Genomic DNA, 107,740 nt, shown 5'->3' on the forward strand with positions numbered 1-107,740 from the left:
TTTATCGCCTGCGTTACAAGGCTTACCGCTTCAATGACATGGTTCCTGATGCTGATACGCATATCATCAGTGACGCGCTGGATGAGACGCCCAATGTCTACAGATTTGGTGTCTATGTAGATCAAAACCTGATCTCCACCATGCGCATCCATCACGTGACGCTGGAAACCCCGTTCTCGCCTTCTGTGCAGGCATTTGGCGATATTGTGATGCCGATGCTGGAGGCGGGTGACACGTTCGTGTGCATGAGCCGACTGGCTTCAGACCCGGAATGGACGCGCATTTACCCGCAACTGGTTTATGTGACGCTGCGGCTGGCGGGCATGGCTTGCGAGTATTTCAATGCCCCTTATGGCCTGTCGACCGTGCGTGAAGACCATGCCGGTTTTTACAAGCGTGTCTATTATTCACAGCAGATCAGCGAAGCGCGCGCCTATCCGGGCGTGTTCAACAAGGTCATGCTGTTTCGCACCAACGCCCTTGCCAATCGCGACCGCTTCTATACGCGCTTTCCTTTCTTCCGCTCCACCCAGTGGGAGCGGCGGCTGCTTTTTGCGCCGATGGCAGAGGGGGAATTGCAGCCTTTGACCATTCTGCCCAGCGCCCGTTATCTGGGCGATGCGAGTTGAGATTTTAACCGCATTTGTGCGACGTCAGATGGTGCCATCTGTACTTACAAAATGCTTTAACGCAGCAGGCGTGAGACGATCTGCGCCGTATAATCGACCATGGGAACGATACGGGCATAGTTGAGCCGCGTCGGGCCAATGACGCCAAGTGCGCCGACAATGCGGGCTTGCGCATCCCGGTAAGGGGCAACGACCACCGAGGAGCCGGACAGCGAAAACAGCTTGTTTTCCGAGCCGATGAAAATACGCACCCCCGGTCCTTCCTCGGCAAGGTCGAGCAGTTGTAAAAGCCCATCCTGTGTTTCCAGATCGTCAAACAGGTTCTTGAGCAGTTCCATATCGGCTTGCGCGGTGATGTTTTCCAGCAGATTTGCCCGTCCCCGCACAATCAGCCGCGAAGGCAGATCGCTTTCGGTACCCGCCCACACCGCCAGTCCTTTTTCTACCAGATCCTGCGATAAAGTATCGAGGGCAGCGCGTGTTTCTTCCTTGATGCGGGCAATTTCTGTCTTGGCTTCAGCCAGAGTGCGACCGCGTATATGGGCATTAAGGAAATTGGACGCCTCATGCAGTTGTGAGGCGGTCACTCCCTCCGGCAGGTCGATGATGCGGTTTTCAACATCGCCATTGCGCGACACCAGCACGGTCAGCGCCTTGTCGGGGTCAAGCTGGATGAATTCGATATGTTTGAGGGCTGCCTCGCTCTTGGCGGTCAGCACCAGCCCGGCCCCACGCGAGACACCAGACAGCAACTGGCTGGCTTCGGTCAAAATATGTTCAAGTGAATTGTCCTGGCCCGAGGCCTTGATCTGGGTTTCGATGCTGCGGCGTTCCTCATCGCCCAGATCGCCGATTTCCATGAAGGCATCGACAAAGAAGCGCAAACCCGCTTGTGTGGGCAGCCGTCCGGCCGAAACATGGGGCGCATAGATCAGGCCCAGATGCTCCAGGTCGCTCATCACATTGCGGATCGTGGCAGGTGAAAGCGAGGCTGGCAGAATGCGCGACAGGCTGCGCGACCCCACCGGATCGCCATCATGCAGGTAAGAATCGACAATGCGCCGGAAAATATCACGTGAGCGTGCATCCAGCGATTGCCATTGCGACATGGCCTGCGGTGATGTTGGCGACGAACTGTGTTTTGTCATCTGAAAAAACCTCTGTGACAAGGATATAGATGGGTTCACCACCAGTGCAAGCTGCCCTTTTCCTTTGCGCATCGGGGCTGCGGAGGCTACAAGCCGCTTCAAAACCTGCACACTTTTTTAGAAAGACCAATATGCGCCCTTCCAAACGCCAGCCCGATGAAATGCGCTCCATCTCTTTTGAGCGTGGCTTTTCCAGACATGCCGAAGGCTCCTGTCTCGTCAAATTTGGTGACACGCATGTGTTGTGCACGGCAAGCCTTGAGGAAAAAGTGCCGGGCTGGATGCGCAATTCCGGCAAGGGCTGGGTGACGGCTGAATATGGAATGTTGCCGCGCTCGACGGGTGAGCGGATGCGCCGTGAAGCAGCGGCAGGCAAGCAGGGTGGCCGCACACAGGAAATCCAGCGTCTGATTGGCCGTTCCTTGCGCGCTGTCGTTGATATGCAGGCGCTGGGTGAGCGGCAGATCACCATTGACTGCGATGTGTTGCAGGCTGATGGGGGCACACGCACGGCGGCCATTACCGGCGCCTGGATTGCGCTGCATGATTGCCTGAGCTGGATGGAGGCGCGCCAGATGGTGAGTGTGCAGCGCGTTTTGAAAGATCATGTCGCAGCTATTTCCTGTGGCCTCTATAATGGTGCGCCGGTGATCGACCTGGATTATCTGGAAGATTCTGCTGCCGGAACCGATGCCAATTTTGTCATGACCGGCAAGGGCGGCATTGTTGAAATTCAGGGTACGGCCGAAGGCGAGCCTTTTTCTGAAGCTGATTTTGCAGAATTGTTGGGCCTTGCCCGCAGCGGTATTTCCCGGCTGGTGGAATTGCAGAGGCTGGCGGTTGCTTGAGAGCATGATCCTAGAAAAGTTGCAGACTTTTCAGACAAGATCATGCGTATAAACAAAGATTTGAAGCATGATGGTTCAAGAAAATCATCATGTTCCAAGACTTTTGGGTTCGATGCTTTTAAAGGCCCTGCCATGCAACCTTTGGACAAGAAGATTATTGTCGCCAGCCATAATGAGGGCAAGCTGCGCGAATTTGCCGACCTGATGGCCCCGTTTGGCTTTGAGGCAAGATCTGCGCGTGAATTTGGTCTGCCTGAGCCGGAGGAAACCGGCACGACTTTTGAAGAAAATGCCTATATCAAGGCGTTTGCGGCGGCAAAGGCGACGGGCCTGCCTGCACTTTCTGACGATTCAGGCCTGTGCATTGACGCGCTGAATGGCGATCCGGGTGTTTATACCGCGAATTGGGCTGAGATTGAGGGCGGCAAACGCGATTTTGTCATGGCCATGGAAAAGGCGGAAGCGGCCTTGCAAGAGGCAGGCGCGATTGAGCCACAACAGCGCAGCGGGCGTTTTGTTGCGGTGATCTGCCTTGCCTTTGCCAATGGTGAGGCGGAATATTATCGCGGTGAAGTCGAGGGCCGGATGGTGTGGCCGCCGCGTGGTGAGCTTGGCTTTGGCTATGATCCGGCCTTTTTGCCCGATGGCCATGCACTAACCTTTGGTGAAATGACGGCGCAGCAAAAACATGGCTGGAAGCCGGGGGATGCTGAAGCCTTGTCACACCGCGCCCGTGCGTTCCAGAAATTTGCCCGTGCAAGATTGGGAGTGGCGTGAGGCTCGATCGTTCACCCGGTTTTGGGATCTATCTGCACTGGCCGTTTTGCGCGGCCAAATGCCCTTATTGTGACTTCAACAGCCATGTGCGGCACCAGAAGATAGATCAGCAGCGCTATGTGCGCGCCTTCGCCGCTGAAATGGCGTGGATGCGGGCGCGCACCGGAGCACGCGAAGTTACCTCCATCTTCATTGGCGGCGGCACACCCTCGCTGATGGAGCCTGCCACCGTTGATGCCATATTGAATGAGGTGGCGCGCAACTGGTCGGTGCTGCCCGATATTGAAATAACGATGGAGGCCAATCCGTCTTCGGTTGAGGCGGAGCGTTTTCGCGGCTATCGGGCGGCGGGCGTCAATCGTGTGTCGCTGGGCGTGCAGGCGCTCAACGATGCTGATTTGCGCTTTTTAGGGCGCCTGCATGATGTGTCGGAGGCCCTTCATGCTATCAAGCTGGCGCGTGAAATTTTTCCGCGTCTGTCTTTTGACCTGATCTATGCACGTCCCGGCCAGACGCTGGAAGCATGGGAAAAAGAGCTTGATGAGGCCATCGGCCATGCCGCCGATCATTTGTCGCTCTACCAACTGACCATTGAGGAAGGCACGGCTTTTCACAGGCTGCACAGTGCCGGAAAATTTATAATGCCGGAGGCAGATTTATCGGCTGATCTTTATCAGTTGACGCAAGGCGTGACGTCCGCACGGGGCCTGCCTGCCTATGAAGTGTCAAACCATGCCCGCCCCGGTGCGGAAAGCCGCCATAATCTGGTCTATTGGCGCTATGGTGAATATGTCGGAATTGGTCCCGGCGCTCATGGCCGCTTTGTCGAAGAGGGCACACGGGTGGTGACGATGACAGAGCGCCATCCGGAGACATGGGCCGGGCTGGTTGAAAGCCGGGGGCATGGCGTTGTCGATGGTGAGCGCCTGGCCCGTGAAGAAGAGGCCGACGAGTTTTTAATGATGGGGCTGCGGCTGGTTGAGGGCATTGATATTGCCCGGTTTGAGGCGCTGTCGGAGCGCATATTGCCAGCACGCCAGCTTGCCATTTTGCAAGAAGAGGGGCTTGTTGAGCCGGTTGGCAATTCACGCCTGCGCGCCACACCTGCCGGGATGATCGTGCTCAATTCTCTGGTGGCCGCACTGGCGTCCTGAGCCAGTTTTGCCCTGATTTTGCAATAGCGGCTGATCCATGCCACAGGACTGTGATGGAAAAACACGTAACCCAGCAGCACAAACGCTCCTTCCTGATCGGGCAGGCTGAATTTCCGGTGCAGGTGCTGGAACCGGCACTTTATCTGGTAGCGACACCGATCGGTAACTTGCGTGACATCACCATTCGCGCGCTGGAAACGCTGGCGGCAGCCGATGTGCTGGTCTGCGAAGATACACGTGTGTCGCGCATCTTGCTGGAGCGTTATGGCATTCGCCGCCGCACCACCGCCTATCATGAGCATAATGCAGCAGAGGCCGGTCCAAAACTGATCGAGGCGCTGGAGGCGGGCAAAAGCGTGGCGCTGATTTCAGATGCCGGAACGCCATTGGTTTCCGATCCCGGCTACCGGCTGGCGGGTGAAGCGCTGGAGCGCGGTTTACGAGTTGTGCCGGTGCCGGGGCCATCTGCCGCCCTTGCTGCGCTGACCATTTCGGGCCTGCCTTCGGATGCGTTTTTATTTGCAGGCTTTTTGCCGGTCAAAGCCGGTCAGCGGCAAAGCCGGCTGGAGCAATGGCGCGGGGTTGCGGCAACGCTGATCTTTTTTGAATCGCCGCGCCGGGTGGCGCAAACTCTTGCCAGCATGGTTGAGGTGTTGGGGGCAGCGCGCAAGGCTGCTGTGTGCCGGGAATTGACCAAGGCTTTTGAAGAAGCCCGTCATGGCTCCTTGCAGGAACTGGCAACCCATTATGCACAGGCTGATGCGCCCAAGGGCGAGGTGGTGATCTGTGTGGGGCCGCCAATAGAAGAAGAGGCGGTGCCTGCTGATATTGATGCGCTTTTAATGGCTCTTTCTGTTGAAATGCCCGCTTCCAAGGCAGCAGCAGAGGCCGCGCGGATGACCGGTCAACCCAAGCCTGACCTTTACCGGCGTTTGCTTGGCCTGAAGGAAAGCGGCGGTGGCTGACAGCATATCGCGCCGCCGCAAGGCCCACCGCCACGGTCAGCGTAGTGAATGGCTGGCGGGACTGGCCTTGATGGCAAAGGGGTTTCGCATTCTGGAGCGTCGCTATCGCACAAAATCAGGTGAGATCGACCTGATTGCCCGGCGTGGCGATCTGGTGCTGATTGTCGAGGTCAAGGCGCGGCGCTCGCTGCTTGCGGCAATGGAGGCGATTTCGTACCAGTCGCAGCGCCGCATTGAAGCAACAGCCGATATCTGGCTGTCGCGCCAGCCAGATCATGCCCGGCTTTCCGTGCGATTTGACATGGTGGCTGTGTTGCCCTGGCGCTGGCCGGTACATGTAAAAAATATATTTTACGGGCGGTGATTTTTGCGGTTTTGAGCGCCATTGTCCATGAAAAGTGAACGCACTGTCACCAATTGAAGCTGAGCCCATGAGAAATCTTCTCTTGTCCGGCGAGTGCTGAAATCCCATTTCTTGAAGATCGTTTTCATGATCGCATAACAGGAATTTTTGACAGTGACATATAAGCTTAACATCATCATCGGCAGCACACGACCGGGTCGGGTAGGGCCGATCTTTGCAAAATGGTTTGCTGACTTTACCCGCGAGCATGGCAAGTTTGAGCCGGTTCTGGTCGATCTGGCCGAGCTTGATCTGCCGCTGTTTGACGAGCCGAAACATCCGCGCCTTGGCCAGTATGAGAATGCCCATACCAGGCAGTGGGCGCAACTGACTGCTGCGGGTGATGCGTTTGTTTTCGTGACGCCGGAATATAATTATTTTATTCCCGCACCGCTGGTAAATGCCATCACCTATCTGTCGAATGAGTGGAATTACAAGCCAGCCGGTTTCCTGTCTTATGGTGGGGTTTCAGGTGGCTTGCGCGCTGTGGAATCAGCCAAGACGCTGCTCAATACGGTCAAGGTGGTGCCGATCCCCGAAGGTGTGCCGGTTCCGGGCTTTCCACAATTCCTTGTCGATGACGCATTCCAGCCCAATGAACTGATCACCAATGGTGCAACCACCATGCTGGATGAATTGCACCGCTGGACTGGCGCGCTCAAGGCGCTTCGCCCTGAGGCAATTGCTGCCGCCGCCTGAAGCCTGACTGGCTAGAGCATCGGACCGAAAAGTGGAATCGGTTTTCGGATTATTCCGATGCTCATTCAAAGTGTTAGAGCGTCCTTTGTGCGTCCGATTGGACGCACGGCGCTCTAGCAGAGCATTTGCAGCCGGATAAAATCGTCTGGCTGCAAAATGCTTTAAAGCCTGTCTCTCGAACTGGAAACCAGTTTCGAGATAAAGACATGCGTAAAAACAAAAACTTAAAGCGGGTTACGTGAATCTGAAAGATTGCGACACGCTTTAGGTACAAAGCCCTTGGAAAACTTGGAAAAACCCTCTGGAACGCCTATATTGGGAGGATCAGCGGGCGCTCGATTCGATACGATCTTGCACGCCTGCAACCGCGACAGAGAAACGAAAGTATTTCATGAGCGAAACGACCGACAATCAGGCCGCCGCACCGATCGAATATGGTGCCGATTCCATCAAGGTTTTGAAGGGTCTGGATGCCGTTCGCAAACGGCCGGGCATGTATATCGGCGATACCGACGATGGTTCAGGCCTGCATCACATGGTCTATGAGACGGTGGATAATGCCATTGATGAGGCGCTGGCCGGTCATGCCGATCTGGTATCGGTAACGCTCAATGCCGATGGGTCCTGCTCTGTTTCCGATAATGGCCGCGGCATTCCCACCGATCTGCACCCCAGTGAAGGGGTTTCGGCAGCCGAAGTGATCATGACCCAGCTTCATGCGGGCGGAAAATTCGACCAGAATTCCTACAAGGTCTCCGGCGGTCTGCACGGGGTTGGCGTTTCCGTGGTCAATGCCTTGTCTGTCTGGCTGAAACTCAATATTCGCCGCAATGGCAAGATACATGAGTTGAAATTTTCGCATGGCACGGCCGATGCGCCGCTTGCCGTGATCGGTGAGTATGAAACGACAAATGCGCCGGGCGTTTATGAAGGCCGCAGCGGCACGACAGTCAGTTTCCTGCCGTCGCCCGACACTTTCAAGGGCGTGATCGATTTCGATTATGCAACGCTTGAGCATCGCTTGCGCGAGCTTGCCTTCTTGAATTCGGGCGTGCGCATTGTTCTTACCGATAACCGTCATGCGGATGTGAAACAGCAGGAGCTGCATTATGATGGCGGGCTGGAAGAATTCGTCAAATTTCTCGACCGGGCCAAGAAGCCGCTGATCGAAAAGCCGATTGCCATCCGCTCCGAGCGCGACGGTATTACCGTTGAAGTGGCGATGTGGTGGAATGAAAGCTATCACGAAAATGTGCTGTGCTTTACCAACAATATCGGCCAGCGCGATGGCGGCACCCATCTGGCCGGTTTTCGTGGCGCGCTGACGCGCCAGATCACCGGCTATGCGGACAAGAGCGGCATTTCAAAAAAGGAAAAGGTCTCACTGACTGGCGATGATTGCCGTGAGGGCCTGACGGCTGTGCTTTCCGTAAAAGTGCCGGACCCGAAATTTTCTTCACAGACCAAGGACAAGCTGGTGTCTTCGGAAGTGCGTCCGGTGGTTGAGGGGCTGGTCAATGAGGCGCTGGGCGCCTGGCTGGAAGAACACCCGGCTGAGGCCAAAATTCTTGTTGGCAAAGTGGTTGAGGCCGCCGCCGCGCGTGAGGCTGCGCGTCGGGCGCGTGAATTGACACGGCGCAAGGGCGTGCTTGACATCACCTCCTTGCCCGGCAAGCTGGCGGACTGTCAGGAACGCGATCCGGCCAAGTCTGAACTGTTCATCGTCGAGGGTGATTCTGCCGGTGGCTCGGCCAAGGGCGGGCGCGACCGCAAGAATCAGGCCATTTTGCCGCTGCGTGGTAAAATCCTGAATGTGGAACGCGCACGCTTTGACCGCATGCTGTCATCCGACATGATCGGCACGCTGATCACGGCGCTTGGCACGTCGATCGGCAAGGATGAGTTCAACCCGGACAAGCTGCGCTATCATAAAATCATCATCATGACCGATGCTGACGTTGACGGCGCGCATATCCGCACCTTGCTGTTGACCTTCTTCTTCCGGCAGATGCCGGAATTGATCGAGCGCGGCCATCTCTATATCGCCCAGCCGCCGCTCTATAAGGTGACACGTGGTAAAAGCTCGCAATATCTGAAGGATGAGGCAGCCTTTGAGGATTATCTCATCACCACCGGACTTGATGATGCTTCACTAACGCTTGGCTCGGGTGAAGTGCGCTCCGGCCCTGATCTGCGCGCTGTTTTGGAAGAAGCGCTGGCGGTGCGCCAATTGCTGAACGGTCTGCACACGCGCTACAGCCATGAAGTGGTGGAGCAGGCAGCCATTGCCGGTGGCCTTAACCCGGAGATTCTGGCAGATCCTGGCCAGGCAAACGCCATGGCCGAGCGTATTGCTGAACGTCTCGACATGATTGCCGAAGATACCGAGCGTGGCTGGACAGGTTCTGTCTCGCGCTCCAATGAGGGACAGGGCGGCTATTCGTTTGAGCGTACAGTGCGCGGTGTGCGTGAAGTGGTGCATCTGGATGCAGCGCTGATCAATTCGGCTGATGCGCTCCAGCTTGACCGGTTGAGCACACGCCTTGCCGAAGTCTATGCCCAGCCGCCGGTGCTGCGCCGCCGGGAAGGCAGCCAGACGCTTTCCAGCCCGCTGGCGCTGCTTGAGGCGGTGTTTGCCATTGGCCGCCGGGGGCTGACCATGCAGCGCTACAAGGGGCTTGGTGAAATGAATGCCGAGCAGCTTTGGGAAACCACGCTGGACCCGAATGTGCGTTCGCTGTTGCAGGTCAAGGTCAATGACGCTTCCGGCGCCGATGAGCTGTTTGCACGGCTGATGGGCGACGAGGTGGAGCCGCGCCGCGAATTCATTCAGGACAATGCGCTCAGTGTCGCCAATCTCGACATTTGATGCCGTTTTTTCGGGCGGTGATTACGGCCTGAGATTTAACGTCTTGAAATAGGTGCGTTCGATTTTATCGAAGGTGCCGTCATTGACAATCTCATCGATGGCGTCGTTGATTGCCTGGCCAAGCGCTTCATTGTCTTGAGCAACAGCAATGCCCATTTCGGTGCCAAGTGCCGGATCGGTAATATCTGGCCCGATCTGGGCAAAGGCTTTTTGGCCGCCATTTTGCTCCATCCAGGGAAACAGCGCCACCGATTCAGCAAAGATCGCATCCAGCCTGCCATTGCTGAAATCGAGAAACATCTCATCACTGGATGGGTAGGCGTGGATATCCACTTCCGGGCCAAAACGCTCATGCAGCCAATGTTCATGCGTTGTGGAGGCCTGCACCCCGATAGCACGGTTTCCAAGGCTTTGCGGCGTAAAATGCAGATCGCTGCCTTTGGGTGCAATCATCAGCCCATAGGAAAAATAATAGGGTTTGGAAAAACGGACCTGCGTGCGCCGTTCCGGTGTGATGGTCATCGACGACATCACAATATCGACCTTGCCCGATTGAAGGGCCGGGATCAGCCCGTCCCATTGCACGACGCTCCATTGGCAGTCGCGATGCAGGCGTTTGCACAGTTCTTCGCCAAAATCGATGTCGAAGCCGTGCAGCCTGCCGTCGGGCCCGAGCGCATTGAAAGGAGCGTAAGCGCCTTCCACAGCCATGCGTAATGCCGGTTTTTGCAAGTGTTGCTGGCCGCTGGCTGTCCCTCCTGCAAGCAGGAGGGCAAGGGCAATGGCGGCAGCTTTCATGAGGCTCATGAAGAAGCGGTCAGTCTTTTGCACGTTCCACGTAAGAGCCGTCTGCGGTGTGCACCACAATGCGGGTGCCGACCGTGATATGGGGCGGAACGCCGGTCTTGACGCCATTGGACAGGATGGCGGGCTTATAAGAGGATGAGGCAGTCTGGCCCTTGGTGACAGGCTCGGTCTCAACCACCTCATAGATGGCGCGCTGCGGCAGTTCGAGCGCAATGCCAACGCCATCATGGACTGACAATGTGACCGACATGCCTTCCTGGAGATAAGGGGCGCTGTCACCGATGACATCTTCCGACACGGCAAGCTGATCATAGCTTTCCGGGTTCATGAAATGAAAACCTTCGCCATCGGCATAGAGGAAGGTGTGCTCGCGGTCCTCGACATGGGCGCGCTCAACCTGCTCGGTGGTGCGATAGCGTTCGGAGATTTTGACACCATCTGAAATGCGGCGCATGTCGAGCTGGGTGACAGGGGTGCCCTTGCCCGGATGAATGTTCTCGGCGGATAAGATCACGTAAAGCTTGCCGTCCTTTTCGACGACATTGCCTTTACGCAGGGAACTGGCGATTACTTTCACAAGTCTGCTTTCTAAAATCGTGTTGCGGCCAAACATCTATGGCGGCCATAAGGGCGCTTTACCCTATAAGAGCATAAATCGCCAGTGACTTGAAGAATCTGGGGTCGTGTCTTTTAAAAAATGCTGCCGGTTTCAAGGAAAAAACATGTCCGGAAATAAGAAAACTGCAAGGCTTGAAGCCTCGCCATGGTGGACGTCGCATGTTCATGCCGACCGCCGTCCGCGCCTTTTGCTGCGCAATCGTATCGCAGCAGCAATACGCGTATTCTTTGGTGAGCAGGATTTTATCGAGGTGGAAGCTGCTGCCTTGCAAATCTCACCGGGCAATGAAACGCATCTGGCGGCTTTTGCAACTGAGGAAATCAAGCCGGATGGTTCCAGACAGCCATTCTATCTGCACACATCGCCGGAATTTGCCTGCAAGAAGCTGCTGGCGGCGGGTGAAGAACGTATTTTTTCACTTGGCAGCGTCTATCGCAACCGGGAACGCTCTGCGCTGCACCATCCTGAATTCACCATGCTTGAATGGTATCGGGCGGGAGAACCCTATGAGGTTTTAATGGAAGATTGCACATATCTTCTGGCGCTGGCGGCCCAACAGGCTGGCGTTGATAAATTTACCTTTCGCAATCGCGAAGCCGATCCTTATGCCGTGCCGGAGCGTATCACCGTAGCGCAGGCTTTTGAGCAGTATGCCGGCATTGATCTGCTGGCGAGTGTGGCTCAAGATGGCAGCACCGACCGTGACGCGCTGCATGAGGCGCTGGTGGGGGCGGGGTTGCGCACGGCGCCAGACGATACATGGTCTGATCTTTACAGCCGGGTCATGGTGGAATGTGTCGAGCCGCAACTGGGGCAGGGACGAGCGACTTTCCTGTGTGAGTATCCGATTGTCGAAGCAGCCCTGGCCCGGCCTGCCGCCCATGATGCGCGCGTGGCTGAGCGGTTTGAGCTTTATTGCTGCGGGGTGGAGCTTGCCAATGGTTTTGGCGAATTGACAGACCCGGTTGAGCAGCGACAGCGCTTTGAGGCGGATATGGATGAGAAAGAGCGCATCTATGGCGAGCGCTATCCGATCGATGAGGAGTTTTTGTCGGCGCTCGCCATCATGCTCGACGCCAGCGGCATTGCGCTGGGTTTTGACCGTCTGGTGATGCTGGCGGCGGGCGCAAACCGTATCGAGGATGTGATCTGGACACCGGTGGCCGGGCGCTGGGGATAAAGCCTGTCTCTCGAAACCGGTTCCCGGTTCGGGAGACAGGCTCTAAAACAGAGTCAGCGTAGAAGATAGGCGCTGCCGATAAAGGCAAGAACGGCAACAATAAAGCCGGAAACCGTGCCGCCGACAAAAAAACCAAAGGCCATGCCGATCAGGATCGCGATGCAGATCAGCGTGGAATATTTTGTCAGCTTGGTGAACAGGTTGTAGGTTTTCTCGTGCTCAGCATAGTCCATCTGGGCGCCAAGTTCCACCGGACCTGTGGGCGGATGATCAGCCATGGGAAGTCCCCTCCGAATTTGTCTTACCGGCACATATCGAAAATAGGCATCAAGGGCAATGGTGCTGTTGCCGCACGGATACTGCCATCCCTGTCAATATTGCTGTCAAGAATGAGGCTTGCATTTTCTCCGTTGGAAATAATTTTCTCTCTTATAGAGATGTCGTAAAAATATTTCTTTAACGTGGATGGATTTGGATAAAAAAATTGCTCGGATATTGGGGGAGTACACCCTATCTGTGCAGAAGGATATATGGGCACCATAGCCCGGAACCATAAACCCGGTGAAAGCGAGTTCCATGACCAAGGCAGAAATTTCCCCCAAAAATCCCGGCCGTGGCCGTATCTATGATTCCATTACCCAAACCATCGGCAATACGCCGCTGGTGCGCCTTGATCGTTTTGCAGCGGAAAAAAACATTGGCGCCAAACTCGTTGCCAAGCTGGAATTTTTCAATCCGCTGGCCTCGGTCAAGGATCGGATCGGCGTGGCCATGATCGAGGCGCTGGAAGCGCAGGGCAAGATCACGCCCGGCAAATCCACACTGATTGAGCCGACATCGGGCAATACCGGTATTGCGCTGGCCTTTGTGGCTGCCGCCAAGGGCTATCGGCTGATCCTGACCATGCCTGAAACCATGTCGGCGGAGCGGCGCAAGATGTTGAGCCTGCTGGGTGCCGAACTGGTGCTGACGGAAGGTGCAAAAGGCATGAAGGGCGCCATTGCCAAGGCTGATGAACTGGCTGCTTCCATTCCTGATGCTGTCATTCCCCAGCAGTTTGAGAATTTTGCCAATCCTGAAATTCATCGCAGCACGACCGCTGAAGAAGTCTGGAATGATACTGATGGTGATGTGGATATTTTTATTTCCGGCATCGGTACGGGGGGCACCATCACCGGTGTCGGGCAGGTTTTGAAGAGCCGAAAAGCATCCGTGCAGGTGGTGGCGGTGGAGCCGGATACTTCGCCGGTGCTTTCAGGTGGTGCGCCCGGCCCGCACAAGATTCAAGGTATTGGCGCCGGTTTTGCACCCAAAGTGCTCGATACTGACGTCTATGACGAGGTGGTGACAGTTTCCAATGAGGACGCCATTGCCAATGCCCGTCTGGTGGCGCGGCTGGAAGGTGTGCCGGTGGGTATTTCTGCGGGCGCTGCCTTGCAGGCGGCTGTGGTGGTTGGCTCACGTCCTGAAAATGCCGGCAAGACGCTGGTTGTCGTCATTCCTTCCTTTGCCGAGCGCTATTTGTCGACAGTGTTGTTTGAAGGGCTGGGCGTTTAGAGCATCGGACCGAAAAGTGGAATCGATTTTCGGATTATTCCGATGCTCATTCAAAGTGTTAGAGCGTCCTTTGTGCGTCCAATTGGACGCACGGCGCTCTAAGTAAAATTCTTGAAAGATCGGCAGCGGGTTCAGGCGTTGCCGATCAGCACCCCTGCGGCAAAGACAAGCGCTCCTCCCAGCACCACCTGAAAAGCAGCGCGCAGGAAGGGCGTGTCCATATAGCGGTTTTGAATATAGGCGATGGCCCATAATTCAAAAAACACGATGATGATAGCCACCGTTGTCGCCGTCCAAAAATCTGTAATCAGATAGGGCAGGGCATGCCCAAGACCGCCGAGCGTCGTCATGATGCCGGAGGCAAAGCCGCGCTTGATCGGCGAGCCGCGCCCTGAAAGCCTGCCATCGTCGGAGGCAGCCTCGGTAAAGCCCATGGAAATACCAGCGCCAAGCGAGGCGGCAAGACCGACAAGAAAGGTCTGCCATGTGTCATGCGTGGCGAAGGCTGCGGCAAAGATCGGCGCAAGTGTCGAGACAGAGCCATCCATCAGCCCGGCCAGACCAGGCTGCACATAGGTGAGGATGAATTGCCGCCGCTCAATTTCGGCCTCTTCATCGCGGGCCTCGCCCGAAACATGCTGGCGTTCCAGATTGTGCGCCAGTTTTTCATGGCTTTGTTCGATTGCAGCAAGATCGCCCAGCAGCTTGCGGGTTGAGGCGTCCGTGGTGCGCTTGGCTGCCTCGCTATAAAAGGCATAGGCCTGACGCTCCATCAGGGCTGCTTGCGCACGTACTTTTTCCAGACCGAGCGGGCGCACCAGCCAGTCGGGCTTGCGCTCATAGTAGCCGGAAACATGCTCGCGCCGGATCAACGGAATATATTCGCCAAAACGCTGGCGGTGTTTTTCGATCAAGGCTGCGCGGTGGCCGTCTTCTTCGGCTGCCATTTCTTCAAACAGTTTTGCTGAATGGGGAAAGTCGGCAGCCAGCCCTTCTGCATAGGCACGATAGATGCGCGCATCGTCTTCTTCTGAAGAAATGGCAAGTGCGAGGATTTCCTGTTCGGAAAGTGAGGAGAAGGGGCGGCGGCCAAAGCCAAAAACGCGCGACAGCATGAAAACTTCCTACATTAGAATAATTCTAATGTATGTTTTGGGAGAAAAACTGTCAATGATTTTGCAAAAAGACGATCCGGGATTTCACAAAAAGGATGATCTGGCTCTAAGCCTTTTCACTGTGCTGCTTGCTGCTCCTGTTGTCGCGATTGTGCCCGGGCATGGGTTTTTGCAGAGGCAACTGTGGCGCGGTAATGTGCCAGCGGCGGCTTGACGCCGTGGGTGGTCAGCAGTTTGCGCATTTTGGGCGAGGCTCCGGCAATATAGAACAACACACCTTGTCTCGCTGCCTTATGGGCAACGCTTTCCAGCACATTGGCGGCGGTCGAATCCATCAGCGGTATGGCTGAACAATCCAGAATGAAGATTTTGGGCGTCTCGGCAATGCGATCCAGCACCGACCCGACTGTCGCCGCAGCACCAAAGAAAAAAGCGCCTGAAATGCGATAGACAACAATATCGGGATCGGTGGCAGTCTCTACGTCATAGGCGGTGCGCCCGCCATTGCTGTCGTCGGCCACATCATCGGCCACTAACGGGGCCTCGGCATTGATCTCGATGGCTTTGGCCATCCGCCCGATAAACAGCAGCGACCCAAGCGCAAAGCCGACGACAATGCCGGTGGTCAGGTCGCGGAAAACGACCAGCGCAAAGGTGATGAGCAAAACAGCCGCATCGCCGCGCGAGGAAAGGATCAGCGCCTTGAAGGCCGGGCGCTCGATCATGTTCCATGCCACGACAGCCAGCACACCGGCCAGGGCGGCCAGCGGAATATAGCTGGCAAGAGGAGCGGCCAGCAGCATGAAGGCAAGCAGGAATAAGGCGTGCAACATGCCTGCTACTGGCCCATGCGCACCAGCGCGAACATTGGTGGCGGTACGCGCAATGGTGCCGGTCACGCAAATGCCGCCAAACAGGGCCGAACCGATATTGGCCGCACCTTGCGCCACCAATTCGCAATTGGAGCGATGGCGCCGGCCGGTCATGCCATCGGCCACCACGGCTGAAAGCAGGGATTCGATCGCGCCAAGCAGGGTAAAGGCGACAGCGTCAGGCAAGACGGCCCAGACTTTTGCCATACTCATAGCGGGTAGCGCCGGGGCAGGCAGCATGGAGGGAATGCCGCCAAAACGGGTGCCGATGGTTTCAACGGAAAATCCGCCTGCCATGATCGAGGCCAGTGTCACTGCAATCAGCATGCCCGGCCATGAGGGCCGCCAGCGTTTCAGCCCGACAATTATGCCGATGGTCAAGACGGCGATCATGACCGCAGCAGGATTGACGGTGGGGGCCACAGACAACAGCATCTTAAGCTTGGGGATCAGATCGCCCGGCTCTTGCTGGGAAAGCGTCAGCCCGAAAAGATCGGTGAGCTGACTGGCGAAAATGATGATGGCAATACCGGCGGTAAAGCCGACCGTGACGGGATAGGGAATGAATTTGATGTAGGTGCCAAGCCGCAGCCAGCCTGCAACAGCCAGCATCACACCTGATAAAAGCGTTGCCAGAATAAGGCCATCAACACCTTGCCTGCTGACCGTTGCTGCCACCAAAATGATGAAAGCACCTGCCGGGCCACCGATCTGGAAGCGGCTGCCACCCAGCAGCGAGATGAGGAAGCCGCCGATAATGGCGGTAAACAGGCCCTTTTCCGGCCCGACACCGGAGGCAATGGCAATGGCCATCGACAGGGGCAGCGCCACAATGGCGACAGTCAGGCCTGCAATGGCGTCGGCCTTGAAACGCGACAGATCATAGCCTTCGCGCAAAACGGTGATCAGCTTGGGGGTAAAAAGCTCACGAAAGGTCGGCTCTGCTGAAGCTGAGTCTGGTCTTGCTCTGCTGTTTTCTGTCATGGGGTGGGCCTTATAAATTGCCTTTGTTACCTCTGCTGGCGGGGCAGGCTGTGTTTATGGCTTGAGGCGCACGCCCCTGCCGCCATGCCTGCTTGGCTGGTTGTCGTCGATCAGTTCCACCCCGGCCTCCTCAAGTGCCTGAATGACTTTCATCAATGTGTCGACCACACCGCGAACCACGCCGTCACTGGCTTCCATGCGCTGGATGGTGGGCAGCGATACGCCTGCGCGCTCGGCAAGCATTTTCTGGTCAAGACCTGCCAGTGCGCGGGCGGCGCGCATCTGTGCTGCTGTCATCATGATTGCAGTCTCTCTGTGGGGGCTGTCAATTTGATATAATATGCCTTTATAATGATGTTTCAAGCATCAGCATGAATGTTTCAAACCTTATATGAGCCGTATAGGCCATCCATTTGCCCGCCTGGAAACAGATGGCTGTCATCTGCCCCTGCTTGCCGAGTTGCGGTGCGCCTGATAAAGCCCGCTTTTATGAGCACACCTCTCGATCACATTCGTAATTTTTCCATCGTCGCCCATATCGACCATGGCAAATCCACACTGGCCGACCGTCTGATCCAGATGACAGGCGGCATGGATGCGCGCGAAATGGCCGGCAAGGAGCAGGTTCTCGATAATATGGATATCGAGAAAGAGCGCGGCATCACCATCAAGGCGCAGACTGTGCGCCTGCAATACAAGGCCAAAAACGGCGAGACTTATATTCTCAACCTTATCGACACGCCCGGCCATGTCGACTTCGCCTATGAGGTTTCGCGCAGTCTTTCGGCCTGCGAAGGCTCGCTTCTGGTTGTCGATGCCTCGCAAGGCGTTGAGGCGCAGACGCTGGCCAATGTCTATCAGGCTATCGACAACAACCATGAAATCGTCGTGGTTCTCAACAAGATCGACCTGCCGGCCGCTGACCCTGACCGCGTCAAGGAACAGGTCGAGGATGTGATTGGCCTTGATGCTTCCGATGCGGTGATGATTTCGGCCAAGACCGGCATCGGCATTGAAGATGTGCTGGAGGCGATTGTCGAGCGCCTGCCGCCACCGCGTGAGGGCGACCGCACTAAACCCTTGAAGGCCATGCTGGTCGATAGCTGGTATGACACCTATCTGGGGGTCATCGTTCTGGTGCGCGTCATTGATGGCGTGCTGAAAAAAGGCCAGAGCATCCGCATGATGGGCACGGGCGCGCGCTATCCGGTGGAGCGCACCGGCATTTTTACGCCGCGCATGGAAAATGTTGATGAAATCGGCCCCGGTGAATTCGGCTTCATCACGGCCTCGATCAAGGAAGTAGCCGATACCCGTGTGGGCGACACCATCACCGAAGAACGACGCCCGACGGAAACTCCGCTGCCGGGCTTCAAACCGGCGCAACCCGTGGTGTTTTGCGGCCTTTTTCCCGTTGATGCCGCCGATTTTGAGGATCTGCGCGCCGCCGTTGGCAGGCTGCGCCTCAATGATGCGTCGTTTTCTTATGAAATGGAAACGTCTGCCGCCCTCGGCTTTGGCTTCCGCTGCGGTTTTCTGGGTCTTTTGCATCTGGAAATCATTCAGGAGCGGCTGGAGCGCGAGTTCAATCTCGATCTGATTGCCACGGCCCCCAGCGTTGTTTATCGCATGGTGATGAACAATGATGAGGTCAAGGAGCTTCACAACCCGGCTGATATGCCCGATGTAGTCAAGATCGCTCATATTGAAGAGCCCTGGATCAGGGCAACGATCCTGACGCCGGATGATTATCTGGGGGCTATTCTAAAACTGTGTCAGGACAGGCGCGGCATCCAGGCTGATCTTTCCTATGTCGGCAAGCGTGCCATGCTGGTTTATGATCTGCCGCTCAATGAGGTGGTGTTCGATTTTTACGACCGGCTGAAGTCGATCTCCAAGGGCTATGCCTCTTTCGACTATCACATCACCGATTACCGCGAGGGCGATCTGGTCAAGATGTCAATCCTCGTCAATGACGAGCCGGTTGATGCGCTGTCGATGCTGGTTCACCGCAGTGCGGCTGAAAAGCGCGGTCGTGTCATGTGTGAAAAGCTAAAGGATCTGATCCCGCAGCATATGTTCAAGATTCCGATCCAGGCGGCCATTGGCGGGCGGATCGTGGCGCGTGAAACGATCTCGGCCCTGCGCAAGGACGTGACCGCCAAATGTTATGGGGGTGACGCCACCCGCAAGCGCAAACTTCTGGAAAAGCAGAAGGAAGGCAAGAAGCGGATGCGCCAGTTCGGCAAGGTCGATATTCCGCAGGAAGCCTTCATTCAGGCGCTCAAGATGGGGGACTAAAAAAGACTTATGCGTGCACTTGTTCAGCGTGTTACTGAAGCGCGCGTCACCGTTGATGGCAAGGTGACGGGCGAGATTGGCTCCGGGCTTCTGGTGCTGGTTTGCGCCATGCAGGGCGATGGGGAAGCGCAATCGCAATGGCTGGCGCGCAAGCTGGTCAATTTGCGTATCTTTCGCGATGAACAGGACCGCATGAACCGCTCGCTGCTGGATATTGGCGGCAATGCGCTGGTGGTCAGCCAGTTCACGCTTGCAGCCGAAACTAAGGGCAATCGACCGGGCTTTTCAACAGCGGCAGCCCCTGATGAGGGCAAGCGGCTTTACGAGCATTTTTCGGCGGAAGTGGCCTCACATGGCGTGACGGTTGCCAATGGCGTTTTCGGGGCCGACATGAAAGTGTCGCTGGTCAATGATGGACCGGTGACAATCTGGCTCGACAGCGAGCGCTGAAATGGTTTGCGGCTGGATGGAGCTATCTGGCCGCAATATCTCTGAGTGGAGGTTTATCAGAAATGACGGATCGCATTGAAGTTTCCGGGTTGCATGTCGCAAAGGTGCTGTATGACTTTGTGAACAATGAAGCGCTGGCTGGTAGCGGCATCGATGCGGGAGTATTCTGGGCGGGCCTGTCAGAGATTGCCCATGATCTGACGCCGAAGAACAGGGCGCTTTTGGAAAAGCGTGCGTCCCTTCAGGAAAAAATTAATCAGTGGCACCGCGATCATGGCGCACCTGATGATCTGGAAGCCTACACGAAATTTCTGCGCGACATTGGCTATCTGGTCGCGGAAGGTCCCGATTTTCAGGTGACCACAACAGATGTTGACCCTGAAATAGCTCAAGTGGCTGGCCCGCAGCTTGTCGTTCCGGTGATGAATGCGCGCTATGCGCTCAATGCCGCCAATGCGCGCTGGGGTTCGCTCTATGATGCGCTTTATGGCACCGACGCCATTTCCGAGGCTGACGGGGCCGAAAAAAGCAAAGACTATAATCCGGTGCGTGGTGCAAAGGTGATTGCCTGGGGGCGCAATTTTCTTGATGAAAGCGCGCCCTTGCAGGAAGGTTCCTGGGTTGATGCAGGCGTGCTTGCTGTCAAGGATGGCAAGCTTTTTATTGGCGCAACCAGTCTTGCTGATCCGGCGCAATTTGCAGGCTATCGCGGTGAGGCGTCAGCCCCTTCTGCTGTTCTCTTGAAGAAAAATGGCCTGCATGTCGAGATTGTCATCAATCGCGACAACGCCATCGGCAAGGATGACAAGGCAGGCATTGCCGATCTGGTGCTTGAAGCCGCCCTTACCACCATTCAGGATTGCGAAGATTCCATTGCTGCGGTCGATGCCGAAGACAAGGTTGTCGTCTATCGCAACTGGCTCGGCCTGATGAAGGGGGATCTGAGCGAAGACATCACCAGAAATGGCAAGACCTTTACCCGTCGCCTCAACCCGGACCGCAGCTATACCGCGCCTGATGGTGGCCAACTGGTGTTGCCGGGCCGCTCGGTAATGCTGGTGCGCAATGTCGGCCATCTGATGACCAATCCGGCAATCCTGCTCAAGGATGGTTCGGAAATTCCTGAAGGCATCATGGATGCGGCATTGACCGTGCTGATCGCGCTCAATGATGTGGGTGAAAAGGGGCGTCGCGCCAATAGCCGCACCGGCTCCATCTATGTGGTCAAGCCCAAGATGCATGGCCCCGAAGAAGTGGCTTTTGCCGTCGAGATTTTTGATCGGGTGGAAGATCTGCTCGGCATGAAGCGCAATACGGTCAAGATGGGCATCATGGATGAGGAGCGGCGAACCACCGTCAACCTCAAGGAGTGCATCCGTGCCGGCTCGCAGCGTGTCGCCTTCATCAATACCGGCTTTCTTGATCGCACGGGCGATGAAATCCACACTGCCATGGAAGCTGGTCCGATGATCCGCAAGGGCGATATGAAGCAGGCTGCATGGATCGGGGCCTATGAAAACTGGAATGTCGATACCGGCCTTGCCTGCGGTCTTTCCGGCCATGCGCAGATCGGCAAGGGCATGTGGGCCATGCCTGATCTGATGGAAGCCATGCTGGAGCAGAAGATTGCGCATCCGAAGGCCGGGGCCAATACGGCATGGGTGCCTTCGCCCACGGCCGCCACGCTGCATGCCACCCATTATCATCAGGTTGATGTTCAAGCCGTGCAGGCCAGGCTTCGCAGCCGTGCCAAGGCAAGGCTGGAGGATTTGTTGACCGTTCCGGTTGCGGTGCGGCCAAACTGGACGCCAGAAGATATTCAGCACGAACTGGATAATAATGCGCAAGGCATCCTTGGCTATGTGGTGCGCTGGATCGATCAGGGTGTCGGCTGCTCCAAAGTGCCCGACATCAATGATGTCGGGTTGATGGAAGACCGCGCCACGCTGCGCATTTCTTCACAGCATATGGCAAACTGGCTGCGTCATGGCGTGTGCAGCAAAGAACAGGTGATGGAAACCATGAAGCGCATGGCGGCCGTGGTTGATGCGCAAAACAAGGGTGATGCGCTCTATCGGCCCATGGCACCTGATTTTGAGGCTTCAATTGCGTTTCAGGCTGCATGCGATCTGGTGTTTGAGGGGGCAAAACAGCCAAGCGGCTATACCGAGCCGCTGCTGCACAAGCGCCGCCTTGAACTCAAGGCAAGGCTTGGCCGATAAGATGGGCTGGCTGCGCTGGTCAACAGCCAGCGCGGCCATTGCATAATGTTTTTGGGAGAAGACTTTAAGTGACAAAACTAACTCTTGCTGCTGCCAACACACTGATTGAAGCTGCGTTTAAAAAGGCGGCAGAGGCAGGCATGAAGCCTTTGACGGTCGTGGTGCTCGATGCGGGCGGCCATCCAAAAGCATTTCAGAAGCAGGATGGCTCTTCCATGCTGCGTTATGAAATTGCAGCAGGCAAAGCCTATGGGGCGCTGGCCATTGGCATGGATTCGCGCGCGCTTGAGCCGATGGCAAAGGATCGCCCGCACTTTATCGAAGGGCTGAATGCCGTTTCGGGTGGTCGCATCGTTCCGGTTCCCGGCGGTGTCCTGATCAAGGACAGTGCAGGTGAAATCCTGGGCGCGGTCGGTATTACCGGCGACACATCTGACAATGATGAATTATGCGCCTTTGCAGGAATTGAAGCGGCAGGATTTATGCAAAAATAAGGCTCAATCCACCTCTTGCGAGCACGCATCATATGATCATTCTTGCCATTGATTGTTCAGCCAGCCTGTGCGCGGCCTGCGTTTATCATGCTCATCAGGATCGGGAAGCGGGCATTGAAATGGGCCGTGAGGTGCGTGATCTGGGCAAGGGCCACGCCGAACATTTGATGGCGGTCATTGATGCAGCGCTTGAAAAGGCAGGCAAAGATTTTGCTGATCTTAATAGAATCGCTGTTTCGGTCGGCCCCGGCTCATTTACCGGTGTGCGCGTGGGAGTATCGACAGCGCGTGGATTGGCGCTGGCGCTGAACATTCCCGCCTTTGGCGTCAATACGCTGGAAGCCCTGGCGGCAGAAGCGGCAAAAGACTTTCCTGAAAAAGAAATTTTTGCCCTTCTTGATGGAGGGCGTGGCGAAATCCATACTGCCCTTTTTGATGCAAGACACAATTTACTGTTTGGTCCGGCTGCAATCTCACCTGAAGAGGCCGTGCGGCTTGCCGTGGAAAATAATGCGGTTCTCGCCGGAGCTGCTGCACAAAACATAGCTGATACGGCAGCGGCGGGCCTGGATGTGGTTCTGCCGAAGGCAACGGCAGATATTGCCACCTATGCGCGTCTGGCCACATTAAAAGATGCTGGTGAAAAACCCCGGCCGCTTTATCTGCGGGAAGCCGATGCAAAACCACAGGCAGGCTTTGTCTTGCCGCGCACCGGTTCATGAGGGCAGGCAGGAGGGCTACTCCAGATGCGCATACCATTCCTTTCAGCCTTGCGGCGGGACTATGCGCTGCAACCCCTGCTGGCCGATGATGGCGCGCTGGCTGCCAATCTTCATGCGGAAGGTTTCAGTCGGCCATGGACGGATGAGGAATTTACCGCCCTGCTGCGGCAAGAGACTGTCTTTGGCTTTGCCGCACGCCAAGTGGGAAAGGGTGCGCAGGCGCCCGTTGGGCTGGTGCTGGCACGGCTGGCGGCAGGTGAGGCTGAAATCCTGACCATTGTGGTGGCGCGCGCTCACCGTGGTTTCGGGCTGGGCTGGCAATTGATGGATGCGGTGTTGCGTGAGCTTCATACACGCCGCGCCGATGCGCTGTTTCTTGAGGTAGATGAAACCAACCCGCCGGCTCTGGCGCTTTATCGGCGGCTTGGTTTTCTGGAAGTGGGCAAGCGCCCCAATTATTATCAGTCGACTGAAAAAGGCCCGACCGGGGCGCTGGTCATGCGCCGCGACCTGCGCTGAGGGTGTTGAAAACAGATGGCGGCCCGCTTCAGGATTGTTCTGGCATCAAGCTACGCGCTGGCTGCGACGCTGCTGCTGGTGCCGCTGCAGGTCATTTCCATGAAAACCGGGCTGTGGCGTGAGACTTTTATCCTCAAAATCTGGCATCGCGCTATTTTGCGGGCGCTTGGCATTCGGGTGCGAGTGACAGGCGCGCCTGTGCAAAACCGGCCCTTGCTGATTGCTGCCAATCATATTTCATGGACCGATATTCCGGCTTTAGGCGCCATTGCCGATGTCTGCTTCATCGCCAAGGCCGATATGCAGGGCTGGCCGCTGGTGGGGTTTTTATCCAGCCTGCAGCGCACGGTCTATGTCGAGCGCGAGCAGCGCCGCAAATCCGGTGATCAGGCAGGCGAGATCGCAAAACGGCTGGTCAAGGGACAGGCCATGGTTTTGTTTGCCGAAGGCACGACCGGCGATGGCAATCTGCTGCTGCCGTTCAAGAGCACGCTGTTTGGCGCCGCCACCATGGCGGTTGCAGAAGGGGTTGTGGACGAGGTTGCCATCCAGCCGGTGGCCATTGCCTATACGCGCTTGCATGGAATGCCGCTTGGCCGTCGCTTTCGCCCGCTGGTGAGTTGGATCGGCGATCAGGATCTTGGCCCCCACGCAAGGTTGCTGCTGGAAACGGGAGCACTGGATGTGGAAATCTCGTTTGGCGAGCCGGTCATGTTCAGGGCCGGTGACAATCGCAAACAGATTGCCAGGCAGGTGGAGGAGCGGGTGGAGGCACTGTTTTTTGCCAGTCTGCATCTGCCCTTGAGTAAAGCCATGGATTAAGCCTCATTTTGCTGGTAGAAGCCCGGAAATGGAACATATAGCGACCGCAACCACCGAAAAAGACATGCCGAAGAAAGTTTTTGTAAAAACCTATGGCTGTCAGATGAATGTCTATGATTCACAGCGCATGACCGATGCGCTGGTTGCCGATGGCTATGTGGCGACTGAAACCATTGAAGACGCTGATCTGGTGCTGCTCAATACCTGCCATATTCGCGAAAAAGCTGCTGAAAAAGTCTATTCTGAACTTGGCCGTATTCGCGACATGAAGCTTGAGCGCCAAAGTGCTGGTGGCGAACTGGTCATTGGTGTCACCGGCTGTGTTGCGCAGGCGGAAGGCAATGAAATTCTGCGCCGCGCCCCGGCCGTTGATCTGGTTGTTGGTCCGCAGACCTATCACCGTTTGCCCGATGTCTTGAAGAAAGTGCGCACGGGTAAAAAGGTCGTTGAGACGGAATATGCCATTGAAGATAAATTCGAGCGCCTGCCGCGCTTGCGGCGCACGGATGTGGCAAAGCGTGGTGTGACAGCTTTTCTGACCGTTCAGGAAGGCTGCGACAAATTCTGTACCTTTTGCGTGGTGCCCTATACGCGCGGTTCGGAAGTCTCGCGATCGGTTGCCCAGATCGTGGCCGAGGCTGAACGGCTGGCCGATGCGGGGGTGCGTGAGGTCACGTTGTTGGGTCAGAACGTTAATGCCTGGCATGGTGAAGGCCCGGACGGTTCCGAATGGGGGCTTGGGCAATTGCTGTTTCGGCTGGCGGAAATTCCGGGCCTTGCCCGTTTGCGCTACACCACCAGCCATCCGCGCGATATGGATGATGCCCTCATTGCCGCCCATCGCGATCTGGACGCCTTGATGCCTTATCTGCATCTGCCGGTGCAGTCGGGTTCCGACCGCATTTTGAAGGCGATGAACCGGCGTCACACGGCTGCCGATTATCTGCGCCTGATCGAGAAAATCCGCCATGCCCGCGAAGATATTGCCCTGTCGGGCGATTTTATTGTCGGCTTCCCCGGTGAGACAAAGGCCGATTTTGAAGCGACAATGCAGATTGTGCGTGATGTTTCTTACGCATCGGCCTTCTCGTTCAAATATTCGCCACGCCCCGGCACTCCCGGCGCGACCATGGATGGCCATGTCGATGAGCAGGTCAAGAATGAGAGATTGCAACAGGTTCAGGCGCTTTTGAACGAACAGCAGCAGGCCTTCACCACCTCCATGATCGGGCGTACCCTATCGACACTGATTGAAAAGCCTGGCCGCCAGCCGGGGCAGAAGGTTGGGCGCTCACCCTGGTTGCAGCCGGTGATTGTTGATGAAAAAGTCACTGAAATCGGTGACATTATTGACGTGCGAATCACGAAAACTGGTTTCAACAGCCTGTTTGCCGAACCGGTCTGATGGCCAAAGACCCTCTTGACCCGGCACGGGCAGATCTGGAGAGACGGTTGAGCACAACCGAGATAGTGAATTCAGACCCTGAGGGGACGCTCTCTGACGGTCCATCCCGCGACGACCCAGTGGGGGCGTCAGACATGGCGCATATCGTTTTGACATTCGATAATAACCAGCTTGCGCGAGCGCTTTACGGCCAGTTCGATGAGAATCTGGCGCGTCTGGAGCAGAAGCTGGGTGTCGATATACGCTCACGCAGCAATCAGGTCACCATTCGTGGTCCGGCACTGGCGACCGAGCAGGCGCGCCGGGCGCTGGACAGCCTCTATGAGATTCTTCAAAAAGGCGCCGAGATCAACCAGTCGGATGTTGACGGGGCGGTGCGCATGGTCATGGTGGCCGATGATCAGCTTGTCTTGCCCACACTGGAGCGCAAAGGCGAGCGCAAAGGCAAGGTTTCTGCTGCACAGATTGCCACGCGCAAGAAGACGATTTACGCCCGTTCGCTCAATCAGGACGCCTATATGCGGGCGCTGGAGCGCTCTGAACTGGTGTTTGGCGTGGGGCCGGCAGGCACCGGCAAGACCTATCTGGCTGTGGCCTATGCCGCCATGCTGCTGGAGCGCGGCATGGTCGAGCGCATCATCCTGTCGCGTCCGGCGGTGGAGGCAGGCGAGCGGCTGGGCTTCTTGCCGGGCGATATGAAGGAAAAGGTCGATCCTTACCTGCGTCCGCTTTATGACGCGCTTTACGACATGATGCCCGGCGACAAGGTTGAGCGGGCCATTACCGCTGGTGTGATCGAGATTGCGCCGCTGGCCTTCATGCGCGGGCGCACACTTGCCCATTCTGCGGTTATTCTTGATGAGGCGCAAAACACCACTTCCATGCAGATGAAGATGTTTTTGACCCGTCTTGGTGAAAATTCGCGCATGATCGTGACCGGCGATCCAAGCCAGATCGACCTGCCGCCCAATACGAAATCCGGGCTTGTGGAGGCGCTGCGGGTTTTGGATGGAGTTTCTGGGGTGGTGACGGTGCGCTTTAACGATGCCGATGTCGTGCGCCATCCGCTGGTGGCCGAAATCGTCAGGGCCTATGATCGCGACGGCATGGTCGCGCGCGGGCTGGAGGGCTGACGGCCCGCCATGTTTGAAGATCGGGCCATGTCTGAAAATAATTGTGAGGCGCTGCCTGTTGAAATCGATCTGCTGGTCGAAGCTGGTGACTGGCCGCCTGAAGAAAAACTGCTGCTGCTGGTGAAACAGGCTGTGGGAGCGGTGCTGGCTCAGTTGCAGCCGGGCTGGCGCGGGCGCAGCGAATTGAGCGTGGTGTTTTGTGATGATACCCACATTCGTGAATTGAATGCCGGTTGGCGCGGCAAGGACAAGCCCACCAATGTTTTGTCTTTTCCAGCTTTTGAAGGGCAGGCTGGTGTTCAGCCCCCGATGCTGGGCGACATTGTTTTGGCTTTTGAGACGATTGCTTGCGAGGCAGAGCAGGAAAACAAACCGTTTCAAAATCATCTGAGCCATCTTCTGGTTCATGGTTTTCTGCATCTTCTTGGCTATGACCATGAGACGGATGAAGAGGCAAAAGAGATGGAAGATGTCGAGCGCAAAGTGCTGGCAAGACTTGCCATTCCCGATCCTTATGCATAATTACATTGAAAACCTGACCGGACGGCCATGAACGATACGCCCCATACTGCCCATGATCATGAGGCAGGCCCTTCTCGGGATGTGCCCGAGAATTCTGACGAGGATCCGAGTAGGAGTATCGCCAGCGGCGCTGCGCAAGCTGATGCCGCGCCAATTGGTCCGGGCTTTTTCCAGAAACTGATTTCACTGCTCAAGCCTAAAAACGGCGGCAATCTGCGCGAGGAAATCGTGGATGCGCTGGCCGAGACACATACGGAAGCCGAAGGGTTTTCGCCCGGTGAAAGGGCGATGCTCAACAATATATTGCGGCTGCGCGAGGTTCGCGTTGAAGATGTCATGGTGCCGCGCGCCGATATTGAAGCCGTCGAGAGCGGCACCACCTTGGCTGAACTTCTGTCTGTGTTTGAACAGTCCGGTCATTCGCGCATGCCGGTCTATTTCGAGACGCTGGATGATCCGCGCGGCATGGTTCATATCCGCGATCTGCTTGGCTATATCACCCGCAGCGCCCGCGGCAAGAAACGGCGCAGCACGCGCAAGCCAGCGCCTCCCGAGCCGCTTGATCTGGCCCAGGTCGATCTGACCCGCACCATTGCCGAACTCAACCTCATGCGTCCCGTATTGTTTGTGCCCCCCTCCATGCTGGCCTCCGATCTTATGGGACGCATGCAGGCCGCCCGTATTCAGATGGCGCTGGTCATTGATGAATATGGCGGCACTGACGGGCTGGCCTCATTGGAGGATATTGTGGAAATGGTCGTCGGCGATATTGAAGACGAGCATGATGATGAGGCCCCGCTGATAACAAAGGCGGGTGAGGGGGTGCTGGTCGTCGATGGCAAGGCCGAGATTGAAGAGGTTCAGGCCATGGTTGGCGAGGATTTTGCCCCCGGCGAGCATGGCGAATCGGTCGATACGATTGGCGGCATGATTTTCAATACGCTGGGCCGTGTGCCAGCGCGTGGTGAAGTGGTGCAGGCCATACCGGGTTTTGAATTCCATGTGCTTGATGCCGACCCGCGCCGCATCAAGCGTGTGCGGATCGTGCAGCTTGCCAAGGGCGAACGCCGCAAGCGTGTGGTTCGTGCCGAACAATCCTGATATGGGTCCCGTTTTGGGGGCTGATGCCGTAACTTGTCTTGCGATTCGAATTGATCGGAAGGGTCCATGCAACGCCTTGCCGACCAGATAGTGCTGCTTTGGGGATGGCGGCGGGCGCTGGTCGCCTTCCTTGCCGGAGCTTTTGCAACTTTAGCTCTGGCTCCTTATGATTTTATAGCGGCCTGCTTTGTCTCTTTTCCTGTGCTTGTCTGGTTGCTGGATGGCGCAACCGGCGATGGTGCGGGCAGCCGGTTCGGTCCGTTGAAGCCAGCCTTTGCAATCGGCTGGTGGTTTGGCTTCGGTTATTTTCTGGGCGGCCTGTGGTGGATCGGGACCGCACTTCTGGTTGAAGCTGAAAATTTTGCCTGGGCATTGCCCTTCGCCATGGTTGGCATTCCGCTGCTGCTGGCCTTTTTCTATGGGCTGGCCACAGCATTTGCCCGTCTCCTGTGGAGCAGCGGCATTGGCCGGGTCGTGGCGCTTGCACTCGGTTTTGGTCTTGCAGAAGGGCTGCGCGGCTTTGTCTTGACCGGCTTTCCATGGAACGCCATCGGCTATGCAGCCATGCCCATACCTCTTTTAATGCAAAGCGTTTCCGTTGTGGGCATGGAGGGCATGAACATGCTTGCCGTGCTTGCCTTTGCGCTGCCTGCTGTCATCATTGATCATTCAAGCCGACGCTTTGGCGGGGTGCTGCTTGCTGTTTTGGTGAGTGCGCATTTAGGCTTTGGCTACTACCAGCTTACGCAAGCTCGACCGCAGACCAATGATTTTATTGGCGTGCGTATTGTTCAGCCCAATATCGATTTGAGCGAGAAGTGGGACGGGCAGGTGCGCGAGCGTATCTTTGCCTCGCTGCTTGAATTGTCGTCACGAGCGCCTGCGGCAGGTGAAGAAAAACCGCAACTGATTATCTGGCCCGAAACCTCTGTGCCGTTTTTGTTTACCGATCGTCCCGACGCTTTATCGGCAATTGGCCAAATGCTGGAGGAAGGGCAATTGCTGATTGCGGGGGCTGTGCGTGAAGAGGCGGCAGCAGGGCAGGCCGGGCGGCCGCGCTATTACAATTCGGTGATCGCCATTGATGATCGTGGCGAAATCGTTGATGCCGTCGACAAGGTGCATCTGGTGCCGTTTGGTGAATATATTCCGTTCGCCGATTTGTTTGCGTCCTTTGGCGTGGAACAGCTTGTTGCGGGGCCGATGAATTTCGAGGCAGGAGCTTTTCGCAAGAATATTGCGCTGCCCAATGGTACAAAAATTACACCCTTCATCTGCTATGAGGTCATATTTCCGGCACTGGTAGCCCATGATTCAAATGCTGCCGCCCTGATGGTCAATGTGACCAATGATGCGTGGTTTGGAAACACTGCCGGCCCTTACCAGCATTTCCGGCAGGCGCAGATCCGCAGCGTTGAAAACGGCAAGCCGTTGTTGCGGGCTGCCAATACCGGCATTTCAGGCGTGATTGAGCAGCGTGGCGAGGTGGTTGATGCCTTGGCTGTGAATATGGCAGGCATCATTGATGCGCGCCTGCCCCTTTACCATATGGAAACCATAAATGATCGCGCCCGTCGTATAATTGGCGTAATTTTATGGTTCGTGCTTGCGGTGGCCATGGTTGTCGTGAATGTAAGGCGTGGCCTACGAATGAGTTGATATTCATATATTCAGAATTTGCATTGCATAAGATACATTATATAAAAACGGGGATTTCATAATAGGTTTCCGTGCTTTGCAGGTCTTATGATAGGCTGGCATAATAATAATGACTGCGATCGGGATTGGAGGAATGCCGAAGAAATTTCGGCGAAAAAAGAATGGCGCAACAACCCAAGAAGACACCGAATCCCATCGATGCACATGTTGGCGGACGCATCCGAATGCGACGCAACATGCTGGGTATGAGCCAGGAAAAGCTGGGCGACGGGCTTGGCATTACCTTCCAGCAGATTCAGAAATATGAAAAAGGCACCAACCGCGTTGGCGCCAGCCGTTTGCAGGCCATTGCCTCACTTCTGGAAGTGCCTCCAGCGTTTTTCTTTGAAAATGCCCCGAACAGCGAAGACACATCCGCCAGTGGTCTGGCTGAAGATTCATCCATGACCTCAATGATGGATTTTTATTCCAGCACGGAAGGCATTCAGCTCAACCGTGCCTTCGTCAAGATCGGTGACCCCAAAGTGCGCCGCCGTATTCTGGAACTTGTCAAATCCCTGGCTGACGACGAGGGCAGTGCATAAGCAGGCTTTCAAGCCTTGCGGTAAAAGGTCCGCTTACCAAATTCCCGACCATAGCTTGACGAGCAGCGCGCTGCACCGCTAACACTTTGCGCGCTGTATCCATGCTATGCCGGGGGGGAAAAACTCCGGTATTTCCAGAGGGGACATCCCGTGAGCCGCCAGAACTATCTTTTTACTTCGGAATCCGTTTCCGAAGGGCATCCTGATAAGGTTTGTGACCGTATATCCGATGAAATTGTCGATCTCGTTTATCGCGAGGCGAAAAAAAGCGGCATGGACCCGTGGAAGGTGCGAGTTGCCTGTGAAACACTGGCGACCACCAATCGGGTCGTTATTGCCGGTGAAGTGCGGGTTCCTGATTCGCTTCTGAAAAAGGACAAGCAGGGCCATATTCTAAACGACGCTTCTGGCCATGCGCTGATCAATCCGACAAAATTTCGTGCCGCTGCACGCAAGGCGATCAAGGCTATCGGCTATGAGCAGGACGGGTTCCACTGGAAAACAGTGAAGATCGATGTCTTGTTGCATGGCCAGTCGCCTGACATTGGTCAAGGTGTTGATAATGCTGCCGACCGCCAGGGTGAGGAAGGTGCGGGCGATCAGGGTATCATGTTTGGCTATGCCTGCCGCGAAACGCCCGATCTGATGCCGGCGCCGGTCTATTACAGTCATAAAATACTCGAATTGCTGGCCGCAGCCCGTCACAAGGGCGAGGGCGATGTGGGACAACTTGGTCCCGATGCCAAAAGCCAGGTCACTGTCCGCTACGAGAATGGCCAGGCCACCGAGGCGACGCAGATCGTTCTTTCAACCCAGCACCTTGATGAAAGCTGGGATTCGACCAAGGTGCGCCAGGTTGTGGAGCCTTATATTCACGAGGCGCTGGATGGATTGAAAATTGCCGATGATTGCAACTGGTACATCAATCCGACCGGCAAATTTGTTGTCGGCGGACCCGATGGTGATACGGGCCTTACCGGGCGCAAAATTATTGTCGATACCTATGGCGGGGCCGCCCTTCATGGTGGCGGGGCTTTTTCGGGCAAGGATACCACCAAGGTGGATCGCTCTGCCGCCTATGCTGCGCGCTATCTTGCCAAGAATGTGGTGGCGGCAGATCTGGCGGATCGCTGTACGATCCAGCTTGCTTATGCCATCGGTGTTGCGCAGCCCTTGTCTGTCTATGTGGATCTGCATGGCACCGGCAAGGTTAAGGAAGCGCGTATGGAAGAGGTGCTGCGTCAGGTCATGGACCTGTCGCCGACCGGCATCCGTCAGCATCTTGATCTCAACAAGCCGATCTATGCCCGCACCTCTGCCTATGGTCATTTTGGTCGAAAGCCCGGCCGGGATGGGTCGTTTTCGTGGGAAAAGACTGATTTGGTGAAGGCGCTTAAGCAGGCTGTTTCGAACTGAGTGAGAGTAACTGGTATAATGTCTGTCCCCAAAGCCGGTTTTGGTCGTACCAGCGAAGCCTTTTTCGGGCGGCGCAAGGGCAAACCCTTGCGCGGCAGGCAGGCTGAAGCCCTGACCATGGGGCTTGAAACTCTGGGGCTTGATCTTGCAAATCCTGCACCGGCTGATCTGCGCCTGTTGTTTTCAGTGCCGGTGAAAACTGTACGGCTGGAAATCGGTTTTGGCGGTGGAGAGCATTTGCGGCATGAGGCTGGCTCACATCCTGATGAAGGCTTTATCGGCGTGGAGCCTTTCGTCAACGGCATGGCCAAGATGACTGCTGCGCTGGAGCGTCAGCCGCTTGTCAATCTGCGGCTGTTTGATGACGATGCAACCTTTGTGCTCGACTGGCTGCCTGACGGTTCGCTGGACGGAATAGATTTGTTTTATCCCGATCCCTGGCCCAAAAAGCGGCATTGGAAGCGGCGTTTTGTCAATATGGCCAATCTCGACCGTTTTGCCCGTGTGCTCAAGCCCGGGGCGCGTTTCCGCTTTGCGTCCGATATTGATACCTATGTCAACTGGACCTTGCTGCACTGTCGCGCCCATTCTGCATTTGAATGGCAGGCGCAGGCCGCAACAGACTGGCATCTTGCTTATGAGGGGTGGCCGGGGACCCGCTATGAGGCCAAGGCTGTGCGTGAGGGGCGCCCTCCGGCCTATCTGACGTTTCTGCGTCGCTGAAATCCGGGCTGTCTTGCATGGATGCGGCGCGCTATTGAACCCAATCCATATTTCGTTTATATAGACCTCAAATTCTTGGTCGGTATGACGAAGAGTGGGTCCAGCCGGTCCCGCTCTTTTTTGTTAGATGCTGACCTTCAGATCAGGTAGCACATGTCGTCAAGCGAAATATCCGGTGGGAAACACACCGAGCATGAAGGTGCAGATGATCGTATCATCCGTGAAAGCGGTCTTGATGCGCGCATTGCCGCCATCATCTTGCCGGTGTTGCGCGGCATTGGCTTTCGACTGGTGCGGGTGCGGCTTTCCGGCCAGAACGGGCTGACGCTTCAGATCATGGCCGAGCGTAATGATGGCACCATGACGGTTGAAGATTGCGAAGAGGTCAGCCTTGCCGTCTCTCCCGCACTTGATGTCGACGATCCCATCGAAAAGGCCTATCATCTGGAAGTGTCGTCGCCGGGGATTGACCGGCCATTGGTGCGCAAAAGCGATTTTTCCAGATGGCTTGGTCATCTGGCGAAGGTCGAGACATCAGCTCTTGTTGCCGGGCGCAAGCGTTTCAAAGGCCGGATTACCGAGGCAGATGATGAAAGTGTCGTGATTTTGCGCGATACGTCTGTCGAGGGCGAAGAGGCGGCAATACGCGTGCCTTTTGATGTGATTGCCGAAGCAAGTCTCATCCTTACCGATGATCTCATTCGCGATGCGCTGTCGAGGGACAACCGTGCCCGCAAGGATGCAAAAAAGCATCAGAATGATGCTGACGCGGCGTTTGAAGACGGTGCTGAAGACGAAAACGAACACGAAGCGAATTGAACCGTCGCTAAAGATGCGGCCCGGTTCAGGGAGAAAAACATGGTTGTAAGCGCAAACAGGCTTGAACTGCTTCAGATCGCTGACGCGGTCGCTCGTGAGAAGACGATCGACAAGCAGATCGTTCTCGACGCCATGGCCGATGCGATCCAGAAGGCGGCGCGTTCGCGTTATGGTCAAGAGACCAATATCCGCGCCGACATCAACCCGCAAACGGGCGAGATGAAGTTGCAGCGGCTGATGGAAGTTGTCGAGAGGGTGGAAGATTACGCCACCCAGATCGCGCTTCTGACAGCGCGTGAGCGCAATCCTGATGCCCAGCTTGGCGATTTCATTGCCGAACAGCTTCCGCCGATGGATTTTGGCCGCATTGCCGCCCAGTCGGCCAAGCAGGTCATTGTCCAGAAGGTGCGTGAGGCTGAGCGCGATCGCCAGTATGACGAGTACAAGGACCGCATTGGCGAGATCGTCAATGGCGCGGTCAAGCGGGTTGAATATGGCAATGTCATTGTCGATCTGGGCCGGGGTGAGGGCATTATCCGCCGTGATGAGCTGATTCCGCGCGAAATTTACAAATATGGCGATCGGGTGCGCGCCTATGTCTATGATGTGCGCCGCGAACAGCGGGGTCCGCAGATTTTCCTGTCGCGTACCCATCCGCAATTCATGGCCAAGCTGTTCACCATGGAAGTGCCGGAAATCTATGACGGCATTATAGAGATTAAGTCGGTGGCCCGTGATCCGGGTTCGCGCGCCAAGATTGCCGTCATTTCACGTGATTCGGCCATTGATCCGGTTGGCGCCTGTGTGGGTATGCGCGGTAGCCGCGTTCAGGCGGTGGTCGGCGAGCTTCAGGGCGAAAAGATCGACATTATCCCATGGTCGCCTTCGGCTGCCTCCTTCATCGTCAATGCGTTGCAGCCTGCGGAAGTGGCCAAGGTGGTGCTGGATGAGGATGCCGAGCGTATCGAGGTGGTGGTGCCTGACGATCAGCTTTCGCTGGCCATTGGCCGCCGTGGCCAGAATGTGCGTCTGGCCTCGCAACTGACCGGCTGGGACATCGATATTCTGACCGAGCATGAAGAAAGCGATCGTCGCCAGAAAGAATTTGTGGAACGCTCCGGCCTGTTCATGGAGGCGCTCGACGTTGACGAGATGGTCGGTCAGGTGCTGGCCTCGGAAGGCTTTACCAGCGTTGAAGAAGTTGCCTATGTCGAAAGCGATGAGATTTCGACCATTGACGGTTTCGATGAGGAAACCGCTGCTGAAATCCAGGTGCGCGCCCGTGAATATCTGGAGCGCATCGAGGCCGAGCATGATGCAAAGCGTCAGGAGCTTGGCGTTGAGGATGAGCTTCGTCAGATCCCGGGCATAACCACAGCCATGATGGTCACGCTGGGTGAAGACGGGGTGAAGACGGTTGAGGACTTTGCAGGCTATGCCGCCGACGATCTGGTTGGCTGGCGCGAGCGCAAGGATGGTGAGACCAAGATCTATCCGGGCGTTCTGGCCGATCATGACATTTCCCATGTCGAGGCTGAACAGATGATCATGACAGCACGCCATATGGCTGGCTGGATTTCCGCGGACGACGTTGAGGCCTCTGATGAGGCTGATGCCGATGTCGAAGCGTAATGTGATGGGGATCGGGACAGCACTTGCCGGATATGAACGATCGTACCTGTATCGTTACGAGGAAGACTGCTGAAGCGGATGATCTGATCCGTTTCGTTGTCGGTCCGGATCAGATCGTCGTTCCCGATCTCAAGCGGAATTTACCCGGCCGTGGTTGCTGGGTGAGCGCTGATCGCCTACATGTAGATCAGGCGGCGGCAAAAAATCTGTTTTCACGAGGTTTTAGGGCCAGGGTTGACGTCCCGCCGGAATTGGGAGCGCTGGTTGATCGGCTGCTTGCCCGTTCTGTTCTGGGAATGCTGGGGCTTGCCCGCAAGGCCGGTGCAGTTGTTTTTGGCGCAACCAAGGTGGAAGACGCTGTGCGCAACGGCACAGCCCTTCTGGTGCTTCATGCCGAGGAAGCTGCCGATGATGGCATTCGCAAGATCAGCCAGGCACGGCGCGCGACAGTGCATTTGGGCGGCCCGGCAGTGCGCGCCTATAAACTTTTCCCCGAAGCAGAATTGGGTTTGGCATTAGGGGGCACAAATGTGATACATGCAGCCGTTCTCGCGTCCGACGCGGGTGCTGCGGTTCAGAAGCGCATGGTTGCGCTCGACCGTTACCGGGGCGGATCCCCGGACGATCTGGCGATGCTTGCGGCGCTCGCCAGCCAGGATGATGCCGCAGAGGATTGGGAATGAGCGATACGAAAGACGACAAGACTTTGAGCGTGACACCGAAGAAGACGCTGACGCTGAAGCGCTCGGGACTGGAGCAGGGAACTGTGCGCCAGAACTTCTCGCATGGGCGCAGCAAGTCGGTCGTTGTCGAAACCAAGAAGCGCAGGTTCAATATTCCCGGTGAAAAGCCGGAGCCTTCCGTGTTTGCGCCAAAGCCTGCTGAACCTGCACCGGCATCGGCTGCACCAGTTGCACCTGCGCCTGCGCCAGTGGCAGCAACACCTGCACCGGTGACACCGGCTCGGGTTGAGCCACCGCCCGCAGCGCCGGTTGCATCTGCAGAACCAGCGCCTGCATCAACACCCGCACCAGCGCCTGCGCCTGCGCCCGCAGAACCGGCACCCGTGGCATCTGCCGAGCCTGCACCAAAACCTGCTGCGCCAGCAGCCGTTGCACCCGCAACGCCTGCACCCGCAACGCCTGCACCGGCTGCATCTGCTGCGCGCGGAGCGTCAAGACAGCCGCGCTCGCCGGGACCGGCACAGCGCTCCGCGCCAAGGCCGGGTCGCATGGTGTTGAACGAATTGTCGCGCGATGAGATGGAAGCCCGCCGTCGTGCGCTTGAAGGCGCGCAGTCGCGTGAGATGGAAGATCGTGCCCGCGCTGCCGAGGAGGCCCGCCGCCGTGCGGCTGAAGAAGAACTGCGCAAGCGCGAGCGTGAAGAATCTGCACGCCGCCAGGCTGAAGAAGAGGCGCGCCTTCAGGCTGAAGCTGAAGCACGCCGTCGTTCTGAAGAAGAAGCGCGTCGTCGTGCTCCGGCTGCTTCTGCTGCCGGTGAGGATGGGGACGAGGCAAGAACAGCCAGACGCAGTGGAGGTGCTGCAGGCATTCCGTCGCGCCGTATTGCGACGCCGGAGCCTGCACGTCCGACCCGCACCAGGGGCGACGAGACGCGCCGTCGTGGCAAGCTGACCCTGACCAGTGCGCTGTCTTCGGAAGATGGTGATTCCCGCGCCCGTTCGCTTTCTGCGATGCGTCGGCGTCAGGAAAAGTTCAAGCGGGCCATGCATCAGGAGCCGCGCGAAAAGGTCATGCGTGAAGTTACCCTGCCGGAAACCATCACTATTCAGGAACTGGCGCAGCGCATGTCTGAACGTGCTGTGGATGTCGTGAAGTTCTTCATGAAGCAGGGCCAGATGATGAAGCCCGGCGATATTATTGACGCCGACACGGCTGAACTGGTGGCCACCGAATTTGGTCATACCGTCAAGCGTGTGGCTGAGGCCGATATTGAAGAAGGTCTCTTTGATATTGCCGACAATCCTGAAGATCTGGTCTCCCGCCCGCCGGTCGTGACCATTATGGGTCATGTCGACCACGGCAAGACCTCACTGCTTGATGCAATCCGTCAGGCCAGGGTGCAGACAGGTGAAGCCGGTGGCATCACCCAGCATATCGGCGCCTATCAGGTGGAAAAGGATGGTCAGGAGATCACCTTCATCGATACGCCCGGTCACGCCGCCTTTACGGCGATGCGTGCGCGTGGTGCGCAGGCAACCGATATCGCCATTCTGGTGGTGGCTGCCGATGACAGCGTCATGCCGCAGACCATCGAATCCATCAGCCATGCCAAGGCAGCCAATGTGCCGATCATTGTGGCGATCAACAAGATCGACAAGCCGACTGCCGATCCGCAAAAGGTACGCACCCAGCTTCTCCAGCATGAGGTGTTCGTCGAATCCATGGGCGGTGAGGTGCTGGACGTTGAGGTTTCGGCCAAGACGGGTGCTGGTCTTGACAAGCTGCTTGAGGCGATCCTGCTGCAGGCTGAAATTCTTGACCTGAAGTCCAACCCCGACCGCACCTCCGAAGGTGTGGTGATCGAAGCACAGCTTGACAGGGGCCGTGGCCCGGTTGCCACGGTTCTGGTGCAGACCGGAACCTTGATGCCTGGTGATATTCTTGTCGCCGGTAATGAGTGGGGACGGGTGCGTGCTCTGGTCAATGATGTTGGCGCGCAGGTGGAAGAGGCTGGCCCCTCCATGCCGGTTGAAATTCTGGGCATGCAGGGCACACCGCGTGCCGGTGACCGCTTTGCCGTGGTCAATAATGAGGCCCGGGCCCGTGAAATCACTGAATATCGCCAGCGCGTGGCGCGTGACAAGGCGGCTGCAAAACATGCCGGTCAGCGTGGCTCGCTGGAGCAGATGATGACGCAGATGCAGACCAGTAATCTCAAGGAGTTCCCGCTGGTCATCAAGGGTGACGTGTCCGGTTCTGTCGAGGCGATCAATGTTGCGCTCGACGAGCTTGGCACTGACGAGGTGCGGGTGCGTATCGTGCATTCGGCTGCCGGTGGTATTACCGAGACCGACGTGTCTTTGGCTGAAACGTCCGGCGCAGTCATTATCGGCTTTAACGTGCGCGCCAATGTGCAGGCCCGTCAGGCTGCCGAGGCGGCTGGCATCGAGATCCGGTATTACAATGTGATCTACAGCCTGATTGACGACATCAAGGATGCCATGTCGGGCATGCTCTCGCCGGAGCGTCGCGAAACCTTCCTTGGCAATGCCGAAATCCTTGAGGTGTTCAACATCACCAAGGTGGGCAAGATCGCCGGTTGCCGCGTCAGCGAGGGCCGGGTCGAGCGTGGGGCAGGCGTGCGCCTGATCCGCGATGATGTGGTCATCCATGAAGGCACGCTCAAGACACTGAAGCGCTTCAAGGACGAAGTGCCTGAGGTTCCAGCAGGTCAGGAATGCGGTATGGCGTTCCAGAACTACGAAAACATTCAGGCAGGCGACATCATCGAATGTTTCCGCGTGGAGATGGTGGCGCGCAGCCTGTAAGCGGCTACCATAAAGACTTGGTGAATGGCGGCCTTCTTTTCTGGCCGCCATTCTTTTTGCAGTTTCAGGCAGGGTTCGGTCCAATTCCGGCCTTGCATGTTGAAGGTTAAAAAATATGTCCAATATTGGCAAAGGCCCCTCGCAACGCATGTTGCGTGTTGGTGAACAGGTGCGTCATGCGCTGGCCCAATTGCTTCAGCGTGATGAAATTCGCGATGATCTTGTCGAGACAACGGTGATTTCGGTCTCGGAGGTGCGCATGTCACCCGATCTGAAGATCGCCAATGTTTTTGTCGCCCCGCTTGGCGCAAAGGATGATGATGCGGTGGTGGCTGCATTAAACAGACATGCGCGCTTTATTCGCGGGCGTGTGTCGCCAGCACTCAAGCAGATGAAATATATGCCCGAATTCCGGTTTCGGCTGGATACCAGTTACGACAATTTCCAGAAGATCAATGAACTTCTCCATTCGCCGGAGGTTGCGCGTGATCTTGCTCAAGACGATGAGGATCAAGAATAGTGGCGCGCCGGGGCAAGAAAAAAGGCAGGCCGGTTTCCGGCTGGGTGGTGCTGGACAAGCCGGTGGGGCTTGGCTCGACCGAGGCTGTTTCCAAGGTCAAATGGCTGTTTCAGGCAGAAAAGGCCGGTCATGCGGGAACGCTTGACCCGCTGGCTTCGGGCATGTTGCCGATTGCGCTGGGTGAGGCGACCAAGACCGTTCCCTATGTTCAGGATGGCGCAAAAATCTACCGTTTTACCGTGGCGTGGGGCGAGGAGCGCTCCACCGATGATCTTGAAGGCCCGGTCACCAAAACTTCCAAAAAACGGCCTTCGCAAGAGGATGTGCAGGCGCTGTTGCCTCAATATACCGGCGTCATCCTGCAAATCCCGCCGCAGTTTTCAGCCATCAAGATTGCCGGTGAGCGTGCCTATGATATGGCGCGTGAGGGAGCCGTGGTGGATATTCCGCCGCGTGAGGTGGAGATCGGGCGTCTCGATATCATCTCTCATGAAGCAGACAAAACCCTGTTTGAGATCGAATGCGGCAAAGGCACTTATGTGCGCTCGCTTGCCCGCGATATGGGGCGTGATCTGGGCTGTTATGGCCATATCGCCAATTTGCGTCGCACCGAAGTCTATCCTTTCACCGCAGATGATCTGGTTACGCTGGCAGAACTGGAGGCAGCCATTCCGCCGCCACCTGAAGAAGGCGAGGAACGGGCGCCCGGCGTTCGTTTTGCCGCCATCGATCAGCTTGTGGTTGAGACGCTGGCGGCTCTTGAAAGCCTGCCGCAGGTGCCGGTTGGCGATGATGCAGCCCATCGTATCCGGCTGGGCAATCCGGTTGTCATTCGCGGACGTGATGCGCCGGTAGAGGCAGATGAGGCCTGCATTACAGCGCGTGGCCAGCTTGTTGCCATTGGCGCCATTGAACAGGGCATGTTCAAACCCAAGCGTGTTTTTACAAATTGAGCCGTTCTTGAACTGATGGCTTAGAGCATCGGACCGAAAAGTGGAATCGATTTTCGGATTATTCCGATGCTTATTCAAAGTGTTAGAGCGTCCTTTGTGCGTCCGATTGGACGCAGGGCGCTCTAAGCAGCTAAACTTGCCGCATTCTGTGCGGTAAGCGAGAGGCAAGCATGGCAAAGTCAGGCAAGGGGCGACATCGGCGGGGCAGACAGCACATCCCGGTTGGCGCACCGCCCGGAACGCTGATCGCTGATCCTTTGGCACATCCCACACATCTGCGCCTGACGCTGATTGCTCCTGACCGCCATCACAGCATCGATCACGCCACCATGGCTGACATTGTCGGCAATCGGGACAAATGGCCGGTGATCTGGCTCGATTGCGCAGGACTTGCCGATGTTGCCCTGATTGAAGAGATTGGCCGTCAGTTTGGCCTGCATCCGCTTGCGCTGGAAGATGTGGTCAATTCCGGCCAGCGGCCAAAGGTGGAGTTTTTTGATGATTATGTTTTTGTAGCGCTGCGCGTGCCCGATCAGGCCAGCCTCTTACATTATGAGCAGATTTCGATCTTTTTCGGTGAGAAATTCGTCATTACGTTTCAGGATCAGCCCGGTGATCCTTTCGATCCGATCCGCCGCCATGTTGCAACTGAAGGGCCAAACCGGTTGCGCGAACGCAAGGCAGATTATCTGGCCTATGCGCTGATCGATGCGGTGGTGGACAGCTATTTTACACCGATTGAAATGCTCAGCGATAAGATTGAAAAGGTTGAGGAAAGCATTCTTGATGGCACGCATAAAAAACCGATGCAGGACTTGCATGGCTTGCGCCGTGAAATAATGGGCCTGAAAGGTATTTTATGGCCATTGCGTGATGCGCTGGCGGCACTTATCCGCAATGATGATCCATTCGTGATGCGTGAGACAAAGATATTCCTCAACGATACGCTGGATCATGCCATGCGGATGATTGAACTGGTGGAGATCCAGCGCGACACCCTGACCGGGTTGATCGAGGTTCATCTTTCGCTGGCGCAGGCGCGCACCAATGATGTGATTTCTCTGCTGACCATTGTTTCGACCATTTTCATTCCGCTGACTTTTCTGGTCGGGGTCTGGGGAATGAATTTCGATCCTGATCTGTCGCCGTGGAACATGCCCGAACTGCGCAGTTATTATGGCTATCCGGCCGCATTGCTGTTCATGATCAGTATTGCGGCTGCGCTGTTTGGCCTTTTCAAATGGAAAAAGTGGCTTTAGAGCATTTCTTGTTTTCCCGGTAGCGGATGAAATGCTCTAAACTCTTGCTTTAATCGCATTTGTGCAACGTCAGATGATTCCATCTGACTGCAAAATGCTCTAATCCATAGGGTTTGCAGGTCAGCCATGCGCATTCCGTGCTGGCTTTTTGTTGCAGATTACACTATATGCGCGACTGTATCGTGGATTTTGCCGCGATCTTTCATGGCCTTTGCTGGACGACATCCCGGCTTCAGGCGTCCCGTTTCCTCCAACATATAAGGAAAAACACGATGTCGATTACTGCCGAACGCAAAAAGGAATTGATGGCGCAGTTTGCAACTGTTGCAGGCGATACCGGTTCTCCGGAAGTGCAGGTTGCCATCCTCACCGAGCGTATCAAGAACCTGACCGAGCACTTCAAGGACCACAAGAAGGATAACCATTCCCGCCGTGGTCTTCTGGCGCTCGTGTCGCAGCGCCGCAGCCTCCTTGACTATCTCAAGGGCAAGAATGAGGCGCGCTACCAGACGCTTATCGCAAAGCTCGAACTGCGTCGCTGACTATCTGACCGGCGGATGTCTTTTGATAAAGGCATCCGCCGGTCGTGCATCCGGGCTGTGTATTGGCCCGCAGGTTCCATGGCAAAAAAGGTTGCCGGAACCGCTCCGTGGACGGTCATGGGGCAGGATTGCAGGATGCTCTGCCGGTATTGATGGCCGGATATTTTTTAAAGAGCCTCCCGTTGTCTTGCCCGTGGCTGACCGAAACAAGCTGAAAGGGTGTGGAGCGTATCGCAAAAAGCGATAGCGGTCTGACCCGATATGAAGGACAATTCATGTTCAACCAACATAAAGTTGAAATCGAATGGGGCGGTCGTCCGCTCATTCTGGAAACCGGCAAGATCGCCCGTCAGGCTGACGGTGCTGTTCTGGCCACCTATGGCGAGACCATGGTTTTAGCCACTGTCGTTTCGGCAAAAGAACCGAAGCCCGGCTTTGATTTCTTTCCGCTGACCGTTAATTATCAGGAAAAAACCTATGCTGCGGGCAAGATCCCCGGCGGTTATTTCAAGCGCGAAGGCCGCCCGAGCGAGAAGGAGACGCTGGTTTCGCGTCTGATCGACCGCCCGATCCGCCCGCTTTTTGCCGATGGCTACAAGAATGATACGCAAGTTGTCGTCACCGTCGTGCAGCATGACCTTGAAAACGATCCCGACATTTTGTCGATCGTCGCCACTTCGGCTGCACTGACGCTTTCCGGTGTGCCTTTCATGGGGCCCATCGGCGGGGCGCGCGTTGGCTATATCAACGGCGAATATGTGCTCAACCCGCATCTCGACGAAATGCCGGAATCAAAGCTCGACCTGGTTGTTGCCGGAACCTCCGAAGCCGTTCTGATGGTCGAATCGGAAGCTCAGGAACTGCCCGAAGATATCATGCTGGGTGCTGTCGTCTTCGGCCAGAAGGCTTTCCAGCCGGTGATCGAGGCGATCATCAAGCTGGCTGAAGTTGCCGCCAAGGAGCCGCGTGAGCATCAGACTGCTGATCTGTCAGCGCTTGAAGCTGAAATTCTCGCCATTGCCGAGACGGATCTGCGCGAGGCCTACAAGATCACCGACAAGCAGGTGCGCTATGTGGCGCTTGATGCCGCCAAGGCCAAGGTCAAGGCAGCATTCACGCCCGCGGAAGGCGAAGAGGCCAAGTGGGCTTCCGAGCAGGTGGCTTCGGTGTTTAAAGATCTTCAGGCCAAGATCGTGCGCTGGAACATTCTTGATACCGGCTCGCGTATTGATGGCCGCGACCTGAAAACGGTTCGTTCCATCGTCTCTGAAGTCGGCCTCCTGCCGCGCACCCATGGTTCGGCCCTGTTCACCCGCGGTGAGACACAGGCCATTGTGGTTGCTACGCTGGGCACCGGCGAAGATGAACAATATGTCGATGCACTGACCGGCATGTACAAGGAGACCTTCCTCCTTCACTACAATTTCCCGCCCTATTCGGTGGGTGAAACCGGCCGTATGGGGTCGCCCGGTCGTCGTGAAATCGGCCATGGCAAGCTTGCCTGGCGCGCCATTCGCCCGATGCTGCCATCTGCCGAGCAGTTTCCCTACACGCTGCGCGTTGTCTCCGAGATCACCGAGTCCAACGGCTCGTCCTCGATGGCAACCGTGTGCGGCACCTCGCTGGCGCTGATGGATGCAGGCGTTCCCCTGCAAAAGCCGGTTGCCGGTATTGCCATGGGCCTCATCAAGGAAGAAGAGCGCTATGCGGTTCTGTCCGACATTTTGGGTGATGAAGATCACCTTGGCGACATGGACTTCAAGGTGGCAGGAACCGATAGTGGCATTACCTCCTTGCAGATGGACATCAAGATTGATGGCATCACCGAAGAGATCATGCAGATCGCGCTTGATCAGGCCAGGGACGGCCGCCTCCATATTCTGGGTGAAATGAGCAAGGCGCTTTCTGAAAGCCGTGGTCAGTTGGGCGAGTTTGCGCCGCGCATCGAGGTGATGACCATACCGACCGACAAGATCCGCGACGTGATCGGCTCCGGCGGCAAGGTCATCCGCGAAATCGTGGAAAAGACCGGCGCCAAGATCAACATCGAAGATGATGGCACGGTCAAGATCGCTTCGTCGAGCGCCAAGGAAATCGAAGCGGCCAAGAAGTGGATCCACACCATCGTGGCCGAGCCGGAAGTGGGCGAAATTTACGAAGGCACCGTGGTCAAGACGGCTGACTTTGGTGCATTCGTCAATTTCTTCGGTCCGCGTGACGGTCTTGTCCATATCTCGCAGCTTTCCGACCAGCGCGTTGCCAAGACCACCGATGTGGTCAAGGAAGGCGACAAGGTCTGGGTCAAGCTGATGGGCTTTGACGAGCGCGGCAAGGTGCGCCTGTCAATGAAAGTTGTCGATCAGGCAACCGGCAAGGAGCAGCCGAAGGAAGCCAAGGCCGAAGGCGCTGACGCCTGATTTTTCCTGAATTTTTCAAAGATGAAACGGGCGCAGTTTAAATCTGCGCCCGTTTTCTTTTGGCATTTATGCGACGCCAGATGGTGCCATCTGGCTGCAAAATGCTTTATCAGCCAGCTATGATGTCAGATTCTTTGAAAACTTTGTTCTATCCCTTTGAAACAGGTGCGCTGGATGTGCCCGGTGCCGCCAGTTCTGTGCTGTTTCTGGGCGCTGTTCCGGGCTTTCGGCTGCCGCAAGGCTTTGGCGCTGATCTGCATTGCGTGCAGGGGTTTCGTCCGCAATTCAATGCGCTGCATCTGGCCCGGCACAAGGTGACACCACAGGTGCAAGGCGAAGGTTACGCCATGGCGCTGGTGCTGGCTGGCCGACATCGCGGCCAGAATGAGCTATGGATTGCACAGGCGCTGGAGCAAGTTATTCCCGGCGGCACCATCATTGTGGCGGGACTTAAGGAAAACGGCATTGCCTCGCTGCGCAAGCGCATGGCCGGGTTGATACCGCTGGTGGACGCCCTGCCGAAATATCATGGCATTGTTTTCTGGCTGCATCGGCCTGCCACGCTGGAGGTTGCAGAAAAATTGCGGGCCAATAATCCGTCTGTAGTGGTTGAAAGCCGATTTCACACGACGCCCGGCATGTTTTCCTTTGACAGGGTTGATGCAGGTTCGCGCCTGCTGGTTGAAAATCTGCCTGTGGGTATTTCTGGCGATATTGCTGATTTCTGTGCCGGTTGGGGTTTTCTGGCAGCCCATGTTGCGGAGCGGGCCACCAGCATCAACCTGCTTGATCTTTATGAGGCGGATTTTGAGGCGCTGGAGGCGGCGCGGCGCAATGTGCCGCAAGCGTCCCGCTTCTTTTGGCAGGATTTGACCACTGAACCGGTGGAACAGCGCTATGACTGGATCGTCATGAACCCGCCTTTTCATCAGGGCAGGGCGGCAGAACCGGATATTGGCAAGCGCTTGATAGAAGTCGCTGCCAAAGCACTCAAGCAGGGAGGACGGCTGCTAATGGTGGCAAACCGGCAACTGCCCTATGAGGCCGTGCTTTCTGGCGCTTTTGTCTCATCGCAGGAAATTGGCGGCGATAATCGCTTCAAGCTGTTTCTGGCGCGGAAATAAAAATGCCGGATCTTATATCCGGCATTTTAGAGCATTTTGCAGCCAGATGACTATATCTGGCGTCGCACAAATGCGGCTAAAACAAGAGCTTAGAGCATCGCCTTAAAAAAGTTGCAGATATATCAGTCCTTGTCGTCCATCTGTTTCAATTCATCCAGCGTCGGCATTGAAACGATGTGATAGCCCGAATCGACATAGTGGATCTCGCCGGTAACACCAGACGACATGTCGGACAGCAGATAAAGCGCTGAATTGCCAATTTCGTCCAGATTGACGGTGCGGCGCAGCGGCGCGTTGCGGCTCTGATAATTGAACATATAGCGCGCATCGGCAATGCCGGCGCCCGCAAGAGTGCGCACCGGACCTGCCGAAATGCCGTTAACCCGGATGCCGCGTGGTCCATAATCATTGGCCAGATAGCGGACACTGGCCTCAAGCCCGGCCTTGGCCACGCCCATGACATTGTAATTGGGCATGACGCGCACGGAGCCGGCATAGGTCAGGGTCAGCAAAGAGCCGCCTTCATTCATCAGGGCAGCGGCATGGCGGGCAATTTCGGTGAAGGAATAGCAGGAGATCACCATGGTGCGCACAAAATTTTCGCGCGTGGTGTCGGCATAAAGGCCTTTTAGCTCATTCTTGTCAGAAAAGCCGATGGCATGAACGACGAAATCCAGCCCACCCCATTTTTCCTTCAGCGTGTCGAAAGTAGCGGCAATTGATGCGCTGTCTTCGACATCGCAAGGAATGAGCAGCGAAGCGCCAATCTGCTCGGCCAGCGGCTTGACGCGGCGACCGAAAGCCTCACCCTGATAGGTGAAGGCCAGTTCAGCCCCTTGTGCAGCCAATTGGCGTGCAATGCCCCAGGCGATGGAGTGGTCATTGGCAACACCCATGACAAGCCCGCGCTTGCCTTTCATCAATGAGTTCATTCCGGGACCCTTTATGCAGTGTGGCGCTGGAAAACCAGTGTCGCGTTGGTGCCGCCAAAGCCGAAGGAATTGGACAGCGCAATGTCGATCTTTGCGTCATCAATGCGCTTGCGCACGACTGGCATATTTTCAAATTCCGGGTCGAGTTCGGCAATATGCGCACTTTCACCGATGAAATTGCCCTGCATCTGCAGGATCGAATAGATCGATTCCTGCACGCCTGCAGCGCCCAGCGAATGGCCGGTGAGCGATTTGGTGGAGGCGATATGAGGCATGTGTTCGCCAAACACTTCGCGGATTGCGCTCATTTCCTTGCTGTCGCCAACTGGTGTCGAGGTGCCGTGAGTGTTGATGTAATCGACCTTGCCCTCCACATTGGCAAGCGCCTGGCGCATGCAGCGGACAGCGCCTTCGCCGGAGGGGGCGACCATGTCGTAGCCGTCTGAGGTTGCGCCATAACCGACAATCTCGGCATAGATTTTAGCGCCGCGCGCCCTGGCGTGTTCCAGCTCTTCAAGAACCAGAACCCCTGCGCCACCGGCAATGACAAAACCGTCGCGGGTGATGTCATAGGCGCGTGAGGCGGTTGCTGGTGTGTCATTATATTTGGAGGACATGGCGCCCATGGCGTCAAACAGGTTCGACATCGACCATTCAAGATCTTCATGACCACCGGCAAAGATCATATCCTGTTTGCCCCATTGGATCAGCTCCGTGGCATTGCCGATGCAATGTGCCGAAGTGGAGCAGGCCGACGAGATCGAATAGTTGACGCCGTGAATCTTGAACCAGGTGGCAAGCGTGGCCGATGCGGTTGACGACATGGCCTTTGGCACCGCAAAGGGGCCAATGCGCTTGGGCGAGGTGTTTTTTAAGGTAATTTCAGCAGCTTCTACAAGGGTGCGTGTGGACGGCCCGCCTGAACCCATGATGATGCCGGTGCGCTCATTGGTGATGTCGCTCTGTTCCAGCCCGGCATCGGCAATGGCCTGCTCCATGGCGACATGGTTCCATGCGCCGCCACGTGACAGAAAGCGCATGGCGCGCCGGTCCACCAGTTCGGTCGGGTCAAGTGTGGGCGCGCCCCATACCTGCGAGCGGAAGCCGTGTTCGGCAAAGGAATCGGAAAAGCTGATGCCTGATCTGGCATTGCGAAGGGATGCGGTCACTTCATCAGCATTGTTGCCGATGGAAGATACAATACCCAGGCCGGTGACAACGACACGTCTCATGAGTGCTCCTTCATGGTGGCGCAATCTGTTTGTTGCAACAGATCAGGCAACCTCTTCCTTGAACAGGCCGACTCTCAGGTCGGTGGCCTTATAGATAGTTTCTCCATCGGCCTTCATCCAGCCGTCGGCAATGCCCAGCACCAGACGACCGCGCATGACGCGCTTGAAGTCGATGCCATATTCCACTTTCTTGACCGAAGGCGTGACCATGCCGGTAAATTTGACCTCGCCGGTGGAAAGGGCGCGGCCCTTGCCAGACTCACCCAGCCAGCCGAGAAAGAAGCCGGTCAATTGCCACATGGCGTCAAGGCCGAGACAGCCGGGCATGACCGGGTCGCCGATGAAATGACAGGGAAAAAACCACAGGTCACGGTGGATGTCGAGTTCAGCACGGATATAGCCCTTGCCGGAATCGCCGCCCGTTTCACTGATTTGGGTGATGCGATCAAACATCAGCATGGGCGGATAGGGAAGCTGGGCATTGCCCGGCCCGAACATTTCGCCGCGGGCGCAGCTTAGCAGGTCTTCATAATCATAGCTGGATTTTTGTTCGGCCATTCAATGCGCTCCCCGTTCAGGTCGAGCGGCACTCCGCTCTATTGTTTGTGTAACACAGTCCGTTTCAGGCCGGAAAGCGTAGTTTACCTTGTTTTATCGAGAAATGGCTCTAACGCGGCCCTTTGCCGGGGTCAATGCGTGCTGTTGCATGGAGGCGCTATTGATCGCCAGAGCAGGACGCAATATATCATATGGTAGCCATGCGTGGCTGAATGTCCTTGTTTTGTCGGGATCACAATGTTTAAAGCAGGCAAAACGGGGTTTGAAACAAGCGAATCAGGCAGCAAGGCAGCCTGGAGCAGCTAGAGTATTTGTGCGGCATAATTCCATGTGTGCTCACAAAATGCTCTAAAGCCTGTCTCCCGAGACTTGAGAACCAGTTTCGGGATAAAGACATGCGTAATAACAAAGGCTTAAAGCAGGTCGTGTGAATCTGAAAGATTGCGACACGCTTTAATGAATATGAGTTTGACGAGAATGGGGAGTGCTGTGGATAAGCGGGTTCGTGACGCCGGTCTAAGGCCGACGCGCCAACGTGTAGCGCTGGCCGAGCTGCTGTTTGCCAAGGGCGACCGCCATTTGTCGGCTGAAGAACTGCATGAGGAAGCGCTGGAAGCCGGTGTGCCGGTCTCGCTTGCCACTGTCTATAATTCGCTGCATCAATTTACCGAAGCCGGGCTTTTACGGATTCTGGCGGTCGAGGGTTCAAAAACCTATTTTGATACCAACACCTCTGACCATCATCACTTTTACATCGAAGGCGAGAACCGCATTTTTGATGTGGAAGGTGAGGCCATGACGGTCAATAATTTGCCCAGGCCGCCGGACGGCATGGAAATTGCCAATATTGATATTGTCATCCGGCTGCGCCCCAAAGCGGTTTGAACCGGGTTCAAAGCCTGTCTCCCGAACTTAAGAACCAGTTTCGAGATAAAGACACGCGTAAAAACAAAGATTTAAAGCAATCTCGTGAATCTGAAAGATTACGACATGCTTTAATCCTTCACCTTTTCACCCGGATAAGCGCCCCAGACAAGCGACTGGCCAAGCCAGCCCGAATGTCCGCCAAAGCTTAGTTCGCACCATTGCCCGTCACAGGATTTGATGGTGCCGATAACGCCGGGCTCCAATATGGCAACGGTCTGCGCGCCTTCCAAAGGACGGCGCAAAAGGTTGATTTTCATCTCCTTGCCGCGCTGCCATGGGGCAATGATTGCCGTGCGTTTGCCTGAAAGCAGGGATTGATTGATCCAGCCTTCTGCGCCTTCTGCATCGCGCACCCGCCGCCAATTGTCATATTCCTGAATGATTTCCATCGGCAGGCCAGCCTTGGTATACATCCAGTCCACCGAATAATTGGTGCCCGGCCCGACGCGGGAATTGACGCGGGCTGATTTGAGACTGACGAAACGCGGCAGGGGCAGGCCGCTGGGGCCCAATTGTGTAGCCTGGGCCTGTGCACCGGCAGGGGCAATGCTGGCAAGCTGGGGAATGGTCAGAGCCAGAAAAGCAGCCCCCAAAAGAAGATGGCGAAGACCAAACGACACGAAACCGGACACTTTTGTTCCCTTGCAAGGTTTTTTTATTGAATGGGCAGGAGCTGAAGCTCGACGCCTTTTTCTTTGTTTGCGCAAGTTTGGCTTGATCCATCTTCGGTGGATGGAATTTGCCAGACCTTGCGACCAGTTTGCAGTTTCGCCGGTCTTGGTTAAAGAGGTCTCAACATTAGGGTCAGGATCTGCTAATTTGATCAGAATGGCGCTTGAAACGGCAAGAAAATGCAAGGAGAAGTCCAATGGTCGATGTGTTTTTATCGACCGAGGACTTCGACGTGGCAGTTTGAAGCCGTTTCAGCGTCCTTTGGATGTGGTCCATTTGGTCGGCAACGGCGTCGAAAAGCCTTGAAAATGTTCACATTTCCTGCGCCTTTTCTTCTCGTATCCAACCAAATGACCTCACACCATTCTAAACAAATTAACAGGTCCTGACCCTAAAGCATTCATGAGCTTTCAGTTTCATTTGCCATGCTTTAAATTCTGATTTTCGCCGCATATGTGCGAGGCTGGATATTTTTATCCGGCAATAAAAAATGTTCTAACCGGGATCGGGGTAAATATGACCGGCAGGAAAAAGCCTCTTGTTGTCATCACGCGCAAGCTGCCGGATCTGATCGAGACGCGGATGCGTGAACTGTTTGATGCCCGCCTCAATGTTGAAGACCGGCCCATGAGCCGGGCAGAACTGATGGAGGCCGTCAGGCAAGCCGATGTTTTGGTACCAACGGTTGCCGATACGATTGATGCCTCGGTGATTGCCGAGGCTGGAGAAAATTTCAAACTGATTGCCAATTTCGGCAATGGCACTGAAAAAATCGATGTGGCAGCCGCCAGCGCCAGAGGCATTACGGTGACCAATACACCCGGTGTTTTGACTGAAGACACGGCTGACATGACCATGGCGCTGATTTTATCGGTGCCGCGGCGGCTGACGGAAGGCGCTTCCATTTTGCCTGAAGGCAGGAAATGGGCCGGGTGGTCGCCAACCTGGATGCTGGGGCGGCGCATATGGGGCAAGCGGCTGGGTATTGTCGGCATGGGGCGCATTGGAGCGGCAGTTGCCCGGCGCGCCAAGGCTTTTGGCCTGTCCATCCATTATCACAATCGCCACCGTGTTATGGGTGCGCTGGAAGATGAGCTGGAGGCTACCTATTGGGAAAGCCTCGACCAGATGCTGGCGCGCATGGACATTATTTCGGTCAATTGCCCGTCAACCCCGGCCACCTATCATCTTTTATCGGCGCGTCGATTGGCGCTGATGCAGCCCAGCGCCTATCTGGTCAACACCGCCCGTGGCGATTTGATTGATGAAGAGGCGCTGGTAAAGGCGCTGGACGGCGGAAAACTTGCCGGTGTAGGGCTTGATGTTTACGAAAATGAGCCAGCGGTCAATCCAGAACTGATCCGGCTGGCGACAAGCGGCAAGGCCGTGCTTTTGCCGCATATGGGTTCGGCCACGCTGGAGGGGCGCATTGATATGGGTGAGAAAGTCATCATCAATATCCGTGCCTTTTGCGATGGCCATCGCCCGCCAGACAGGGTGATTCCAACACGGGTTTAGAGTCTGGACTTATGTTATGATCTGCCTTGGTGCTTGTAGGAAATGGTGTCGAAGCGTGCTGCCAGCGCATCATAAAGCAAAAGCCTGCCCACCAGTGGTGTGCCAATTTTGGTAATCAGCTTGATGGCTTCCATCGCCTGCAAGGTTCCCATCACACCGACCAGTGCACCAACCACTCCGGCTGCCGCACAAGAGGGTACAAGGCCGTCTGGCGGTGGTGCGGGAAACAGATCCCGATAAGAAGGGTTGGGCTCACCGGCAGCATTTGTCTCAAAAGGCTTGAGCACGGTCAGTGATCCGTCAAAACGCCCGACTGCGGCATGAACCAGTGGCCGCTTTTCCTGTTCACAAGCATCGGCCACGGCAAAGCGCGTGGCAAAATTATCGGTGCCGTCGATGATCAGATCATAGCTGGCAATGAGAGCGGGCGCATTTTGCGGGGTCAGGCGCAATTGATGCAGTTTGACCTGAACATGCGGGTTGATGCGCAAAATTGCGTCCCGGGCGCTTTCAGCCTTTGAGCGGCCCAGCGATGTGGTGCCGTGAATAATCTGTCGTTGCAGGTTGGACAGCGACACCTCGTCATCGTCGATGATTCCAAGCGTGCCCACACCTGCTGCGGCCAGATAGGCCAGAACCGGCGCGCCAAGTCCGCCAGCCCCCACGACCAGTACACGCGCTGCTTTCAGCCTGCGCTGACCGGTGCCGCCAATTTCAGGCAGCACAATATGGCGCGCATAGCGTTCAATTTCATCATCGGTCAGGGACGGAAGGGTCTTCATGAAGACAGATTACCATGTTGGGTGACGGCGTCACGCCACAAACATGTTTATTCAGTCAATGGTGCTAAAGCCTGTCTCCCGAACCGGGAACCAGTTTCGGGGTAAAGACATGCGTAATAACAAAAATTTAAAGCGTGTCGCGTGAATCTGAAAGATCGCGACATGCTTTAATGGTTCCATGATCGACGCTTAAAAACTGGGCACGGCCTTCCAGACTGGAAAACAAGGCCGCATCGGTGCCGGTCATGAAAGCCTGACAATTCATGTCCTCCAGAATGGAAAACAGGGCGGCACGCCGACCCGGATCAAGATGGGCTGCAATTTCATCCAGCAACAGGATGGGCGACAGGCCTGAAATTTCACCCGTCAATCTGGCGTGAGACAAAATCAGGCCAACCAGCAATGCCTTTTGCTCGCCGGTGGAGCACAGTTCGGCCGGCATGGATTTGGGCCGGTGACGCACGATGAGGTCTGAGCGGTGCGGGCCTGTGAGTGTGCGCCCCGCCATGCGGTCACGCTCGCGCTCTGTCGCCAGCCTGTGGCGAAAAGCTTCCTCTACATCCACGGCTGGCATGGTGTCGATTTGTGTTTCCAGTTCACCAGCAAGGGTAATGTCAGCCTGCGGGAAGGGGCCATCACCGGGCAATTGCTCGATCTTGGCAATCAGCAGCCGCACCAGTTCGGTGCGCGCAGCAGCAATGGCCACCCCCGTTTCGGCAAGCTGTGTTTCAATCGCCTCAAACCATGCGCTGTCGCGTGAATTCTCGGCCAGCAGCCGGTTGCGGCCGCGCATGGCCCGTTCATAGGTCAAGGCGCGCTGGCCATGGGCAGAATCAATGCTCAGAACCAGCCGGTCAAGAAAGCGGCGGCGCTCGCCTGCTGGCCCGGTAAACAGCGTGTCCATGGCAGGGGTCAGCCATATGACGCGCAGCCATTGCAGCAATTCATCGGCGTTGCGCGCAGGCGCGCCATTAATGCGGACCCGGCGTCCGCCTTCGCCGCCATCTGCCGCCATCAGGCCGGTGCCGATATCAACCTCGCCTTGCGACCCGTCGAGCCTTGCATGGAGCGTAAAGCCGCCATCGCCGCCATTATGCGCCACATCGGCATAGGGTGCGCGGCGCAGGCCCCGTCCCGGAGCCAGCAGGGAAATGGCTTCCAAAAGATTGGTCTTGCCAGCGCCATTATCGCCGCTGAGCACCACCAGCCCCGGTTTGAGCGCCAGCGAGAGCGATACATAATTACGATAATTGGTCAGCGTCAGCCGACTGATATAGGGACCGCAAATCGTTTCCATGGGCAGGCATCGCAAACCGCAATGCGATGCGGTCAGACCCGCATCGGCATCAGCACATAAAGTGCATTTTCATCGCTGGTGTCGCGAATAAGGGTGGGAGAACCGGCATCGGCCAGCATGAATTCAGCATCACCGCTGCTGAGCTGGCTGGCGACATCAAGCAGATAGCGCGCATTAAAGCCGATCTCGATCGGCTCTGATGAATAGTCGGCAACCAGCTCTTCGGTGGCGCTTCCCGAGTCGGGATTGTTGACAGCCAGCGTGATCTGACCGTCGCTGATCGACAGTTTGACAGCGCGCCCGCGCTCGGAAGAGATTGTGGAAACGCGGTCAACCGCGGCTGCAAAGCTCTGGCGGTCAATGACAAGGCGCTTGTCATTGCCGGTTGGAATGACGCGCTGATAGTCAGGAAACGTGCCGTCAATAAGTTTGGAGGTCAGCACCACAGAGCCGATGGTGAAACGGATCTTGGTGTCGGAAAGTTCAATTGCGACTGCCACATCAGGCGTATCGAGCAGCTTTTGCAACTCGCCCACCGTTTTGCGCGGAATGATGATGCCGGGCATGTCTTCCGAGCCTGCCGGAGCATCGATCTCGGCGCGCGCCAGCCGGTGTCCGTCGGTAGCTACCGAGCGCAGCTTCAGCTTGCCGTCGGCCTCATGGGCATGCAGGAAAATACCATTGAGATAATAGCGGGTCTCTTCGGTGGAAATGGCAAACTGGGTCTTGTCGATCAGCCCCTTCAGAGCCGAAGAATCCAGCCGGAAAATATGCGGAAAAGTACCGGCTGAAAGTTCGGGGAAATCCGATTGCGGCAGGCACTGAAGCCGGAAGGATGAGCGCCCGGAGGTGACGGTCATGGCTGCACCGTCCTCATCGGTTTTCAGCATGACTTCTGCACCGTCGGAGAGCTTGCGCACAATATCATAAAGCAGATGGGCCGGAACCGTGGTCGCCCCCGGCTGCTCGATGCGCGCCGGTGTTGCCTCTGTCATTTCCAGATCAAGGTCAGTGGCTTTCATTTCAAGGCTTGCGCCATCGGTGGAAAGCAGGACATTGGACAGGATTGGAATGGTGTTGCGCCGCTCAACCACACGGTGGATGTGGCTGAGGGATTTGAGGAGGTTCGACCGTTCCAGAATAACACGCATGACGAAACAGGCTCGCTTGAAGAATGAAAGCAGGGTTCCGGTGTGCCATATCTTGCCCGGGCAGGCAAAAAAGACGCACTGGAACAGGGGAGGCAAACTGACAGGAAAACCAGCCTGAAAGCAAGTCCGAAGGGGAATTGATCACTGATTTTGTCTCTGCACAGGGCATGAAATCTGCATCATGCCCTGCATTTGTCCCAAGACGGGCCCCGGTTTGGGAAATAGGCTCCAGGCTCTTGTTTTGGCCGCATTTATACGAGGCCAGATGGCGCCATCTAGGCTCGCAAAATGTTTCAGGCCTGATCGTTGATCAGCCGCCTCAACAGTTCCAGTTCCTGTGCCAGAGTATTGTCATTGTCGGACAGACCTTCGATCTTTCGGACTGCGTGCAGCACAGTAGTGTGGTCGCGCCCGCCGAAGCGCCGCCCGATTTCAGGCAGGGAACGCGGCGTCATCACCTTGGAAAGATACATGGCCACCTGGCGTGGCTTGACGATGGTGCGTGTGCGGCGACTGGAAAGCAGTTCTGTGCGCGATACATTGTAATGGCGCGCAACAATGCGCTGAATGTCTTCAATGCGCACCCGCTTGGGCTCACCAGCGCGGTAGATATGGCCCAAAATCTCGTCAATGCGATCAACCGTGATCTGCGGCTCGAAAGACTGACGAAACAGAAGCTGGTTGAAGGCGCCCTCAAGCTCGCGGCCGCTGCCGGTAACCGTGCGCGCCACATGTTCCAGAACCTCGCTGGAAATGTCGATGGCCGCGTCTTCAGCCTGGGCTGCCGTCAGCCGCTGTTGCAGCATGGACAGGCGCATGGGCAGGTCCGGTGATGACATTTCAAGGGCAACGCCGCCATTGAGGCGTGAGCGAACCCGCGGCTCCAGCGATTCAAGTTCGGAAGGCGGCCGGTCGGCGGCGACCACCACCTGCCTTGCGCTGTCCAGCAGCATGTTGATGAGATGGCAGAACTCATGCTGGATCGACTTGCCTTGCAAGAACTGCATGTCATCAATGATCAGGAGGTCAATGTCGCGAAGCTGTTCTTTCAGCGTCAGCGCATTGTTGTCGCGGATGGCGGTGGCAAAGCGCCACATGAAATATTCAGCCGTCAGATAGACAACGCGCGACTTCGGGTTCTGGTGCAGTGCTTCTGCTGCGATTGCCTGCAACAGATGGGTTTTGCCAAGGCCAACCGTGGCATGGAGAAACAGCGGGTTGAAACGCACGGCGCTGGAGTGCGATTCGGCAACGGCCTGGGCTGCGGCAAAGGCAACACGGTTGGATGGCCCCTCTACAAAGGAGGCAAATGTGTAGCGGGCATCAAGGGGGGAGCCCAGCACATTGTGCCGGAATTCGGTCTGTGGAGGGACTGAGCGCTGAAATGGCGTCTGTTCGGCTTTGCCTGAACCGGTTCCGTTGGGCGTCATGGTCGAGGCAAGGGCGGTTTGAGACTGGTGCGGCACTGGGCGGCTTTGTGCCTCTACCTCAATACTGGCACGGACCGGGCGGGCGGCCGAGCGCACAATGATTTCAACCTTGAGAATGCCGGGGTCTTCTTCTTTCCACAATTCCACGATCTGATTGAGATAATGGCCATTGATCCAGGAGCGCAGGAAGGCGGTGGGAACGGAAATGCGCACAACGCCCTTCGAGGCTTCGGCCAGTTTCATGCGCCCAAACCAGCTTGAATAGACCTCTGGCCCAAGGCGGGCCTTAAGCTGGGACTTGACCCGTTCAAACTTGTGATCAGCCTCGTCGAGAGTTGTCATGTCATGTTCTTTGGCCGCCTTGTTCTCGAAAGGTAAATCGCCAAGTTTCCTGCCCATGCCACTCTGCATTTCGTGATCCCTAGTTCTGCATTTCACGTCGGAGCGTATTGCCCGTGACGGTCTTAATTCTCAAAATCCCCGGTGGGGCCATTTGGGCCACGCAACAAGGAGGCTCGCTGGAGCTGTGCCATTTTTGGCCCATCCCCAGCAGGGAAGCTGTGCGCAGGGCAAAGCAAGCCGCCCGGCGCAAAGCCGGTCAAACCTGGACATGCCATACAATGAACTGGTCCCCTACCAGTATCGAAAGCGATACCAACCATTTCACGAACACGGGTTCGTGCGGTCAACTCTGCCTGTGCTTGATTGGGTCGAGGGCTTGGCGCCTGTCCCTTTCGATAAAAAGACACTACCGAAAACGTTGTGGAAAGAGCAAGGGCAGGTCTTACTGCTTTTTAACGAATCTGGTTACCAAATTGCCCTCAAAAGTGCTGCCCTCTCTGCTGGTTTTCATCAAAGCCATTGGGATTCAAACTCTTTTCGTCAGAGTCACAAAACGCAGTCTGGTAAGATTCTTTTTTTTAATATTTCGCTTGACATGAGGTTGTTCCCCTTCGGAGTGCACGATTGTGCACAGCCTGTGGATGAGCATGTTTCAAGCGATTGTAAAGGAATGGTTTTTGATCACCCGGGTTGAGATTTTGAGCAATTGTCAATACAACCCAAGGTGTATATAGATGGTAAAAAAGTGCAGGGCCAGGGTGTGGCTGGCAGGTGGGGATAGCCAGCGAAAATCGTGAATGACCAAGGTCATAAGAAAACCCGGCACGAATGCCGAGCTTTTTAAAATTCTGATGGCTGCGTTAACATTTAAGCGCTTTGTGAGCACAGACGGTTTCGTCCGGCAGCGCACAAATGCGGCTACAAAACAGATAAAGCACTGTGTGCCCGGCAGGACGCACAGTGCTTTGAATTTTTATCTATATGCATGTCTTTATCTCGAAACTGATTCTTAAGTTCGAGAGACAGGCTTTAGGCAGGTGTTCAGGCTGACAGGGCCTTGAGGCGCTGTGCCAGACGCGAAACCTTGCGTGAAGCCGTGTTCTTATGAAAGACACCCTTGGAAACGGCGCGCATCAACTCAGGCTGAGCATTCTTGAATGCAGCTTCAGCAGCGGCCTTGTCACCAACGGCCAGAGCTTCTTCGACCTTGCGCACATAGGTGCGAACGCGCGAGCGACGATCCTTGTTGACCGCGGTGCGGTAAGCAATTTTGCGCGTAGCCTTCTTGGCCGATGGAGTGTTGGCCATATTGCCTCTCTTTTTGATCTTGAACAGGTGAATGCGCGCGGTTGCCCGCAAAACGCAATAACAATTGGGCAGCCGTTGGGCCACCACAGTTGGGCGGCTTATAAGTCAGCTTTCATAATCCGTCAATTGCAAGCCGTATTCAAACTATGATTTTGGGTGGCAAAGTGTAGTTTTGGGTGGGTTTGCCGGTCTTATTTGTTGCGAAACTCCGGCTTGCGCTTTTCTGCAAAGGCAGCCATGCCTTCTTTCTGGTCTTCCAGCGCAAACAGGGAGTGGAAGATGCGCCGTTCGAATCGCAAGCCTTCCGTCAGGGACATCTCATAGGCGCGATTGACCGCTTCCTTGTTCATGAGGATGGCGGGCAAGGAGAAGCTGGCAATTTTGGCAGCCGCCTTTAACGCCTCCTCAACAAGCTCACCGACTGGCACAATGCGTGACACCAGACCGGAGCGTTCGGCCTCTTGCGCATCCATCATGCGCCCGGTCAGGCACATATCCATGGCTTTTGATTTGCCGACAAAACGGGTCAGCCGCTGTGAACCGCCCATGCCGGGCATGATGCCAAGCGTAATTTCCGGCTGGCCGAATTTTGCATTGTCACCGGCAATGATGAAATCGCACATCATGGCCAGTTCGCAGCCGCCGCCCAGCGCATAACCGGCCACTGCGGCAATGATCGGCTTGCGGGTGCGGGCAAAATCATCCCAGCCTGAAAGCAGGTCACCAAGATAGGCATCTACATAGGTTTTGGACTGCATTTCCTTGATGTCGGCGCCGGCTGCAAAGGCTTTTTCCGAGCCGGTCAGCACAATGGCGCCAATGGAATCATCGGCATCGAAGGCTTTTGTGGCGACCAGCAATTCACCCAGAACGGCAGAGTTCAGCGCATTCAGCGCTTGTGGCCGGTTGAGTGTGATCAGCCCCACCTTGCCGCGGGTCTCGACGAGGATGTTTTCATAAGACATGGGAGCTTTCTCCTGAAGGATTTTGGGGCCGGTTATTTCTGACAGGCGCGGCAATAAAAGGTCGAGCGGCCGCTTTGTACAATGCGTTCAATGATGCCATGGCAGCCGGGGGCAAGGCAGGGTTTTTTCTCGCGATCATAGACGGCAAAACTGTGTTGAAAATAGCCGAGCGAGCCATCGGTGTGTTTATAATCGCGCAAGGACGAGCCGCCAGCGGCAATGGCGTCTGCAATGACGGCGCGGATTGATTGCGCCAGCCTTTCGCGCTGTTGGGCTGGTTTGCGCCCTGATGTGGCAATTGTACCGGCGGCCCTTAATGGCGAAAGGCCCGCCCGCCACAGCGCTTCACACACATAGATATTACCAAGACCGGCAATCAGGCGCTGGTCGAGCAGGGCAGCTTTTAATGGAGCCTTGCGGTTGTGAAACAGTGTGGCCAGCAGGTCGGCGCTGAGCGCATTGCCGGTTGGTTCCACGCCAAGATTTTTCAGCATCGGGTGTTCATCTGGAATTGTTTGACAAAACAGCATGAAACCGAACCGGCGTGGATCATTATAGATGATGCGATGCGGGATCTGTGATCTGGACATCACCTCAAAGACCGCATGGTCATGCGCTTCATTTTGGCTGTGGTCTGAATGAAAATGGCCGGGTGCAGTCTGTTCTTCAATGCGAAACGATCCCGACATGCCAAGATGACAGAGAAGGGCAGGCCCGTCCTCGATATGCAGGATCAGATATTTGGCGCGGCGGCCAATGGCGGTGATGAGGCGTCCGTTCAACTGCTCAGAAAAGTTTTCAGGAAAGAAAAAGCGCAAATTGGGCCGCCGCGCCTCGGCCTTGAGGATACGCGCACCTTCCAAAACAGGCTGCAAGCCGCGCCGGACGGTTTCGACTTCGGGCAGTTCAGGCATGGCCACCAATTTGTGTGTAAAAGGAGTTGCCATATTTTCCCGGCGCAAGGCCAAGATGTTCAGCTACCGTTTCGCCTATATCGGCAAAACTGGAGCGCAGCCCCACATGGCCGCCAGCCAGACCGGGCGCAAGCCCCATGATGGGGATCTGCTCGCGTGTGTGGTCGGTGCCGTGCCATGTCGGGTCATTGCCATGGTCGGCGGTGAGCAGGAACAGGTCCCCGGATTTCAACCGCGCCAGCGCTTCAGGCAGGCGTCGGTCAAAGGCTTCAAGGGCTGCTGCATAGCCGGTTGGGTCGCGGCGATGGCCATATTCGGTATCGAAATCGACAAAATTGGCAAAAACCAGATCATTGTCTTGCGCCTCGTCCATTGCTTCCAATGCCTGATCGAACATGGCCATATTGCCTGCCGCCTTGCGCAGTCTGGTGATGCCGCGATGGGCAAAAATATCGCCGATCTTGCCAATGGCGAGCACCTGACCTTGCGCCTGGGTCACACGGTCGAGCAATGTTGGCTCTGGCGGCGTAACGGCATAATCACGCCGGTTTGATGTGCGTCTGAAGTTTTTTGGATGATCACCGCTAAAGGGGCGGGCAATGACGCGCCCGATTTTAAGCGGATCGCACAAACGGCGCACCAGCACACAGAAATCATAAAGACGCTCCAGCCCGAAATGCTCCTCGTGGGCGGCAATTTGCAGGACGGAATCAACCGAAGTGTAGCAGATGGGTTTGCCGGTCAGGATATGTTGGGCGCCAAATTGCTGGATGATGGCCATGCCATCGGCATGGCAATTGCCTAAAATGCCCGGAACCTGTCCTTGCAAGATCATGGCTGAGGTCAGCGCGTCTGGAAAAGCCGGAATTGTGTCAGGAAACCGCCCCCAGCCGAAATGCTGGGGCAGGGCAGCAATTTCCCAATGGCCTGAAGGGGTGTCCTTGCCGCTGGAAACTTCCTGGGCGGCACCGAAAAATGCGGAAGCCAAAACAGGCGATGGGGGTGTTTCAAATTCATAGCCGGTGGAGGTTTGGGCAGCTTTTCCAAGCCCAAGCGAAACCATATGCGGCACGTTCAATCGCCCTGAGCGCAGACCGGGGCGATTGGCAAGATTGGCGCGGCAGGCATTGGCGATGTGAGCAAAAGTATTGGCGCCTTCATCACCAAATTCAGCCGCGTCAGCCGCGCCGCCAACACCAAATGAATCCAGAACAAAGATGAATGCGCGCGCCATTGCAGCCTTTTGAGCATTTTGCAGGCAGATGGAATCATCTGACGTCGTACAAATGCGGTTAAAACAGGAGCTTAGAGCATTTTGTTGGTTTTTCGTGAAAATAAAAAATGCTCTAGCATGTCGGGCAGGCAATTTCACGCCTGATGCGCGGCCTTGCATAATTGATCTCTGTCATCTTGAGGCCGGTAAAAAAGCCGGACGGGCCAGCAGCCGTATTGCCATCGCGGGGCCAGAGCAGAATGGGAAAATAATTGAGCCTGCTTTCCACTCTGATCAAAAAGCTGTCCCCGGTTTTCAAGACTGCCGGAACAGAAACCGTTGATCCCGCAGCAAGGGCTTTGACATAATTTCCACTGCTGTTGACCTTGCCGGACCAGACGATCCGGGGAATGGCGCCTTGCCGCTCGCTGCCGATCTGAATGGCGCTGACCGTGACTTCCGGTGTGGAGCGGCTATAGGGCCGCATCGTTGCCTCGGTGATCTGGATGATGTCTTTCAAGACGGAGGCTGACAACTGGTCCTGTTGGCCGACAAGATCTGCCACCATGGTGCCAAGGCGGCCCAGCCGCCGGTTGGTCTCAATTCCCTGAACGGTTTCTATCGTCATGAAATACAAGATCAGCAAGATAGGGGCGATGAGGGCAAATTCGACGGCCGCAACGCCCTTGTGGTTGTGAATGAAGGCTGTAATGCGTGTTGCAAATGAAGTGATCATGTTTGCGCTCCACAGCCCGTCAAAAGGGTTCATTTTGCCAGACGAAGGACGCAAAATGCAGCGTCTTTCCACCATCGAGACTGGCTATATATCGGCTCATGAAATCTGTGATGATCGGCCATTTGTAGAAGACCCTGAGAATGTTGCGCGACATGGTCGGGCCAGGCTCTATTGCAAAATCCTCTTCCCTGATATTGCCGGGCTGCAAGACGATTTTATCCTCCACGATTGTAAATCGGTAGGACGCAGCTTGTGAGAAATGATCGAAGGAGCGCAGATCAATCAGCAGCCCCGGGCATCCTTTGCTGACGATAACTTCCATACGCCCGCAAATCTGTGTGAAAATCGTATCCCGCAATTCCTGCTTCTCGGCTTCTGTGTGGCCGGGTTGCAATTGTCCTGTGCGGAACTGGCGCGCAATATCGTCCGTGGCATTGATCATGACCGTCTGCGCGGCAAAGGATATGCAGGTTTCCAATATGGCGAAGGTCAGCAGTGTAAAAGGCAGGATCAGGATAGAAAATTCGACGGCCACGCTGCCTTTGTCGTTACGCCTGAACCGTGTGAAAAAATCTGGCCGACGGCGTTTATTGCCTGCGCCGGAATTTCTGGAAATGTTTTCCATGCCCATCTGACACCCCTTGCCACTTGAGGCAGACTATAGAGGCAAGCGGTTGAAGTGTGGTTTGAAGGGCTGCTCAATTGCAAGCAAGCATATTAAGTCTGCGTCAACCATAAAGCCATTATCGCAAAGCAGGAACCGGATTCGGGATAATGGTTTTAGGGCCGGGATCAAAAAAATGATGTCAGTATCCGCCGGTCTGGCTGTCGGAGATGCGTTCTGCTTCGCTCTGAAAAGAGCTTTCGCAATAGGGCGTGCAGGAAAGTGTTTGCACATTGGAGCGCCGGTAGACGCGCACGGTTGAAGCCGTCTGGCGGCTGACCGTGATCTGTTCATCCAGAATGGGTGCGCCTTCCTGATCGATCACCACCAGATTGGTGGTGCCAAAACCCCTGCCGGTCAAGACAAGTGTGGTGGCATCCTGTACGGAGGCGTCCGCTATGGAGGAGTTTCCGACAATGATGGTGTCAGCAGGTCGTGACAGCTTGATGAGGCGCGCCTGGTTCATGACCACTTCAATACCGGAGGCCTGAGCAGAAAGCGTGACGGCTTCTGCTTGCGCAGGCTCGGTTTCTGTCGCCATGACCATGCCGCAGCTTGCCGCCAGCAGCACACCCACAATGCCCGCAATGAATGATGGTCTTGATATGGACACCTGATTTCTCCTGCCTGGCGGATATTGGAAAGAAATATGAACGGGAGTGGTGAACCAAGGGTTAAACCCGGCAAATCACGTAAAAGCTGCAAGATCACCGATCTTTAACACCCTTTGGCATAGTCTGGCCCCTAAAGCCTGTCTCTCGAGACTTGAGAACCAGTTTCGAGATAAAGACATGCGTAAAAATAAAGATTTAAAGCGGGTCGCGTGAATCTGAAAGAAAAGCGACACGCTTTAATATTCACAGCAGGTGCCAGACCGATGCTTGAAGCTCTGATTTTTGTTGTCTTTCCATTCTGCATGGTTTTTGCCGCCATTTCGGATGTGCTGTCGATGACCATCGCCAACAAGGTGTCGCTGCTGCTGGTTGCAACCTTTATGGCCATTGCGCCTTTGACCGGCATGGAATGGGGCGATTATGCCCTGCATCTGGGGGCAGGTGCTGCTGTCCTGAGCGTGACTTTTGTTCTGTTCGCTATTGGCGGCATGGGTGGCGGGGACGCCAAGCTGATGGCGGCAACCGCGGTCTGGATGGGGTTTGATCTCGTTCTGCTGGAATATCTGGTTTATGCCTCTTTCGTTGGCGGCGGGCTGACGCTGGCCACGCTCGCCTATCGCAAGTCAATGCTGGTTGATCTGACCCGCAACAACATGTTCCTGCGCCATTTTGCCGATGCAAAGGTCGGCATTCCCTATGGTGTGGCGCTGGGCTTTGCCGGATTGATGATCTACCCCAAGAGTGCGCTGGTCGTCTGGGCGCTGGCGCAGATGGCTGGCTGAGGCGATAACTTCCCGTTAAGCAAAGTTGTAAGCGCCACGTTAACTATAATTTGAGGATTGCGGCTGCACTATCTCCTGCGGGTGTTGATTACCGGGGTTAGGGGTTGGACAGATGGCTGCATCGCGTCTGATAATTTTAGGGGTTGCGATCGCTGCAGCGGGCGGCGCAGGCTATGTCGCCAAAAACATAGTGACACCGCCACCGGCCAAGGTCGTTGTCCAGCCAGGCGAACAGGCCCCGGTGGTCAAGACTGTGGATGTGGCTGTTCTGACAGGCGATGTGCCGATTGGCGCTCCGTTGGGCAACAACGTCCAGTGGGTTGCCTGGCCCACTGACACGGTCAATCAGAATTTTATCACACGCGACAGTGAGCCTGATGCGCTTGCAAAGCTCAAAGGCTCGGTCACGCGCATGCCCATGTATAATGGAGAGCCTGTACGACGCATCAAGCTGATTGATGAGGGGCAGAGCTTCATGTCGTCCATTCTGCCTTCGGGCAGGCGGGCTGTTGCCACCTCGATTGCAGCCGATACATCTGCCGGCGGGTTCATCCTGCCCAATGACAGTGTCGATGTGATCATGACCCGCCGCAGTGAAAGTGCCGGGGGCAGCGGTTTCACGACAGAAACAATTTTGCACAATATCCGCGTTCTGGCCATCGACCAGACCATTCAGGAAGATGAAGAAGGCAAGAAAACGCGGATTGGCCAGACAGCGACGCTGGAACTGACACCGCAACAGGCCGAAATCATCACAGTTGCCCAGCAGATGGCAGATCGTCTCACATTGGCGCTGCGTTCAGTCAAGGACACGCAGGAAACCGGGCAGGAAGAGGCTGACTATCTGGTCAGTGGCGCCGGTCGCCGTGGCACGGTGCGTCTCATCAAATCTGGAGAAGTTTCCGAAGTGGGGGCAAGGAAATGAGATTTTTCATCAGGTTTCCCATCGCTTTGACGGCAGTTGCCCTGCTGTTTGGTGCATCCCCCGTGCTGATGCCAGCGCTGGGTGTTGCAACGGCAGAGGCTGCCAGCAGCACGGTACAGGCAACGACTGCCAGCAAACGGATCAATCTTGGTCTCAATAAATCGGTGGTGGTTGATCTGCCGCGCGATGCCTATGATATTTTAGTGGCCAATCCGGGTGTGGCAGATGCGGTAACGCGTACGTCACGCCGCATCTATCTGTTTGGCAAGTCGGTTGGTGAAACCAATATTTTTATCTTTGGGCCCAATGGCGAGCAGATTGCCAGTTTTGATCTTTATGTGGAGCGAGATGTCGCGGGCATTGAAGATTATCTCAAGCGCTTCATCGCCAATTCCGACATCCGGGTTGAACTGGTCAATGACAATGTGGTGCTGACCGGAACCGTGGCCACACCACTGGATGCCAGGCGCGCCGAACAGCTTGCCAGTGCCTTTGTCACGGGCGGCGAGGCAACCACGGGCCAATATTCGCAAACGGCGGCGGGCGGCTCGTCAGATTCGGGCGTGGCCATCAACAATCCCGACAGATCGCGGCGCGGCAGCGCCATCATCAACATGTTGCAGATCATGGGTGAGGATCAGGTCACGCTGAAGGTAACGGTGGCCGAAGTCAGCCGCAATGTGATGAAGCAACTGGGTGTCAATCTGGTTGGGCAGACCAATGGTGTGCGCTTTGATATGTTGAACCCGAACCCGGCACTGCTTCAGGCCGGCACCGGCCTTGGCGGCGCCGATATGTTGCGTGGTTATGTCAATGCCATGGAACAGGCCGGTGTTATGCGCACCCTGGCAGAACCTACCTTGAGCGCCATTTCAGGTGAAATGGCCACGTTCAAGGCCGGTGGTGAGTATAATATCGTCACCAATGTGGTGAATGAAGAAGGCCGCACCGTCCGCACACTTGAACAGATCGAATATGGTATCGGGCTGGAATTTCAGCCGGTGGTTTTATCGCCGGGCCGCATCAGTCTGAAGGTGCGCACTTCGGTTTCAGAGCCGACACCAGAAGGGTCGGTTGAAATGGGGGGGCAAAATATCCTGTCGCTGCGCAAGCGGCTGGCCGATACTACCGTTGAACTGCCTTCTGGTGGTTCGATGATGATTGCCGGATTGGTCAATGACAATTCACGCCAGATTTATAAGGGGGTGCCGGGTCTGTCAAAAGTTCCGGTGCTTGGCACGCTGTTTCGCAGCCGTGATTTTGAGCGCAACGAAACCGAACTGGTCATCATTGTCACGCCCTATCTGTCAAAGCCGGTGGCGCGTAACGAACTGGCAAAGCCCGATGATAATTTCAACGTCGCAAGCGATGGCGCCGGCATGTTCCTTGGCCGCGTCAACCGTGTCTATGGCACCATGAAAACCGACAAGCCTGCTGGCCGTTATCACGGCATGGTCGGCTTCATCTACAAATGAGCGGGGAGACGGGCATGGCAAACGCAATGTTCAAGGCAAGAACAAGTGCTGCAATTGTGGCTGTTGCCGCGGCTGCATTACTGGCCGGTTGCGCCAATCGTGACAGTGTGACGGTTGGTTCAATCCCCGATGATTATCGCACCAATCATCCGATTGTGATTTCGGGAAAGGACAAGGTGCTGGATTTGCCGGTATTGGCTTCAGCGCAAGGGGTTTCCAGATCGCAGCGGCAGGCGCTGGCGGGTTTTCTGGATGATTATGATACGGGCGTTGCGCCGGTGCTGACCATTGCCACACCGTCCGGCTCGGCCAATGAGCGGGCGGCGGGCAAGGTTGCACGTGAATTTTCCCGGCTTGCCCGTGCCAATGGTGTGCGTGCCAACCGCATCGCCATGACGCAGTATCAGGCATCACCCGAAGAAACGAGTGCGCCTGTGCGGCTGGTTTACAGCTCTATCCGGGCGCAGACCGGCCCTTGTGGCCGCTGGCCAAAGGATATTCTGGAGACGGCGGATAACAAGCATTATGCCAATTTCGGCTGCTCTTATCAAAACAATCTCGCCGCTCAGATCGCCAATCCGGCTGACTTGATGGGACCGCGCAAGCAAGATCCTATTGATGCGGAAAATCGCAACAAGATTTTGGGTGACTATCGCAGTTCTGGAAATGCCAACACGCCGCGCGAAGTAAACTATTGACGGGCAGGGCCTCTCCAAAGGGCAAGACACATGAAGAACATGGCCTATGACGACGCAACCGAAATGGAAAGTGACCAGCAGGAACTGGACGCCATGCAGGCGCTGCGGCCAGTCCCGCGCATTTCCATCCATGCGTTTTGCGAAACCGAGGGTGTGTCTGGCCCGATCGAGCGGGCAGGCGAAGACCGGCGCATGGCAAAAACCCATCTCAAGATACAGATGGGCGGCATTGCAACGGCTATTGATTTTTATCAGGGTACGCCCACACCCAATCTCGTTATCGTGGAATCACACAGTGAGCCGGGGGTGTTGCTGGAACAACTGGCGCAATTGGCACAGCATTGCGACCCCGGCACCAAGGTGGTGGTCATCGGCCATTATAATGATGTCGGGCTTTATCGTGACCTGATCCGCAACGGTGTTTCTGAATATGTCGTCGCCCCGGTGACGATTGCCGATATTGTCAGCATCATTGCAGCGATTTTTGTTGACCCCGACGCCAAGCCGATTGGCCGCTCGATTGCCTTTGTGGGCGCAAAAGGCGGCACCGGCTCTTCCACCATTGCACATAATGTCGGCTGGGCGATCTCGTCGCTGTTTGCCTCGGAAGTGGTGGTGGCAGACCTTGATCTGGCCTTTGGAACGGCCAACATCAATTTCGATCAGGACCCGGCGCAAGGCATTGCCGAGGCGGTGTTTTCGCCCGAGCGCGTGGATGAGGTCTATCTTGACCGGCTGCTGGCGCAATGTGCGCAAAATCTTTCACTGCTGGCAGCGCCCTCGACACTGGAGCGCACCTATGATTTCCAGCCGGACGCCTTCACGCAGATTATCGAGGTGGCCCAGCGCACCGCACCCATTCTGATACTCGATGTTCCCCATATCTGGAGTGGCTGGAGCAAGGATACGCTCATGCGCGCCGATGAGGTGGTGATTACCGCAACGCCTGAGCTTGCCAATCTGCGCAACACCAAAAACCTTATGGATATGCTTAAAAATCTGCGGCCCAACGATCAGCCGCCAAAGCTGATCCTCAATCAGACCGGTGTGCTCAAGCGCCCGGAAATCTCGGTGCAGGATTTTTTCGGGCCGCTGGAGATCGAGCCCCTGGCGGTCATTCCTTTCGATCCGCAGCTTTTTGGCCATGCAGCCAATAATGGCCGGATGCTGGGTGAAATGGATGCAAAACATCCTGTTGTGGCCACCATCAATGAAATCGCTCATGTGCTGACAGGGCGTGCAGAGATTAAGACGGCCAGAAAAGCAGGTCTTGGTTCGATTCTGGGCAAGCTCAGACGCGCAAAATAACAGCCCTTGCAGGCACGCAAAGGTAGATAATCATGTTTGGAAGACGAGGCAGCAATGACAGGGTCAAACCGGCTTTCCCAAAAGCGGTGCCGGATGCTGTGGACCCGGTTGCAGTTAGTCCTTTGCCTTCTGCCAGCGCTGGTATAGCCGCAGCACCACCTGTACGGGAAACCGCATCGCCTTCTGTTGCGCCAGCCCGGTCCTCGCACACGCGCAGTGATAGCTATTACGACACCAAAAGTCAGGTTTTTGCGGCACTCATCGACACGATTGACCTGTCTCAACTGGCCCGGCTGGAGACAGAGGCCGCCCGTGAAGAAATTCGCGATATCGTCAATGACATCATTGCGATCAAGAATCTGGCCATGTCGATTTCCGAGCAGGAGGAACTGCTTGAAGACATTTGCAATGATGTTTTAGGCTATGGCCCGCTGGAGCCCTTGCTGGCGCGCGATGACATTGCCGATATCATGGTCAATGGCTCGCGCAATGTTTACATCGAAGTGGAGGGCAGGGTTGAGCAGACCAATATCCGCTTTCGTGACAATCAGCAGCTTTTGAACATTTGTCAGCGCATCGTCAGCCAGGTTGGCCGTCGCGTTGATGAATCCTCGCCGATTTGCGATGCGCGTCTGCCCGATGGCTCGCGTGTCAACGTGATTGCACCGCCGCTGGCTATTGATGGCACGGCGCTGACCATCCGCAAATTCAGGAAAGACAAGCTCACCCTTGATCAACTTGTGCGCTTTGGCGCCATTTCGCAAGAAGGGGCGGAAATTTTAAAAATTATCGGCCGGGTGCGCTGCAATGTTGTCATTTCAGGCGGCACCGGCTCAGGCAAGACCACCTTGCTCAACTGTCTGACCAATTATGTCGATCGTGATGAGCGCATCATCACCTGTGAAGACTCAGCCGAATTGCAACTGCAACAGCCGCATGTGGTGCGCCTTGAAACCCGTCCTCCCAATCTGGAAGGGGAGGGCGAGGTCACCATGCGCGATCTGGTCAAGAACTGTCTGCGCATGCGCCCTGAACGTATCATCGTTGGTGAGGTGCGTGGCCCGGAGGTGTTTGATCTGTTGCAGGCCATGAATACGGGCCATGACGGATCAATGGGCACTATTCACTCCAACAGTCCGCGTGAATGTCTGAACCGTATGGAATCGATGATCGCCATGGGCGGCTATTCGCTGCCGCAGCGCACTGTGCGTGAAATTATTGTCGGTTCGGTGGATGTGATCATTCAGGCCGCGCGCCTGCGCGATGGTTCGCGCCGGATCACGCATATTACCGAGGTGATCGGCATGGAAGGTGATGTGATCATCACGCAAGATCTCGTCACCTATAATATCAAGGGTGAGGATGCAGCCGGAAAGCTGATCGGAGAGCATGTCTCGACCGGCATCGGCCGCCCGCATTTCTGGGAACGCGCCCGCTATTATGGCGAAGAGCAAAGACTGGCCAATGCGTTGGAAGCCATGGAAAAGCGCAGCGATTGATCCGGGACAGGATGAAGGAAAACAATGAGTTGAAGGGCAGATGAGGGTTTGATCGAGGCGCTTCAAGACATGGAATGCACAGACAATGTTTGGAATTGACAGCACTGTTCTGATTTTTGTCGCCCTGGCTGGCTTGAGTGCCGGGGCGGTGGCCTATGCGCTGCTTTTTGGTCGCATCAGGGATGAAAAAAATGTCGGCAAGCGCTTGGCCACCATCGCATCTGCTGAAACGGATAAGGCTATGGTCAGAGCGTCGCGTGAGCGCATGGCCGAAGCCGTCAAACGCCGCAAATCTGTGCAGGAAACGCTCATACAGCTTGATGAAAAACAAAAACAACTCAACCACACGGTAAAAAAACCGCCGCTGAAAACGCAGATCCGGCAAGCCGGTTTAAATCTGCCTATTGAACGGTTTTATCTGTATTCGCTGTTGTGCGGTCTTGGCCTGACGCTGATTGCCTTTATCATCGGCCTGCCAACGATCATTTTGCCTGGCGTTCTGATCATTGGCGGCCTGGGTGTGCCGCGCTGGGCCATAACGTTCTTGCGCGCGCGCCGGGTAAAAGCCTTCCTCGACGAGTTTCCCAATGCGCTCGATATTATTGTGCGCGCGGTCAAATCCGGTCTGCCGCTCAATGATGCGGTGCGTCTGATTGCCAGCGAGTCTCCAGAGCCGGTGGGTGGGGAGTTTCGTCGTATTGTCGATGCCCAGCAAATGGGTCTGTCGATACCTGATGCGGCCATACGCATGTCAGAAACCATGCCCTGCACCGAGGCCGCGTTTTTCGGCATTGTCATTCAGATTCAATCTCAGGCAGGCGGCAATCTGTCCGAAGCGCTGGGCAATCTTTCGCGGGTGCTGCGCGACCGTAAGAAGATGAAGGCAAAAGTGGCGGCGCTGTCGATGGAGGCCAAGGCGTCGGCCGTTATTATCGGCTCTTTGCCATTCATCATTGCATTGCTGGTTTACCTTTCCAGCCCCAGCTACATCATGCCGCTGTTTCAGACCTCGACCGGTCATCTGATTCTGGGCGTATCGGCGGTGTGGATGTCGATCGGTATTTTTGTGATGCGTCAGATGATGAATTTTGAGGTCTGAACCATGAGCGCTCAAGCAATTAAAACTCTGACAGATCCGACCTTCGTGATGGCAATGCTGATTGGCATAGCCGTTTTTGCGACCATACTGACCCTGATACCTGCCTTTGGCCGGGATCCATTGAAAAGCCGCATGAAAGCAGTGGCTCTTGAACGTGATGAGTTGCGCGCTAAACAGCGTGCCCGCCTGGTTGCTGAAGCTGAGCGCCGCAGCGGCAGTTTGCGTGAACAGCAATCAATGGGCATGCGCCGTATCGTTGAAAAGCTCGATCTGCGGCGCTTGCTTGCAGATGAAAACACCACCCGTCAGCTCAAGACGGCAGGTTTTCGCGGCCAGAACCCGATGACCCGGTTTTTGTTCTTTCGCCTTGTTTTGCCTTTTGTCGGGCTGGCTCTTGCGGCAATCTATATTTTCGGGCTTGGCGGTCTGAGCGACAAGCCGACGGCGGTGCGGGTCTTTGCCTGTATTGGCGCTGCCTATGCCGGTTTTTATGCGCCAATTTTATATGTCACGAACCGGGCCACGAAACGCAAGGATTCCATCCGGAAAGCCTGGCCAGATGCGCTGGACCTGATGCTGATCTGTGTGGAATCGGGCATGTCCATTGAAGCGGCCATGCGCAAGGTATCAGAAGAAATCGGTTCACAATCGGTGGAACTGGCTGAGGAATTCGTGCTGACAACGGCCGAGCTTTCCTATTTGCAGGAGCGGCGTCAGGCCTATGAAAATCTGGCTCAGCGCACTGGACTGGAGCCAGTCAAATCAGTTACCCAGGCGCTTATTCAGGCTGAGCGTTACGGTACGCCGGTGGCTCATGCGCTCAGGGTTTTATCCAGTGAAAGCCGTGATGCGCGCATGACCGAGGCTGAAAAGAAGGCTGCGGCCCTGCCGCCAAAGCTGACCGTGCCGATGATTTTATTTTTCCTGCCGGTGCTGTTTGCAATTATTCTGGGCCCGGCAGGCATTCAGCTTAGCCAGAATGGCGGCTTCTTTGGCGACCAGCCCCGCAGTTCTGCGACGGAATAAAATATAATAAGATAAATAGATAAAACACTGTGCGCTCTGTCAGGCGCACAGTGTTTTGTTCTTTTTTACATATGGTCGCGCGGGATGCGGGCGCTGCGTTCACGATCGAACACGCTTTGCCCCTTGTCGAACGCTTCGATGCGTTCAACGACAATCCATTCGGTTTGCGTGCAGGAAAATGTCATGGTGCTGCGCGTCATGGTCTCCCAGCCTTCGCGTTTGGCTGTGCATGTGGAGATGATTTCAGCCGACATCGACAATGGGTCGTCCGGCTTGATCGACCAGACCTGTTGCATGGTGTCGCGTGTTGCCAGACCATTGCCGGGGTGGCGGTTCAAGCCGGTATCGTCATTGATGCGGTAATGCGTGATACCATTTTCCAGATCACGCTCAACGCTGCGGGCGGAAGAGCCTTTTTCTACTGCCTCATAATGGGGCAGCGGATCAGGATTTTCCGGCTCTGCGACATGGATTTTTTCATGCGCGCCCTGCAGCGGCAAATCCAGACGGATCGAAGCAAGATCAATGTCGAGCATTGCATCATGGGGCGGCGGCAACATGATCGGCCAATAGGCGCTGGAAAGGGACAGGCGAATGCGATGGCCCGGTGCAAAGCGATAGCCGCAGGCATCAAGCACCAGTTCCACGTCCACAGGCTTGCCCGGCTCCAGAACCTGTGGCTCGGCATTGCCATTGCGATGGGCAAGGTTGAGCAGGCCAAAACAGACACGAGTGGCGGTGCCATCGGGATGGATGTCAACGATTCGTGCCGCCAGATTGGCCAATGGGGCATTACTGGACAGACGCAGTTTGAGAACCGGCTGACCAAGGATCACGCATTCCTCGTTCAGCGCGCTGCTGTCAAAGACCAATGAGCCGGCATCGTCAGTCCGCTGATCGCCCGGCATTTCTGTATTGGGGGCCAGTGTGAAATATTCACCGGCAGCGGTGCCCGTGTCTAAAGGCGAGCGCAGCAATGTGCTGCCGGAGGCTGGCTTTGCAGGGGTGCTTGCAAGGCGATGCGCATCATCCACGCTCAGTGTTGTGGTTGCAGGCGTTTCCCATATATTTTTGGCGATCCAGTAGCCGGGATCGGTTTCACGCCAGAGGGCAGGGCGTGGCCCATCGAGAATATAGGCGCGCATCTGCGGGGCTTTTTCTGCTCCATTTTCCTTGTCGCACAGCCAGCGCTGCCACCATGCAATGGCTTCTGAAAGGAAGTCTGCACGTGGTTTTGGATAGGCAAAATGCGGATATTTATGCACCCATGGCCCGATTAAAGCCTTTGCCTTTGAGGGCATGCCTTCCACGGCTTTCAGCGGTGTGTTGCGATAGCCATCGGCCCAACCGGCAATGACCAGTGCCGGAACGGGAAAACCCTCAAAATCCTCGCAGATCGAGCCATGTTTCCAGAAGTCGTCACGGCGTTGGTGGCCAAGCCATTCTTCCATGAAGAAGGGCTCGTTTTCCAGCCGCTCCATCCACATGTCACGCCAGCGCTTTCCCACAATTTCCGGGTCGGGAGCACGGGTCTGGTAGGCGCTCATTGTTGCTGCCCATGAAAACTGGGCGGAAAGATGAGCGCCGTTCTTGTAGTGGATGTCGTCATTATAGCGGTCCACCGTTGAAGCGATGGAGATGACGGCCTTGAGCGCCGGAGGCTCGAGTGCAGCCACTTGCAGGCAGTTGAAACCGCCCCAGGAAATGCCCATCATGCCGACGCTGCCATTCGACCAGTTTTGGGCCGTAATCCACTCAATCACTTCCACGGCATCGGAAAGCTCGCGTGGCGTATATTCACCGTCGATGACCCCTTCAGAATCACCACTGCCACGAATGTCGACGCGAACACCGGCAATGCCTGCCGCCGCAAAGGACGGATAGGTGGATTCATCACGCGGGGCTGTGCCATTGCGCTTGCGATAGGGCAAGAACTCCAGCACCGCCGGAACAGGTGCATCTGCTCCGGCGCTATCCGGCATCCAGATGCGGGCCGCCAGTCGTGTCCCGTCCTTCAGGGTGATCCATTCGTTTTCGATGATGTGGAAATTTTTGTCGGTCATGATTTTTCTCGCAAAATGGCGGGACCGGCAGAAATCTGCCGGTCATGCAAGGAAGAATATCTGCCAGTTAGAGCGCCGTGCGTCCTATCGGACGCACAAAGGACGCTCTAACTCTTTGAATGAGCATCGGAATTATCCAAAAACCGATTCCATTTTTTGGTCCGATGCTCTAAAGCTCAGGCTTCGATCCACACCCGGCTGGCGATGCGGCCATTGGAAATATCGTTACCGATATCGTGGACATAGCCTTTCAGCTTTGTTGTGCCTGCATTCACATAATCGTTGAACACCGGCAGGATCAGCCCGCCTTCATCGTGGATCATCAGCGCCATGTCACGATAGAGCGCCCGGCGCTTGTCCTCGTCCAGCTCGCCACGGGCTTCGATGGCCATCTTGTCGAAGTCGGGGCGCATGAAGCGGGTGTCGTTCCACTCGGCATTGGAAACATAGGAGGTGGAATAGCGTGAATCCTGTGTCGGACGCCCGCCCCAGTAGGAAGCGCAGAAAGGCTGCTTGTTCCACACTTCAGAAAAATAGCCGTCGCTTGGTTCGCGCCGCACTTCCAGCGTAATGCCTGCCTTGGCCGCACTTTGCTGGAAGAGCTGTGCAGCGTCGACAGCGCCGGGGAAGGCAGCTTCGGAGGTGCGCAGCAGGATGGCCCCGTCATGGCCGGATTTCTTGAAGTGAAAGGCTGCCTTGTCAGGATCATAGAGGCGCTGTTCGATGTCGGTCGGGGCCAGCGCATAGTTGCTGTTGACGGGATAGTCATTGCCGATGCTGCCATAACCGCCGATCACCTGCTTGAGCAGTGCCTCACGATCGACCGCATATTTCAGCGCCAGCCGCAGGTCGTTATTGTCGAAGGGAGCGGTGTTGCAATGCATGAGGAAGGAATAAAAACCCTTGCCCGGGCTTTGCAGGATCTGGACGGTCGGGGCACGTGAGACCAGCGGCACGACCTTGGGCTCCACCAGATTGATGAAATCCACCTGATTGGCGCTGAGCGCACTGATCCGGGCGGTGGAATCATTCATCACGATGATTTCAACGTGATCGACATAACCGCGGTCATCGCGCCAGTCATTGGTGTTGCGCTCAAAGGTGGTGCGCACACCCGGTTCAAAAGAGGTGAGCTTGTAAGGGCCGGTGCCGATGGCTGTGTTGGGGTCGTTGACCCCGCCTTCGGGCTGAATTTGCAGGTGATAGTCGGTCAGCACCAGCGGCAGGTCGGCATTGGCTTCCTTGAGCGTGATGACCAGATCGTCGCCACGTTCTTCAATCTGCTTGATGCCCGACAACAGACCCAGCGCACCGGACTGCGAATTTTCATCGCCATGGCGGCGCAATGTGGCGGCAGCATCAGCAACCGTCAGCGGCTTGCCATCATGGAAGCTGACACCCTTGCGGATTTTAAATGTCCATTCCACAGCATCAGGCGAGGCTGTCCAGGATTCGGCCAGGGAAGGCAGGGCTTCGCCGGTTTCAGGATGAGATTCCACCAGCGTGTCGCCCCAGCAATGGGCCATGACGAACAAGACGCTGGCCGAGGCAAGTGCGGGATCAAGCGTGTCGGCAGAGGCGCCGCCTGCCAGCGCCATGCGCAACGTGCCGCCACGCACCGGCGTTTGCGCCTGGGCCTGTCCACCCAGCAGCAGGCCGGTGGAGGCTGAGACGCCTAAAGCTGCGCTGCCTTGCAGGAAACCGCGGCGTGAAACAGGAAACATATTGCGAATATTGGTCATGGGTGCCCTCTTCACCATTTTGAATGGTCTAAATAATGGACCCGGATGGGCAGAGTTCAATTTCGCGACTTGACGCTCTTTTAAGCTGGTTTACGCTATATGGATGAGCAAGCATCATGAAAATTACAGTGAAAACTTAAGGTTGGCCTGCGCCACCTGCAAATCAATCTCCGAACTTTGCCGCAGCATTGACATCAACAGGCAGCAGTTCAACCGCTATATCAATTCCGGGGCCCGCCCTTCTGCGCATAACAGACACAGGATCGCCCGGTTTTTCGGCTTTGAAGCGGAAGATTTCGACCTGCCGGTCAGTGTGTTTCGCCACAGGCTGGAAACACGGCATCAGCCATTGCCCGCACAAGGCCCGCTGGCGGATGCTTTTCCCGGCGACCTTGACGCGTTGCAGCCTTATCTGGGCTTTTACCAGACCTGGCATGTGTCCTTATCCTGGCCGGGGCAAATCGTTTGCTCCTGCGCGCATCTGCGTGAACGGGACGGGCAGGTTGTTGTGACTTCGCTGGAACGGATTGAGGATGCGCAAAGTGGTATTCGCCAGCGCTCACGCTATGTCGGGCTGGCAGCCTTTCAGCGGCGGCGCATTTTCCTGACAGAACTGACACGTGGCGCAGCGCCCACCTTTGGCCAGACGATCTTAATGCCGTTTGAAATTCACCAGCGCCAGTATTTGCGCGGGCTGACCATGGGCATTTCATGGCGCAACGACAATCTGCCTTACGCAACGCGCACAATCTGGCGCTATCAGGGCAGGCGCACCAACCGGCGCGCCCTCATTGCCGGTTGCGGGATTTATGAACCGCATTCAGCCAGCCTGCCATCTCCGGTCGTTGCTTGTCTGACAGAGGCGGAAGGCGTTTTTCTGCATGTGTGAAACATGAAGAAAATCAGTTTGTTGCTTGTTTCTTGCCGTCTTGCGCCTTGATCTGGCTCCACGCATTTTGCTGGGCCAGCATTGAGCGCAGATAGGTGACATTGGCGCGCGCCTGTTCAGGCGAAAGCTCTTGTGAGGCAATGCGTTCGGCCTCATCAAACCGACCCTGAAGGCCGACGACAAGCGCCAGGTTTTGCCGAACGCGGCTGTCAGCGCCTTGCTGGCGCGAGGCAGATGTCAGATAGGTTTCTGCGGTGCGCAAATCGCCTGACAAGACATAAGACATGCCAAGATTGGACAGGACCGATGGCTCATTGGGCTTGAGATCAAGCGCTTTGTGATAAAGCTGGCGGGCTTCATTTTCCTGCCCCGTCTGGTCAAGGATTGCCCCTTCAGCCGAGATAAGTCGCCAGTCAGGATATTCAGGTGTCTGGGCGCGGCGCACCGCATCCAGCGCCGGTCCAAACTGACCATTGGCGGCAAGCGCCTTGCCATAGGCCGCCAGCACCTGCCGGTCCTTGGGGTGGCTGATAGCCAGTTTGCGCATGACAGCCAGCGACTGTTCGGCATTGCCTTCCATCTGCAGCAGGCTGGCGAACTGAATGGCGGTTGCCTTGTCGTTGGGGTTGGCAGCATAGGCCTTGCCGAATTTGGCGGAAGTGCTGCGCAGATCATAGCCGGTCGGGGCTTCGATCCGGCCCTTGCTGCTGGAGCCGATGGAGCCGATGGAGCCGGTTTTCATCTTGTCGGTGCTACAGCCTGCAAGCACGGCTGCCAGCGCCAGCGCCAGAGCCACTCTGACAACGGGCTTTCCAGTTGTGATGTGATTGCGCCGGATATGCATGAAACCCCCGTTTCCATCTGCCGCTATTGGGCAGTTGTTGCTTTTATCAGGCAATAATCTGTTAACCCTAACAGCGGGTTAATTTCCGGTGAAAATGGCATTGAAATCATTAATGAAATCTTACTTTGTCCCCGCACCTTTTTTATGGTGCGGGTATAGCTTGTTCGCGGCGCGTTCTGCGAGGCGGGCTTTATCGGCCTTTCTGGTGTAGAGTTCAGCCATCTTTGTTGATGACCAGCCGTACAGGGCTGTAAGCTCAAAAGGCGTAGCCCCATTGTTTGCGGCGATAGTGGCTCCGGCCTTTCTAAGCCCGTGAGCGCGGCCGGGGACGCCTGCTTCATCGCAGCGATCTGCAAACCAATATCCGAAACTGATATTTTTCCATGGCTTGCCGCGTGTATTGATTAAAAAGACCAGATCGCCTGTTTTGCTGGCCTCTATAGATTTTTCCAATGGAGGCAGGATCGGTATATCGAGTTCTGCTCCGGTCTTTCCTGTACGAAATCTGATTATGCCATTTTTGATATGCTGCCTTCCGAGCGTGATGGCGTCGCCTCTTCGTAGGCCGGTATAGAGCATGATATCGAGAGCAAGGCGCGCTTGCGTCCCGATTGGGTGGCGCTCTTGAAATCGGGCGACTTCTTCTAGCGTCCATGTATGGTAGCCGTCCGTCTTGTGCCTGGGGATTTGAATGTTCGCTGCTGGGTTTTTCTCGATCCAACCATTATCGAGTGCAAATCTCATGACAGCCTTCATGCTGCGAAGATATTCAATTTCCATTGTCGGAGTTGCCTCACGCCGAACCATCCCAGCCCGAATATCTGCCTCTGTAATGGCGGCGAAATTTAACCTTGCGCCTGTTTTGCAGACATTTTCTAAAGCTAAACGCTGGTTTCGCTGAGTGTTGTAAGCATATCTGTTGAAGCGGCCGCTTTGATAATATTGGTCAACGAGCCAGCGCAGCGTTGATCGTGGGGCTGTTGTTTTCTTTTCGACGACAGCGCCAGCCAGCGCAGCATTATATGCGTCGTTAAATTCTTTTGAGCCATAAACACCGGGAAGCCGTATGCGCGCTTCTTTATCACGTCTGAAATACCAGACAATCTTGCCGTGTCTGGTTTTCTCTCTTTGTATATAAGGTTTACGTGGGCGGGCCATGGCTGCCATCAAAGATAGCCTTCGCCCTTTTCGTCAACCCTTGCGTCGCCTGGCTGCCTGGGGATTGCGTGCTTTTCGGGGATAAGCCTGATCAATGCATCGCCAATTTGCACAACGGGTGCAAATCCTGCCTGCTTGGCACCCTCGCAAAGCGCGCGCACTTGCCGCTGTGTCAGGCTAAGTCGCTTACTCACGTTCCCCCTCCCTTGCTTTCGAGGGCGCGGCGGCCCGCGATGACAGCATAGGCATTGGCAGCCTCGACAATGCAGGCAGCATCATGCGTTTTCGCTGTGCAAATCATGCGGTTGGTTTCGTCATAAACCCACGCATATTTGGCCTCACCTTCCGGGCCGTATTTAATGTCAAAGCGCCAGCGTCCGGTTAGCTTCATGCCTTCCTCCCTATGGAGCGGATGGCGGCGGCTATCATCTTCGCGGTAACATTCTCTGCCACGGCTGCTTCCGGCTCTAGGTCGTAGTCGGTTTGATTCACATAACTGAGCGCGATCTTCGCGCACTTCTCCACAGTCACCGGGTCGACCTCATCTGGTCCGATGATGCGGAAGCCAGCGCGAGAAAGAGCGCAGAGGATCGCGTCTGCTTCAAATGCAAAGCAAGCTTTGTTCCACGATGTGCCGGTCGCAGCCGAAGCGTAATCACTCATGGCATGCGTTATGACTTCCGTCACCGCATGGTGGTGCTTAATCATCGCGTCAACGTTCATCCTCCTGCCTCCATAGCGGCCTTGAGGGCACCGAAATCACTAGGTCCGAACCAGTCACAGATGCGCTCGTTGCTGCTAGTGCGCCACACCCAACTGCCGTCTGTTTTCTCGACGGCATGATTTGCGAATGTGACGAACGGGCCAGCAGCCTCTGTCACCGCATGTTCTGAGGGGCGGGTGTAAACAGGAAAATTCTCGCAACCTGTTTTATCGCCTTCAAAGCTCACCGTATAGCGAGGGCTATCAATCCAACCTAAGTTAGTGAGCCACGCCACCGGCTGCTGGCCTTCCGGCTTGTCGCTCACATTTGCCGTTTCGTGAGAGGCAACGGTGTTTGTGGCTCGTGGGTGGGGGGCAATGGCGGAGAGGATGCGACGCTCGTAGTCGGCTTGCGCTGCGGCTTTGGCGGCGTTTACTGATGGGAATTTCTTCGGGTAAGTTTCGCCCGGCAACCCCATCGGATCTTGATCTTGCTCAAATCGGAACATGAACGCACCTAGTCCAATCTCAAAATAGAGGGACGGCAACTCACCCTCTCCGGGGTCGAGCATCACGATCTGATACTCACCTCCGAATGCTGGCGCGCGCTCACGGCTGCATTCCTTCCATTCTTCGACAGGCGACCACTCTAGCGGCTTGATCTTCACCATCTCGGCAAGCTGCGCCTCTAGGGTGGCGTAGAGGTCAGCCCGGACGTATTCGATATCTGCTGTGTCTGATTTTTGTCCAAGCCACTCGCCTCGATTGAATCCGCCCGTGTACATCCACGCAAAAATGCGTTCTGGCATCTCACTCATGGTCGCCTCCCTGGGGTGAGGTGGAGAGTTCAAGGTCGGACCATGCCTTTGCGGCAAGCTCCCGCTTCGTTTCCGCATGGGCAGCGCGTTCGGCGTCCAGCTCATCTGCTATCATCGCCAGCATCGAGCGCGATACGGTCACGCCGTTGCGCACGTTCAGCATCAGGCGGCCCTCAGCAATCGCGCGAAGTTCAGATGCCCTGTCTCGCTTCATTGCTCGTTCCTTTCGCATGTCGGGATATAAGGCTCTGGAAAAGGACCGCGCTTCACGTGCTTGCCCTCTGCTGCCATGTCGATAACCGTCTTGATGACCGTGACCATTACGGACCCGACGCCTGGCGTACGCACCCAGTTATATTCTCCCATGTCGGCAATTTGGCCTAGCGTCAGGTGGCTCCATTCGCCGCAATCACGCGCGCACAGCCAATGGAGTGCTTGTGGCTTGCGCCCGCCTCCCATGATGCCGACATTCCATTCAATGTCGCAGGCTCGTATTTCTCGCCATGGCTTGTGTGCGTCTACCATCAACGCAATTCCTTCATCGCATTGACGAAATCAATAATCGGGTCGAGGTCGATACGGGCCACCGAACCATCCTCAAGGTGCATAATAAGCGTGTTGCCTTCGCATCGGTTGAGCGTCCCGCCATCTTCAAAAAAGTCAGACACGTCCTCAATTCGGCACTTTGCTTGGAAAATAAGGTCTTCATAATCAATCATCGGGGTCATGTGCTGTCCTCCTTGGGTGCGAACATTGGGCGCGTGCGTTGTGGGATCGGCAGCTTGTTGGCTGCGGCCTGCTGACGGCGTGCTGCCTTGCGTGATTTCTGGAATGGCTGGCCCTGCATGGTCGGGGCATCCACGATGCGCAGGTGAGCCTTGCGCCTTGCCGCGACCTTGGCCTTCTCGGCTACGTCAGCAGCGGTCTTTTCGGCATGGCAGGCGACATGCACCGGCTTGAGATTGCGTTCCCGGTTCTCACCGCCGTTGATTAGTGCGATAACATGATCCAGCGCCCATTTCTTGCCGATGATAGGCTGCCGGCAGATATGGCATTTGCCGCCCTCATTATCGAAAACACGCAACCTGACGCGGGGCGGGGCGCGCTGCTCGTCGGTGTCTCCGATCCATTCTTTGACAGGACGCGCCATCACAGCGCCTCCCTATATCGGAACGAAACTCGCCAGATGACGTTCACCAATGACACAACATTGGAGGTTCTCAATATGATGCGTGGTGGATTGCTATGGCTTCTTGGACTACCGATCCCGATCATCATCATACTGTGGCTGACGGGGTTTCTGTCGTAGCCAATGGGGTGATAGGCCATCACGCACCGTCCTTCCCAACCGGAATTTTGCCAGTCAGGAACTTATGAGCACGCTCGCGTTCTGACGCATTGCCAATGATACGGCGTGCTGTCTCGTGGCAGAGGCGAATGAAGTCTGGATGGTCGCCAAGGTTCTGAGGAAGAAGGAACGCATCTCGTATTTTATCGAGATTTTCAGGCCGTTCGATTGCTGGCTCACTGAATGCAGCACGAAGCATATTGTCGATCAGTTCTTCGCACAGCATGCGCTTGAGAGGATCGGAAGGTGTCTTGGCTGATGCCGCGACTGTTTGGTTGCTGGCGACGTTTTCTTCCGTGCTGTTCGCATCCTCATCAGTCTGATTGGTGGCAGCGAGATCGCCAACGCTGGACGTGATAGCGTCCTCGCCGCCATCGGCGGGAGAGGGGGCCGCCGATTGGGTGATTTCTTGAGTTTGGTTGCCGTCAGTTTCACCATTGACCGTGACTGACTGGCTGGTCGTAAAGTTCGGGTCGAAACCTTCCTGCGGCTGGGCGGCGTTGTGCTGCTCAATTCTGGCGAGCTTCAAGCGTTCTTGGAGTGATGGAGTTACGTCCCTTGCGGTTTCCGATCCACGGAACTGTTCGACCTCGTCGCGATCATAGACGCCGAGTATGACCTCTGGTGTATGCCGACGGCCCCAAGCGCGAGCCGTGTAGTAGCATTGCTGCTGATCTGGGTCCGATTTCCATAGCGGGGAGTTCTTCGGCGTGATGTCTTTGAATTTGGGAGAGCGGACATCAAGTTCTTCGCCGTCGATCTTGCCATAGGCGATACAGACGCGCTCAGGGCCTTCGCCTTCAAAGCGGAACTTAAGACGGCCTTCGATGCCTGATCGGGTGTTGATCACAGCCATGATCAATTGCGCCTCGTATGCGATGGCGCCATTGACCGCATAGGACTTCGAGGCAACAGCAAACGGGCTCATTTGCCACTCAAGAGCTTGCAAGGCGACAGCCATGCATGCGCCGGCATTGCCGCGAAGATGTTTTGGCAATGCAATGTCTGCTTTGCACATCACCTCAGCAAACCGGACAACCTCGCCAAGATTTTGAGGTGCGATAGATGCTCCACCAATGCCATTTGAGACACTGATGGAGTTGATCGAGGTGTCGGGACCGGGACGGGTTGCGATCTGGTTCATGTCAGCCTTCTCCGAGAATGTGGCGAGCGGTGTGCTTTTCATCCGGGCCAAGTTCGGACTTGAAGGCGATCCATTTGAGATAGTCGCGTGGCAGATCAGCCCAGCGCATACCGCGATGCTTGCCGAAGGTGATGGTTTGGAGAACGACAGGAGCAGTTGTCAGATCGACCAGTTGAGCCACACTTGACGCGAAGATCAGGCGGCGGAGGATGAAGGCTGTGACCAGCGTATCGGGACCAGCACGATGCGGCGGCATGGAAGCTGCAACATCAAAATCGTCCTCATCATCAATTCCGAGGTGATAGCGCAGAACTTGGTTCGAATGGCCCGGAGCATCCGGGAACAGGTGTCGAGCGCATTGTAGAGTGCAGATCCAGCTATGCTGGCCACCGCCGAAGAAAGCCTGTTCGAACTTGGCATTGTGCGCGGCGAACACGTCGCCAGGCTCCATCCCATCCATCAACTTGGCGCATGCAACATCTGGCGAAATTGCGTTGGCAACATCAGCATCGGAAATGTGGTGGATGGCGCGGGTAACTGCCGGGATGGGATGCCCCGGATTAACCAGCATCGCGTGAGGTCCGTCGACCTTCCAATCGTCGGTGACATCGGTCCAGCCGATTTCACAGATGGCCTTGGTTTGGTCTTCGGGCAGGCCGGTGGTTTCAAAATCAATGACACGAATTTTCATGGCTATGCTGCCTCTCGCTCTTGCTGGTCGAGGAAAGTGTCGAGCCGATCAGCCGACCAGGTTTTCATATGAATTGGGCGTTCGCCGCCATCGAAAGGCCGGGCGCCGGGCCATTCACCTTTATCGAGACACTGGCGGATTGTGCGTAGGCACCAGCGGATGGCCCGTTCGCCTCGGTCGATTGCAAAGTTCGACATTTCGACGTGGGCGGTATCTGGCACATCGTCATTCAGGACATAGACGAGGACGAATGTTTCAAATGGGATGCCAAGTTCACGGCAAACCATGCGGATCATTGCGGCCTGCAGGTAATAGGCAGCGTCGAAAATCTGACGTTCGAGGAAGTCCTCATCGAACTTGCTGGCGGTTTTAAGATCGGCAAATACGCCATCTGCATTGGGCATGGCGTCGGGTCTGACCTTGAGCCAGATCCCGGTTTCGCTATCCTTCCAGCAGATGGTGCGCTCCACGCGGCCATTCAGGACGCCGAGTTTGACCATCTCATTGGTGCTGGCGTCGGCATGGATGCGCTTGATACGCTCGACCTGATCTGAGGTGATAGGCGTCTTGCCTTGCTCACGGACGCTGTCGCGCCAATTTTGCGCTGCTTTGGTTTTGTAATCCTTGAACTTTTCCGGACGGACAGCGAAGCCATCTTCGAACACTTCATCACCAAGCAAGAGGCAGTGCGCCGCCTTGCCGAAATCAAGGGCATCAGTTGGCTCAGGCGTGAAGTGGTTCGGGTTCCATGCCCACCGGCCCCAAAATGCCTTGGGCGAACCGCCATGTGCCGGCAGGAGCCATTTCAGGGCAGACTTGGAGATTGACGGTCCGTCGAACAGATCCGTCTTACGGTGGTAATCTTCCAGACTGATTCCTGAATATACGCCTCTGGCTGTGATCGGCTGCCCATCCCATTCACGTTCAATATTTGCCATGACACGGCCAATGGGTGCGCCAACCTGTTCGAACTTGTCGTGGTCGAGGTCGATGTGGTTCATCTATGCGGCCTCCAATTCGAGTAATGCCTCTTCATCCCGTGCCATATCGGTCACGATCTGCGCGGCTTCATCGCAGGACAGACCGGCTGTCAGCAGCAGTTCGTATTCATGGAAGCGGCGTTCCCATGCGCTGCTGGTACGGACGAGGCGGGATAGCTCCAAGGTGATGAGTTCGGGGCAGGTCGTCATCACGCCGCCCTTTCATTGCTGGCGATCAGCTTGTGGTTCTCGTGCCACGCCTCTACAGCGTCGATGCACTCGAAGAGCGTCTGGCAATCGCCAGTCACGTCGTTGTGCGGTTCGCCGGCGTGGCCGTAATTTTCATGGGTCCACTCCCACACGTCAGCGCCGGTCTTGGAATCGTAAGCTTCTTCGATCTTGAAATCGCGATACAGCACCATGCGCGCGCTGGTGTTGACGCGGACAGTCGCCATCGTAGCCATCACAGCACCCTCCCTTCGTGCCAGCAACGAAGGCTGTCAGGGCTTGGAATGCCGAAGGCCGCGTCAGGCTCATCTTCGGTGATGAAGTCGCTGGTTACGTCGCGGGTCGGATGGCCCATCGTGACGCGCAAAACCTGCAAGCTTTCAGGACAATCAAACTGTCGGACAATCTCGCGCGTCTCGTCTTCGCCGTAGCAAACCGAGGCGTTGAAACGGTCCTCCATGTCGAAGACCAGAAACTGATCGTGCGCTTTCGTATTCATGTCGCTTACCTCTCAATCTTACCAGATCGGCCGGGGGCTTCTTCGTGGTGGGTATGATCGATAGATATACGCATGATGCGTAAATAGCAAGCATAAATACGCTAGATGCGTAATAACCGTTGACGCGATACACGTAAGTCGATTATTCAATCGTGCATCGGGCTTGTTTTGAGTTGCCCGGCATTAGCGGCGACCGGGTGCAACTCCCGTGCAGGTGAAGCCGCAGGTGCGGGTGTCGAAAGTCCTACCGTGCTGCCTGAAAGTGAGGACCGTCTATCCGAGAGGACGGCGTTGCATCGTGTCCCATCCCGGCTCCGGTCGTCAGGACGTTGCAAAGCGGCACTCCCACCTTGTTGGCGGAAGCCGATGGGGTAGGGGGTGTCTTTTGCCGGAACCCTCCCTCACCAATCGTCAGAACCATAGATGGGAATTGGCTCTCGACATCTGATCTTCCCTTTGCTTCAATCACTTTGGGCTTAGGGAGGAAATTCAATGAAATTGGCAATAATGGCAGCCAGTTGTGCGCTGGCTTTAAGCGGTTGTGCGTCTGTTGTTCGAGGAACGACAGAACAAGTCGTGGTTACTTCGGAGCCGACCGAGGCGACGATCAGGACTGACTTGGGGCATTCCTGTCCTCGGTCGCCATGCACAGTGGAGGTCAGTCGAAAAACAGCATTCACAGCCTATGCGGAGAAGGAGGGCTACAAGCCAGGTCATCTCTATGTAGGCACGAAAATGAGCGGGGAGGGTGCCGCCGGCCTTGCGGGCAACGTTCTTATCGGCGGCCTGATCGGTGTTGGTGTGGATGCTGCGACAGGGGCGACCCTCGACCATTATCCAAACCCCGCGCACATACTTCTGGTGCCGGTAGAATCCGACGCCCAGAGCACGAATATCGGCAAGCCGCCAAGGCCGAAGACGGAAGATTACGCGCCTACGTCATAGTCGCCCACGAAAAAGCCCGCCTCCCCGGCGGGCTGGCCGGGATAGCCTGAGGGCATTGGGGGACGCACCCCGGCAGTGCTATAACGGGCGGCGGGTGGATTGGTTCCAGCAGAGGCCAATCAGGCAGGGGTGAGGTGGCAATAAGTAAGAGACAATGGATATTGGTTAGAAGAGGCGGTAGCGGCTGTGTAGATGACGCCACAAGTGCCGTGGTGGTCGAGCAATATCATGAAATATCGCAGATACTGTTACGATGTTGAGACGGGAGCTTCTGGCAAGGAGGACGACTTCTGCAGCAACAATCCTAATCTGGATAGCTCGATCAAATTGCGCCTTTCTTCCAGAAGTTTCAAATTTCCCGTTAGTAAGTAGGTCGATAAGGTCGTCAGTTTTTTTCTCAATTTCGTTTTGCCGGTCACGAAATAACACCTCAGTTTGAGACACATACTGTGATATTAAAAAGCATGAACCTCTAATCTTTACTTCATTTATCGTGTCAGATTTTGATCGATTAGAGGACCAGTACTCTGAGCCTATTTCCTGGACCAGGCGAATTTCTGAAATGAGTTCGTTAATTTGTGCGACATATTCAGAACGTGCCGCTCTATAGGACTGGTAAACAGATCCTAAAAAGAAGGAAATCAGTGCAGGTAGAAGTGCCCAAATCGTCTGCACGATCAGTTACGCGGCATGGTGGTTTTCCTCGGGCAAGGCTTCTTTGATGTATCTAAGCGCGAGACGCTTATATGTCCGATAAACTGGCTTTTCAGCTCGCAGTTCCAGCAGATCTTGCACTTCGCGTTTTTCGAATCCTTCCAGGCGAACTAAGCCACCAAATGCCTCTTCTAGGAATGAAGTACCGAAGCTGCGAACACCGTCAAAATCGACTGTCACGATCCCACCAGTCCGGCCAGCTTCCTTAAGTGCTGGGACCAAATGTTCTTTACGGAAACGGGTCCCGTTGTTCGGGCCGTCTTGTCCTGTCCTGCCAGCTGGATAGGGAGAAAAGTCTTTTGCTATTGAAATTTCCATCTGAATCATCCGATTGATGGGATCTTAACCGTCCATTCAATCAGCGTCCCGCCAATTGAGCTTTGAAACGCTGACCGTTCTGATTTCCCTGCATTTCTGTAGGTATACCTGCCTCCACGACTTAATATCATAAGTCGGCCTGTTCCGCACGCGTCGATTACTTCTTGCATTTGTGGTAGTCCTTTCCCACGATTGGCCCTGCCAGTTTGAGTGTTGCCATATCTCATGGCAGCTTCAATATGCACTGCATCTGCGGCGTAGATGTGACTTTCTTGAAATGGCCAATTCTCTGCAAGGAACGCACGAACCTTGTCTGCGGTTGCACGTGGCGGATACGTCACTGGTATGGTCGCTCCTTGATCGTAAATCGCAACAGTTAAGGTGCGATTGATGCGGTCCGCCGAGCCTGTGAACCACCAGCGATTTATGTGACGGTAGTGAAAACGAAAATTTGCGGGATATGCATGAGCTCGCACATTAACCATGGCCTCGGATAGTGCGGAATTAAGTGGGATTGCTATCTCAATCGGCAGTTCATTCTCTGGATCTATAAACTGAGCCAGGCGCTGCAGCATTTTGTCTGCTTGTTCAGTTTCTTCTGCATTTGAGCCAGAGAAGAATTTGAGGGTCATAGACCGTTCGTCTTCTTCAACCTGCTCTGCCAAGCTACTTTCAGTCACGCCGACCAGTGGGAAAAAGCCAAGCTGCCACAAGCGATTAAAAACCGGAGTGCTCCATTGGTGAAGGTTAACAATCGGCGTGGGACCATCGGTGAATGATTTGATCCGCTCGTATTCCGCCGCCAATACCAAGGCACATGATGTAGATATCTCTTCAATTTGTGCAAAATCGATATAGCTACGCAATGTCCGTCGGCCATTCTTGGTACGGAACCATGTCGGCTTCGCCCCGGCGGAAAGTAGCCCTTTCCTTACGCTCAAAAGGAAATCAGTCGTCTCGACAGGGTTCCTTTCAAAGCACATGATCTTGGGCGGATTGCGAGGGGCTCGCTCACTGACTGCAACAAATACTTCTTCACCGTCCCATATGTGGATAGGTAGCAAAGTACACGAATCTCGCTTTCGTCTTGCCTCATTTCTCGCACGGAGAAATAACCACCGGCGACCCCAGCTGTCCAATCTCTTCAATCACATACAAGCGCGCAGTGCGTGCTCCTCCCATTTGCATATTTCGCAACAACTACGCTTCCTTTACTTCGCGTATGCCGTTCACCCCTCTCTTACCTAAGGCCCCTCAGCCTTCACGCGCTCCCAGCCGTCTCAGTATCCTCGCCCAGATCATACTCCGGCTCAAGATCACTTGAGCTTATCAGATACTCACGCAGTGCCAGATGAGCGGCATCGTCGAGATCCTTGCCTGTCATGGCTGCAAACCTGCGCAATGCAATACGCTCAGCTGTTGATAGCGTGATGGTGATCTTCATGCTGCACCGCCTGGATCGTCGTCATTGTTCATGTCGCTGATAAACCGTGAGAACTCATCTTCAAGCTCTTCATCACGTGGTGCATTGCGCAACCAGATAGCAGCTTGGCGCAGCAGGATAGCCAGTTCTGATTTTGGCACGTCGCCAATGTTGTCGGCGGTGTTTAGCAGTTTCTGGATGAAGCGCTCGCGGGCGTCAGTCATCTATGGGCCTTCCTCTTTCACCCGCTCCCATTCCTCCGGTGTCAGTGCTGCTTTGAGCACCACATCAACTTCTGAAAGGTGGCTTTCCCATTGAGGCCGGCCTTCGAACATCGTATTTTCTGGATTGCCGGAATATGTACAAAGGGCACGGGCAGCGCGTTCACGGGGAGGCTTGGGTTTGCGGGGCATGGTTATTCACCATATTTAGCAGCAGTTGCGCGCAGCCTGTCCGTGTATTCATATATATGGTCGAGCGTTTCAATCTGGACGCGCTCTTCTTTATCGCCGTCGAACAGACTTATGTATTTTAACGCTCGGTTAAAATGAAGACGGGTGAGAGGCTTTCGATTGTTATTATCAATGATGACAGCGCAGTATGATTTAGCATCGCGCATAATGACGCGTTGAGCTTTGATAGTGTCTCGCACAATCGCCTTCACGATCATGTAGCCTTCTATCTCTTCTTCCGTAGTTACGATTTCATCCTCATCCACATTGTTTTCAATTTCCTCAACTACTTGATCGGTGTCCGCGAGAGCTGAGGAAATTCGACTTTTCACAGAATCTCGGATGACTTCTCTGAACGCAGATCTGACCAAGCTCGTGAACTGCTCTTTCACCTGAGCCGTAAACCGCCCTTCATAGAGGCCGGCAGAGATCATCCTGACGAATTCTTCAGAAGGGTCTTCGATCTGCTTACTTATCGCGCTTTTGAGCGCCGAGGTGTATTTTAGCCGCTCTGCTGACGCGAGAATGCCGCCAACATCAAATCCAGACTTTTCGAATTTCTTTAACTCAGTGAAGAGATGCGGTTGCATTTCTGAAAGATCGAAAGTCAGGAACGGTCGCGTATCAAGTTTGTTCGGCTCTTCAAGATCAGTGTGAAAATGGAAGGTACGACCATTTGTCAGGATGGCGAATTTTGCCGTCGTTACCGAGAAGTATCGGAAGAGTTGCGCAAGATGCACTTTATCCAGATTGGTGGTGATCGGTTTGCACTCGATCAGAATGCGGATCTCATCGTCAATCTTAATCGCGTAATCGACCTTTTCTCCCTTCTTTCCAACGACATCTGCAGTGAATTCGGGCACAATTTCTGCTGGATTGAATACGTCATAGCCAAGCGCCCGAAGAAAGGGCAGCACCACCGCAGTTTTTACTGCCTCTTCGGTTGCCATTGAGCTTGAATGTGAACGTACCCGCTCAGAAAGCAGGCGAAGATTTTCCTCCAGTGACATACTCTATCCCCTCCCAAGATGGATATTACGGTTTTACATCGCGGAAATCCGCCCCTTAACTCTGCCAATAATAACGTGCCCGTCATCAAGCGCGATTGTGTACGGCGTGTAGATTGGATTGCGGCTCAATAAGCGAATTGCTGGCGGGTCTGAATCGTGAATGTGCTCGCAGAGCTTCACAACAAGGCCAGTACCATCGTAAATTAAAAAAGGCCCGGGTGGTGATGGCTTGGTATCTCCGATATCAATGATCACCCGGTCGCCGGGGAATATAGAGCCTGGAGCATGTGGATTTTGCGGGTCGTAACCTGAGTCTCCTGTAACTTCGATTATAACCGCTGACGACGCCTCTAGACGAAGCTCCCCACGAAGGTATGAAGATGGGATCCGCCAGTAATCCTTTATCACCTCTGCCGAAATCTGGTTCCCCCCATTATCGGTTGTATTGATTAATTCAAATACGCCGCCGCCTCCTGCACCGGCCTTCGAGTCAAGTTCTCTAACCACTTGCTTGTGATCTATCAGAGATTCAGTCTGGTCTGTTGTTTTGAACTCAGGACCGGCTAGCGCCCAAATTTCACTAGAAGTGATTTGCGGGTCGCCCTTTCCAACAAGCGCTTTCAATAGCTTGGCAACAAAAGTGCGGTCGAAGTATTCGCGCTTATACGCTGCTGGGTCTTCATACCGCTGTATGCTTGACGCACGTGCATATCCCATAGCTTGCGCAAGAGCGTCGAGAGACAATTCTGCACGCTCACGCAGCGCACGAAATTCAGTTGTTACCCAATCACTATTTGTCATTGGGGCATTTACGCAGAACACGTTTACGCATTCCACGTTGACAATATACGCATGATGCGTATGATGTTTGCGTAATTACTGATTGGAGCGAGTGCGGACGTGACCCCAGCGGAGCATGTGATTGACAAATTCGGCGGCCTTACTTCGCTGGCTCGTGCGCTCGATTGCGCAGTGTCAACGGTGCAGGGCTGGAAAGAACGTGGTCGTATCCCGCAGGAGCATTGGCTCCAGATTATTACGGCCGGTAAAGAGCGCGGCCTAGCTTTAGAATTTGATGATTTCATCCTCGGACCGTCAGAAGTTGAGCGCGTGGCATGAGCACCGACCTCAACAACAATCAGGACATAGACGCATTTGCGCGTGATGCGGTTGAAGGAACTGGCTGGCTGCGTCCAGATGTTCGTCGCCTCCGTGCAGCTTACCATTCTAATCAGCAGCCGAACTCCTCCCCGGATGCTGATATGGCGGGCGAACTGCAGGACGGTAATGAGGCCGTATCCAGTTTGCCCGCCCTCACTTTCATCAATCCACACTGCCAGTATCCAGACACGTGCAAATGGGTTCATTCACAAGCCTCATGTTCTGTCTGCGCCAATGATGCGATGCGTGCGAGGGCAGCGTCATGAATACGCTCGTCCAATTTGCTGGCGATGATCAAAGACCTCGGCGTCGTAAGGCCCACGGCAAACCTTCCGCCTATGCACTGTTTCTCATGGGGCTTGATACCTTTGAAATAGCTAAGCGCCTTGGCATTCATGAGGCTGAGGCTTCCAAACAGGTTTATTTGCAGCGCTGTCGAGAGAAGGGCCTTCCTGTCGAAACGGAAAGGCGGTCTTCATGAATAGCTGGCTTGACGTGTTTGTGGTGTTTTCGCCGGTTGCTGCTTGCATTGTTGGTTATTTATTCGGTGTTGCCACATCGCGCCATCAGGTCATCAAGCGTGAGGCTGCTCGTGGCGACCTCACTGCCGATGTTGAACCCACCGAGTTTTCTCACGGCTGGCGGGGGCGGACATGAAAATGGATCGTCGTCATTGTCAGCCATTCGCCGTCCCCAATTCGGGAACGGCAGTTCCAGTTGCTTCGCTCTCGTCTGTTCTTGTCGGTTCGGAAAAGAGCGCATTTGTCATTCCTTTTCTTCCTTTCGAGATCGAGCCACTACGGCTCAACCCCACCCACGCCGATCATTCTAGGCGTGGAGACAGTGCATGTCCGAACTCAGACGGTACGAATCCGTACTCAAACGGTGTGACAGCATGAGTAACAGCGTAGCAGCAAAAGAGGCGTTCGAGCTTCTGAACGCCGCAACCAAGCAAGAGTATCGCGGCTGGGGTGACACCCAGACCGCGGCGCGTGACAGGGCGGCTGAAAAGGCCGGAGTTACGCCAGCGCAGGCCGAAAGGCTCTGGAAGAACTGGCGGACCATGAGGTTCCCGAATGGTGATGTGTATCGGGGCCTTCGCAACACATACGGGCATTTGTGCACGTGGATTGAAAACGCTGCTGACGCCATTGAGGCGAAGCGGCTTGAAATCGAGGAACCTCATGCGTCTGTGGAACGCACTAAAACGGCTCACCAGCGAGGCGGGGAAACTGGTGTGGTCACTCATCAGGCGGATCGGTAGGTCGCGCATGACTTACGCCATCGCCGCTGTCGCATCCCTGCTTTTCGTGGCTTCGATTGTATTCGGGGCTGATGAATTCACCAACCCGAGCGGCCAGCCGGCCATTCAGGCAACAGTGGGGGCCTGGTGATGGCTGAGCAACATCAGGCAAAGTTCTGGATGGTCTATGGCATGGGGCAGGGCGCACCTGTTGCTCGTCACAAGACATTCGATAGTGCGCGTATAGAAGCAGAACGGCTGGCACGTATCGCCCCCGGCACCCGCTTCTACATTCTCGAAACCGTTGGTGCCGCTGAGAAGGTTGATGTGCAGTTCATCGATCTGCGGTCCCGCGACCTTGACGATCTTATCCCGTTCTAAGGAGGCAGACATGGCAGATGCAGGACATAACAGTGGAATGGCCGAGAAGGACCATCGGGTTCTCTTCTTTATCAATCGGAACGAATATGTCCGGTTGCTTGAAGTAAAAAAGGCGGCTGATGCTGCGCTTCGCAATCACGGTAAGCAGGTCAAGGTTGACCTTGGCGAACATGGCATGCGCCAGATCAAGCTCTATGAACAAATGCGAACGCCGGAAGGTGAAGCCAAGTTCAAGGAGCGGCGTGCCGCCGATGCTCAAGCGGCTGCATGGGCAGGCCTGCCGATCAACACACAGGTCGATCTGTTCACTGATTTTGCCCCGCTGGATGAACGAGCTTTCGCAGAAGGCGAGGAAGCCGGTCTTCGTGGAGACACGCTCAATAATCCCCACGACATAAATTCAGAAGCCGGTCGCCAGTACGAAGCTGGGTGGAAGTCGGGTCAAGCCAAGCTGTTCGAAGGCATCAAGCAGAAAACGGCAGAAGCCAATACGGACGAACATATCTCAGCCCACGATGCTGACGACCCATTCGCAGACGCGGCGTGACCGTTGCTCGCATAATGCGCGCCGCTGCAATCATCATGCGCTGGCGGCGTGCTGACCTTCCTCGCATCGCCATCAATGTGCGGTGCCCTTCTCTCAGATTGAAGGTGTGACCATGTTCAGCTTGTTTCGAAAGCTTCCTGTTCAACTCCCTGATGTTTCTCTGGCCGACGAGGCTGTCAGCGCAGTCGGGTTCCAGGACGCCATGCGAGCGCAAGGTCTGTCAGATCTGCGTGAACTCCGGACGCGTTTGTCAGCCAATATCAGTGCTGAGACAAAAGCACTTGCTGTGGTTGATGAGCAAATTAGCCGGGAAGAGCGCGCTCAGGTCGGCGCGGCACTGGCGATTGCTGATGCAGAAATAACGGCTGAGGTTGAGCAACTTATCGCTGTGGCGGCGGAGTAGGGCTATGACAGTTGTTGCCTCGAATTACGCTCGCAAAGAAAATGACCTTTATCAGACGGAGCCTTGGGCAACGGAAGCGCTGCTGCGTCATTTCCCGATGCATGGCCGTACTGTCTGGGAACCGGCTGCTGGCAATCATCTGATGGCTGAGGTTCTGCGTGAGCATGGCGCCACGGTTCGAACCTCAGATATCGCGACCTATGATCGTCAGCACGACGCGATTTTTGATTTCCTGATTGATCGTCCTCATCGCGAGCCATCGATTGATGCCATCATCACAAACCCGCCCTATGGCAAAGGCAATCGGGATGCGGTGAAGTTTGCTGGCCTAGCACTGGAGCGATGTGACGGGTTTGTCGCCCTTCTGCTGACAGCCAAGTTCGATTTCGGGAAGACCCGCCGGCACCTGTTTGCAGACAATCCGCGTTTCTGGGCCAAGATCGCACTTGTCGATCGTATTCAATGGTTCCCCGGCGAAACGTCTGGCACTGAAGATCATGCTTGGTACGTTTGGGGGCCGAAGGGTACTGTCCATGTGCGGTGTATGTTCTGGGAAGGCCGTGAGCCGGTGCGGGAGGCTGTGTGATGACAGCACATACCCTCGCCAGACAAAGCACTGTTCTCGACATCATAGCTGAGTATGAGCGCAAGTCAGAAAACGTCGAAGCGGCGATTGCCGCCTATAACGACGCCTGCACAGCTGTGGAAATGGCCGGCACCATCATGGGCACATATGTCAATCCGGTGCTGCGTGGCCGCGCTACCGTCAGCGCCCGAGACATGCGAACAAACCTGCGCGCATCTGGCTGGAAGGCGCTATACAATCGTTGTCAGATCGACCGCATTGCCAGCGCTAAAGACAAGCGACTATTCGAGCGCACGCTGGCTGATCCGCCGGAACTGACCTTCGACAATGCCAAGGCGACGTTCGGCCCTTACTTGGAGAACCCGCGCGCACATATCTTGCGCGGCCTCGCTGAGACGTTTGCGGATCTCGACCCGGCTTATAAGTCTCATTCAAAGGTCAAAATCGGCGTCAAGGGCCTGCCGAAGCGCGTGATTATATCAGGGCTTGGTAGTATTCATGGCTATGGCCGCGACCGCCTGCGCGATGTCCTGAATGCGCTGGCTGCCTATCAGGGCAAGCCGCTGATTGAATATCATGAGCTATCGCTGATCCTCGAAGACGGCGACGCCCTGCGCGTCACCCGCGAAGTTCCGAAAGGCGACACGGCACGCCAGCGCGCAGCGAGCGACGAAACCGAAACCATCATTGGCCGCGATGTCTGGCTGAAACGGTACGGTAACGGCAATGGGCACCTGTATTTTGGTCCTGACACGCTTCGCGACATCAACATGGCGCTGGCCGAGTTCTATGGCGATGTGTTGCCGGATGCCGAGGAAGAAGGTGCCAAGCCTCGCGCCAGCACCGCAGTGTCGAAGGATCTACAGTTCTACTGGACCCCAGACGCGGTTATTGACCGGGCGCTGGAGTTTGCCGGCGTCTACAATCTCAAGGAATGGCGGCACAACCCGCCTGATCCGATGCGCATTCTGGAGCCGTCGTGCGGCGATGGCCGGATCATGGACGCCATTCGAGCGCGCGGGCATCAGGTGTTCGGCATTGAGTATCACGCCGGACGCGCTGCCGAGGCGCGGGCTAAGGGCCACAATGTCCTGACGGCCAATTTCCTCGAACAGCCGGCCCAGCCAGAATTCGATACCGTAGTGATGAACCCGCCGTTCTATGGGCGTCATTACGTCAAGCACGTCCGACATGCGCTCCAGTTCCTGAAGCCTGCCGGCGTGTTGGTGTCGATCCTGCCCGCAACGGCACACTACGACCATAGTGAACTGGATGGCGAATGGCGTGATCTGCCTGTCGGTTCCTTTGCTGAGGCTGGAACCAATGTCCCGACCGGCATGCTGAAAATCAGGAGGGTGTCATGATTATCCTTGGCCTCGACATTGCTACCACGACCGGTTTTGCTTGGTATGAACCCGGCTCATCACTCTCCACCATCAAAACGGGCCTGATAAAGGCTGAGGGCAGCAACGCCGAGGAAAAGGCCGCGTCTCTTTCTCAGCAGCTTGTTGCCATGTTCAGGAATAGCAGGCCAGATTTCGTTGCCATCGAACAGCCGATGCGCAATGTGGTTTCGTTCAAGAAAACGCGTGAGACGCTGGCCGGTCCGGTCGAAGAACAGACGGTCAATCCGAACGCGCTCCAGCTTTCCAGCCTTTCCGGTGCTGCCGTGGCAATTATCGCCGCGTACCGCATCCCATGGGAGACAATCCCATCAGCAACATGGAGAAAGCATTTTCTTGGCATGGGGCGTTCACCGGGCTTCGACCGGGCTGCATGGAAGCGCGCTGCCGTAGAACGGTGCCGGACACTCAAGATCGCGGTCAAGAACTCTGACGCTGCCGAGGCCGTCGGGATAGCTATAGCTGGCAAGGCCTCACAAGCGTTCAAGATGATGCAGGCGAGGGCGGCATGATGCGCGTCCTGATCGCTTGCGAAACGTCAGGCATCGCTCGCCGTGCCTTCGCTGATCTTGGCCATGATGTCTGGTCCTGCGATATTCTCCCGGCTGAGGACGGCAGCAACCGCCACATTATCTGCGACGTGCGCGATGGTATCCTGAACGACGGCTGGGACCTGCTTGCAGTGATGCACCCGCCTTGCACTCGCCTTTGTCGATCTGGACGACGCTGGATGAGCGGGCCGGGCAACTGGACGCCACCGAAGCAACTGCCGGTCGGGCGCACATGGGAAAGTATGAAGGCTGAGTTCGAGGAAGGCGTCTCGATTTTCACTGCATGCTGGAAAGCGCCGATTGAGCGTGTTGCCATCGAAAACCCTGAAATGAACGATCTGGCCCGCGCCCGGATGCCGTCTGATCTTCCAAGGCCGCAGATGGTGCAGCCGTTCTGGTTCGGCCATCCAGAATACAAAGCAACGGGCTGGTATCTGCGCGGGCTCCGTCCGCTGGTGGCAACCGGTATTCTGGAAGAGCCTGAGCGCGGGTCAGATGAATGGAAAAGATGGAACCGTGTTCACCGGATGACACCAGGCCCTGAACGCGCCCGTCTTCGCAGCCGATCATTTCCCGGCATGATGCAAGCCGCAGCCGAGCAATGGAGCGGGTATGCCGCAGATCAAGCGAGGGCAGCAGCATGAACGCCTATTCTCGCGATATTCGACCGGAAGCGCCAAATAATGTTTTGGCTGAGCAGGCTCTTCTGGCTGCAATCCTCGTCAACAATGACGCGTTCCACCGGGTAGCTGACTTCCTCAAAACTGATCATTTCTATGAGCCGCTGCATCGGAAAATATTTGAAGTGACCTCGGACATGATCCGCTCGGGCAAGGCGGTCAATCCTGTTCTGATCAGGTCATTCCTTCCGGTTGATGCCATGGTTGGCGATATGACGGTGCCTGAATATCTGGCACGTCTGGCCGCCGAGGCAGTCACTATCGTCAATGTCGTTGACTACGGTCGAGCCATTTATGACATGGCCATTCGCCGTGCTTATATCACCATTGGCGAGAACATGATCGGTACGGCCTATAACGCACCTGCTGACATGCCAGCCATTCAGATTGGTCGCGATGCGGAAGCCAGCATTGCTGAGGTCTTTGCCGAAGCGCCAGATGATGACAGCGACAGTGCTGACGACATCGTGGATAGCATGATGGAGGCATTCTCATCGCAACGCACGAGGCCGTCTGTCCCGCTGCCGCTTCCTCAACTTCGTGACATCATCGGTGGTGATATGGAGGCCGGCATGCTTCTTGGCATGCTGTCTGGTTCAGGCGAAGGCAAAACCTCTATGGCGCTCCAGATTGCAGATCATGCACTGAGCAATGGCCATCCAGTCATGATCCTCTCGTTTGATCAGTCCAAAGAGCAAATCCTCGATCAAATCATCAGCCAACGAACCGGCATTGAAAACACCCGTATTCGCGCCAGAACCATGATGGAAAAGGAGATGGAGCAGTATTTGAATGCTCTCATATCAGTGCGGGGAATGCCGCTGCGCATCAAGAAGTGCAATGGTTCATACGATACTGCCGGCCATCTGGTCAGCTATGTGAAACGGTCGCTAATGCCGCTTTGCCGAAAGACAGGCAAGCCGGGGCTGGTGATTGTCGATCATGCCAGGAAGGTTTGTCCCCGCGACCCACGAGCGCATGAAGGCCGTATAGCCGCTGACATCAATGGTGTTTTTAAGCATTTTGCTGATGAAAACGGGTTGGTATGGCTCAATCTCATGCAGCGGTCAGCCAGTGGCGCCAAACGTCGAAACCCGCGCCCGATTGATTCTGACATTTTTGGCGGTGAGCAGGGCAGAGAAGATTATGACGCCGTGTTCTACCTCTACCGGGCTTGGAAATACTGGCAGAACCAGATTTCAACGGCTGATGATGCGAGAGACGAAGAGCGCATCAATGCCCGGTTCCATCGTGAAAAATGGACCGAAGAACAGGCCGAGCTTGGCGTTCTCAAATGGCGGTTCGGCAGCCCAAATCAAAAATTCAGGGTCCGGTTTGAAGCGGAGTTCACGCGCTATGTCTCAATGCGTGATGAAGCTGCGCCTGCATTTGAGGGGTTCATGTGATGGAGTTTCTCCCGGACTACAAGTGGATGCAGGTCAATGGTCGCTATCGTCCGCTGTTTCGCCTGTTTTGTTCAGATCGCTGGAAGTTCGTTCGCAAGAATGGCGTCCCGGTTGAATGCGATACGGCGCGTGAGGCAGTTGAAGCAGCGAAAGAATGCGTGAAGGCAATTCTCAACCCGAAAATCAGATCGGAAGGGATGGAGATTAGCCCGGCTATACCAGAATTTCTTGATGCTGAAGCATGGAGCCGTGAGAGGGCAGAAAAGCAGGCTCAGCAGCAGGAAGAAACATTCGAAACGGTTTTCGTGAAGCACCGGCCTGTGAAGGTTCAGAAGCTGAGAAGGAGGGCAAGATGAGTATCGCTGCCCATGGTCGCTTCACAGAAGCTGGAATAGCCAGATGGAAGGCGGAGGCTGCCAGACGAGCGGCTGTAGATGAAGTTGCGCGCCAGATTGAGCGTATTGTCAGTGTTGCCTCAAAAGAAGGCATCGCTGATCGCACAGCCCAAATGATGGATGATGCTGCAAGACGGCTGTTTACGCCCGCCCGCAGCACAACCTATGCCGATATTGAAAACCGCCTGTGCCGGGTCTTCGGAGTGACGCCAGAAGCCATATGTGGCCGGTCGCGCAATGTTCCACGGGTCACACTGTGCCGGCAGGCTATTATGTATTGGGCAATGCGCAGGACATTGCTGTCACCAGCCCAGATTGGCAAACGCATGGGCGGTCGTGATCATTCGACGGTTTATTACGGCATTGATGCCTATCCGAAAAAGCGGGCAGCACAGGGCAGGTATCTTCGATCTTTGCCACGTGATGGTGTATTCAGGGGCCGCCGATGATTGATGCGCGTGTCCAAGCCCTGTGCGTTGAATTTGAGATCAGGATAGTCGGTCATCATCGTTATCCAGAGATTGGTGAAACACGGGCAGTTGAGACACTGCGCTTGATCATCCATCGGTTTGGCATGGACCACGCACGCATGGTCATGAGAACATTGGCTGAAACATCAAACAACAAAGCCTGCCTGGATGAAGTCGGGTTCTGGATGGCGTCTGATATGGTCAGGGCATGTCGGCAGTTGATTGAACAGCAGCCCAGCGAATGGCTGGAAACGTGGGATGCAATACCGGTTGGAGAGCTCCAGTTCATCACACAGGAATTGCGCGGTATCGTAAAGCAACGCCACGCTTTGGGCGGAATGGTTTTCGAAAGGATATATAAGAGGTTCGGGCCAAACGCGGCTCAAATGGATCTGCTAGATGACCGGCGAGGTGCGAAATGAACATCGGTGAAATCGCTGAACGGCTGATTGTAGCCGCTGAAATTGAAGGCGCTTCCGTTCGTCATCTGTACGGACCACAAAAGCCAAGATCCGTTTCGCTTCCATATGAGCATAGCCAGGCTGATAAAAACGGCTGGGGCACCGAGCGCCTTGAAGAAGACCGTAAAGAGTTCTTTGAAAACCTCGCACGTCAACCGTCTGCTCGCCAGATCAGTGAAGCCGAGGAAGCATGGGGCTGGTTCGCACTGGTTGAGAGTGAGCTGGAGCGCGCTGCTTTATCAGCTTGGGTGCGCTGCATGGCCGATAATAAGCGCCAGCATTTTCAGGATTGGTGCAAGAAGAATGGTATCCACCGGGAAACTGGAAGGAGGCGCAAAGATCGTGCGTTAATGAGGATTTCAACGCAACTATCGCGCAGTGATGCGCAGCATTGCAATTTCAGTCGTTCACACCTGTTGCACAGTGGCGCAGAAAACAAGCATATTTCAGATACAGTCGAGATAGACATGAGCGAAACACTGTCAGCCACATCATGGATGGCAGATGGAGCGTTCGCCAGAGTTCTTCCAGACAGGTTTGATGATTTCTCATGGGCGGAAAAGCGCAATGAGCGCCGACGCCAGCGTGAGGCTGCCAAACGGAAGAAAGAGGCGGCTTAGGTCAATCCAGTAGTGGCTGGTTATTGTTGAAGTCGTAGATCGGCGTCGGGTCGCCAGCATCCCAATCCGTAAGGATACCATTCTCGCAGGTCCGAACGTAGCCGGTTTCGTCGACCGAAAGAGAAACTCCAGGTTCCCGGGGGTCGTCGTAAGTGATCAATATCTTCTCGGCGTCAATTCCGTCTTTCCAGTACATATCAGCCAGGGTCCATTTAAAGCAGGACAAATCAGGCCACGGTAGGCCGCGCTCTAAATATCGTTCTGTCTCGCTATCTAGCTCTGAATAGCGAACTGTTTCAGCACACAGGCTTGTCGGAATTGCCGTAGCAACCAGAAAATACAAAAACTTGCGCATAAATATTTGTCTCCCCTGCAAGCAAGGTAACCACACATGTCGTTGACCGACAAGCAGAGGCGCTTCGTCGCTGAATATCTTGTCGATCTGAACGCGACACAGGCGGCGATCAGGGCGGGATACAGCGAGAAAACTGCACGAAGTGTCGGGTCCGAGAACCTGACAAAACCTGACATCGCTGCATTGATCCAAGAGAGACAGCAAAAAGTGGCTGCCAAGGCCGAATGGAGCGCCGCTGACAGGCTTCTTGCCCTCAAGCGTATCACTGATGCCGCTGAGCAGAAAGACCCGCGTGTGGCCGTCTCTGCCATTTCAGAGGCCAACAAGATGCAGGGTAGCTATCCGCCTGCGCAGCATCGCCTTGCCGGCCCAAATGGCGGCCCCATCCAGACAGTGGACCTGACAAAGCTATCCGGTGATGAACTCGCACAGCTCGAATCGATCTTTGGTGCGCTTGCCGGACCCCGCGACGATGATGCGCCTGATACGAGCGGAGAAAGCACGTAGGGCGGCAGAAGCCGAGCGGGAACGGGTAGCCAGAGACGCGGAGAAGATCAGGGCGAAGTGCCAGACGCTGTCCGGGTTCATTGAGGAATTCTGGGACGTTCTGGAGCCAAAGAAGGAATTGAAATTTGGCTGGGCGCTGCTGGCAATGTGCCGGCACCTTACGGCGGTCACAGAAGGACAAATCCAGTTCCTGCTGATGACTGTGCCGCCCGGCATGATGAAATCGCTCCTGCTGGTCTTCTGGACCGCGTGGGAGTGGGGGCCGGTCGGTCGGCCTGATATTCAGGTGCTGGCCACGTCCTACAGCCAGCCGAACGTGTTGAGAGACAACGTCAAGCTGCGGCGTCTGGTGGAAAGCGAGAAGTTTCAGGCCCTGTGGCCGTTGAAGCTGCGTGATGACCAGAACGCCAAGGGCAAGTTCGAAAACACCGGCAGCGGGTTTAGCGAGGCGCGCCCGTTCAGCTCGATGACAGGTGGCCGTGGTGACCGGGTCAAGATCGATGACCCTCACTCGACCGAAACGGCTGAAAGCGAGACTGAACGCGCCACCACAGTGCGCATTTTCCGTGAGGGCATCTCTGACCGCCTGAATGACGTCACCACCTCGGCCATCGTCATCATCATGCAGCGGTTGCACGAACAGGACGTGGCAGCGGTGGCGCTTGAACTCGATATCGGGTTCATCCATCTCAATCTGCCGATGGAGTTTGACCCAGAGCGTGCCTGTCGCACCTATGTCGGTGGTGAGCTGTTCTTCGAAGACCCGCGCACGGAAGAAGGCGAGCTTCTATTTCCTGAGCGCTTCCCGCCAGCAGAAATCGAGCGGCTGAAGAAGACCAAGGGGTCATACGCTTATTCGGGCCAGTACCAGCAAAGGCCGACGCCGCGCTCTGGCGGCATGTTCCAGCGTGGGGATTTCGAGATTGTCGATGCAGTCCCGGCTGGGGCGAGGCGATGCAGAGCGTGGGATTTCGCAGCAACCGTGCAGAAGCCAGGCAAGCAGCCAGACTGGACCGTCGGCCTGCGTATGGCTCATGTCGATGGGGTTTTCTATGTCGAGGATGTTCGGCGGGATCGCTGGTCACCGGGTGACGTGGAAAAGAACCTGAAGGCAACAGCCAGTCAGGATGGTCAGTCCATTCGTATCAGGATGCCGGAAGACCCCGGCGCCGCTGGTAAGGCCGATGCGGCAACCAAGATCAAGCTGCTGGCCGGCTACGATGTGACGGCCATCAGGCCAACGGGTGAGAAGGCAGTGCGCGCAAAGCCAGCAGCAGCACAGGCCGAGGCAGGCAATGTGAAGCTGGTGCGCGGGCCGTGGAACGACACCTTCCTTGATGAAGTGTGCGCCTTCCCGAATGCAACACATGACGATCAGGTCGACGCCTTCGCCGATGCGTTGAATGAACTGGCGCTGGGCGTTGAAACGGCCGCCGCTTCTACGGAATTCAGGGGATTTTACTGATGGCTTTCGACATCACAGTTCACCATCCCCTGTACGACGCTTTCCTGCCGTCATGGACCCTGCTGCGGGACTCGTTCGAGGGCGAGGACGATATCAAGGCAAGGGGTGAGACGTACCTGCCGACCAAGACCGGCATTGAGGCGCTGGCACTGAAGGACCCTGCACGTGCTGCCAAGGCCTACGATGCCTACAAGCTTCGCGCCGAGTTTCCCGATCTTGTTGCCCTGACGGTTCGCGGCGCGGTCGGCACGATGCTCGACAAGGCCGCCGTGATCGAATTGCCGAGCGAACTTGAGCCGCTGCGGGAGAAAGCCACCCGCGACGGCCTGACCTTGGAGGCGCTGCACAGGCGGATTGCCACGGAGGTGATGCTGACTGGCCGATATGGCGTCCTGCCGGGCATTGCGCAGGACGGTACGCCCTATCTCGCGGGCTACATTGCCGAGAGCATCATCAACTGGGATCAGGACGCCAACAACGTCGCTGATTTCGTGGTTCTGGATGAAAGCGGCTATGTCCGCAATCGCGAGACGAACGAATGGGACACGGTTGAAAAGTACCGCGAATGCTTTGTCGAGAACGGCCGCTATGGCGCGCGTGTCTGGACGAAGGGCGAAAAGGGTTGGATTGCTGGTGAGGTCGTTGAGGCCACGGATCGCAAGCGTAATCCCCTGAGCATTCTGCCCCTTGTGTTCATCGGCTCGAATGATCTGACGCCGGAACCGGATGATGTGCCGCTCTATGGCCTCGCTAAGTTGGCCGTTCGGATTTATCGGATGGATGCGGATTTAGCCACATCACTGCACATGACATCCGAACCGACGCCGATGGTCAGTGGCTATGACGATCCGGCAGAGGCAATCAAGAACGGCAAAGTGCCTCAAGGTATTGGTGCATCAACGCTATGGGTTCTGCCCCAAGGTGGCGACGGCAAGTTTCTCGAATTCAACGGCCCGGGCATAGAAAAGCAGCTGGACGTCATCCAGAAGAACTATGACCGGGCGGTCATGTTCGGGGCGCAAATGCTTGCCGATCAGGGCAGGGCGCAGGAAAGTGGCGAGGCCAAGCGGGTCCGGCTGGACAGCCAGCACGCCACGCTCAAGGGCATCGCCATGACGAGCGCGGCAGGGCTGGAAAAGGCGCTGAAGAACACGGCTGTCTGGATCGGGGCCGACCCGAGCAAGGTGAGCGTTGTTCCCAATTTGGACTTTTTTGACCACACCCTCAGTGGGCAGGAAATTGATGCTTTGGTTCGCGCATGGCAGGCTGGGGCCATGTCGTGGCGGTCTCTTGCTGGCCGCCTCCAGAAGGGCGGCGTCATTCCCGACGACCGTACGCCCGAGGAAGAACTCGAACTGATCGATCAGGATGATGTCGAGCGCGAGGATGAGCTGGCGTCATTAATTGTGCCGAACCCGCCGCCTGACAATCAAGCGCAGCAATAAGCATTCACCACCCCGCCTTCTGAGGCGGGTTTTTCATGCCGGCGATGCCGGCGCAACAAAGGAGAAAGCCCGATGGGCCTCAAAGCTGTACTCGAAACGATCGATGATCTGTCCGAGGAAACCCGCTCGCTATATGCAGAGCAGAAGGTGGGCGACAAGACCGTCTTTGTTCTCAACATCGAGGACATCGACAATCATCCGAAAGTGCGCGGCGTCATCACCGCGAACAACGAAAACAAACGCAAGCGCGACGAATACAAGGCCAAGGTCGATGATCTTGAGGCCCGTGTGTCGGCGCTGCCAGAGGATTTCGACCCCGACGAATGGACACGCCTGAAGGCTGGCGAGGGCGGCAAGCCCGATGAAGTCATCCAGGCCTTGAAGGACCAGCACGCGCGCGCCGTCGAGACGCTGAAGGCGAAGCACGCAAAAGACCTTGCCGACAAGGATGCGGCGCTCTCCGAGCGTGATAGTTATATCGATCGCTCGCTAATCGACGGCGGCCTCAAGGACGCACTGCTTGAAGTTGGTGTCGCCCCAGAGCTGATGGATGGCGCGCTGGCCGTTCTGCGGGGCAGCACCAAAGTCGTCAGCAACGACAAGGGCGAGCGGGTCGCGATGGCCGAAACGGAACTCGGCACTGACGCGCCGCTGCATGATTTCGTCAAGGAATGGGCAGGCACGAAGGGCAAGGCCTATCTCGGAAAGGCCCCACCGATGGATGCTGGCGGCAACAACGGTCACGGTCGCGCAGGCCAGAAGAAAGGCGACTTCGGCGGCGACAAGAGCGCCCGCGTCGCAGCAATTGCCAGCCAGTTCCCCGAGCTGGCTCGATAGGTTCGCGGCACCATCAAGCCGCGCTCCCGTGTCCTCGATGAGGCGCGGGCATTGGGCGATGCCCGTTTCCTCATCAACTCACTGACACGAAAAGGAGAAAGCCATGTCGCTTTCACAGATGGAAGTATTCAACAAATATTTCATGCCCGCGACCATTGAGACGCTGGCGCAGCTCGTTGATAAGTTCAACGGTGCTTCCGGCGGCGCGATCCGCCTGACCACGGAAGGCTTCGAAGGCGATTTCCTTCAGGAATCGTTCTACGCCGCCATCCACTCGGCGCGTCGTCGCGTTGACCGTTATGCATCCAATGCGGCTGCCAGCCCGACCGACCTGACGCAGCTCAAGCACTCTTCGGTGAAGGTTGCCGGCGGCTTCGGCCCGGTGCGCTATGAGCCGTCGCAGATGACCTGGCTCAACAAGCCGACCGCCGAGGGCGTCGAAGTTGCATCGCGCAATTTCGCCGAGGCGCTGCTTCAAGACCAGCTCAACACGGCGGTTGCGGCCCTTGTGGCAGCGATTGGCAATCAGGGCTCAGATACGACCGTTGACGTATCGACAGGCTCTGGCGCCAAGCGCGTTGACTATCTGGCGGTCAATGAAAGCCATGCGAAGTTTGGCGATCACTCCAGCCTGATCGTCGCTCAGGTGATGGATGGCGTGGCCTACCACAACTTCATCGGCCTCAACCTCACTAACACGAACACGCTGTTCCAGGCTGGCAACGTCCGCGTTGTCGATATTCTGGGCCGTGTCTCTGTGGTGACCGATGCGCCTGCGCTCTACACCGCTCCGGTGGTTTCCCCGGCGACCCCGGCGAAGCGCCGTGTTCTGTCGCTTGTGGCAGGTGCCGCGACCGTCACCGATAGCCGGGACATCATCTCGAACATCGAGACGTCGAACGGCAAGGAGCGCATCGAGACCACGCTGCAGCTGGATTACAGCTTTGGTCTGGGCCTCAAGGGCTTCACATGGGATGAAGGCAACGGCGGCAAGTCCCCGACCGACGGCGAACTGGCGACCGGCACGAACTGGGACAAGGTGGCCTCGTCGATCAAGCACACCGCCGGCGTCATGGCGGTTGGCCTCGCCTGATAGGGATTGGGGCGGCTTCGGTCGCCCCTTCCACCATGCAAGTTCATCCTCTCGCCCACGTAGATGGCACAGTAAGCCTCGGTGAAGGCACCCGCGTCTGGCAGTACGCCTCAATCACGCGCGGGACGGTCATGGGCAGGGATTGCAGTGTTTCGCCTTTCGCGATGCTGGACGGCTCGATCTATGGCGATCGGGTGATTGTCTCAGGCGGCGTGAAGGCAGGAGCCGGCTTCAGGGTCGGCAATGACGTGTTTCTCGGGCCGAATGTTGTCTTGTGCAACGATTGCTGGCCCGCTTCATCAAAGGATGGTTATCGCGACGATCTCCTGCGCAGCGGCAAAACGTTTGCTGTCGTGGTTGAGGATGGCGCTGTGATTGGAGCCGGGGCGGTGGTTTTACCCGGCATACGGATAGGCAAGGGCGCTGTGATCGCGGCTGGCGCAGTGGTCGAGCGCAACGTGCCTGACTGCATGGTGTACCGGCGCAACGGCTATGCCTCGGTCAAACCGGCTGACTGGCAAGAGAAGCGGATGAGGTTTGTGCGGTGACGGAGCTTGTCGTTGCAACGCTCCTATGGGAGCCGAACGCCAAGTCGCTCAGGTTTTCGCAGTGCTACGACGAGGCGTGGGTGCGGAGGCTTTTCAACGGCTTCTCGCGCAATCTGTCGATTGATTTTCGCAAGGTGCTCTATACCGACAGGCAACGGGATTTGCCGGCGGATATCGAGCAGATCGTCATTCCGGGGCTTGGGCAAAGCGGATACGCCGATTGCATTCGGCCCTATGAACTGAACCAACCGATGATCCTGTGCGGCCTCGATACGGTTGTGACGGGCAATGTCGATCATCTAGCGGAGTATGTGTTGGCAGGCGGGCAATACGCTCTCCCGCGTGATCCATATACCCCGTCGCAGGCCTGCAACGGCGTTGCACTGGCCCCGGCTGGCATGGCGCGGATAGCAGCCGAGCATGACGGCGCAAACGACATGGTGCACGTGCGGCGCTATCCGCATGCGTTCATTGATGATGTCTTCCCGGGGCAGGTGGTGTCTTACAAGGGCCACGTTGAACTGCACGGTATTGGTGACGCTAGAATCGTCTATTTCCATGGCGACCGGAAGCCCCACCAGTTGGGTGATGCTTGGATCGCAAAGCATTGGCGACATGCGAAAACCGCGCTCTGCCTCGGAGGGGCGGATGGCGTTGAGAAAGAGTGGAAAGCCGCGTTAGAGCTTGGATCACTCGACTATGTCGTTGCATGCAACGATGTCGGCGCAATCTGGCCCGGTCGGCTTGATGCCTGGGTGACGCTGCATCCCGAGAAGATGGCGGGCTGGCGCGAGCAACGCCGCGCAAACGGGCATCCCGACGCCAAGCGCTATCTGGTGCATGGTGACTATGTACCGGATTGGGCCGAACTGGTGGAATTCCGGTTCCCAGGGCAGGGCGACAGCGGATCATCCGGCTTATTCACGGCAAAGGCGGCGCTGATCGATCTGGGAGCCGATAGGGCGGTGCTTGCGGGCATTCCGATGGTTCGCAGCTCGCATTTCTTCGATGCCGTCCAGTGGGAAGCCGCAGGAGGCTATCGCGCGGTCTGGGAAGCGCTTCGTCCTGAATACTGCGCCCGCATCAGATCTATGAGCGGCTGGACCGCGCATTTCTTCGGACCTCCGACAACTGAATGGCTGGCGACCGGCTCGACCGATGCCGATGTGCCGGCCCCAACTCTGGAGAGCACCAGAATGAGCAAGGTCAAACTGACGAAGATCGCCTATGAGCCGCATCCGGTTTCGCTGGAGCGCAAGCGTGAATTGAACGCCAAGGGTTACAAGATCCTCGATGCACGGTTTGCACCGGCCGATGCAAAGCCTGTCGCGGATGACGTTGATGGCTATCCGTCCGACGACGAGATGCGCGCTGTTATCGAGGCCACCACCGGCAAGGCTCCGCACCATAAGACTGGCCGCCCAAAGCTGATCGAGCAGTATGTCGCGGCCAAGGCCGATCCGCAGGACGAGACGGCTTCCAATGGCCTGACCCGTCGCGAGATCGAGGCGGACCTGACTGGTATGGAGGTAGAATTCGATCCCGCTGACAAGCTAGACGATCTAGCGGCGCTGCGTGATCTGTCGCGTGAAGAGCGCAATAAGGCTTAATGCAATGGCCCACTACGGCGACCTTCTGGGCGCGCTGGCCTATCATGAGGCGCGTGGCAACG

At 55.9% G+C, this 107,740-nt stretch carries 123 protein-coding genes (2 of these 123 running past the window's edge); 75 read left to right on the forward strand and 48 right to left on the reverse strand.

Going from position 1 to position 107,740, the window contains the following annotated elements:
* On the forward strand, positions 1 to 629 hold the 3' portion of the coding sequence (locus ACFPLB_RS03675; protein WP_378227919.1) for an N-acyl amino acid synthase FeeM domain-containing protein. 145 nt of this gene lie to the left of the window's left edge; 629 of the gene's 774 nt are visible here — the last part of the coding sequence; the start codon falls outside the window, past its left edge; it ends in the stop codon at positions 627 to 629.
* A 56-nt stretch (positions 630 to 685) separates the two neighbouring features.
* Here ACFPLB_RS03675 and hrcA read toward each other — a convergent pair whose 3' ends face one another.
* The gene (gene hrcA / locus ACFPLB_RS03680; RefSeq protein ID WP_378228381.1) at positions 686 to 1,738 is read right to left on the reverse strand and encodes a heat-inducible transcriptional repressor HrcA; all 1,053 of its coding nucleotides are present in this window, start codon (positions 1,736 to 1,738) and stop codon (positions 686 to 688) included.
* Positions 1,739 to 1,908: 170 nt separating this feature from the next.
* On the opposite strand from hrcA, the gene rph reads away from it, so the two are divergent.
* The 7 genes from rph to gyrB all read left to right on the forward strand — a co-directional run bounded on the left by rph (position 1,909) and on the right by gyrB (position 9,492).
* Positions 1,909 to 2,625 carry a ribonuclease PH gene (rph, locus tag ACFPLB_RS03685; protein WP_378227920.1) on the forward strand — a complete coding sequence of 239 codons (717 nt, stop codon included), beginning with the start codon at positions 1,909 to 1,911 and terminating at the stop codon, positions 2,623 to 2,625.
* 132 nt (positions 2,626 to 2,757) lie between these two features.
* Positions 2,758 to 3,402, forward strand: coding sequence for an RdgB/HAM1 family non-canonical purine NTP pyrophosphatase (gene rdgB, locus ACFPLB_RS03690; protein WP_378227921.1), 645 nt, complete (start codon positions 2,758 to 2,760; stop codon positions 3,400 to 3,402).
* Positions 3,399 to 4,556 (forward strand): radical SAM family heme chaperone HemW, encoded by a 1,158-nt coding sequence (gene hemW / locus ACFPLB_RS03695; protein WP_378227922.1) that lies wholly within the window; start codon positions 3,399 to 3,401, stop codon positions 4,554 to 4,556. Before rdgB ends, hemW begins: the two co-directional genes overlap by 4 nt.
* Before the next feature lie 53 nt (positions 4,557 to 4,609).
* The gene (gene rsmI / locus ACFPLB_RS03700; protein WP_378227923.1) at positions 4,610 to 5,521 is read left to right on the forward strand and encodes a 16S rRNA (cytidine(1402)-2'-O)-methyltransferase; all 912 of its coding nucleotides are present in this window, start codon (positions 4,610 to 4,612) and stop codon (positions 5,519 to 5,521) included.
* Positions 5,514 to 5,885: a YraN family protein gene (locus tag ACFPLB_RS03705; RefSeq protein ID WP_378227924.1), complete on the forward strand. Its 372-nt coding sequence runs from the start codon at positions 5,514 to 5,516 to the stop codon at positions 5,883 to 5,885. The genes rsmI and ACFPLB_RS03705 overlap by 8 nt, the downstream gene beginning before the upstream one ends.
* Positions 5,886 to 6,038: 153 nt before the next feature.
* Entirely contained in the window at positions 6,039 to 6,623 is a 585-nt protein-coding gene (locus ACFPLB_RS03710; protein WP_378227926.1) for an NADPH-dependent FMN reductase, read from the forward strand.
* A gap of 391 nt (positions 6,624 to 7,014) precedes the next feature.
* On the forward strand, positions 7,015 to 9,492 hold the full coding sequence (gyrB, locus tag ACFPLB_RS03715) for a DNA topoisomerase (ATP-hydrolyzing) subunit B (protein ID WP_378227927.1): 2,478 nt from the start codon (positions 7,015 to 7,017) through the stop codon (positions 9,490 to 9,492).
* A 21-nt stretch (positions 9,493 to 9,513) separates the two neighbouring features.
* Here gyrB and ACFPLB_RS03720 read toward each other — a convergent pair whose 3' ends face one another.
* Together ACFPLB_RS03720 and efp are read right to left on the reverse strand one after the other, a co-directional pair.
* Entirely contained in the window at positions 9,514 to 10,299 is a 786-nt protein-coding gene (locus tag ACFPLB_RS03720; protein ID WP_378227929.1) for a transporter substrate-binding domain-containing protein, read from the reverse strand.
* A gap of 10 nt (positions 10,300 to 10,309) precedes the next feature.
* Positions 10,310 to 10,912, reverse strand: a complete 603-nt coding sequence (gene efp / locus ACFPLB_RS03725; protein WP_378227931.1) for an elongation factor P — start codon at positions 10,910 to 10,912, stop codon at positions 10,310 to 10,312.
* Between the two features lie 109 nt (positions 10,913 to 11,021).
* Here efp and epmA point away from each other — a divergent pair, with 109 nt between their 5' ends.
* Positions 11,022 to 12,098 carry an EF-P lysine aminoacylase EpmA gene (epmA, locus tag ACFPLB_RS03730; protein ID WP_378227932.1) on the forward strand — a complete coding sequence of 359 codons (1,077 nt, stop codon included), beginning with the start codon at positions 11,022 to 11,024 and terminating at the stop codon, positions 12,096 to 12,098.
* Between the two features lie 53 nt (positions 12,099 to 12,151).
* Here epmA and ACFPLB_RS03735 read toward each other — a convergent pair whose 3' ends face one another.
* On the reverse strand, positions 12,152 to 12,376 hold the full coding sequence (locus tag ACFPLB_RS03735; RefSeq protein ID WP_378227934.1) for an aa3-type cytochrome c oxidase subunit IV: 225 nt from the start codon (positions 12,374 to 12,376) through the stop codon (positions 12,152 to 12,154).
* A 298-nt stretch (positions 12,377 to 12,674) separates the two neighbouring features.
* Here ACFPLB_RS03735 and cysK point away from each other — a divergent pair, with 298 nt between their 5' ends.
* Entirely contained in the window at positions 12,675 to 13,655 is a 981-nt protein-coding gene (cysK, locus tag ACFPLB_RS03740; protein WP_378227935.1) for a cysteine synthase A, read from the forward strand.
* A 131-nt stretch (positions 13,656 to 13,786) separates the two neighbouring features.
* On the opposite strand, the gene mbfA is transcribed toward cysK, so the two are convergent.
* The 3 genes from mbfA to ACFPLB_RS03755 form a co-directional block, all read right to left on the reverse strand.
* Positions 13,787 to 14,770: an iron exporter MbfA gene (gene mbfA / locus ACFPLB_RS03745; protein ID WP_378227936.1), complete on the reverse strand. Its 984-nt coding sequence runs from the start codon at positions 14,768 to 14,770 to the stop codon at positions 13,787 to 13,789.
* A 116-nt stretch (positions 14,771 to 14,886) separates the two neighbouring features.
* Positions 14,887 to 16,626, reverse strand: a complete 1,740-nt coding sequence (locus ACFPLB_RS03750) for a SulP family inorganic anion transporter (protein ID WP_378227937.1) — start codon at positions 16,624 to 16,626, stop codon at positions 14,887 to 14,889.
* 54 nt (positions 16,627 to 16,680) lie between these two features.
* Entirely contained in the window at positions 16,681 to 16,926 is a 246-nt protein-coding gene (locus tag ACFPLB_RS03755) for a helix-turn-helix domain-containing protein (RefSeq protein WP_378227939.1), read from the reverse strand.
* A 189-nt stretch (positions 16,927 to 17,115) separates the two neighbouring features.
* Here ACFPLB_RS03755 and lepA point away from each other — a divergent pair, with 189 nt between their 5' ends.
* The 25 genes from lepA to ACFPLB_RS03880 all read left to right on the forward strand — a co-directional run bounded on the left by lepA (position 17,116) and on the right by ACFPLB_RS03880 (position 45,476).
* Positions 17,116 to 18,927 (forward strand): translation elongation factor 4, encoded by a 1,812-nt coding sequence (lepA, locus tag ACFPLB_RS03760; RefSeq protein ID WP_378227940.1) that lies wholly within the window; start codon positions 17,116 to 17,118, stop codon positions 18,925 to 18,927.
* Between the two features lie 9 nt (positions 18,928 to 18,936).
* Positions 18,937 to 19,377 carry a D-aminoacyl-tRNA deacylase gene (gene dtd, locus ACFPLB_RS03765; protein ID WP_378227941.1) on the forward strand — a complete coding sequence of 147 codons (441 nt, stop codon included), beginning with the start codon at positions 18,937 to 18,939 and terminating at the stop codon, positions 19,375 to 19,377.
* Between the two features lie 62 nt (positions 19,378 to 19,439).
* On the forward strand, positions 19,440 to 21,599 hold the full coding sequence (locus ACFPLB_RS03770; protein ID WP_378227942.1) for a malate synthase G: 2,160 nt from the start codon (positions 19,440 to 19,442) through the stop codon (positions 21,597 to 21,599).
* 68 nt (positions 21,600 to 21,667) lie between these two features.
* The gene (locus tag ACFPLB_RS03775; protein ID WP_378227943.1) at positions 21,668 to 22,093 is read left to right on the forward strand and encodes a GlcG/HbpS family heme-binding protein; all 426 of its coding nucleotides are present in this window, start codon (positions 21,668 to 21,670) and stop codon (positions 22,091 to 22,093) included.
* Positions 22,094 to 22,125: 32 nt separating this feature from the next.
* Positions 22,126 to 22,815, forward strand: a complete 690-nt coding sequence (gene tsaB / locus ACFPLB_RS03780) for a tRNA (adenosine(37)-N6)-threonylcarbamoyltransferase complex dimerization subunit type 1 TsaB (RefSeq protein ID WP_378227944.1) — start codon at positions 22,126 to 22,128, stop codon at positions 22,813 to 22,815.
* A gap of 24 nt (positions 22,816 to 22,839) precedes the next feature.
* Complete coding sequence (locus ACFPLB_RS03785; protein ID WP_378227945.1) at positions 22,840 to 23,334, forward strand: GNAT family N-acetyltransferase; 495 nt, start codon at positions 22,840 to 22,842, stop codon at positions 23,332 to 23,334.
* 15 nt (positions 23,335 to 23,349) lie between these two features.
* Positions 23,350 to 24,156, forward strand: coding sequence for a lyso-ornithine lipid O-acyltransferase (olsA, locus tag ACFPLB_RS03790; RefSeq protein WP_378227946.1), 807 nt, complete (start codon positions 23,350 to 23,352; stop codon positions 24,154 to 24,156).
* Between the two features lie 28 nt (positions 24,157 to 24,184).
* The gene (miaB, locus tag ACFPLB_RS03795; protein WP_378227947.1) at positions 24,185 to 25,561 is read left to right on the forward strand and encodes a tRNA (N6-isopentenyl adenosine(37)-C2)-methylthiotransferase MiaB; all 1,377 of its coding nucleotides are present in this window, start codon (positions 24,185 to 24,187) and stop codon (positions 25,559 to 25,561) included.
* A gap of 134 nt (positions 25,562 to 25,695) precedes the next feature.
* Positions 25,696 to 26,694: a PhoH family protein gene (locus ACFPLB_RS03800; protein WP_378227948.1), complete on the forward strand. Its 999-nt coding sequence runs from the start codon at positions 25,696 to 25,698 to the stop codon at positions 26,692 to 26,694.
* A 27-nt stretch (positions 26,695 to 26,721) separates the two neighbouring features.
* Positions 26,722 to 27,216, forward strand: a complete 495-nt coding sequence (gene ybeY, locus ACFPLB_RS03805; protein WP_378227949.1) for an rRNA maturation RNase YbeY — start codon at positions 26,722 to 26,724, stop codon at positions 27,214 to 27,216.
* Between the two features lie 27 nt (positions 27,217 to 27,243).
* On the forward strand, positions 27,244 to 28,317 hold the full coding sequence (locus ACFPLB_RS03810) for a hemolysin family protein (protein WP_378227950.1): 1,074 nt from the start codon (positions 27,244 to 27,246) through the stop codon (positions 28,315 to 28,317).
* 66 nt (positions 28,318 to 28,383) lie between these two features.
* Positions 28,384 to 29,976, forward strand: coding sequence for an apolipoprotein N-acyltransferase (lnt, locus tag ACFPLB_RS03815; protein WP_378227952.1), 1,593 nt, complete (start codon positions 28,384 to 28,386; stop codon positions 29,974 to 29,976).
* A gap of 161 nt (positions 29,977 to 30,137) precedes the next feature.
* The gene (locus ACFPLB_RS03820) at positions 30,138 to 30,560 is read left to right on the forward strand and encodes a helix-turn-helix domain-containing protein (protein WP_378227953.1); all 423 of its coding nucleotides are present in this window, start codon (positions 30,138 to 30,140) and stop codon (positions 30,558 to 30,560) included.
* A gap of 150 nt (positions 30,561 to 30,710) precedes the next feature.
* Positions 30,711 to 31,976 carry a methionine adenosyltransferase gene (gene metK, locus ACFPLB_RS03825; RefSeq protein ID WP_378227954.1) on the forward strand — a complete coding sequence of 422 codons (1,266 nt, stop codon included), beginning with the start codon at positions 30,711 to 30,713 and terminating at the stop codon, positions 31,974 to 31,976.
* A gap of 18 nt (positions 31,977 to 31,994) precedes the next feature.
* Positions 31,995 to 32,699 (forward strand): tRNA (guanine(46)-N(7))-methyltransferase TrmB, encoded by a 705-nt coding sequence (gene trmB, locus ACFPLB_RS03830; RefSeq protein ID WP_378227955.1) that lies wholly within the window; start codon positions 31,995 to 31,997, stop codon positions 32,697 to 32,699.
* Between the two features lie 153 nt (positions 32,700 to 32,852).
* A complete protein-coding gene (gene rimP / locus ACFPLB_RS03835; RefSeq protein ID WP_378227956.1) occupies positions 32,853 to 33,518 on the forward strand; it encodes a ribosome maturation factor RimP in 666 nt (221 codons plus the stop codon).
* Positions 33,519 to 33,557: 39 nt separating this feature from the next.
* The gene (gene nusA, locus ACFPLB_RS03840) at positions 33,558 to 35,150 is read left to right on the forward strand and encodes a transcription termination factor NusA (protein ID WP_378227957.1); all 1,593 of its coding nucleotides are present in this window, start codon (positions 33,558 to 33,560) and stop codon (positions 35,148 to 35,150) included.
* Between the two features lie 32 nt (positions 35,151 to 35,182).
* Positions 35,183 to 35,833 (forward strand): RNA-binding protein, encoded by a 651-nt coding sequence (locus ACFPLB_RS03845; protein ID WP_378227959.1) that lies wholly within the window; start codon positions 35,183 to 35,185, stop codon positions 35,831 to 35,833.
* Positions 35,830 to 38,661 (forward strand): translation initiation factor IF-2, encoded by a 2,832-nt coding sequence (gene infB, locus ACFPLB_RS03850; RefSeq protein WP_378227961.1) that lies wholly within the window; start codon positions 35,830 to 35,832, stop codon positions 38,659 to 38,661. Before ACFPLB_RS03845 ends, infB begins: the two co-directional genes overlap by 4 nt.
* Before the next feature lie 115 nt (positions 38,662 to 38,776).
* Positions 38,777 to 39,181 carry a 30S ribosome-binding factor RbfA gene (gene rbfA / locus ACFPLB_RS03855; protein WP_378227962.1) on the forward strand — a complete coding sequence of 135 codons (405 nt, stop codon included), beginning with the start codon at positions 38,777 to 38,779 and terminating at the stop codon, positions 39,179 to 39,181.
* Positions 39,181 to 40,134: a tRNA pseudouridine(55) synthase TruB gene (gene truB / locus ACFPLB_RS03860; RefSeq protein ID WP_378227964.1), complete on the forward strand. Its 954-nt coding sequence runs from the start codon at positions 39,181 to 39,183 to the stop codon at positions 40,132 to 40,134. Before rbfA ends, truB begins: the two co-directional genes overlap by 1 nt.
* Positions 40,135 to 40,304: 170 nt before the next feature.
* Positions 40,305 to 41,393, forward strand: coding sequence for a magnesium/cobalt transporter CorA (gene corA, locus ACFPLB_RS03865; RefSeq protein ID WP_378227965.1), 1,089 nt, complete (start codon positions 40,305 to 40,307; stop codon positions 41,391 to 41,393).
* A 272-nt stretch (positions 41,394 to 41,665) separates the two neighbouring features.
* Positions 41,666 to 41,935, forward strand: coding sequence for a 30S ribosomal protein S15 (gene rpsO, locus ACFPLB_RS03870; protein ID WP_378227967.1), 270 nt, complete (start codon positions 41,666 to 41,668; stop codon positions 41,933 to 41,935).
* A gap of 275 nt (positions 41,936 to 42,210) precedes the next feature.
* The gene (pnp, locus tag ACFPLB_RS03875; RefSeq protein ID WP_378227968.1) at positions 42,211 to 44,352 is read left to right on the forward strand and encodes a polyribonucleotide nucleotidyltransferase; all 2,142 of its coding nucleotides are present in this window, start codon (positions 42,211 to 42,213) and stop codon (positions 44,350 to 44,352) included.
* A 119-nt stretch (positions 44,353 to 44,471) separates the two neighbouring features.
* Complete coding sequence (locus ACFPLB_RS03880; RefSeq protein ID WP_378227970.1) at positions 44,472 to 45,476, forward strand: class I SAM-dependent methyltransferase; 1,005 nt, start codon at positions 44,472 to 44,474, stop codon at positions 45,474 to 45,476.
* A gap of 122 nt (positions 45,477 to 45,598) precedes the next feature.
* Here the strand turns inward: ACFPLB_RS03880 and fabI are convergent, their stop codons facing one another.
* Genes fabI through fabA form a run of 3 tightly spaced genes read right to left on the reverse strand, consistent with a single transcriptional unit; the run spans position 45,599 to position 48,198 of the window.
* On the reverse strand, positions 45,599 to 46,408 hold the full coding sequence (fabI, locus tag ACFPLB_RS03885) for an enoyl-ACP reductase FabI (RefSeq protein ID WP_378227972.1): 810 nt from the start codon (positions 46,406 to 46,408) through the stop codon (positions 45,599 to 45,601).
* Positions 46,409 to 46,419: 11 nt separating this feature from the next.
* Positions 46,420 to 47,640, reverse strand: a complete 1,221-nt coding sequence (fabB, locus tag ACFPLB_RS03890) for a beta-ketoacyl-ACP synthase I (protein ID WP_378227973.1) — start codon at positions 47,638 to 47,640, stop codon at positions 46,420 to 46,422.
* A gap of 42 nt (positions 47,641 to 47,682) precedes the next feature.
* Complete coding sequence (fabA, locus tag ACFPLB_RS03895; protein WP_378227975.1) at positions 47,683 to 48,198, reverse strand: 3-hydroxyacyl-[acyl-carrier-protein] dehydratase FabA; 516 nt, start codon at positions 48,196 to 48,198, stop codon at positions 47,683 to 47,685.
* Between the two features lie 462 nt (positions 48,199 to 48,660).
* On the opposite strand from fabA, the gene irrA reads away from it, so the two are divergent.
* Complete coding sequence (gene irrA, locus ACFPLB_RS03900) at positions 48,661 to 49,083, forward strand: iron response transcriptional regulator IrrA (protein ID WP_378227976.1); 423 nt, start codon at positions 48,661 to 48,663, stop codon at positions 49,081 to 49,083.
* Between the two features lie 110 nt (positions 49,084 to 49,193).
* On the opposite strand, the gene ACFPLB_RS03905 is transcribed toward irrA, so the two are convergent.
* On the reverse strand, positions 49,194 to 49,757 hold the full coding sequence (locus ACFPLB_RS03905) for an SH3 domain-containing protein (protein WP_378227978.1): 564 nt from the start codon (positions 49,755 to 49,757) through the stop codon (positions 49,194 to 49,196).
* 556 nt (positions 49,758 to 50,313) lie between these two features.
* Between ACFPLB_RS03905 and ACFPLB_RS03910 the strand changes: the two genes are divergently transcribed.
* A complete protein-coding gene (locus ACFPLB_RS03910; protein WP_378227980.1) occupies positions 50,314 to 51,315 on the forward strand; it encodes a 2-hydroxyacid dehydrogenase in 1,002 nt (333 codons plus the stop codon).
* A gap of 14 nt (positions 51,316 to 51,329) precedes the next feature.
* Here the strand turns inward: ACFPLB_RS03910 and ACFPLB_RS03915 are convergent, their stop codons facing one another.
* The 4 genes from ACFPLB_RS03915 to dnaA all read right to left on the reverse strand — a co-directional run bounded on the left by ACFPLB_RS03915 (position 51,330) and on the right by dnaA (position 56,386).
* Positions 51,330 to 52,097, reverse strand: a complete 768-nt coding sequence (locus tag ACFPLB_RS03915) for a molybdopterin-synthase adenylyltransferase MoeB (RefSeq protein WP_378227981.1) — start codon at positions 52,095 to 52,097, stop codon at positions 51,330 to 51,332.
* A gap of 127 nt (positions 52,098 to 52,224) precedes the next feature.
* Positions 52,225 to 53,394 (reverse strand): DNA replication/repair protein RecF, encoded by a 1,170-nt coding sequence (gene recF, locus ACFPLB_RS03920; RefSeq protein ID WP_378227983.1) that lies wholly within the window; start codon positions 53,392 to 53,394, stop codon positions 52,225 to 52,227.
* Positions 53,395 to 53,426: 32 nt separating this feature from the next.
* Positions 53,427 to 54,545 carry a DNA polymerase III subunit beta gene (gene dnaN, locus ACFPLB_RS03925; protein WP_378227985.1) on the reverse strand — a complete coding sequence of 373 codons (1,119 nt, stop codon included), beginning with the start codon at positions 54,543 to 54,545 and terminating at the stop codon, positions 53,427 to 53,429.
* A gap of 293 nt (positions 54,546 to 54,838) precedes the next feature.
* Positions 54,839 to 56,386: a chromosomal replication initiator protein DnaA gene (gene dnaA / locus ACFPLB_RS03930; RefSeq protein ID WP_378227987.1), complete on the reverse strand. Its 1,548-nt coding sequence runs from the start codon at positions 56,384 to 56,386 to the stop codon at positions 54,839 to 54,841.
* 124 nt (positions 56,387 to 56,510) lie between these two features.
* Here dnaA and ACFPLB_RS03935 point away from each other — a divergent pair, with 124 nt between their 5' ends.
* Entirely contained in the window at positions 56,511 to 57,011 is a 501-nt protein-coding gene (locus ACFPLB_RS03935) for a hypothetical protein (RefSeq protein ID WP_378227989.1), read from the forward strand.
* A gap of 347 nt (positions 57,012 to 57,358) precedes the next feature.
* Here ACFPLB_RS03935 and rpsT read toward each other — a convergent pair whose 3' ends face one another.
* The 7 genes from rpsT to ACFPLB_RS03970 all read right to left on the reverse strand — a co-directional run bounded on the left by rpsT (position 57,359) and on the right by ACFPLB_RS03970 (position 62,658).
* Positions 57,359 to 57,625, reverse strand: a complete 267-nt coding sequence (rpsT, locus tag ACFPLB_RS03940) for a 30S ribosomal protein S20 (protein ID WP_378227990.1) — start codon at positions 57,623 to 57,625, stop codon at positions 57,359 to 57,361.
* 191 nt (positions 57,626 to 57,816) lie between these two features.
* Positions 57,817 to 58,590 (reverse strand): enoyl-CoA hydratase, encoded by a 774-nt coding sequence (locus ACFPLB_RS03945; RefSeq protein ID WP_378227991.1) that lies wholly within the window; start codon positions 58,588 to 58,590, stop codon positions 57,817 to 57,819.
* A 32-nt stretch (positions 58,591 to 58,622) separates the two neighbouring features.
* Entirely contained in the window at positions 58,623 to 59,504 is an 882-nt protein-coding gene (gene mutM / locus ACFPLB_RS03950) for a bifunctional DNA-formamidopyrimidine glycosylase/DNA-(apurinic or apyrimidinic site) lyase (RefSeq protein WP_378227993.1), read from the reverse strand.
* Positions 59,497 to 60,738, reverse strand: coding sequence for a phosphopentomutase (locus ACFPLB_RS03955; RefSeq protein WP_378227994.1), 1,242 nt, complete (start codon positions 60,736 to 60,738; stop codon positions 59,497 to 59,499). Before ACFPLB_RS03955 ends, mutM begins: the two co-directional genes overlap by 8 nt.
* Before the next feature lie 112 nt (positions 60,739 to 60,850).
* On the reverse strand, positions 60,851 to 61,453 hold the full coding sequence (locus ACFPLB_RS03960; protein ID WP_378227996.1) for a TadE/TadG family type IV pilus assembly protein: 603 nt from the start codon (positions 61,451 to 61,453) through the stop codon (positions 60,851 to 60,853).
* Positions 61,454 to 61,472: 19 nt separating this feature from the next.
* Positions 61,473 to 62,084 carry a TadE/TadG family type IV pilus assembly protein gene (locus ACFPLB_RS03965; RefSeq protein WP_378227997.1) on the reverse strand — a complete coding sequence of 204 codons (612 nt, stop codon included), beginning with the start codon at positions 62,082 to 62,084 and terminating at the stop codon, positions 61,473 to 61,475.
* 175 nt (positions 62,085 to 62,259) lie between these two features.
* A complete protein-coding gene (locus tag ACFPLB_RS03970; protein WP_378228382.1) occupies positions 62,260 to 62,658 on the reverse strand; it encodes a pilus assembly protein N-terminal domain-containing protein in 399 nt (132 codons plus the stop codon).
* Between the two features lie 336 nt (positions 62,659 to 62,994).
* Between ACFPLB_RS03970 and ACFPLB_RS03975 the strand changes: the two genes are divergently transcribed.
* From ACFPLB_RS03975 to ACFPLB_RS04010, 8 genes are all read left to right on the forward strand, one after another.
* Positions 62,995 to 63,513 (forward strand): A24 family peptidase, encoded by a 519-nt coding sequence (locus ACFPLB_RS03975; protein WP_378227999.1) that lies wholly within the window; start codon positions 62,995 to 62,997, stop codon positions 63,511 to 63,513.
* 112 nt (positions 63,514 to 63,625) lie between these two features.
* Positions 63,626 to 64,438, forward strand: coding sequence for a Flp pilus assembly protein CpaB (cpaB, locus tag ACFPLB_RS03980; protein WP_378228001.1), 813 nt, complete (start codon positions 63,626 to 63,628; stop codon positions 64,436 to 64,438).
* The gene (locus tag ACFPLB_RS03985; RefSeq protein ID WP_378228002.1) at positions 64,435 to 65,913 is read left to right on the forward strand and encodes a type II and III secretion system protein family protein; all 1,479 of its coding nucleotides are present in this window, start codon (positions 64,435 to 64,437) and stop codon (positions 65,911 to 65,913) included. Before cpaB ends, ACFPLB_RS03985 begins: the two co-directional genes overlap by 4 nt.
* 14 nt (positions 65,914 to 65,927) lie before the next feature.
* Positions 65,928 to 66,611, forward strand: a complete 684-nt coding sequence (locus ACFPLB_RS03990) for a CpaD family pilus assembly protein (protein ID WP_378228003.1) — start codon at positions 65,928 to 65,930, stop codon at positions 66,609 to 66,611.
* Positions 66,612 to 66,641: 30 nt separating this feature from the next.
* The gene (locus tag ACFPLB_RS03995; RefSeq protein WP_378228004.1) at positions 66,642 to 67,919 is read left to right on the forward strand and encodes an AAA family ATPase; all 1,278 of its coding nucleotides are present in this window, start codon (positions 66,642 to 66,644) and stop codon (positions 67,917 to 67,919) included.
* A gap of 32 nt (positions 67,920 to 67,951) precedes the next feature.
* On the forward strand, positions 67,952 to 69,418 hold the full coding sequence (locus ACFPLB_RS04000; RefSeq protein WP_378228005.1) for a CpaF family protein: 1,467 nt from the start codon (positions 67,952 to 67,954) through the stop codon (positions 69,416 to 69,418).
* An 85-nt stretch (positions 69,419 to 69,503) separates the two neighbouring features.
* A complete protein-coding gene (locus ACFPLB_RS04005) occupies positions 69,504 to 70,517 on the forward strand; it encodes a type II secretion system F family protein (RefSeq protein ID WP_378228006.1) in 1,014 nt (337 codons plus the stop codon).
* A 3-nt stretch (positions 70,518 to 70,520) separates the two neighbouring features.
* A complete protein-coding gene (locus ACFPLB_RS04010) occupies positions 70,521 to 71,543 on the forward strand; it encodes a type II secretion system F family protein (protein ID WP_378228007.1) in 1,023 nt (340 codons plus the stop codon).
* Positions 71,544 to 71,608: 65 nt separating this feature from the next.
* On the opposite strand, the gene ACFPLB_RS04015 is transcribed toward ACFPLB_RS04010, so the two are convergent.
* A complete protein-coding gene (locus ACFPLB_RS04015) occupies positions 71,609 to 73,606 on the reverse strand; it encodes a CocE/NonD family hydrolase (RefSeq protein ID WP_378228008.1) in 1,998 nt (665 codons plus the stop codon).
* Positions 73,607 to 73,782: 176 nt separating this feature from the next.
* Positions 73,783 to 75,348, reverse strand: a complete 1,566-nt coding sequence (locus tag ACFPLB_RS04020; RefSeq protein ID WP_378228009.1) for an ABC transporter substrate-binding protein — start codon at positions 75,346 to 75,348, stop codon at positions 73,783 to 73,785.
* A 103-nt stretch (positions 75,349 to 75,451) separates the two neighbouring features.
* Here ACFPLB_RS04020 and ACFPLB_RS04025 point away from each other — a divergent pair, with 103 nt between their 5' ends.
* Positions 75,452 to 76,237 (forward strand): helix-turn-helix domain-containing protein, encoded by a 786-nt coding sequence (locus tag ACFPLB_RS04025; protein ID WP_378228010.1) that lies wholly within the window; start codon positions 75,452 to 75,454, stop codon positions 76,235 to 76,237.
* 13 nt (positions 76,238 to 76,250) lie between these two features.
* On the opposite strand, the gene ACFPLB_RS04030 is transcribed toward ACFPLB_RS04025, so the two are convergent.
* From ACFPLB_RS04030 to ACFPLB_RS04075, 10 genes are all read right to left on the reverse strand, one after another.
* Complete coding sequence (locus tag ACFPLB_RS04030; protein WP_378228011.1) at positions 76,251 to 77,081, reverse strand: tetratricopeptide repeat protein; 831 nt, start codon at positions 77,079 to 77,081, stop codon at positions 76,251 to 76,253.
* 120 nt (positions 77,082 to 77,201) lie between these two features.
* A complete protein-coding gene (locus tag ACFPLB_RS04035) occupies positions 77,202 to 78,248 on the reverse strand; it encodes a tyrosine-type recombinase/integrase (protein WP_378228012.1) in 1,047 nt (348 codons plus the stop codon).
* Positions 78,248 to 78,433 (reverse strand): hypothetical protein, encoded by a 186-nt coding sequence (locus ACFPLB_RS04040; RefSeq protein ID WP_378228013.1) that lies wholly within the window; start codon positions 78,431 to 78,433, stop codon positions 78,248 to 78,250. Before ACFPLB_RS04040 ends, ACFPLB_RS04035 begins: the two co-directional genes overlap by 1 nt.
* Positions 78,430 to 78,630 (reverse strand): hypothetical protein, encoded by a 201-nt coding sequence (locus ACFPLB_RS04045; RefSeq protein ID WP_378228014.1) that lies wholly within the window; start codon positions 78,628 to 78,630, stop codon positions 78,430 to 78,432. Before ACFPLB_RS04045 ends, ACFPLB_RS04040 begins: the two co-directional genes overlap by 4 nt.
* A complete protein-coding gene (locus ACFPLB_RS04050; protein ID WP_378228015.1) occupies positions 78,627 to 78,962 on the reverse strand; it encodes a hypothetical protein in 336 nt (111 codons plus the stop codon). The genes ACFPLB_RS04045 and ACFPLB_RS04050 overlap by 4 nt, the downstream gene beginning before the upstream one ends.
* Complete coding sequence (locus tag ACFPLB_RS04055; protein WP_378228016.1) at positions 78,959 to 79,759, reverse strand: hypothetical protein; 801 nt, start codon at positions 79,757 to 79,759, stop codon at positions 78,959 to 78,961. Before ACFPLB_RS04055 ends, ACFPLB_RS04050 begins: the two co-directional genes overlap by 4 nt.
* The gene (locus ACFPLB_RS04060; RefSeq protein ID WP_378228017.1) at positions 79,752 to 79,973 is read right to left on the reverse strand and encodes a hypothetical protein; all 222 of its coding nucleotides are present in this window, start codon (positions 79,971 to 79,973) and stop codon (positions 79,752 to 79,754) included. The genes ACFPLB_RS04055 and ACFPLB_RS04060 overlap by 8 nt, the downstream gene beginning before the upstream one ends.
* The gene (locus ACFPLB_RS04065) at positions 79,970 to 80,284 is read right to left on the reverse strand and encodes a hypothetical protein (RefSeq protein ID WP_378228018.1); all 315 of its coding nucleotides are present in this window, start codon (positions 80,282 to 80,284) and stop codon (positions 79,970 to 79,972) included. The genes ACFPLB_RS04060 and ACFPLB_RS04065 overlap by 4 nt, the downstream gene beginning before the upstream one ends.
* Positions 80,284 to 80,487 carry a hypothetical protein gene (locus tag ACFPLB_RS04070; protein WP_378228019.1) on the reverse strand — a complete coding sequence of 68 codons (204 nt, stop codon included), beginning with the start codon at positions 80,485 to 80,487 and terminating at the stop codon, positions 80,284 to 80,286. Before ACFPLB_RS04070 ends, ACFPLB_RS04065 begins: the two co-directional genes overlap by 1 nt.
* Positions 80,484 to 80,909 (reverse strand): HNH endonuclease, encoded by a 426-nt coding sequence (locus ACFPLB_RS04075; protein ID WP_378228020.1) that lies wholly within the window; start codon positions 80,907 to 80,909, stop codon positions 80,484 to 80,486. Before ACFPLB_RS04075 ends, ACFPLB_RS04070 begins: the two co-directional genes overlap by 4 nt.
* Before the next feature lie 36 nt (positions 80,910 to 80,945).
* Here ACFPLB_RS04075 and ACFPLB_RS04080 point away from each other — a divergent pair, with 36 nt between their 5' ends.
* Positions 80,946 to 81,068 (forward strand): hypothetical protein, encoded by a 123-nt coding sequence (locus tag ACFPLB_RS04080; protein WP_378228021.1) that lies wholly within the window; start codon positions 80,946 to 80,948, stop codon positions 81,066 to 81,068.
* 19 nt (positions 81,069 to 81,087) lie between these two features.
* Here the strand turns inward: ACFPLB_RS04080 and ACFPLB_RS04085 are convergent, their stop codons facing one another.
* The 6 genes from ACFPLB_RS04085 to ACFPLB_RS04110 are packed head-to-tail and all read right to left on the reverse strand — an operon-like array spanning position 81,088 to position 84,649.
* Positions 81,088 to 82,251 (reverse strand): recombinase family protein, encoded by a 1,164-nt coding sequence (locus ACFPLB_RS04085; RefSeq protein WP_378228022.1) that lies wholly within the window; start codon positions 82,249 to 82,251, stop codon positions 81,088 to 81,090.
* A gap of 1 nt (position 82,252) precedes the next feature.
* Positions 82,253 to 82,942 carry an exonuclease domain-containing protein gene (locus ACFPLB_RS04090; protein ID WP_378228023.1) on the reverse strand — a complete coding sequence of 230 codons (690 nt, stop codon included), beginning with the start codon at positions 82,940 to 82,942 and terminating at the stop codon, positions 82,253 to 82,255.
* Positions 82,943 to 82,944: 2 nt separating this feature from the next.
* Positions 82,945 to 83,943 (reverse strand): PD-(D/E)XK nuclease-like domain-containing protein, encoded by a 999-nt coding sequence (locus ACFPLB_RS04095; protein ID WP_378228025.1) that lies wholly within the window; start codon positions 83,941 to 83,943, stop codon positions 82,945 to 82,947.
* Positions 83,944 to 84,132 (reverse strand): hypothetical protein, encoded by a 189-nt coding sequence (locus tag ACFPLB_RS04100; protein ID WP_378228026.1) that lies wholly within the window; start codon positions 84,130 to 84,132, stop codon positions 83,944 to 83,946. It lies immediately after the preceding gene.
* Complete coding sequence (locus ACFPLB_RS04105; protein ID WP_378228028.1) at positions 84,132 to 84,386, reverse strand: hypothetical protein; 255 nt, start codon at positions 84,384 to 84,386, stop codon at positions 84,132 to 84,134. Before ACFPLB_RS04105 ends, ACFPLB_RS04100 begins: the two co-directional genes overlap by 1 nt.
* The gene (locus ACFPLB_RS04110; protein ID WP_378228030.1) at positions 84,386 to 84,649 is read right to left on the reverse strand and encodes a hypothetical protein; all 264 of its coding nucleotides are present in this window, start codon (positions 84,647 to 84,649) and stop codon (positions 84,386 to 84,388) included. The genes ACFPLB_RS04105 and ACFPLB_RS04110 overlap by 1 nt, the downstream gene beginning before the upstream one ends.
* Before the next feature lie 735 nt (positions 84,650 to 85,384).
* Between ACFPLB_RS04110 and ACFPLB_RS04115 the strand changes: the two genes are divergently transcribed.
* On the forward strand, positions 85,385 to 85,594 hold the full coding sequence (locus ACFPLB_RS04115) for a hypothetical protein (RefSeq protein ID WP_378228031.1): 210 nt from the start codon (positions 85,385 to 85,387) through the stop codon (positions 85,592 to 85,594).
* Positions 85,595 to 86,275: 681 nt separating this feature from the next.
* Here the strand turns inward: ACFPLB_RS04115 and ACFPLB_RS04120 are convergent.
* The 7 genes from ACFPLB_RS04120 to ACFPLB_RS04150 form a co-directional block, all read right to left on the reverse strand.
* Entirely contained in the window at positions 86,276 to 86,626 is a 351-nt protein-coding gene (locus ACFPLB_RS04120; protein WP_378228033.1) for an STAS-like domain-containing protein, read from the reverse strand.
* Between the two features lie 5 nt (positions 86,627 to 86,631).
* Positions 86,632 to 87,492: a hypothetical protein gene (locus tag ACFPLB_RS04125; RefSeq protein ID WP_378228034.1), complete on the reverse strand. Its 861-nt coding sequence runs from the start codon at positions 87,490 to 87,492 to the stop codon at positions 86,632 to 86,634.
* Positions 87,493 to 87,887: 395 nt separating this feature from the next.
* Positions 87,888 to 88,070, reverse strand: a complete 183-nt coding sequence (locus tag ACFPLB_RS04130; protein ID WP_378228035.1) for a hypothetical protein — start codon at positions 88,068 to 88,070, stop codon at positions 87,888 to 87,890.
* Positions 88,067 to 88,273, reverse strand: coding sequence for a hypothetical protein (locus ACFPLB_RS04135; RefSeq protein ID WP_378228037.1), 207 nt, complete (start codon positions 88,271 to 88,273; stop codon positions 88,067 to 88,069). Before ACFPLB_RS04135 ends, ACFPLB_RS04130 begins: the two co-directional genes overlap by 4 nt.
* Complete coding sequence (locus ACFPLB_RS04140) at positions 88,274 to 88,462, reverse strand: hypothetical protein (RefSeq protein WP_378228039.1); 189 nt, start codon at positions 88,460 to 88,462, stop codon at positions 88,274 to 88,276. It abuts the gene before it with no gap.
* A gap of 2 nt (positions 88,463 to 88,464) precedes the next feature.
* The gene (locus ACFPLB_RS04145) at positions 88,465 to 89,511 is read right to left on the reverse strand and encodes a type I restriction endonuclease (protein ID WP_378228040.1); all 1,047 of its coding nucleotides are present in this window, start codon (positions 89,509 to 89,511) and stop codon (positions 88,465 to 88,467) included.
* A gap of 33 nt (positions 89,512 to 89,544) precedes the next feature.
* Positions 89,545 to 90,312, reverse strand: coding sequence for a hypothetical protein (locus ACFPLB_RS04150; RefSeq protein ID WP_378228041.1), 768 nt, complete (start codon positions 90,310 to 90,312; stop codon positions 89,545 to 89,547).
* 99 nt (positions 90,313 to 90,411) lie between these two features.
* On the opposite strand from ACFPLB_RS04150, the gene ACFPLB_RS04155 reads away from it, so the two are divergent.
* From ACFPLB_RS04155 to ACFPLB_RS04240, 18 genes are all read left to right on the forward strand, one after another.
* A complete protein-coding gene (locus tag ACFPLB_RS04155; RefSeq protein WP_378228042.1) occupies positions 90,412 to 90,630 on the forward strand; it encodes a carph-isopro domain-containing protein in 219 nt (72 codons plus the stop codon).
* Complete coding sequence (locus tag ACFPLB_RS04160; protein WP_378228044.1) at positions 90,627 to 90,938, forward strand: hypothetical protein; 312 nt, start codon at positions 90,627 to 90,629, stop codon at positions 90,936 to 90,938. Before ACFPLB_RS04155 ends, ACFPLB_RS04160 begins: the two co-directional genes overlap by 4 nt.
* Complete coding sequence (locus ACFPLB_RS04165) at positions 90,935 to 91,153, forward strand: hypothetical protein (RefSeq protein ID WP_378228046.1); 219 nt, start codon at positions 90,935 to 90,937, stop codon at positions 91,151 to 91,153. Before ACFPLB_RS04160 ends, ACFPLB_RS04165 begins: the two co-directional genes overlap by 4 nt.
* The gene (locus ACFPLB_RS04170) at positions 91,150 to 91,329 is read left to right on the forward strand and encodes a hypothetical protein (protein ID WP_378228048.1); all 180 of its coding nucleotides are present in this window, start codon (positions 91,150 to 91,152) and stop codon (positions 91,327 to 91,329) included. The genes ACFPLB_RS04165 and ACFPLB_RS04170 overlap by 4 nt, the downstream gene beginning before the upstream one ends.
* 238 nt (positions 91,330 to 91,567) lie before the next feature.
* Positions 91,568 to 91,936, forward strand: coding sequence for a hypothetical protein (locus tag ACFPLB_RS04175; protein WP_378228050.1), 369 nt, complete (start codon positions 91,568 to 91,570; stop codon positions 91,934 to 91,936).
* A 7-nt stretch (positions 91,937 to 91,943) separates the two neighbouring features.
* Entirely contained in the window at positions 91,944 to 92,066 is a 123-nt protein-coding gene (locus ACFPLB_RS04180; protein WP_378228052.1) for a hypothetical protein, read from the forward strand.
* Entirely contained in the window at positions 92,066 to 92,296 is a 231-nt protein-coding gene (locus tag ACFPLB_RS04185) for a hypothetical protein (protein ID WP_378228053.1), read from the forward strand. Before ACFPLB_RS04180 ends, ACFPLB_RS04185 begins: the two co-directional genes overlap by 1 nt.
* Positions 92,297 to 92,306: 10 nt before the next feature.
* A complete protein-coding gene (locus tag ACFPLB_RS04190; RefSeq protein ID WP_378228054.1) occupies positions 92,307 to 92,843 on the forward strand; it encodes a hypothetical protein in 537 nt (178 codons plus the stop codon).
* A gap of 112 nt (positions 92,844 to 92,955) precedes the next feature.
* The gene (locus ACFPLB_RS04195) at positions 92,956 to 93,246 is read left to right on the forward strand and encodes a hypothetical protein (RefSeq protein WP_378228055.1); all 291 of its coding nucleotides are present in this window, start codon (positions 92,956 to 92,958) and stop codon (positions 93,244 to 93,246) included.
* Between the two features lie 4 nt (positions 93,247 to 93,250).
* Positions 93,251 to 93,832, forward strand: coding sequence for a class I SAM-dependent methyltransferase (locus ACFPLB_RS04200; protein ID WP_378228056.1), 582 nt, complete (start codon positions 93,251 to 93,253; stop codon positions 93,830 to 93,832).
* On the forward strand, positions 93,832 to 95,196 hold the full coding sequence (locus ACFPLB_RS04205; RefSeq protein WP_378228057.1) for a DUF4942 domain-containing protein: 1,365 nt from the start codon (positions 93,832 to 93,834) through the stop codon (positions 95,194 to 95,196). Before ACFPLB_RS04200 ends, ACFPLB_RS04205 begins: the two co-directional genes overlap by 1 nt.
* Positions 95,193 to 95,747, forward strand: a complete 555-nt coding sequence (locus ACFPLB_RS04210; protein ID WP_378228058.1) for a hypothetical protein — start codon at positions 95,193 to 95,195, stop codon at positions 95,745 to 95,747. The genes ACFPLB_RS04205 and ACFPLB_RS04210 overlap by 4 nt, the downstream gene beginning before the upstream one ends.
* Positions 95,744 to 96,430 carry a hypothetical protein gene (locus ACFPLB_RS04215; protein WP_378228059.1) on the forward strand — a complete coding sequence of 229 codons (687 nt, stop codon included), beginning with the start codon at positions 95,744 to 95,746 and terminating at the stop codon, positions 96,428 to 96,430. The genes ACFPLB_RS04210 and ACFPLB_RS04215 overlap by 4 nt, the downstream gene beginning before the upstream one ends.
* Positions 96,427 to 97,872 carry a DnaB-like helicase N-terminal domain-containing protein gene (locus tag ACFPLB_RS04220; protein ID WP_378228060.1) on the forward strand — a complete coding sequence of 482 codons (1,446 nt, stop codon included), beginning with the start codon at positions 96,427 to 96,429 and terminating at the stop codon, positions 97,870 to 97,872. Before ACFPLB_RS04215 ends, ACFPLB_RS04220 begins: the two co-directional genes overlap by 4 nt.
* A complete protein-coding gene (locus ACFPLB_RS04225; RefSeq protein ID WP_378228061.1) occupies positions 97,872 to 98,228 on the forward strand; it encodes a hypothetical protein in 357 nt (118 codons plus the stop codon). Before ACFPLB_RS04220 ends, ACFPLB_RS04225 begins: the two co-directional genes overlap by 1 nt.
* Positions 98,225 to 98,716 carry a helix-turn-helix domain-containing protein gene (locus ACFPLB_RS04230; protein WP_378228062.1) on the forward strand — a complete coding sequence of 164 codons (492 nt, stop codon included), beginning with the start codon at positions 98,225 to 98,227 and terminating at the stop codon, positions 98,714 to 98,716. The genes ACFPLB_RS04225 and ACFPLB_RS04230 overlap by 4 nt, the downstream gene beginning before the upstream one ends.
* Positions 98,713 to 99,159, forward strand: coding sequence for a hypothetical protein (locus ACFPLB_RS04235; protein ID WP_378228063.1), 447 nt, complete (start codon positions 98,713 to 98,715; stop codon positions 99,157 to 99,159). Before ACFPLB_RS04230 ends, ACFPLB_RS04235 begins: the two co-directional genes overlap by 4 nt.
* On the forward strand, positions 99,156 to 99,818 hold the full coding sequence (locus ACFPLB_RS04240) for a hypothetical protein (RefSeq protein WP_378228064.1): 663 nt from the start codon (positions 99,156 to 99,158) through the stop codon (positions 99,816 to 99,818). Before ACFPLB_RS04235 ends, ACFPLB_RS04240 begins: the two co-directional genes overlap by 4 nt.
* Position 99,819: 1 nt before the next feature.
* On the opposite strand, the gene ACFPLB_RS04245 is transcribed toward ACFPLB_RS04240, so the two are convergent.
* Positions 99,820 to 100,173, reverse strand: coding sequence for a hypothetical protein (locus ACFPLB_RS04245; protein ID WP_378228065.1), 354 nt, complete (start codon positions 100,171 to 100,173; stop codon positions 99,820 to 99,822).
* 36 nt (positions 100,174 to 100,209) lie between these two features.
* Between ACFPLB_RS04245 and ACFPLB_RS04250 the strand changes: the two genes are divergently transcribed.
* From ACFPLB_RS04250 to ACFPLB_RS04285, 8 genes are all read left to right on the forward strand, one after another.
* Entirely contained in the window at positions 100,210 to 100,680 is a 471-nt protein-coding gene (locus tag ACFPLB_RS04250; RefSeq protein WP_378228066.1) for a terminase small subunit, read from the forward strand.
* On the forward strand, positions 100,646 to 102,145 hold the full coding sequence (terL, locus tag ACFPLB_RS04255) for a phage terminase large subunit (protein WP_378228067.1): 1,500 nt from the start codon (positions 100,646 to 100,648) through the stop codon (positions 102,143 to 102,145). The genes ACFPLB_RS04250 and terL overlap by 35 nt, the downstream gene beginning before the upstream one ends.
* Positions 102,145 to 103,590, forward strand: a complete 1,446-nt coding sequence (locus tag ACFPLB_RS04260; protein ID WP_378228068.1) for a DUF4055 domain-containing protein — start codon at positions 102,145 to 102,147, stop codon at positions 103,588 to 103,590. The genes terL and ACFPLB_RS04260 overlap by 1 nt, the downstream gene beginning before the upstream one ends.
* Before the next feature lie 72 nt (positions 103,591 to 103,662).
* Positions 103,663 to 104,427: a hypothetical protein gene (locus tag ACFPLB_RS04265; RefSeq protein WP_378228069.1), complete on the forward strand. Its 765-nt coding sequence runs from the start codon at positions 103,663 to 103,665 to the stop codon at positions 104,425 to 104,427.
* A 103-nt stretch (positions 104,428 to 104,530) separates the two neighbouring features.
* On the forward strand, positions 104,531 to 105,520 hold the full coding sequence (locus tag ACFPLB_RS04270; protein WP_378228070.1) for a major capsid protein: 990 nt from the start codon (positions 104,531 to 104,533) through the stop codon (positions 105,518 to 105,520).
* A 35-nt stretch (positions 105,521 to 105,555) separates the two neighbouring features.
* Complete coding sequence (locus tag ACFPLB_RS04275) at positions 105,556 to 106,068, forward strand: DapH/DapD/GlmU-related protein (RefSeq protein WP_378228071.1); 513 nt, start codon at positions 105,556 to 105,558, stop codon at positions 106,066 to 106,068.
* Complete coding sequence (locus ACFPLB_RS04280) at positions 106,065 to 107,678, forward strand: hypothetical protein (RefSeq protein ID WP_378228072.1); 1,614 nt, start codon at positions 106,065 to 106,067, stop codon at positions 107,676 to 107,678. The genes ACFPLB_RS04275 and ACFPLB_RS04280 overlap by 4 nt, the downstream gene beginning before the upstream one ends.
* Positions 107,679 to 107,682: 4 nt before the next feature.
* Positions 107,683 to 107,740 carry the 5' portion of a DnaT-like ssDNA-binding protein gene (locus ACFPLB_RS04285; protein ID WP_378228073.1) on the forward strand. The gene runs 455 nt beyond the window's last position, so 58 of the gene's 513 nt are visible here — the first part of the coding sequence; its start codon is at positions 107,683 to 107,685; the stop codon falls past the right edge of the window.

Origin of the sequence: Aquamicrobium segne (assembly GCF_042656785.1) — a bacterium.
Classification (GTDB): domain Bacteria; phylum Pseudomonadota; class Alphaproteobacteria; order Rhizobiales; family Rhizobiaceae; genus Mesorhizobium; species Mesorhizobium segne.

What these genes read in the sequence shown, in the direction of transcription:
- pnp (WP_378227968.1), top strand. Translation starts at nt 42,211, where the DNA reads ATGTTCAACCAACATAAAGTTGAAATCGAATGGGGCGGTCGTCCGCTC.
- ACFPLB_RS04075 (WP_378228020.1), bottom strand. Translation starts at nt 80,909, where the DNA reads ATGGCGCGTCCTGTCAAAGAATGGATCGGAGACACCGACGAGCAGCGC.
- dnaN (WP_378227985.1), bottom strand. Translation starts at nt 54,545, where the DNA reads ATGCGTGTTATTCTGGAACGGTCGAACCTCCTCAAATCCCTCAGCCAC.
- ACFPLB_RS04200 (WP_378228056.1), top strand. Translation starts at nt 93,251, where the DNA reads ATGACAGTTGTTGCCTCGAATTACGCTCGCAAAGAAAATGACCTTTAT.
- ACFPLB_RS03755 (WP_378227939.1), bottom strand. Translation starts at nt 16,926, where the DNA reads ATGATGACAGCAGCACAGATGCGCGCCGCCCGCGCACTGGCAGGTCTT.
- ACFPLB_RS04130 (WP_378228035.1), bottom strand. Translation starts at nt 88,070, where the DNA reads ATGAAGATCACCATCACGCTATCAACAGCTGAGCGTATTGCATTGCGC.
- tsaB (WP_378227944.1), top strand. Translation starts at nt 22,126, where the DNA reads ATGATCATTCTTGCCATTGATTGTTCAGCCAGCCTGTGCGCGGCCTGC.
- ACFPLB_RS03720 (WP_378227929.1), bottom strand. Translation starts at nt 10,299, where the DNA reads ATGAGCCTCATGAAAGCTGCCGCCATTGCCCTTGCCCTCCTGCTTGCA.
- ACFPLB_RS04015 (WP_378228008.1), bottom strand. Translation starts at nt 73,606, where the DNA reads ATGACCGACAAAAATTTCCACATCATCGAAAACGAATGGATCACCCTG.
- ACFPLB_RS03770 (WP_378227942.1), top strand. Translation starts at nt 19,440, where the DNA reads ATGACGGATCGCATTGAAGTTTCCGGGTTGCATGTCGCAAAGGTGCTG.
- ACFPLB_RS04215 (WP_378228059.1), top strand. Translation starts at nt 95,744, where the DNA reads ATGATGCGCGTCCTGATCGCTTGCGAAACGTCAGGCATCGCTCGCCGT.
- ACFPLB_RS04005 (WP_378228006.1), top strand. Translation starts at nt 69,504, where the DNA reads ATGTTTGGAATTGACAGCACTGTTCTGATTTTTGTCGCCCTGGCTGGC.
- ACFPLB_RS04035 (WP_378228012.1), bottom strand. Translation starts at nt 78,248, where the DNA reads ATGGCAGCCATGGCCCGCCCACGTAAACCTTATATACAAAGAGAGAAA.
- recF (WP_378227983.1), bottom strand. Translation starts at nt 53,394, where the DNA reads ATGGAAACGATTTGCGGTCCCTATATCAGTCGGCTGACGCTGACCAAT.
- ACFPLB_RS04185 (WP_378228053.1), top strand. Translation starts at nt 92,066, where the DNA reads ATGGCTGAGCAACATCAGGCAAAGTTCTGGATGGTCTATGGCATGGGG.
- ACFPLB_RS04195 (WP_378228055.1), top strand. Translation starts at nt 92,956, where the DNA reads ATGTTCAGCTTGTTTCGAAAGCTTCCTGTTCAACTCCCTGATGTTTCT.
- ACFPLB_RS04275 (WP_378228071.1), top strand. Translation starts at nt 105,556, where the DNA reads ATGCAAGTTCATCCTCTCGCCCACGTAGATGGCACAGTAAGCCTCGGT.
- ACFPLB_RS04210 (WP_378228058.1), top strand. Translation starts at nt 95,193, where the DNA reads ATGATTATCCTTGGCCTCGACATTGCTACCACGACCGGTTTTGCTTGG.
- ACFPLB_RS04245 (WP_378228065.1), bottom strand. Translation starts at nt 100,173, where the DNA reads ATGCGCAAGTTTTTGTATTTTCTGGTTGCTACGGCAATTCCGACAAGC.
- ACFPLB_RS04105 (WP_378228028.1), bottom strand. Translation starts at nt 84,386, where the DNA reads ATGGCTACGATGGCGACTGTCCGCGTCAACACCAGCGCGCGCATGGTG.
- ACFPLB_RS03945 (WP_378227991.1), bottom strand. Translation starts at nt 58,590, where the DNA reads ATGTCTTATGAAAACATCCTCGTCGAGACCCGCGGCAAGGTGGGGCTG.
- fabB (WP_378227973.1), bottom strand. Translation starts at nt 47,640, where the DNA reads ATGAGACGTGTCGTTGTCACCGGCCTGGGTATTGTATCTTCCATCGGC.
- ACFPLB_RS04055 (WP_378228016.1), bottom strand. Translation starts at nt 79,759, where the DNA reads ATGAGTGAGATGCCAGAACGCATTTTTGCGTGGATGTACACGGGCGGA.
- ACFPLB_RS04050 (WP_378228015.1), bottom strand. Translation starts at nt 78,962, where the DNA reads ATGAACGTTGACGCGATGATTAAGCACCACCATGCGGTGACGGAAGTC.
- ACFPLB_RS04235 (WP_378228063.1), top strand. Translation starts at nt 98,713, where the DNA reads ATGATTGATGCGCGTGTCCAAGCCCTGTGCGTTGAATTTGAGATCAGG.
- rph (WP_378227920.1), top strand. Translation starts at nt 1,909, where the DNA reads ATGCGCCCTTCCAAACGCCAGCCCGATGAAATGCGCTCCATCTCTTTT.
- ACFPLB_RS03800 (WP_378227948.1), top strand. Translation starts at nt 25,696, where the DNA reads ATGGCGCATATCGTTTTGACATTCGATAATAACCAGCTTGCGCGAGCG.
- rpsO (WP_378227967.1), top strand. Translation starts at nt 41,666, where the DNA reads ATGTCGATTACTGCCGAACGCAAAAAGGAATTGATGGCGCAGTTTGCA.
- ACFPLB_RS03810 (WP_378227950.1), top strand. Translation starts at nt 27,244, where the DNA reads ATGAACGATACGCCCCATACTGCCCATGATCATGAGGCAGGCCCTTCT.
- ACFPLB_RS04145 (WP_378228040.1), bottom strand. Translation starts at nt 89,511, where the DNA reads ATGTCACTGGAGGAAAATCTTCGCCTGCTTTCTGAGCGGGTACGTTCA.
- fabA (WP_378227975.1), bottom strand. Translation starts at nt 48,198, where the DNA reads ATGGCCGAACAAAAATCCAGCTATGATTATGAAGACCTGCTAAGCTGC.
- ACFPLB_RS03970 (WP_378228382.1), bottom strand. Translation starts at nt 62,658, where the DNA reads ATGGCGACAGAAACCGAGCCTGCGCAAGCAGAAGCCGTCACGCTTTCT.
- ACFPLB_RS03985 (WP_378228002.1), top strand. Translation starts at nt 64,435, where the DNA reads ATGAGATTTTTCATCAGGTTTCCCATCGCTTTGACGGCAGTTGCCCTG.
- corA (WP_378227965.1), top strand. Translation starts at nt 40,305, where the DNA reads ATGGCAAAGTCAGGCAAGGGGCGACATCGGCGGGGCAGACAGCACATC.
- ACFPLB_RS04025 (WP_378228010.1), top strand. Translation starts at nt 75,452, where the DNA reads ATGAGCAAGCATCATGAAAATTACAGTGAAAACTTAAGGTTGGCCTGC.
- ACFPLB_RS03915 (WP_378227981.1), bottom strand. Translation starts at nt 52,097, where the DNA reads ATGAAGACCCTTCCGTCCCTGACCGATGATGAAATTGAACGCTATGCG.
- ACFPLB_RS03910 (WP_378227980.1), top strand. Translation starts at nt 50,314, where the DNA reads ATGACCGGCAGGAAAAAGCCTCTTGTTGTCATCACGCGCAAGCTGCCG.
- ACFPLB_RS04060 (WP_378228017.1), bottom strand. Translation starts at nt 79,973, where the DNA reads ATGAAGCGAGACAGGGCATCTGAACTTCGCGCGATTGCTGAGGGCCGC.
- infB (WP_378227961.1), top strand. Translation starts at nt 35,830, where the DNA reads ATGAGCGATACGAAAGACGACAAGACTTTGAGCGTGACACCGAAGAAG.
- irrA (WP_378227976.1), top strand. Translation starts at nt 48,661, where the DNA reads ATGAGTTTGACGAGAATGGGGAGTGCTGTGGATAAGCGGGTTCGTGAC.
- ACFPLB_RS03820 (WP_378227953.1), top strand. Translation starts at nt 30,138, where the DNA reads ATGGCGCAACAACCCAAGAAGACACCGAATCCCATCGATGCACATGTT.
- ACFPLB_RS04110 (WP_378228030.1), bottom strand. Translation starts at nt 84,649, where the DNA reads ATGAATACGAAAGCGCACGATCAGTTTCTGGTCTTCGACATGGAGGAC.
- ACFPLB_RS03880 (WP_378227970.1), top strand. Translation starts at nt 44,472, where the DNA reads ATGATGTCAGATTCTTTGAAAACTTTGTTCTATCCCTTTGAAACAGGT.
- ACFPLB_RS04065 (WP_378228018.1), bottom strand. Translation starts at nt 80,284, where the DNA reads ATGGTAGACGCACACAAGCCATGGCGAGAAATACGAGCCTGCGACATT.
- mbfA (WP_378227936.1), bottom strand. Translation starts at nt 14,770, where the DNA reads ATGCTGTCGCGCGTTTTTGGCTTTGGCCGCCGCCCCTTCTCCTCACTT.
- ACFPLB_RS04100 (WP_378228026.1), bottom strand. Translation starts at nt 84,132, where the DNA reads ATGACGACCTGCCCCGAACTCATCACCTTGGAGCTATCCCGCCTCGTC.
- rimP (WP_378227956.1), top strand. Translation starts at nt 32,853, where the DNA reads ATGTCGTCAAGCGAAATATCCGGTGGGAAACACACCGAGCATGAAGGT.
- ACFPLB_RS03960 (WP_378227996.1), bottom strand. Translation starts at nt 61,453, where the DNA reads ATGATCACTTCATTTGCAACACGCATTACAGCCTTCATTCACAACCAC.
- ACFPLB_RS03955 (WP_378227994.1), bottom strand. Translation starts at nt 60,738, where the DNA reads ATGGCGCGCGCATTCATCTTTGTTCTGGATTCATTTGGTGTTGGCGGC.
- ACFPLB_RS03845 (WP_378227959.1), top strand. Translation starts at nt 35,183, where the DNA reads ATGAACGATCGTACCTGTATCGTTACGAGGAAGACTGCTGAAGCGGAT.
- ACFPLB_RS04010 (WP_378228007.1), top strand. Translation starts at nt 70,521, where the DNA reads ATGAGCGCTCAAGCAATTAAAACTCTGACAGATCCGACCTTCGTGATG.
- ACFPLB_RS03975 (WP_378227999.1), top strand. Translation starts at nt 62,995, where the DNA reads ATGCTTGAAGCTCTGATTTTTGTTGTCTTTCCATTCTGCATGGTTTTT.
- ACFPLB_RS04090 (WP_378228023.1), bottom strand. Translation starts at nt 82,942, where the DNA reads ATGAAAATTCGTGTCATTGATTTTGAAACCACCGGCCTGCCCGAAGAC.
- rpsT (WP_378227990.1), bottom strand. Translation starts at nt 57,625, where the DNA reads ATGGCCAACACTCCATCGGCCAAGAAGGCTACGCGCAAAATTGCTTAC.
- ACFPLB_RS04165 (WP_378228046.1), top strand. Translation starts at nt 90,935, where the DNA reads ATGAATACGCTCGTCCAATTTGCTGGCGATGATCAAAGACCTCGGCGT.
- nusA (WP_378227957.1), top strand. Translation starts at nt 33,558, where the DNA reads ATGGTTGTAAGCGCAAACAGGCTTGAACTGCTTCAGATCGCTGACGCG.
- ACFPLB_RS03965 (WP_378227997.1), bottom strand. Translation starts at nt 62,084, where the DNA reads ATGGGCATGGAAAACATTTCCAGAAATTCCGGCGCAGGCAATAAACGC.
- lepA (WP_378227940.1), top strand. Translation starts at nt 17,116, where the DNA reads ATGAGCACACCTCTCGATCACATTCGTAATTTTTCCATCGTCGCCCAT.
- ybeY (WP_378227949.1), top strand. Translation starts at nt 26,722, where the DNA reads ATGTCTGAAAATAATTGTGAGGCGCTGCCTGTTGAAATCGATCTGCTG.
- ACFPLB_RS04115 (WP_378228031.1), top strand. Translation starts at nt 85,385, where the DNA reads ATGAGCGGGGAGGGTGCCGCCGGCCTTGCGGGCAACGTTCTTATCGGC.
- efp (WP_378227931.1), bottom strand. Translation starts at nt 10,912, where the DNA reads ATGTTTGGCCGCAACACGATTTTAGAAAGCAGACTTGTGAAAGTAATC.
- trmB (WP_378227955.1), top strand. Translation starts at nt 31,995, where the DNA reads ATGTCTGTCCCCAAAGCCGGTTTTGGTCGTACCAGCGAAGCCTTTTTC.
- ACFPLB_RS03735 (WP_378227934.1), bottom strand. Translation starts at nt 12,376, where the DNA reads ATGGCTGATCATCCGCCCACAGGTCCGGTGGAACTTGGCGCCCAGATG.
- ACFPLB_RS04240 (WP_378228064.1), top strand. Translation starts at nt 99,156, where the DNA reads ATGAACATCGGTGAAATCGCTGAACGGCTGATTGTAGCCGCTGAAATT.
- ACFPLB_RS04220 (WP_378228060.1), top strand. Translation starts at nt 96,427, where the DNA reads ATGAACGCCTATTCTCGCGATATTCGACCGGAAGCGCCAAATAATGTT.
- ACFPLB_RS04270 (WP_378228070.1), top strand. Translation starts at nt 104,531, where the DNA reads ATGTCGCTTTCACAGATGGAAGTATTCAACAAATATTTCATGCCCGCG.
- ACFPLB_RS03995 (WP_378228004.1), top strand. Translation starts at nt 66,642, where the DNA reads ATGAAGAACATGGCCTATGACGACGCAACCGAAATGGAAAGTGACCAG.
- ACFPLB_RS04080 (WP_378228021.1), top strand. Translation starts at nt 80,946, where the DNA reads ATGACGTTCACCAATGACACAACATTGGAGGTTCTCAATATGATGCGT.
- cpaB (WP_378228001.1), top strand. Translation starts at nt 63,626, where the DNA reads ATGGCTGCATCGCGTCTGATAATTTTAGGGGTTGCGATCGCTGCAGCG.
- ACFPLB_RS04085 (WP_378228022.1), bottom strand. Translation starts at nt 82,251, where the DNA reads ATGAACCAGATCGCAACCCGTCCCGGTCCCGACACCTCGATCAACTCC.
- ACFPLB_RS04140 (WP_378228039.1), bottom strand. Translation starts at nt 88,462, where the DNA reads ATGCCCCGCAAACCCAAGCCTCCCCGTGAACGCGCTGCCCGTGCCCTT.
- ACFPLB_RS04095 (WP_378228025.1), bottom strand. Translation starts at nt 83,943, where the DNA reads ATGAACCACATCGACCTCGACCACGACAAGTTCGAACAGGTTGGCGCA.
- ACFPLB_RS04045 (WP_378228014.1), bottom strand. Translation starts at nt 78,630, where the DNA reads ATGAAGCTAACCGGACGCTGGCGCTTTGACATTAAATACGGCCCGGAA.
- ACFPLB_RS04265 (WP_378228069.1), top strand. Translation starts at nt 103,663, where the DNA reads ATGGGCCTCAAAGCTGTACTCGAAACGATCGATGATCTGTCCGAGGAA.
- ACFPLB_RS04180 (WP_378228052.1), top strand. Translation starts at nt 91,944, where the DNA reads ATGACTTACGCCATCGCCGCTGTCGCATCCCTGCTTTTCGTGGCTTCG.
- ACFPLB_RS04120 (WP_378228033.1), bottom strand. Translation starts at nt 86,626, where the DNA reads ATGGAAATTTCAATAGCAAAAGACTTTTCTCCCTATCCAGCTGGCAGG.
- ACFPLB_RS04070 (WP_378228019.1), bottom strand. Translation starts at nt 80,487, where the DNA reads ATGACCCCGATGATTGATTATGAAGACCTTATTTTCCAAGCAAAGTGC.
- ACFPLB_RS04150 (WP_378228041.1), bottom strand. Translation starts at nt 90,312, where the DNA reads ATGACAAATAGTGATTGGGTAACAACTGAATTTCGTGCGCTGCGTGAG.
- ACFPLB_RS04135 (WP_378228037.1), bottom strand. Translation starts at nt 88,273, where the DNA reads ATGACTGACGCCCGCGAGCGCTTCATCCAGAAACTGCTAAACACCGCC.
- ACFPLB_RS04225 (WP_378228061.1), top strand. Translation starts at nt 97,872, where the DNA reads ATGGAGTTTCTCCCGGACTACAAGTGGATGCAGGTCAATGGTCGCTAT.
- ACFPLB_RS04160 (WP_378228044.1), top strand. Translation starts at nt 90,627, where the DNA reads ATGAGCACCGACCTCAACAACAATCAGGACATAGACGCATTTGCGCGT.
- miaB (WP_378227947.1), top strand. Translation starts at nt 24,185, where the DNA reads ATGGAACATATAGCGACCGCAACCACCGAAAAAGACATGCCGAAGAAA.
- ACFPLB_RS04175 (WP_378228050.1), top strand. Translation starts at nt 91,568, where the DNA reads ATGAGTAACAGCGTAGCAGCAAAAGAGGCGTTCGAGCTTCTGAACGCC.
- rsmI (WP_378227923.1), top strand. Translation starts at nt 4,610, where the DNA reads ATGGAAAAACACGTAACCCAGCAGCACAAACGCTCCTTCCTGATCGGG.
- fabI (WP_378227972.1), bottom strand. Translation starts at nt 46,408, where the DNA reads ATGAACTCATTGATGAAAGGCAAGCGCGGGCTTGTCATGGGTGTTGCC.
- cysK (WP_378227935.1), top strand. Translation starts at nt 12,675, where the DNA reads ATGACCAAGGCAGAAATTTCCCCCAAAAATCCCGGCCGTGGCCGTATC.
- ACFPLB_RS04030 (WP_378228011.1), bottom strand. Translation starts at nt 77,081, where the DNA reads ATGCATATCCGGCGCAATCACATCACAACTGGAAAGCCCGTTGTCAGA.
- ACFPLB_RS03990 (WP_378228003.1), top strand. Translation starts at nt 65,928, where the DNA reads ATGGCAAACGCAATGTTCAAGGCAAGAACAAGTGCTGCAATTGTGGCT.
- rdgB (WP_378227921.1), top strand. Translation starts at nt 2,758, where the DNA reads ATGCAACCTTTGGACAAGAAGATTATTGTCGCCAGCCATAATGAGGGC.
- dnaA (WP_378227987.1), bottom strand. Translation starts at nt 56,386, where the DNA reads ATGCAGAGTGGCATGGGCAGGAAACTTGGCGATTTACCTTTCGAGAAC.
- ACFPLB_RS04250 (WP_378228066.1), top strand. Translation starts at nt 100,210, where the DNA reads ATGTCGTTGACCGACAAGCAGAGGCGCTTCGTCGCTGAATATCTTGTC.
- ACFPLB_RS03750 (WP_378227937.1), bottom strand. Translation starts at nt 16,626, where the DNA reads ATGACAGAAAACAGCAGAGCAAGACCAGACTCAGCTTCAGCAGAGCCG.
- olsA (WP_378227946.1), top strand. Translation starts at nt 23,350, where the DNA reads ATGGCGGCCCGCTTCAGGATTGTTCTGGCATCAAGCTACGCGCTGGCT.
- ACFPLB_RS04020 (WP_378228009.1), bottom strand. Translation starts at nt 75,348, where the DNA reads ATGACCAATATTCGCAATATGTTTCCTGTTTCACGCCGCGGTTTCCTG.
- ACFPLB_RS04260 (WP_378228068.1), top strand. Translation starts at nt 102,145, where the DNA reads ATGGCTTTCGACATCACAGTTCACCATCCCCTGTACGACGCTTTCCTG.
- ACFPLB_RS04230 (WP_378228062.1), top strand. Translation starts at nt 98,225, where the DNA reads ATGAGTATCGCTGCCCATGGTCGCTTCACAGAAGCTGGAATAGCCAGA.
- terL (WP_378228067.1), top strand. Translation starts at nt 100,646, where the DNA reads ATGATGCGCCTGATACGAGCGGAGAAAGCACGTAGGGCGGCAGAAGCC.
- mutM (WP_378227993.1), bottom strand. Translation starts at nt 59,504, where the DNA reads ATGCCTGAACTGCCCGAAGTCGAAACCGTCCGGCGCGGCTTGCAGCCT.
- hrcA (WP_378228381.1), bottom strand. Translation starts at nt 1,738, where the DNA reads ATGTCGCAATGGCAATCGCTGGATGCACGCTCACGTGATATTTTCCGG.
- ACFPLB_RS03785 (WP_378227945.1), top strand. Translation starts at nt 22,840, where the DNA reads ATGCGCATACCATTCCTTTCAGCCTTGCGGCGGGACTATGCGCTGCAA.
- epmA (WP_378227932.1), top strand. Translation starts at nt 11,022, where the DNA reads ATGTCCGGAAATAAGAAAACTGCAAGGCTTGAAGCCTCGCCATGGTGG.
- lnt (WP_378227952.1), top strand. Translation starts at nt 28,384, where the DNA reads ATGCAACGCCTTGCCGACCAGATAGTGCTGCTTTGGGGATGGCGGCGG.
- ACFPLB_RS04205 (WP_378228057.1), top strand. Translation starts at nt 93,832, where the DNA reads ATGACAGCACATACCCTCGCCAGACAAAGCACTGTTCTCGACATCATA.
- rbfA (WP_378227962.1), top strand. Translation starts at nt 38,777, where the DNA reads ATGTCCAATATTGGCAAAGGCCCCTCGCAACGCATGTTGCGTGTTGGT.
- gyrB (WP_378227927.1), top strand. Translation starts at nt 7,015, where the DNA reads ATGAGCGAAACGACCGACAATCAGGCCGCCGCACCGATCGAATATGGT.
- ACFPLB_RS04190 (WP_378228054.1), top strand. Translation starts at nt 92,307, where the DNA reads ATGGCAGATGCAGGACATAACAGTGGAATGGCCGAGAAGGACCATCGG.
- dtd (WP_378227941.1), top strand. Translation starts at nt 18,937, where the DNA reads ATGCGTGCACTTGTTCAGCGTGTTACTGAAGCGCGCGTCACCGTTGAT.
- ACFPLB_RS04170 (WP_378228048.1), top strand. Translation starts at nt 91,150, where the DNA reads ATGAATAGCTGGCTTGACGTGTTTGTGGTGTTTTCGCCGGTTGCTGCT.
- ACFPLB_RS04000 (WP_378228005.1), top strand. Translation starts at nt 67,952, where the DNA reads ATGTTTGGAAGACGAGGCAGCAATGACAGGGTCAAACCGGCTTTCCCA.